Source organism: Streptomyces sp. NPDC041129 (assembly GCF_055592265.1).
Genome location: NZ_JBVIYV010000008.1, coordinates 229834 through 344744, shown reverse-complemented (window position 1 = coordinate 344744; position 114911 = coordinate 229834). Strand labels below are relative to the sequence as shown.

At 73.2% G+C, this 114911-nt stretch carries 94 protein-coding genes (2 of these 94 only partly in view); 43 read left to right on the top strand and 51 right to left on the bottom strand.

Annotation, left to right across the window (positions count from 1 at the left end; translation table 11 throughout):
• Positions 1-834: the 3' portion of a (2Fe-2S)-binding protein gene (locus tag ACZ6B1_RS25455; RefSeq protein WP_468781994.1), read on the top strand. 6 nt of this gene lie to the left of the window's left edge; the window shows 834 of its 840 coding nt (coding positions 7-840); the start codon falls outside the window, past its left edge; the stop codon is at positions 832-834.
• A gap of 302 nt (positions 835-1136) precedes the next feature.
• Positions 1137-2180: a DUF2637 domain-containing protein gene (locus tag ACZ6B1_RS25450; RefSeq protein WP_468781992.1), complete on the top strand. Its 1044-nt coding sequence runs from the start codon at positions 1137-1139 to the stop codon at positions 2178-2180.
• Between the two features lie 106 nt (positions 2181-2286).
• On the opposite strand, the gene ACZ6B1_RS25445 is transcribed toward ACZ6B1_RS25450, so the two are convergent.
• From ACZ6B1_RS25445 to ACZ6B1_RS25435, 3 genes are all read right to left on the bottom strand, one after another.
• Entirely contained in the window at positions 2287-2739 is a 453-nt protein-coding gene (locus ACZ6B1_RS25445) for an ATP-binding protein (protein ID WP_468781991.1), read from the bottom strand.
• 328 nt (positions 2740-3067) lie between these two features.
• Entirely contained in the window at positions 3068-4810 is a 1743-nt protein-coding gene (locus tag ACZ6B1_RS25440; RefSeq protein WP_468781989.1) for a pyruvate dehydrogenase, read from the bottom strand.
• 68 nt (positions 4811-4878) lie between these two features.
• A complete protein-coding gene (locus ACZ6B1_RS25435) occupies positions 4879-6246 on the bottom strand; it encodes a protein phosphatase 2C domain-containing protein (RefSeq protein WP_468781987.1) in 1368 nt (455 codons plus the stop codon).
• 431 nt (positions 6247-6677) lie between these two features.
• On the opposite strand from ACZ6B1_RS25435, the gene ACZ6B1_RS25430 reads away from it, so the two are divergent.
• Positions 6678-7667: a helix-turn-helix domain-containing protein gene (locus tag ACZ6B1_RS25430; protein WP_468781985.1), complete on the top strand. Its 990-nt coding sequence runs from the start codon at positions 6678-6680 to the stop codon at positions 7665-7667.
• A 36-nt stretch (positions 7668-7703) separates the two neighbouring features.
• Complete coding sequence (locus ACZ6B1_RS25425; protein WP_468781983.1) at positions 7704-8186, top strand: DUF456 domain-containing protein; 483 nt, start codon at positions 7704-7706, stop codon at positions 8184-8186.
• A gap of 4 nt (positions 8187-8190) precedes the next feature.
• Here ACZ6B1_RS25425 and ACZ6B1_RS25420 read toward each other — a convergent pair whose 3' ends face one another.
• From ACZ6B1_RS25420 to rsgA, 4 genes are all read right to left on the bottom strand, one after another.
• Complete coding sequence (locus ACZ6B1_RS25420; RefSeq protein ID WP_468781981.1) at positions 8191-9366, bottom strand: GDSL-type esterase/lipase family protein; 1176 nt, start codon at positions 9364-9366, stop codon at positions 8191-8193.
• A gap of 167 nt (positions 9367-9533) precedes the next feature.
• Positions 9534-10049 carry a methylated-DNA--[protein]-cysteine S-methyltransferase gene (locus tag ACZ6B1_RS25415; RefSeq protein ID WP_468781979.1) on the bottom strand — a complete coding sequence of 172 codons (516 nt, stop codon included), beginning with the start codon at positions 10047-10049 and terminating at the stop codon, positions 9534-9536.
• Positions 10046-11440 carry a DNA-3-methyladenine glycosylase 2 family protein gene (locus ACZ6B1_RS25410; RefSeq protein WP_468782108.1) on the bottom strand — a complete coding sequence of 465 codons (1395 nt, stop codon included), beginning with the start codon at positions 11438-11440 and terminating at the stop codon, positions 10046-10048. The genes ACZ6B1_RS25415 and ACZ6B1_RS25410 overlap by 4 nt, the downstream gene beginning before the upstream one ends.
• A gap of 124 nt (positions 11441-11564) precedes the next feature.
• Entirely contained in the window at positions 11565-12683 is a 1119-nt protein-coding gene (gene rsgA / locus ACZ6B1_RS25405) for a ribosome small subunit-dependent GTPase A (protein WP_468781977.1), read from the bottom strand.
• A 430-nt stretch (positions 12684-13113) separates the two neighbouring features.
• Between rsgA and ACZ6B1_RS25400 the strand changes: the two genes are divergently transcribed.
• Both ACZ6B1_RS25400 and ACZ6B1_RS25395 read left to right on the top strand, forming a co-directional pair.
• Complete coding sequence (locus ACZ6B1_RS25400) at positions 13114-13317, top strand: cold-shock protein (protein ID WP_055710303.1); 204 nt, start codon at positions 13114-13116, stop codon at positions 13315-13317.
• Between the two features lie 87 nt (positions 13318-13404).
• Positions 13405-15129 carry a DEAD/DEAH box helicase gene (locus tag ACZ6B1_RS25395; protein ID WP_468781975.1) on the top strand — a complete coding sequence of 575 codons (1725 nt, stop codon included), beginning with the start codon at positions 13405-13407 and terminating at the stop codon, positions 15127-15129.
• Positions 15130-15160: 31 nt separating this feature from the next.
• Here ACZ6B1_RS25395 and ACZ6B1_RS25390 read toward each other — a convergent pair whose 3' ends face one another.
• From ACZ6B1_RS25390 to ACZ6B1_RS25330, 13 genes are all read right to left on the bottom strand, one after another.
• Positions 15161-17293 (bottom strand): RAD23 family protein, encoded by a 2133-nt coding sequence (locus ACZ6B1_RS25390; RefSeq protein ID WP_468781973.1) that lies wholly within the window; start codon positions 17291-17293, stop codon positions 15161-15163.
• The gene (locus ACZ6B1_RS25385; protein WP_468781971.1) at positions 17290-19389 is read right to left on the bottom strand and encodes a hypothetical protein; all 2100 of its coding nucleotides are present in this window, start codon (positions 19387-19389) and stop codon (positions 17290-17292) included. The genes ACZ6B1_RS25390 and ACZ6B1_RS25385 overlap by 4 nt, the downstream gene beginning before the upstream one ends.
• 76 nt (positions 19390-19465) lie before the next feature.
• Positions 19466-22366 carry a hypothetical protein gene (locus tag ACZ6B1_RS25380; RefSeq protein ID WP_468781969.1) on the bottom strand — a complete coding sequence of 967 codons (2901 nt, stop codon included), beginning with the start codon at positions 22364-22366 and terminating at the stop codon, positions 19466-19468.
• Positions 22363-26085 carry a tubulin-like doman-containing protein gene (locus ACZ6B1_RS25375; protein WP_468781967.1) on the bottom strand — a complete coding sequence of 1241 codons (3723 nt, stop codon included), beginning with the start codon at positions 26083-26085 and terminating at the stop codon, positions 22363-22365. Before ACZ6B1_RS25375 ends, ACZ6B1_RS25380 begins: the two co-directional genes overlap by 4 nt.
• Before the next feature lie 141 nt (positions 26086-26226).
• Complete coding sequence (locus tag ACZ6B1_RS25370) at positions 26227-28497, bottom strand: VWA domain-containing protein (protein WP_468781965.1); 2271 nt, start codon at positions 28495-28497, stop codon at positions 26227-26229.
• A gap of 101 nt (positions 28498-28598) precedes the next feature.
• Complete coding sequence (locus ACZ6B1_RS25365) at positions 28599-29153, bottom strand: Pycsar system effector family protein (RefSeq protein ID WP_468781963.1); 555 nt, start codon at positions 29151-29153, stop codon at positions 28599-28601.
• Positions 29150-30712 carry a hypothetical protein gene (locus ACZ6B1_RS25360; RefSeq protein ID WP_468781961.1) on the bottom strand — a complete coding sequence of 521 codons (1563 nt, stop codon included), beginning with the start codon at positions 30710-30712 and terminating at the stop codon, positions 29150-29152. Before ACZ6B1_RS25360 ends, ACZ6B1_RS25365 begins: the two co-directional genes overlap by 4 nt.
• The gene (locus ACZ6B1_RS25355; protein WP_468781959.1) at positions 30705-33257 is read right to left on the bottom strand and encodes a hypothetical protein; all 2553 of its coding nucleotides are present in this window, start codon (positions 33255-33257) and stop codon (positions 30705-30707) included. The genes ACZ6B1_RS25360 and ACZ6B1_RS25355 overlap by 8 nt, the downstream gene beginning before the upstream one ends.
• 5 nt (positions 33258-33262) lie before the next feature.
• A complete protein-coding gene (locus ACZ6B1_RS25350; protein ID WP_468781957.1) occupies positions 33263-34090 on the bottom strand; it encodes a nucleotidyl cyclase domain-containing protein in 828 nt (275 codons plus the stop codon).
• Between the two features lie 108 nt (positions 34091-34198).
• Positions 34199-34921, bottom strand: coding sequence for a Crp/Fnr family transcriptional regulator (locus ACZ6B1_RS25345; protein WP_468782106.1), 723 nt, complete (start codon positions 34919-34921; stop codon positions 34199-34201).
• 330 nt (positions 34922-35251) lie between these two features.
• Positions 35252-36757 (bottom strand): cellulose binding domain-containing protein, encoded by a 1506-nt coding sequence (locus ACZ6B1_RS25340; RefSeq protein WP_468781955.1) that lies wholly within the window; start codon positions 36755-36757, stop codon positions 35252-35254.
• A gap of 232 nt (positions 36758-36989) precedes the next feature.
• On the bottom strand, positions 36990-38309 hold the full coding sequence (locus ACZ6B1_RS25335) for a radical SAM protein (RefSeq protein ID WP_468781953.1): 1320 nt from the start codon (positions 38307-38309) through the stop codon (positions 36990-36992).
• A 113-nt stretch (positions 38310-38422) separates the two neighbouring features.
• Positions 38423-39430 (bottom strand): hydroxyacid dehydrogenase, encoded by a 1008-nt coding sequence (locus ACZ6B1_RS25330; RefSeq protein WP_468781951.1) that lies wholly within the window; start codon positions 39428-39430, stop codon positions 38423-38425.
• A 123-nt stretch (positions 39431-39553) separates the two neighbouring features.
• On the opposite strand from ACZ6B1_RS25330, the gene ACZ6B1_RS25325 reads away from it, so the two are divergent.
• The 4 genes from ACZ6B1_RS25325 (at position 39554) to ACZ6B1_RS25310 (ending at position 45745) form a co-directional block, all read left to right on the top strand.
• The gene (locus ACZ6B1_RS25325) at positions 39554-40807 is read left to right on the top strand and encodes an FAD-binding protein (protein WP_468781949.1); all 1254 of its coding nucleotides are present in this window, start codon (positions 39554-39556) and stop codon (positions 40805-40807) included.
• 128 nt (positions 40808-40935) lie between these two features.
• A complete protein-coding gene (locus ACZ6B1_RS25320) occupies positions 40936-42213 on the top strand; it encodes an ROK family transcriptional regulator (RefSeq protein ID WP_468781947.1) in 1278 nt (425 codons plus the stop codon).
• Complete coding sequence (locus tag ACZ6B1_RS25315) at positions 42210-45080, top strand: glycoside hydrolase family 2 TIM barrel-domain containing protein (RefSeq protein WP_468781945.1); 2871 nt, start codon at positions 42210-42212, stop codon at positions 45078-45080. Before ACZ6B1_RS25320 ends, ACZ6B1_RS25315 begins: the two co-directional genes overlap by 4 nt.
• Positions 45081-45160: 80 nt before the next feature.
• On the top strand, positions 45161-45745 hold the full coding sequence (locus tag ACZ6B1_RS25310; protein ID WP_468781943.1) for a TetR/AcrR family transcriptional regulator: 585 nt from the start codon (positions 45161-45163) through the stop codon (positions 45743-45745).
• A 33-nt stretch (positions 45746-45778) separates the two neighbouring features.
• Here ACZ6B1_RS25310 and ACZ6B1_RS25305 read toward each other — a convergent pair whose 3' ends face one another.
• From ACZ6B1_RS25305 to ACZ6B1_RS25295, 3 genes are read right to left on the bottom strand one after another with little or no spacing between them, the layout of a single operon-like run.
• Complete coding sequence (locus ACZ6B1_RS25305) at positions 45779-46237, bottom strand: hypothetical protein (RefSeq protein ID WP_468781941.1); 459 nt, start codon at positions 46235-46237, stop codon at positions 45779-45781.
• A 54-nt stretch (positions 46238-46291) separates the two neighbouring features.
• Entirely contained in the window at positions 46292-46660 is a 369-nt protein-coding gene (locus ACZ6B1_RS25300) for a VOC family protein (RefSeq protein ID WP_468781939.1), read from the bottom strand.
• On the bottom strand, positions 46657-48378 hold the full coding sequence (locus ACZ6B1_RS25295) for a DUF2264 domain-containing protein (protein WP_468782104.1): 1722 nt from the start codon (positions 48376-48378) through the stop codon (positions 46657-46659). Before ACZ6B1_RS25295 ends, ACZ6B1_RS25300 begins: the two co-directional genes overlap by 4 nt.
• A gap of 180 nt (positions 48379-48558) precedes the next feature.
• On the opposite strand from ACZ6B1_RS25295, the gene mmuM reads away from it, so the two are divergent.
• Positions 48559-49488, top strand: a complete 930-nt coding sequence (gene mmuM, locus ACZ6B1_RS25290; protein WP_468781937.1) for a homocysteine S-methyltransferase — start codon at positions 48559-48561, stop codon at positions 49486-49488.
• 192 nt (positions 49489-49680) lie between these two features.
• On the opposite strand, the gene ACZ6B1_RS25285 is transcribed toward mmuM, so the two are convergent.
• Positions 49681-51252, bottom strand: a complete 1572-nt coding sequence (locus ACZ6B1_RS25285; protein WP_468781935.1) for a carboxylesterase/lipase family protein — start codon at positions 51250-51252, stop codon at positions 49681-49683.
• 348 nt (positions 51253-51600) lie between these two features.
• Between ACZ6B1_RS25285 and ACZ6B1_RS25280 the strand changes: the two genes are divergently transcribed.
• Positions 51601-53091 carry a purine-cytosine permease family protein gene (locus ACZ6B1_RS25280; RefSeq protein WP_468781933.1) on the top strand — a complete coding sequence of 497 codons (1491 nt, stop codon included), beginning with the start codon at positions 51601-51603 and terminating at the stop codon, positions 53089-53091.
• A 107-nt stretch (positions 53092-53198) separates the two neighbouring features.
• Here the strand turns inward: ACZ6B1_RS25280 and ACZ6B1_RS25275 are convergent, their stop codons facing one another.
• Both ACZ6B1_RS25275 and ACZ6B1_RS25270 read right to left on the bottom strand, forming a co-directional pair.
• Complete coding sequence (locus ACZ6B1_RS25275) at positions 53199-53468, bottom strand: hypothetical protein (protein ID WP_468781931.1); 270 nt, start codon at positions 53466-53468, stop codon at positions 53199-53201.
• The gene (locus tag ACZ6B1_RS25270; protein WP_468781929.1) at positions 53465-54328 is read right to left on the bottom strand and encodes an isocitrate lyase/PEP mutase family protein; all 864 of its coding nucleotides are present in this window, start codon (positions 54326-54328) and stop codon (positions 53465-53467) included. Before ACZ6B1_RS25270 ends, ACZ6B1_RS25275 begins: the two co-directional genes overlap by 4 nt.
• 287 nt (positions 54329-54615) lie before the next feature.
• Between ACZ6B1_RS25270 and ACZ6B1_RS25265 the strand changes: the two genes are divergently transcribed.
• The 3 genes from ACZ6B1_RS25265 (at position 54616) to ACZ6B1_RS25255 (ending at position 56088) form a co-directional block, all read left to right on the top strand.
• Positions 54616-55440, top strand: coding sequence for a helix-turn-helix domain-containing protein (locus tag ACZ6B1_RS25265; protein ID WP_468781927.1), 825 nt, complete (start codon positions 54616-54618; stop codon positions 55438-55440).
• Positions 55437-55622 (top strand): DUF397 domain-containing protein, encoded by a 186-nt coding sequence (locus tag ACZ6B1_RS25260; RefSeq protein ID WP_468781925.1) that lies wholly within the window; start codon positions 55437-55439, stop codon positions 55620-55622. The genes ACZ6B1_RS25265 and ACZ6B1_RS25260 overlap by 4 nt, the downstream gene beginning before the upstream one ends.
• Before the next feature lie 64 nt (positions 55623-55686).
• Positions 55687-56088 (top strand): VOC family protein, encoded by a 402-nt coding sequence (locus ACZ6B1_RS25255; RefSeq protein ID WP_468781923.1) that lies wholly within the window; start codon positions 55687-55689, stop codon positions 56086-56088.
• Here ACZ6B1_RS25255 and ACZ6B1_RS25250 read toward each other — a convergent pair.
• Entirely contained in the window at positions 56074-56757 is a 684-nt protein-coding gene (locus ACZ6B1_RS25250; RefSeq protein ID WP_468781921.1) for a helix-turn-helix domain-containing protein, read from the bottom strand. The two genes, ACZ6B1_RS25255 and ACZ6B1_RS25250, sit on opposite strands and share 15 nt — an antisense overlap.
• Before the next feature lie 72 nt (positions 56758-56829).
• On the bottom strand, positions 56830-58068 hold the full coding sequence (locus ACZ6B1_RS25245; protein ID WP_468781919.1) for a YihY/virulence factor BrkB family protein: 1239 nt from the start codon (positions 58066-58068) through the stop codon (positions 56830-56832).
• Positions 58069-58199: 131 nt separating this feature from the next.
• Here ACZ6B1_RS25245 and ACZ6B1_RS25240 point away from each other — a divergent pair, with 131 nt between their 5' ends.
• From ACZ6B1_RS25240 to ACZ6B1_RS25170, 15 genes are all read left to right on the top strand, one after another.
• Entirely contained in the window at positions 58200-59837 is a 1638-nt protein-coding gene (locus tag ACZ6B1_RS25240) for an acyl-CoA dehydrogenase family protein (protein ID WP_468781917.1), read from the top strand.
• A 333-nt stretch (positions 59838-60170) separates the two neighbouring features.
• Positions 60171-61448: a GAF domain-containing protein gene (locus ACZ6B1_RS25235; protein ID WP_468781915.1), complete on the top strand. Its 1278-nt coding sequence runs from the start codon at positions 60171-60173 to the stop codon at positions 61446-61448.
• 194 nt (positions 61449-61642) lie between these two features.
• Positions 61643-62977 carry a hypothetical protein gene (locus ACZ6B1_RS25230; RefSeq protein WP_468781913.1) on the top strand — a complete coding sequence of 445 codons (1335 nt, stop codon included), beginning with the start codon at positions 61643-61645 and terminating at the stop codon, positions 62975-62977.
• Between the two features lie 87 nt (positions 62978-63064).
• Positions 63065-63628: a GNAT family N-acetyltransferase gene (locus tag ACZ6B1_RS25225; protein ID WP_468781911.1), complete on the top strand. Its 564-nt coding sequence runs from the start codon at positions 63065-63067 to the stop codon at positions 63626-63628.
• A 134-nt stretch (positions 63629-63762) separates the two neighbouring features.
• Positions 63763-63846 carry a putative leader peptide gene (locus ACZ6B1_RS25220; protein ID WP_310739661.1) on the top strand — a complete coding sequence of 28 codons (84 nt, stop codon included), beginning with the start codon at positions 63763-63765 and terminating at the stop codon, positions 63844-63846.
• 129 nt (positions 63847-63975) lie between these two features.
• On the top strand, positions 63976-65676 hold the full coding sequence (locus tag ACZ6B1_RS25215; protein WP_468781909.1) for a nitrite/sulfite reductase: 1701 nt from the start codon (positions 63976-63978) through the stop codon (positions 65674-65676).
• A gap of 70 nt (positions 65677-65746) precedes the next feature.
• Entirely contained in the window at positions 65747-65929 is a 183-nt protein-coding gene (locus ACZ6B1_RS25210; RefSeq protein ID WP_250400994.1) for a hypothetical protein, read from the top strand.
• Positions 65926-66636, top strand: a complete 711-nt coding sequence (locus ACZ6B1_RS25205) for a phosphoadenylyl-sulfate reductase (RefSeq protein WP_468781907.1) — start codon at positions 65926-65928, stop codon at positions 66634-66636. Before ACZ6B1_RS25210 ends, ACZ6B1_RS25205 begins: the two co-directional genes overlap by 4 nt.
• The gene (cysC, locus tag ACZ6B1_RS25200) at positions 66633-67256 is read left to right on the top strand and encodes an adenylyl-sulfate kinase (protein WP_468781905.1); all 624 of its coding nucleotides are present in this window, start codon (positions 66633-66635) and stop codon (positions 67254-67256) included. The genes ACZ6B1_RS25205 and cysC overlap by 4 nt, the downstream gene beginning before the upstream one ends.
• Positions 67253-68197, top strand: a complete 945-nt coding sequence (gene cysD, locus ACZ6B1_RS25195) for a sulfate adenylyltransferase subunit CysD (RefSeq protein ID WP_468781903.1) — start codon at positions 67253-67255, stop codon at positions 68195-68197. The genes cysC and cysD overlap by 4 nt, the downstream gene beginning before the upstream one ends.
• A gap of 2 nt (positions 68198-68199) precedes the next feature.
• Positions 68200-69534 (top strand): sulfate adenylyltransferase subunit 1, encoded by a 1335-nt coding sequence (locus tag ACZ6B1_RS25190; RefSeq protein WP_468781901.1) that lies wholly within the window; start codon positions 68200-68202, stop codon positions 69532-69534.
• 212 nt (positions 69535-69746) lie between these two features.
• Positions 69747-70856, top strand: a complete 1110-nt coding sequence (locus ACZ6B1_RS25185) for an aliphatic sulfonate ABC transporter substrate-binding protein (RefSeq protein WP_468781899.1) — start codon at positions 69747-69749, stop codon at positions 70854-70856.
• Between the two features lie 34 nt (positions 70857-70890).
• On the top strand, positions 70891-71676 hold the full coding sequence (locus ACZ6B1_RS25180; RefSeq protein WP_468781897.1) for an ABC transporter ATP-binding protein: 786 nt from the start codon (positions 70891-70893) through the stop codon (positions 71674-71676).
• Positions 71663-72547, top strand: coding sequence for an ABC transporter permease (locus tag ACZ6B1_RS25175; protein WP_468781896.1), 885 nt, complete (start codon positions 71663-71665; stop codon positions 72545-72547). Before ACZ6B1_RS25180 ends, ACZ6B1_RS25175 begins: the two co-directional genes overlap by 14 nt.
• Positions 72548-72552: 5 nt before the next feature.
• A complete protein-coding gene (locus ACZ6B1_RS25170) occupies positions 72553-73302 on the top strand; it encodes a sirohydrochlorin chelatase (RefSeq protein ID WP_468781894.1) in 750 nt (249 codons plus the stop codon).
• Positions 73303-73324: 22 nt separating this feature from the next.
• Here ACZ6B1_RS25170 and ACZ6B1_RS25165 read toward each other — a convergent pair whose 3' ends face one another.
• Together ACZ6B1_RS25165 and ACZ6B1_RS25160 are read right to left on the bottom strand one after the other, a co-directional pair.
• Positions 73325-73645: a hypothetical protein gene (locus ACZ6B1_RS25165; protein WP_468781892.1), complete on the bottom strand. Its 321-nt coding sequence runs from the start codon at positions 73643-73645 to the stop codon at positions 73325-73327.
• Between the two features lie 406 nt (positions 73646-74051).
• Positions 74052-74600 (bottom strand): DUF1697 domain-containing protein, encoded by a 549-nt coding sequence (locus tag ACZ6B1_RS25160; protein WP_468781890.1) that lies wholly within the window; start codon positions 74598-74600, stop codon positions 74052-74054.
• A gap of 395 nt (positions 74601-74995) precedes the next feature.
• Here ACZ6B1_RS25160 and ACZ6B1_RS25155 point away from each other — a divergent pair, with 395 nt between their 5' ends.
• Complete coding sequence (locus ACZ6B1_RS25155; protein WP_468781888.1) at positions 74996-77245, top strand: MMPL family transporter; 2250 nt, start codon at positions 74996-74998, stop codon at positions 77243-77245.
• Positions 77246-77306: 61 nt separating this feature from the next.
• On the opposite strand, the gene mgt is transcribed toward ACZ6B1_RS25155, so the two are convergent.
• The 4 genes from mgt to ACZ6B1_RS25135 are packed head-to-tail and all read right to left on the bottom strand — an operon-like array spanning position 77307 to position 81604.
• The gene (gene mgt / locus ACZ6B1_RS25150; protein ID WP_468781886.1) at positions 77307-78503 is read right to left on the bottom strand and encodes a macrolide-inactivating glycosyltransferase; all 1197 of its coding nucleotides are present in this window, start codon (positions 78501-78503) and stop codon (positions 77307-77309) included.
• A gap of 55 nt (positions 78504-78558) precedes the next feature.
• Complete coding sequence (locus tag ACZ6B1_RS25145; protein ID WP_468781884.1) at positions 78559-79860, bottom strand: ABC transporter substrate-binding protein; 1302 nt, start codon at positions 79858-79860, stop codon at positions 78559-78561.
• Positions 79860-80693 (bottom strand): carbohydrate ABC transporter permease, encoded by an 834-nt coding sequence (locus ACZ6B1_RS25140; protein ID WP_468781882.1) that lies wholly within the window; start codon positions 80691-80693, stop codon positions 79860-79862. Before ACZ6B1_RS25140 ends, ACZ6B1_RS25145 begins: the two co-directional genes overlap by 1 nt.
• Positions 80690-81604, bottom strand: a complete 915-nt coding sequence (locus ACZ6B1_RS25135) for a carbohydrate ABC transporter permease (protein ID WP_468781880.1) — start codon at positions 81602-81604, stop codon at positions 80690-80692. The genes ACZ6B1_RS25140 and ACZ6B1_RS25135 overlap by 4 nt, the downstream gene beginning before the upstream one ends.
• A gap of 159 nt (positions 81605-81763) precedes the next feature.
• Here ACZ6B1_RS25135 and ACZ6B1_RS25130 point away from each other — a divergent pair, with 159 nt between their 5' ends.
• Positions 81764-82627 (top strand): phosphotransferase enzyme family protein, encoded by an 864-nt coding sequence (locus tag ACZ6B1_RS25130; protein ID WP_468781878.1) that lies wholly within the window; start codon positions 81764-81766, stop codon positions 82625-82627.
• A 140-nt stretch (positions 82628-82767) separates the two neighbouring features.
• Complete coding sequence (locus ACZ6B1_RS25125; protein WP_468781876.1) at positions 82768-83046, top strand: DUF6083 domain-containing protein; 279 nt, start codon at positions 82768-82770, stop codon at positions 83044-83046.
• A 27-nt stretch (positions 83047-83073) separates the two neighbouring features.
• On the opposite strand, the gene ACZ6B1_RS25120 is transcribed toward ACZ6B1_RS25125, so the two are convergent.
• From ACZ6B1_RS25120 to ACZ6B1_RS25105, 4 genes are all read right to left on the bottom strand, one after another.
• Positions 83074-83799 (bottom strand): exonuclease domain-containing protein, encoded by a 726-nt coding sequence (locus ACZ6B1_RS25120; RefSeq protein WP_468781874.1) that lies wholly within the window; start codon positions 83797-83799, stop codon positions 83074-83076.
• A gap of 102 nt (positions 83800-83901) precedes the next feature.
• Entirely contained in the window at positions 83902-85146 is a 1245-nt protein-coding gene (locus ACZ6B1_RS25115) for an SAV2148 family HEPN domain-containing protein (RefSeq protein ID WP_468782101.1), read from the bottom strand.
• 103 nt (positions 85147-85249) lie between these two features.
• A complete protein-coding gene (locus ACZ6B1_RS25110; protein ID WP_468781873.1) occupies positions 85250-86566 on the bottom strand; it encodes a copper amine oxidase in 1317 nt (438 codons plus the stop codon).
• Between the two features lie 56 nt (positions 86567-86622).
• Positions 86623-87441, bottom strand: coding sequence for a Tat pathway signal sequence domain protein (locus ACZ6B1_RS25105; protein ID WP_468781872.1), 819 nt, complete (start codon positions 87439-87441; stop codon positions 86623-86625).
• A gap of 196 nt (positions 87442-87637) precedes the next feature.
• Between ACZ6B1_RS25105 and glgX the strand changes: the two genes are divergently transcribed.
• From glgX to ACZ6B1_RS25090, 3 genes are all read left to right on the top strand, one after another.
• Positions 87638-89794 carry a glycogen debranching protein GlgX gene (glgX, locus tag ACZ6B1_RS25100; RefSeq protein WP_468781870.1) on the top strand — a complete coding sequence of 719 codons (2157 nt, stop codon included), beginning with the start codon at positions 87638-87640 and terminating at the stop codon, positions 89792-89794.
• A 93-nt stretch (positions 89795-89887) separates the two neighbouring features.
• Positions 89888-92257, top strand: a complete 2370-nt coding sequence (gene treY / locus ACZ6B1_RS25095) for a malto-oligosyltrehalose synthase (RefSeq protein ID WP_468781868.1) — start codon at positions 89888-89890, stop codon at positions 92255-92257.
• Positions 92258-92369: 112 nt separating this feature from the next.
• On the top strand, positions 92370-93620 hold the full coding sequence (locus tag ACZ6B1_RS25090) for a M14 family zinc carboxypeptidase (protein WP_468781866.1): 1251 nt from the start codon (positions 92370-92372) through the stop codon (positions 93618-93620).
• A gap of 101 nt (positions 93621-93721) precedes the next feature.
• Here ACZ6B1_RS25090 and ACZ6B1_RS25085 read toward each other — a convergent pair whose 3' ends face one another.
• Together ACZ6B1_RS25085 and ACZ6B1_RS25080 are read right to left on the bottom strand one after the other, a co-directional pair.
• The gene (locus ACZ6B1_RS25085) at positions 93722-94135 is read right to left on the bottom strand and encodes an SSI family serine proteinase inhibitor (protein ID WP_468781864.1); all 414 of its coding nucleotides are present in this window, start codon (positions 94133-94135) and stop codon (positions 93722-93724) included.
• An 87-nt stretch (positions 94136-94222) separates the two neighbouring features.
• Positions 94223-94783 (bottom strand): FHA domain-containing protein, encoded by a 561-nt coding sequence (locus tag ACZ6B1_RS25080; RefSeq protein ID WP_468781862.1) that lies wholly within the window; start codon positions 94781-94783, stop codon positions 94223-94225.
• A 176-nt stretch (positions 94784-94959) separates the two neighbouring features.
• Here ACZ6B1_RS25080 and treZ point away from each other — a divergent pair, with 176 nt between their 5' ends.
• Complete coding sequence (gene treZ, locus ACZ6B1_RS25075; protein ID WP_468781860.1) at positions 94960-96705, top strand: malto-oligosyltrehalose trehalohydrolase; 1746 nt, start codon at positions 94960-94962, stop codon at positions 96703-96705.
• A 59-nt stretch (positions 96706-96764) separates the two neighbouring features.
• Here treZ and ACZ6B1_RS25070 read toward each other — a convergent pair whose 3' ends face one another.
• From ACZ6B1_RS25070 to cyc2, 4 genes are all read right to left on the bottom strand, one after another.
• The gene (locus ACZ6B1_RS25070; protein ID WP_468781852.1) at positions 96765-97712 is read right to left on the bottom strand and encodes a phosphotransferase; all 948 of its coding nucleotides are present in this window, start codon (positions 97710-97712) and stop codon (positions 96765-96767) included.
• 53 nt (positions 97713-97765) lie between these two features.
• Positions 97766-98893 (bottom strand): aminopeptidase P family protein, encoded by a 1128-nt coding sequence (locus ACZ6B1_RS25065; RefSeq protein WP_468781850.1) that lies wholly within the window; start codon positions 98891-98893, stop codon positions 97766-97768.
• 97 nt (positions 98894-98990) lie between these two features.
• On the bottom strand, positions 98991-99575 hold the full coding sequence (locus ACZ6B1_RS25060; RefSeq protein ID WP_468781848.1) for a PDZ domain-containing protein: 585 nt from the start codon (positions 99573-99575) through the stop codon (positions 98991-98993).
• 167 nt (positions 99576-99742) lie between these two features.
• Complete coding sequence (gene cyc2, locus ACZ6B1_RS25055) at positions 99743-101905, bottom strand: germacradienol/geosmin synthase Cyc2 (RefSeq protein WP_468781846.1); 2163 nt, start codon at positions 101903-101905, stop codon at positions 99743-99745.
• A 228-nt stretch (positions 101906-102133) separates the two neighbouring features.
• Between cyc2 and ACZ6B1_RS25050 the strand changes: the two genes are divergently transcribed.
• Positions 102134-103396 (top strand): cytochrome P450, encoded by a 1263-nt coding sequence (locus ACZ6B1_RS25050; protein ID WP_468781844.1) that lies wholly within the window; start codon positions 102134-102136, stop codon positions 103394-103396.
• On the opposite strand, the gene ACZ6B1_RS25045 is transcribed toward ACZ6B1_RS25050, so the two are convergent.
• Complete coding sequence (locus ACZ6B1_RS25045; protein ID WP_468781842.1) at positions 103373-104572, bottom strand: damage-control phosphatase ARMT1 family protein; 1200 nt, start codon at positions 104570-104572, stop codon at positions 103373-103375. The genes ACZ6B1_RS25050 and ACZ6B1_RS25045 overlap by 24 nt on opposite strands.
• A 21-nt stretch (positions 104573-104593) precedes the next feature.
• Positions 104594-105241: a ScbR family autoregulator-binding transcription factor gene (locus ACZ6B1_RS25040; RefSeq protein WP_468781840.1), complete on the bottom strand. Its 648-nt coding sequence runs from the start codon at positions 105239-105241 to the stop codon at positions 104594-104596.
• 399 nt (positions 105242-105640) lie between these two features.
• Here ACZ6B1_RS25040 and ACZ6B1_RS25035 point away from each other — a divergent pair, with 399 nt between their 5' ends.
• Positions 105641-106567 carry a lytic polysaccharide monooxygenase gene (locus ACZ6B1_RS25035; protein ID WP_468781838.1) on the top strand — a complete coding sequence of 309 codons (927 nt, stop codon included), beginning with the start codon at positions 105641-105643 and terminating at the stop codon, positions 106565-106567.
• A gap of 17 nt (positions 106568-106584) precedes the next feature.
• Here the strand turns inward: ACZ6B1_RS25035 and ACZ6B1_RS25030 are convergent, their stop codons facing one another.
• Positions 106585-107238: a Tat pathway signal sequence domain protein gene (locus ACZ6B1_RS25030; RefSeq protein ID WP_468781836.1), complete on the bottom strand. Its 654-nt coding sequence runs from the start codon at positions 107236-107238 to the stop codon at positions 106585-106587.
• 633 nt (positions 107239-107871) lie between these two features.
• Here ACZ6B1_RS25030 and ACZ6B1_RS25025 point away from each other — a divergent pair.
• Positions 107872-108552 (top strand): DUF6230 family protein, encoded by a 681-nt coding sequence (locus tag ACZ6B1_RS25025; protein ID WP_468781834.1) that lies wholly within the window; start codon positions 107872-107874, stop codon positions 108550-108552.
• Positions 108549-108980, top strand: a complete 432-nt coding sequence (locus tag ACZ6B1_RS25020) for a DUF6114 domain-containing protein (protein ID WP_468781832.1) — start codon at positions 108549-108551, stop codon at positions 108978-108980. The genes ACZ6B1_RS25025 and ACZ6B1_RS25020 overlap by 4 nt, the downstream gene beginning before the upstream one ends.
• Before the next feature lie 33 nt (positions 108981-109013).
• Here the strand turns inward: ACZ6B1_RS25020 and ACZ6B1_RS25015 are convergent, their stop codons facing one another.
• The 4 genes from ACZ6B1_RS25015 to ACZ6B1_RS25000 all read right to left on the bottom strand — a co-directional run bounded on the left by ACZ6B1_RS25015 (position 109014) and on the right by ACZ6B1_RS25000 (position 112517).
• Complete coding sequence (locus ACZ6B1_RS25015; protein ID WP_468781830.1) at positions 109014-109973, bottom strand: ABC transporter substrate-binding protein; 960 nt, start codon at positions 109971-109973, stop codon at positions 109014-109016.
• 104 nt (positions 109974-110077) lie between these two features.
• Positions 110078-110746, bottom strand: a complete 669-nt coding sequence (locus tag ACZ6B1_RS25010; RefSeq protein ID WP_468781828.1) for an ABC transporter permease — start codon at positions 110744-110746, stop codon at positions 110078-110080.
• Positions 110743-111396: an ABC transporter permease gene (locus ACZ6B1_RS25005; RefSeq protein WP_468781826.1), complete on the bottom strand. Its 654-nt coding sequence runs from the start codon at positions 111394-111396 to the stop codon at positions 110743-110745. The genes ACZ6B1_RS25010 and ACZ6B1_RS25005 overlap by 4 nt, the downstream gene beginning before the upstream one ends.
• A complete protein-coding gene (locus tag ACZ6B1_RS25000; RefSeq protein ID WP_468781824.1) occupies positions 111393-112517 on the bottom strand; it encodes an ABC transporter ATP-binding protein in 1125 nt (374 codons plus the stop codon). The genes ACZ6B1_RS25005 and ACZ6B1_RS25000 overlap by 4 nt, the downstream gene beginning before the upstream one ends.
• Before the next feature lie 166 nt (positions 112518-112683).
• Between ACZ6B1_RS25000 and ACZ6B1_RS24995 the strand changes: the two genes are divergently transcribed.
• Positions 112684-113754: a phosphorylase family protein gene (locus ACZ6B1_RS24995; protein WP_468781822.1), complete on the top strand. Its 1071-nt coding sequence runs from the start codon at positions 112684-112686 to the stop codon at positions 113752-113754.
• 104 nt (positions 113755-113858) lie between these two features.
• Positions 113859-114911: the 5' portion of a VMAP-C domain-containing protein gene (locus ACZ6B1_RS24990; protein ID WP_468781820.1), read on the top strand. Its footprint extends 438 nt past the window's final position; 1053 of the gene's 1491 nt are visible here — the first part of the coding sequence; the start codon lies at positions 113859-113861; its stop codon lies beyond the right edge, outside the window.

Sequence of the window (114911 nt, the reverse complement as noted above, 5' to 3'; positions counted from 1 at the left end):
GCTACGGCCTCGCCGTTCACCGCCGCGTACGCCCGCCTCTCCGCGGCCTGCCCGGGGCTGACGGTCACCGAGCCGGACCCGGCGCAGGCGCTGCCCGAGGGCGGCGGCTGGGTCGGCGCCGCCGGGCTCGCCGAGGGCGGGGACCGGCTCGACGCCTTCCTCGCGTGGGACGAGGCCCAGGTACTGCGGGACTACGGCCGGCGGGCCCGCCCGGACGTCGTCGCGAGCTTCGGACTGCACCGCTACGCCTGGCCGGCCTGCCTACTCATCACCGTCCCGTGGTTCCTGCGCCGCCGGGTGCCCCGGCTGCCCGTGACGGGGGTCTCGTACGATCGCGCCGCCGGCCGCATGGCCGTCCGCCCCACCTCCTTCGCCTGCCTGCCGGGCGATCCGGCGGCCTCGCTGCCCGGCGCGGTCGTCGTACCGGACGAGGAGGCGCTGCGGGCGGAGGTGCGCGCGGCCGTCGCCGAGCACCTGGAGCCGGTGCTCGCCGCCTTCGGGCCGCGGATGCGGCGGCGCGGGCGGGCCCTGTGGGGCATGGCGACCGACGAGGTCGTGGAGGGCCTGTGGTACGTCGCCCACCTGTTCGGCGCGGAGGAGGAGCAGCGGGCCGTGCGGGAGCTGGAGCTGCTGCTGCCGGGGGCGACGCGGCCGTACGCCGGCTCGGCCGCGTTCCGCGAGCTGACCGGGCCGGACGGCGAGCCGCTGGCCACCCGGGACCGCGCGAGCTGCTGCATGTTCTACACCGTGCGCCCCGAGGACACCTGCGCCACCTGCCCGCGCACCTGCGACAGCGACCGGATCGCCAAACTCACCGCCACCGTGGCCGCCTGAGTCCCCCTCAGGTGCGGACGGCGCCCCCGCGTCCACTAAGATCATCACGATCGGACCACCGGCCGCGGACAGGCAGTTCACAACTCCCTCACCCGCATCGGGAACTTTCCGGGGAACCATCCCTACGGGTAGTCTTATTCGAACTCAACTCCCGCCCCTCAAGCGGCAGTTCGAGCAGAACGTCGCCCTGGGCATCCCCTTGCACCTCGTTGGCGGCCTCTTGCCCCGAAACCCCCTGAGGGCCGTCCGGAGTGGGCCACTATGGCGGGCGTTACGCCCTATCCCAATGCAAGGGACCCCTGATGAGACTGACCGACATATCGCTGAACTGGCTGCTTCCGGGCGCCGTGCTGCTCCTGGGCCTGCTGGCGGCGGTGGCGGTGCTCTCGCGCGGCAAGCGCTCCTCCGGGGAGAACGCGAGTGCGGACGACTCGTGGGAGCGCAGCGAGGAGCGCCGCAGGCGCAAGGAGGCCGTTTACGGCACCGCCTCCTACGTGCTGCTGTTCTGCTGTGCGGCGGTCGCGGCCGCCCTCTCCTTCCACGGCCTGGTCGGCTTCGGTGAGCAGAACCTCGGGCTGACCGGCGGCTGGCAGTACCTGGTGCCGTTCGGTCTGGACGGCGCGGCGATGTTCTGTTCCGTCCTCGCGGTGCGCGAGGCCAGCCACGGTGACGCGGCCCTGGGCTCCCGGATACTGGTGTGGATGTTCGCCGCCGCGGCCGCCTGGTTCAACTGGGTGCACGCGCCCCGGGGCATGGGGCACGACGGCGCTCCGCAGTTCTTCTCCGGCATGTCGCTGTCCGCGGCCGTCCTGTTCGACCGCGCGCTGAAGCAGACCCGCCGGGCCGCGCTGCGCGAGCAGGGCCTGGTGCCCCGCCCGCTGCCGCAGATCCGCATCGTCCGCTGGCTCAGGGCACCGCGCGAGACCTACAGGGCGTGGTCCCTCATGCTCCTGGAGGGCGTGCGCAGCCTGGACGAGGCGGTCGAGGAGGTGCGCGACGACCAGCGGCAGAAGGACGAGGCGCGCCGGCGCCGGCGTGACCAGCAGCGCGTCGAGCGCGCCCAGCTGCGTGCGATCAGCCGGGGTCACCGCGGCTTCGCCGGACGCGGCGGCGGCCGTCAGGTGGAGGTGCAGGCGGTGGAACGTGGCCCCGCGCCGGCGACCGCGGAGCCTGCCATATCGGCGCCGGAGCCGTTGCCCGCCCGCTCTCGGCCCTCCCTTCAGCCGGTCCGCAAGAGCGCTGAGGCGATCACCGTCGACCTCACCGCGGAAGACGACACGATGGGGCTTCCGCGCCTGGACTCCCTGGAGCGCAAACTGAAGGATCTGGAGCAGCAGTTCGGCTAGAACCGGACCGGGGATCGGGGACTGGGGACTGGGCTCATCTCGGGACGGGGGCGTGACCGCGCGGGTCACGCCCCCGTCCCGTGTCCGTCTCCGCGGCCGGTCCGCCTCAGGCCGCCTCGGCGCCGAGTTCGAACCACACCGACTTGCCCACGCCGTGCGGCCGTACGCCCCAGGAGTCCGCGAGGGACTCCACGAGGACCAGCCCCCGGCCACCTGTGTCCTCCCCCGCGTCCGGTGTGCGCGGCAGCGGTCTGCGGGCCACGAAGTCCCGTACCTCCACGTGCAGTCCGCCGGCCGAGACGACGGCGGTCAGCACGGCGTCGCGGTCGGTGTGCACGAGCGCGTTGGTGACGAGTTCGCTGGTGAGCAGTTCGGCTATCTCCGAGCGGCCCGGCCTGCCCCAGTGCCGCAGCAGTTCGCGCAGTTCCCGGCGCGCCTCGGGCACCGCCCTCAGGTCCGCCCGCCCCAGCCTGCGCCGTAGCCGCTGCTGATGCCGCTCGCGTTCGGTGATGGTGTCGGTCTCTTCCCCCGCCTGAGCCGAGGAGGCCCCGATGGTCACGGGACCGCCCCCTCGTGCCTGCCTCTTCATGACCCCCGCCCGCACGTTTCCGGACCTGCCCCTCCTGGTCGAACACGTTCACGGGGATCCATTCCCCATGCGCCTGCGGGCAGTCCTCGGGTCCGGCCGACGGCCGTGTGTTCGGCCACGGCCGCCCGCGCCTCGCGCACGGCCCCGGACACCGCCGCGAACCCGCTCCGCCCGGCAGGACCGCCGTACGGTGCCACGAACGCCCCAGGACGGGCGGACCGGGACGGGTGGCACCGGTGGTCGGTTCGCCGTCACAGGCGGTGAAAGTGGCCAAAAACCACCGTTGCCCGGCGGTGTCTCAGGGCCTGGGGACGTTGCGCAGGTTGGAGCGGGCCAGCTGGACCATGCGGCCGACACCGCCGTCCAGCACCATCTTCGAGGCGGACAGCGCGAACCCGGTGACCATCTCGGCACTGATCTTGGGCGGGATGGACAGGGCGTTGGGATCGGTGACGATGTCCACCAGCGCCGGCCCCTTGTGCCGGAAGGCGTCCTTGAGCGCTCCGGCGAGCTGCTTGGGCTTCTCCACCCGCACCCCGTAGGCACCGCAGGCACGGGCGACGGCGGCGAAGTCCGGGTTGGTGTTGGCCGTGCCGTACGAGGGCAGGCCCGCGACCAGCATCTCCAGTTCGACCATGCTGAGCGCGGAGTTGTTGAACAGCACGACCTTCACCGGCAGGTCGTACTGCACGAGCGTGAGGAAGTCGCCCATCAGCATGGCGAACCCGCCGTCGCCCGACATGGAGACGACCTGCCGGCGCCGGTCGGTGAACTGGGCGCCGATCGCCATCGGCAGGGCGTTCGCCATCGAGCCGTGCGAGAAGGAACCGATGATCCGGCGGCGGCCGTTGGGCGAGATGTAGCGCGCGGCCCACACGTTGCACATGCCCGTGTCGACCGTGAACACCGCGTCGTCGGCGGCGACTTCGTCGAGGACGGCGGCCACGTACTCGGGGTGGATGGGGACGTGCTTCTCCACCTTGCGGGTGTAGGCCTTGACCACGCCCTCCAGCGCGTCGGCGTGTTTCTTCAGCATCCGGTCGAGGAAGCGCCGGTTCGTCTTCTCCTTCACCCGCGGGATGAGACAGCGCAGCGTCTCGCGCACGTCGCCCCACACGGCGAGGTCGAGCCGGGAGCGCCGGCCGAGGACCTCGGGCCGCACATCGACCTGGGCGATCTTCACGTCGGTCGGCAGGAAGGCGTTGTACGGGAAGTCGGTGCCCAGCAGGATCAGCAGGTCGCACTCGTGGGTGGCCTCGTAGGCGGCGCCGTAGCCGAGCAGCCCGCTCATGCCGACGTCGAACGGGTTGTCGTACTGGATGAACTCCTTGCCCCTGAGGGCGTGTCCGACCGGGGACTTGATCTTCTCGGCGAACCGCATCACCTCGGCGTGCGCGCCGGCCGTTCCGCTGCCGCAGAAGAGGGTGACCTTGCCGGCCTCGTCGATCATGTCCACGAGCTTGTCGAGCTCCGCGTCGCCGGGCCGGATCGTGGGCCGGGAGGTGACGAGGGCGCTCTCGGCGGCGCGTTCCGGAGCGGGCTCGTCGGCGATGTCACCGGGCAGCGAGACCACGCTCACGCCGCTCTGCCCGACGGCGTGCTGGATGGCGGTCTGCAGCAGCCGGGGCATCTGCTTCGGGCTGGAGATCAGCTCGCTGTAGTGGCTGCACTCCTGGAAGAGCCGGTCCGGGTGGGTCTCCTGGAAGTAGCCGAGGCCGATCTCGCTGGAAGGGATGTGCGAGGCCAGCGCGAGCACCGGGGCCATGGAACGGTGCGCGTCGTACAGGCCGTTGATGAGGTGCAGGTTGCCCGGGCCGCAGGAGCCGGCGCAGGCCGCCAGCCGGCCGGTGATCTGGGCCTCGGCACCGGCCGCGAAGGCCGCGGTCTCCTCGTGGCGCACATGGATCCAGTCCACGGCGGAGTGGCGGCGCACGGCGTCCACGACCGGGTTGAGGCTGTCCCCGACGACGCCGTAGAGGCGGCGCACTCCGGCCCGGACGAGGATGTCGACGAACTGCTCGGCGACGTTCTGTTTGGCCATGGCTGTCGTCTGCCCCTTCGCTGTCCCGGGATACGCCCTCCCGGTCCATCAAGTCACAGGGGCGGCGGTTACGCCTCCCATACGGCCGCCGCCGTACGGTCGTCGGCGTACCCCTTCACCCGCACCTGGGCGTCCGCGAGGAACGCGGCGAGGCCGGGCGGGGTGGGACCGGACCAGCGGCGGGCCAGGTAGGCGCAGAGCGCGGGCTCGCCGCGCAGGGGTTCGGCGAGCCCGCCGGTCGCCATCACCAGCACATCACCCGGGCGGGCTACCGAGGCGCGGAAGCGGAAGGGCGCGCGGGGCGGCTCGGGGGCGGGCTCGAACGGGCTCGGCGGGACCGGGATGCCGAAGTCCATGGTGAGCCGGTCGCCCTCCGGGGTCTCGGCGGGGACCGAGCCGAAGCCGACGACCGGTTCGCCGGTGGTGCCGGCGGACGGCACGCCGGGCTCGATGTCCTGCCACTCGCCGCCGCGCAGCCGGAACAGTCCCCCTTCCCCGACGCCGAAGAACACGCGGGTACGGCAGCCGGGGTCGGCGGGGAGCAGCAGGCAGCGCAGGCCGGCGGTGTACTCCTCGGGGTCCAGGCCCCGCTCGGCGGCGTCGGTGCGCAGCCTGCCGAGACCGCGTTCGGTCAGCCGTTGCAGACCGGACTTCAGCTCGCCGCGCCGGGCGGCCCGGAGGTCCTCGACGAGCCGCCCGTGGCTGCGGCCCACGGCCCGGCCGATCAGCCGGCACGCCTCCGCCGCCGCCCGGTGCGCGCCGGGCGCCGCCCGTGCGCCGGTCGCCATGGCGACGAGCACCAGCGCCTGTTCGCCCGCACCGAACCGCGCGGTCAGCAGCGCGTCCCGGCGCGGCTCGCCCCGGTACCGCGCCGAGTCCCCGCGCAGCGACACGGCCCGCAGGGTGCAGGTCCCGTACTGGGCCCCGTCCAGAGCGGTGTCGGCCACCTGCTCCGCCAGCTCGTCCGGATCGGCGAGGGGCAGCGCGGTGGGCTCGGGGTCGTAGGTGGGCGGCCCGGAGCCGACGTGGTCGAGGGCGGCGGTAGGTGAGGGGACCGCGGGAGGCAAGGGGGCGGCGTGGGAGGGAGGCGGCGGTGCCGGGGGCTCGGGGGGCACGGCCGGGGGTGCCTTCGGCGGGGCCGGGGTGCGCTGGGCCGGAACCGCGCGGTCCGGGGACGCGCGGTCGGGGACCGGGCGGTCCGGTGACGGCCGGTTGGGCGGCGGCTGATCGGGGGCCGGTGTGCCGCGGGGCTCCCGGGGCGCGCCCGGGGTCTCGTTCCCGCCGGACCGATCCCGCACCGCGTTCCGGGCCGAGGCGAAGCGGTCGTCCAGGGAGTCGGGGGCCGCCGTGGGCCCCGTGTCCTCGGTGGAGTCGTCGTACAGCTGTCCCCACCAGTCGTCGTCATGACGGGCGGGCCTGCCCCCCTGCTGGCTCATGCCCCTAATTGTCCACCGCGGGGGCCGTATGAAAACGGGGCATGGGGAAATTCCGGCGTCCACGTCCGCGGTCGCACGGCGCGGCGGAGGGTGACCCGAACTGCCGTACGAGAAAGGTGTGATGGCCGCCGAGCGGTCCCACCCCCCACGGGAGGACCGCCCGGCGGCGTTCTGGGTGACCCGGCCACGCGGTCGAGTGACCGGATCCGGTCGCACCATGCCTCGGCTTTCCTGGGCCGCGGCTGTGCGCCACCGGCCTGGCCGGGTGTCCGCCGGTGCTGTTCAGCCTGGCAGAGTGACCGCTGGTACGACGATGATGTGCGGCGGCGGGTTTGCGCCGTGGCCGGTTTCCGCCACGGATCCCCGCGTGAATGGCCTGTTCTCAGGTCTTGTTCTCGGGGCTTGTTCTCAGGAAAGGGGAACGCGGTTCGATGCTGGCAGCGATAGGCCTGGACGAGACCCACGAGGCCGCGTACCGGGCGCTGGTGGCCGTGGGCGCCGCCGAGGTGGCCGATCTGGCACGGCGGCTGTCGCTGGCCGAACCGGACACCGAGCGCGCCTTGCGCCGGCTGGAGGGGCACGGCCTGGCGGCCCAGTCCCCGGCACGGCCGGGCCGCTGGGTGGCGGCGCCGCCCGGGGTGGCGCTGGCCGCGCTGCTGGCACAGCGGCGGCACGAGCTGGAGAAGGCGGAGCTGGCGGCGGTGCTGCTGGCCGAGGAGTACCGGGCCACGGCGGCCGAGCCGGAGGTGCACGACCTGGTGGAGGTGGTGACCGGCGCCTCGGCGGTGGCGCAGCGCTTCCTGCAGATGCAGCTCGGCGCCACCGAGGAGGTGTGCGCGCTGGTCACCGGCACCCCGATGGTGGTCTCCGGGATGGAGAACGACGCGGAGGAGCAGGCGGCCGGGCGCGGGGTCCGCTACCGGGTGGTGGTGGAGCGGGCGGTGCTTGACCTGCCGCACGGGCTGACCGAGCTGACGGCGGCGCTCGGCCGGAACGAGCGGGTGCGGGTGATGGACCGGGTGCCGACGAAGCTGGTGATCGCCGACCGGTCGCTCGCCATGGTGCCGCTCACCACCAGGACGGTGGAGCCGGCCGCGCTGGTGGTGCACGCGAGCGGGCTGCTGGAGCTGCTGGCGGGCTTGTTCGACTCGGTGTGGCGCGAGGCGCTGCCGCTCCGGCTGGCCGCCTCCGGGGTCGCCGAGCAGCGGCCGGACGGGCCGGATTCGACCGACCTGGAGGTGCTGTCGCTGCTGCTGGCCGGGCTGACCGACGCGAGCGTGGCCAAGCAGCTCGATCTGGGCCTGCGGACCGTGCAGCGCCGGGTGAAGCGGCTGATGGAGCTGGCCGGGGTGACGACCCGGCTGCAACTGGGCTGGCACGCCTACGAGCGGGGCTGGGTGTCCCGCGACGATCCCCTCTGACCTGCGACGCCTTCACTCCTCGGGCACGCTGGGCAGATGGGAGCGTGGGAACTCCTGTTGGTCGGCGTGGTGATCGCGCTCGGCCTGTGCGGAGTGCTGGTGCCCGGGGTGCCGGGGTCCTGGCTGGTGTGGGCCGCGGTGCTGTGGTGGGCGCTGAAGGACCCGCGGCCGCTGGCCTGGGCGGTGCTGGTGGGCGCGACCGGCCTGCTGCTGGTGTCGCTGGTGGTGCGCTGGGCGCTGCCCCCGCGCCGGCTGCGGGCGAGCGGCGCCACGCCCCGCATGGCCGTGTACGCCGGGACGGGCGCAGTCCTCGGCTTCGTGCTGCTGCCGGTGCTCGGCGCGCTGCCGGGCTTCCTGGCCGGGATCTATCTGCACGAGCGGCTGCGGCTCGGCGGGCACGGCGAGGCGATGTCCGCGCTGCGCACGACGATGCGGTCGGGCGGTTCCAGCGTGCTCGCCGAGCTGTTCGCCTGTCTGCTGACCGCGGGGGCGTGGCTGGCCGCGGTGGTGTGGGGCTGACCGGTCAGCGGGCGAGTGCCGCGGCGACGGTTCCGGCGATCTCACGCATGCCGGCGTCGTTGAAGTGCAGGTGGTCGCCGGGGTCGTAGCCGGGCAGGATGCGCTCGGGGCGGGCCGGGTCGCGTACGGCGGCGTCGGCGTCGGCGACGGCGTCGAAGGCGCCGCCGGTGCGGATGAACGTGTTGACCCGCTGCCGTACGGCCTCACCGGCCGCCGTGTACGCGGTGTGGCCGGCGTAGGGCGTGAGGGTGACGCCGACGACCCGGACGCCGTGGGCGTGGGCGCGGGCGACGAGGGTGCGGTACGCGGCGGCGAAGGCGGCGGGGTCGTCCGCCACCGGGGTGCCCTTGATGTCGTTGATGCCCTCCAGCACGACCACGACCCGTGCCCCGGCCCGGTCCAGCGCGTCGGCGTCCAGCCGGGCCAGGGCGCTCGGGCCGGTGCCGTCGCGCAGCAGGCGGTTGCCCGCCACCCCCGCGTTGAGGACGCCGAGGCGCCCCAGCCGTTCGGCGAGACGGTCCGGCCAGCGGTGGTTGGTGTCGGGGGTGGAGCCGTTTCCGTCGGTGAGCGAGTCGCCGAACGCGACGACGCTGCCCTCGGCGGTGCCGAGGACGTCGACGCCGGTGACGTAGTACCAGGAGCCGGTGGCCAGGGTGTAGGCGGAGCCGGTCTCGTCGGCCGCGTGTCCCGTGCCGCCGGGGGCCAGGTAGCTGGTCTGCAGGGCGGTGCGGTGGAACGTCGCGGGGCCGGAGTCGTCCGGCGTGAGGACGGTGACCAGCAAATCGGCGGCGGCCGGCACGGTCAGCGGGACGGGATCGGTGAGCACGTCCCGGCCGGGCTGGACGGTGGCCGTCGGCGCGCCCTGGAAGGTGGCGGTGCGCAGGGTACCGGGTACGGCGTCCGGGCCGGCGGCCCGCCGCAGCGCCACCGTGACCGCGCCGAGCCGCAGGGGCGCGGTGCCGAGCCGGTTGCTGAGCCGGATCCGCACGGCGCCGCCGCCGACGCTGAGATGGACGACGTTGCGGAAGGCGGCGCCGGGCAGCGCGGCGGCGGTGCCCGACGGCGCGGCCTCCCAACTGCCGGTCCAGCGAGGCGTGGTGGTCCCGGCGACGGCACTGGCCGTCGTACCCGGCACCACCGCGAGCAACAGCGCCGCGAGCACCCGCCCGGCCTTGACCATGTACCGCCCGCCCTTTCCACGACCCGTCGCAGGTGACCGTGCCACAGGGCGGGCGTGCGGCACCGGAGCGGCACCGGGGGATCCACCCGCTCGGCGTAGGGCGGCAGGCGGGCGGGGCGGAGGAGGTCGGTTCCCGGCCGGGGCCGGCCGGCGTCGCCGCTACCCGGTCACGGGCGCGATGCCGGGGCGGGATCCGGCAGGCCGTTCTCCAGGGTGAGCAGCAGGACCTTTCGGTCGAGGCCGCCCGCGTAGCCGGTCAGGGCGCCGCCCGCGCCGATGACGCGGTGGCAGGGACGGACGATGAGGAGGGGGTTGGCGCCGATCGCGCCGCCGACGGCGCGGACGGCGGCGCGGGGTGCGCCGATGCGGGCGGCGATCTCGCCGTAGGTGGCGGTGGCGCCGTACGGCACGGTGTCCAGAGCGGCCCACACCCGCTGCCGGAACTCGGTGCCGTGGGCGCGCAGGGGCAGCCGGAACTCCTTCAGCTCACCGGCGAAGTAGGCGGCCAGTTGCTCCTCGGCGCCCCGGAAGGGCCCCGGGTCCTGTCGCCATCCGGGCTCCACGGCCCGGCCGCCCTTCTGCCCGGGCACGGACAGCGAGGTGAGGGCGCCGTCCGGGCCGGCGGTGAGCAGCAGACGTCCGACCGGGGTGTCCACGGCCGTCCAGAGGGTCGGGTCCGTCACGAGGTCCACTCTCCTGTGATGCGCAGGTGCTGGATGGCGTACGACCGCCAGGGCCGCCAGGCCTCGGGGGTGTCGAAACCGGGCGGGGCCACGTCGGGATCGCCGAGCGCCCGGACGCGGAGGACGGCGGCCACGGCGGGGTCCATGCCGGGCAGGGCGAGCAGCGCCCGCTGGGCGTCGTCCCGGTCGGCGCCCGGGTCCAGCCGTACGGTGCCGTCGGCGAGGGCGGCGGCGAGCGCGCCCAGCGGGCCGCCGGGTTCGGCCTCGGCGAGTACGGCGGGCTCCGGGAAGAGGTGCGTGAGGCTGCCGCAGGGTGCGTCCAGCGCCTTGCCGTACCGCCGTACCAGCCGCTCGGCCCCGGCCACCCCGGCGAGCGCCCGTACTGCGGGCTCCAGGGGGTCGGCGGCGCCGGGTGAGCGCAGGCCGGGCCGGGCGGCGACCAGCGGGGCCAGCCGGGGGTCGGCGGACAGCCGCTCGTCGACCGCGTACGGGTCGGCGTCGAGGTCGAACAGCCGGCGCAGCCGCTGCACGGCGGTGGTCAGGTCCCGGAGGTCAGTGAGGTGCAGCCGCGCCCGGAGCCAGCCGCCCGGATGCGTCCCGCCGCCCGGTTTCGGGCTCCGGGCGCGCTCCTCGACGGCGACGATCCCGGTGCCGTGGGGCAGCCGCAGGGTGCGCCGGTAGGTCCGGCCGCCGGGGGCGCCGGTGACCTCCTCGACGCCGGGTACGGCCTCCCGGGCGAGCTGGTCGAAGACGGCGGCGGACTGATAGGGGCCGCGGTGGGCGAGCCGCAGCGGGATGCCCGCGCCGGGGGTGGCGCGGCGGGCGCCCCGGCCCCGGGGCGCGGCGGCCCGTACCCCGGTCGGCGTGGCGTCGTACACCTGGCGGATGGTGTCGTTGAACTGACGCACACTGGCGAACCCGGACGCGAACGCGATCTCGGTGATCGGCAGGTCGGTGGTGCGCAGCAGTGTCCGGGCGGTGTGCGCCCGCTGGGCCCGGGCGAGTGCCACGGGTCCGGCGCCGAGTTCCGTGGTGAGCTGCCGCTGCACCTGCCGGGCGCTGTAGCCGAGCCGGGCGGCCAGTCCGGCCACGCCCTCGCGGTCCACGACGCCGTCGCCGATCAGGCGCATGGCCCGGCCGACCACGTCCGCGCGGACGTTCCACTCGGCCGATCCCGGCACGGCGTCCGGCCGGCACCGCCGGCAGGCCCGGAATCCGGATCCCTGCGCGGCGGCGGCCGTGCGGAAGAACCGCACGTTGGAGCGCTTCGGGGTGACCGCCGGGCAACTGGGCCGGCAGTAGATGCCGGTGGTCTCGACGGCGAAGAAGAACGCCCCGTCGAACCGCCCGTCCCGGCTGCGCACCGCCTCGTACCCGCTGTCCTCGTCCATCACGTCTTCAGTGTGACCCGCCCCGCCGGGGGCGGGCTGGCGGGAATCGGACACGCAGGTGGGAGGACGGCAGCGGGACGGACGGCGGCGGACGGGGCGGCTTCCGGTCGCCGCCGGCGGGCGGCTATGCCCAGCGGCCGCGCTTGGCCTCCATCGCGGCCCTGCCCTGCGCGCCCTTCCGTTTCCAGTCCTTCCTGATCTCGGCGCGCAGGCGGGCGTCCGTCTTGGCGACGATCCACTGGTTCTCCCGGAGCAGCTTGCGGTAGCTCTCCAGACGCCGGACCGGGAGATCTCCGCCCTCCACCGCGGAGCGCACCGCGCAGCCGGGCTCGCTCTCGTGCGCGCAGTCCTGGAACCGGCAGCGCTCGGCCAGCTCCTCGATCTCGGCGAAGACCTGCCCGACCCCGCTCTCGGCGTCGTACAGCCCGACGCCCCGCAGCCCGGGGGTGTCGATCAGCACGCCGCCGGAGGGCAGCGGCAGCAGGTTGCGGGTGGTCGTGGTGTGCCGGCCCTTGCCGTCGACGTCCCGGGCGGCCTTCACGTCCATGACGTCCTCCCCGACCAGGACGTTGGCGAGGGTGGACTTGCCGGCGCCGGACTGCCCGAGCAGCACGGTGGTGCCGCCGCCGACGAGCGCGGTGAGCACGTCGAGGCCGTCACCGTGCAGGGCGCTCACGGTGAGCACGGGCACGCCGGGCGCGGTCGTCTCGACGTCCTGGACCAGATGGGCCAGCGTCACCGGGTCCGGTACCAGGTCGGCCTTGGTGAGCACGACCACGGGCTGCGCGCCGGACTCCCAGGCCAGCGCCAGGAACCGTTCGACGCGCCCGAGGTCGAGTTCGACGGCGAGGGACACGGCGACCACGACGTGGTCGACGTTGGCCGCGAGGATCTGCCCCTCGGACCGCTTGGAGGAGGTCGACCGGACGAAAGCGGTACGGCGGGGCAGCAGGCTCCGCACGTACCGCGGATCGCCGCCTTCGGGGTCGACGGCGACCCAGTCCCCCGTGCACACGACCTTCATCGGGTCGCGGGGGACGACGAACTCGGTGTCGGCGCGGACGACGCCGGCCGGGGTCACGACGTCGCACTGGCCGCGGTCGACCCGCACGACGCGACCGGGCAGGAGACCCCGCTCGGCATGGGGAGCGAACTCGGCCGCCCAGCCCTCGTCCCAGCCGTAGCCGGCGAGAGGGTGCGACGGAACCGAAGAAGAGGAGACCGAAGAAGAGGAGAGATTCAAGGGGAACCCTTCACAGGGCGGCCCCGGCTCCGCGCACGTGCGCGCTGTGGGAAAGGTCAGCCGGAGGCCACGGAGGTGGAGTGGACGATCTTCTGGTTGCGGGCGGCACCCGTCACAGAGACAGCCATCGGTCACACCTCCCGTTCCTCATCCGGTCGACAGCGGCGACCAACGGCCGCCGCGCGAAGCGGTCTTCACACTAGAGCGGCACGCACGCGGGCGCCACCGATTTATTCGCCCCGCCCGGCCGGCCCGGAGGTCCGGGTGGGTGCGGGGCGGCGCTCCGCCGAGGTGTGCTAAGGTTCCTGCAGTTGCAGTTGTGGTACCCATGAATTCATGTGCGCCTGACGGGAATGTTTCTCCTAAGGGCGCATTATTTGTTTTTCCGGCATCTCCGGATGGGGCCTCTGCCTACCAGAAGGAGAAAGTCATGGCACAGGGAACCGTGAAGTGGTTCAACTCTGAAAAGGGTTTCGGCTTCATCGCGCAGGACGGCGGCGGCCCCGACGTCTTCGCCCACTACTCGAACATCGCGACCCAGGGCTTCCGTGAGCTCCAGGAGGGCCAGCGGGTCAGCTTCGACGTCACGCAGGGCCAGAAGGGCCCGCAGGCGGAGAACATCCTTCCCGCCTGATCGCCGGACACGTACCCGCTCACCGGGGCCCGCACCGTCATGGTGCGGACCCCGGTTTGTGCTGTTTTCAGGAAGGCAGACAACCGCATGCCCCGCAGACCCCAGAAGTCGAACCGGCGCGCCTCGTCACCCCCACCGTCCGCGTCGTCGCCGAGGGAATTCCGGCTGCCGGAGAGCACGACACCCGCACTCCCCGCTGTCGAGGACTTCGCCGGTCTGGACATGCCCGCGGCTCTGCTGAAGACGCTCACCGCGCAGGGCGTCACGACCCCGTTCCCCATCCAGGCCGCCACGCTGCCGAACTCGCTCGCCGGCCGTGACCTGCTGGGACGGGGACGCACCGGCTCCGGCAAGACTCTCGCGTTCGGACTGGCGCTGCTGGCCCGCACGGCCGGACTGCGCGCGCAGCCCAAGGCACCCCTCGCCCTCGTGCTGGTGCCCACCCGTGAGCTCGCCCAGCAGGTGACGGACGCGCTCACCCCCTACGCGACGGCGGTGAACCTCCGGCTGGCCACCGTGGTCGGCGGGCTGTCCATCACCAAGCAGGCCGGCACGCTGCGGCGCGGCGCCGAGGTGGTCGTGGCGACCCCGGGCCGCCTCAACGACCTCGTGGAGCGCGGGGACTGCGTGCTCGATGACGTGCGCATCACGGTGCTGGACGAAGCCGACCAGATGACCGACATGGGCTTCCTGCCGCAGATCACCAAGCTGATCCAGCGCGTTCGGCCCGACGGGCAGCGCATGCTCTTCTCGGCCACCCTTGACCAGAACATCGACCGCCTGGTGCAGCGGTTCCTGACCGACCCCGTGGTGCACTCCGTGGACCCGTCCGCGGGCGCGGTGACCACCATGGAACACCACGTGCTCCATGTCCTGGACGGCACCGACAAGGAGGCCGTCACCACGCGTATCGCGGCCCGTGACGGCCGGGTCATCCTCTTCCTCGACACCAAGAGGTCCGCCGACCGGCTCGCCAAGCGGCTGCTGGCCGTCGGTGTCCGCGCGGCCGCGCTGCACGGGGGCCGCTCCCAGCCGCAGCGCAACCGCACCCTGGAACAGTTCAAGACCGGCCGGGTCACCGCGCTGGTGGCGACGAACGTCGCCGCCCGGGGCATACACATCGACGACCTCGACCTCGTCGTGAACGTCGATCCCCCCACCGACCACAAGGACTACCTGCACCGGGGCGGCCGCACGGCCCGCGCCGGCGGTTCCGGCAGCGTGGTCACGCTGGTCCTGCCCGAGCAGAAGCGGGACATGACCCGGCTCATGTCCACCGCGGGCATCCGGCCCCGGACGGCCCGCGTCAGGTCGAGCGATCCGGAACTGGTCGATATCACCGGCGCCCGCGAGCCGTCCGGCGTGCCGGTGACCATCGAGGTCCCCCAGCCTGCGACACCGACGACGTCCCGCCCGGACCGGAAGACCGGCACCGAGCGTGGCGGACGGTCCGGTCGCCGACGCCGCGGCGGAGCCGGTGCGTCGGCCGGTGCGGCCACGCCGGCGGGCAACCGGGGCTCGGACCGCCGGGCGGCCGCCGATACGGCGGCGGCCGGTGACGGCTCCGCGGCCGGTGGGCGAGGCTCAGCCCGTCGGACCGGTTCCACCCGGACCACGGGTGGTGCCGCCGGCGCGGGCGGCCGGGGTGCCGACCGCCGGTCCGCGGCCGGTGCCGCGACGGGCAGCTCGTCCGGCCAGGACTCCCGCGGATCCCGCCGTCGGACGGCGGCCGGTGGTGCCACCGGCGGCGCCGCCGGTGCCGGCGGCCGCGGCTCCGACCGCCGGGGCGGCCGCCGCACCACGGCCACCTAGGCGGCCGTCGGCCGGCACGTCCGCCTCCGCCTCAGACCAGGATCAGCACGATCGCGATCATTACGGCGATCAGGCCCACGAGGCCCCCGATCACACAGCCGGGGTTGCTCGCCAGCTCGCCGAACCGGGCCCGGGCGGAGGACGGTGGCCCGGTGCCCACCGGCGGATCGGAGGAGTCCGGGGGCGTCCGGTGGACCGGCTGCGCGATGGGCGGCCGGACCGTGGGCGGTGCCGGCGGGACGGCGGAGACCGCGCCGGTGCGGAACGCGTCCCGCAGGAGCTGGCTCCACAGGACCGGTGGCAGATCGGGGACCTGTCCGTTCTCCGGCTCGACGAAGGTCTGCCAGAGCCAGTTGCCCGTGGTCGCGTGACGGTCCCGGCTCATGCCGTAGAACAGCTCCCGCAGATCGCGCAGATAGCGTTCGTCCCGGGCCAGCGGCGCCACGGCCCACTGGAAGACCCGGGCCGCCCGCTCGGCCGTCGCGGTCCTCGACAGCGTGGGCTCGGTGCCGGGCGACTGCGGCGCGAAGTACAGGTTCCGCTGCAGCACTTCGGCGCAGAGCGCGTGCCGGGTCTCCGTGCGGCGCGCCTGGAGGCGGGGCGGCTTACCGAGCTCGTGGAGGACCAGGTCGAGGGCGTCCGGCGAGAGTTGGCCCGAGCGGAGTTCGTCCAGCAGGACCTCGTCGGACTGCCTGCCGAGTTCCGCCACCAGATACCGGTGCTCCATGGCGTCCTCGCGCCGGTGCCCGCGCAGCTCGCGGTGGAGGCCACCGGCGTCCGGGGCACCCGGAGGGGCCACGGCGGAGACCGCGGGCGCGGTGTCGAAACCGTCGGGCAGCGACAGCGCCGGTGGCCCGCCGGTCCCGTACTCGGTCGAGCCCCCGGGAACGGGAGCGGGGGCGGGACCCGCTTCGGGCGAGTACGGGTACTCCGGTACGGGTGCGGGGTCGGGGGCGCGTACGAGCCGGGGCGGGGAGACCGGTTCGGCGGCGCGCACGGGCCGGGCCGGAGACTCGGAAGGGTGTACGGGACGCGGCTCGGGCCCGCGCAGTGGCGCGGGTCCGCGCGACGGTGCCGGTTCGCGTGGCGGTGCGAATTCGCGTGGCGGTGCGAATTCGCGTGGCGGTGCGAATTCGCGTGGCGGCTCGGCGTCGCGTACCGGTACGGGCTCGGGTTCGCTCACCGGTACGGGCTCGGGTTCGCGTACCGGTACGGGCTCCGACTGGTGCCGGGGGCGGGCGGCCGGGCGGCCGGTGCCGAGGATGTCCCGCAGCCGCGCGCGCCGTCGTTCCCAGTCGAGGGCCGCGCCGTCGGCAAGTTCGTCGACCAGCTGCGGCGCACCGGCGGGCGCGTCCGGGTTGGCGAGCAGGTGCTCCACCAGCCGGGCCGCCGCCCAGTGTTCGAGCCCTGGCTCGGCCGGCCGGCGGCCCATGACCCGGGCCAGCGGGCCGGAGGTGCCCGTGTCCGGCTCCCAGCGCGGAACGGACATCAGCCGCAGCGGATGGGTGTCCACGGTGTCGTAGGTGGCGAACGTCCACTCCTGGTGGAGCCAGGAGCCGAAGATCAGGAACAACCCGAGGTAGACCAGCGGCACCCGGTCCGGGTCCGGCCAGTCGCGCGGTGTCTTCTCCTCGAGGAGCAGCGACACCCGCTGGGCCGGATCGCGCAGCAGCTCGGCGGTGGCCAGGATCAGCGCGTGCTCGACGCTCGGCAGCGCGTCCAGCATGCCGGGCAGCCGCCTGAGCGCCACCTCGTCGAGTTCCGCGCAGTCGATCACGGACTGCGGGCCCTTGGCCTGCTCGGCCCTCTCCTGGGGCCCCCAGCCCCGGTACGCCAGGCCCAGGCACTGGCGTGTCATCAGGGCCCGGGGATCGCCGAAGAGGACATGGCTGACCGTGGACGGCCGGCCGCCCCGGTCGGTGGTGGGCCAGCGCTGGACGAGCATGACGTCGCCGTCGCGGGACACGGTGCGCACCACGCTCGGCCGTGCCGCCGCCGCGCCGGACACCCAGAGCAGCCTGCCGAGTTCCTTCCCCAGTCGCTCGGCCCGTTCGGGCGGGCAGGAGTGGGCGACGGCGCTCATGCCGGTGCCCTGACGGCCGTGGTTGCCATCCCAGCGGAAGACGACCTGGTGCACCGTGCCCCGGTCCTGGAAGCCGTTCACTGATGTTCCCCTCCCCCGGAGGATCCCCCGGATCCCCCGGCTCTCTGCGCTTCCTCCCACGGCACCGTCTCGAGCACGGGCGCCTCTCCCAGCGCCAGCGCCTCGGCGCCGCCCGGCACGTCGATCAGCCCGTGCATCGCCAGCAGCGCCAGCAGCGGCTCCAGCACCCGCCGGGGCCCGGCGCCCGCCGGATAACGGCCGTGGGTCTCCTGTCCCCCGGTGGCGGACGCGATGTGCAGGGTGCACCGGCGGATCGCGTCGAAGGGGCGCAGCCAGGCCTGGCCGGCGTGCCGGCGCAGCAGCCCGTACACGTCCCGGCTCTCCTCGCGGACCGGCGCGGGGTCGAGCGCGGTGGCGGGGGGCCGGGCCAGCCAGCGGTCGACGGGCGGCTGGAACCTGAGCAGGTCCGCCTTGCCGAGCACCATCGCGGCCGGTACGTCCAGGTACGCCCCGTTCTTCGGCAGCCGGTCAAGGACGGTGCCGAAGGCAAGGTCGCCGTCCCGGTTCACCTCGACGTCCAGGCGCTCCCTGACGTGGTCGAGCTGGGGCAGCGGCAGGGCCAGCGCCGGGTCGACCACGAAGATCAGGGCGTCGACCCCGAGCAGGAACCGCAGCGCCGCGTCGGTGCGTACGAGGTCCTCGCCGCCGAGGTCGAAGAAGGCCACCGGGCGCACCTGGCCACGCGCGTCGGTGATCAGCAGCGACTCCTCGAAGCGGGCGAAGTCGTCCAGGCCGAGGGCCGCCGTGTGGTCCAGGACCCGGCCGCTGCGCAGCGGCTGCACCCGCTCCCGTACGAACCGCGCGTGCTGTTCGGGGTTGACGGACTGCCACTTGAGGCCGAACGGTTCGAGCCCGCCGTCGGTGACGGCCGCGATCATCTGGGTCAGCAGATGGCTCTTGCCGGTGGAGGACTGGCCGACCATCGCCACGGTCAGCGGGCGGCCGTACGTCAGGTAGGGCACCGGGATGAAGTGCTCGGGGAAGTCCGGGTCGGCCGTGCACTTCTGGACGGCGCCGCGCATGATGTCGTTCCGCCGCACCGGGTTGCCGATACCGGCCAGGTCCAGCGGCTTGTACTGCATCCTGCTGTCGGTGACGAACAGTTTGCCGAGGTCGAGCTGGATGGCCTCCAGGCAGTAGGGGCACAGCACTTCGCCGTTGCCCGGGCCTGTCGCCGCGCCGTTGCCGTCGTCGGTACGGGCGACCGGTGCCTGCCGTTTGAGCCGCAGGGCCTCCTCGAAGGCCTCCCGGTGCGGGCGCTCCTCGTCGGCGGGCAGGGTGAGCCGGACGCGGCGGGCCGCTCCGGGCGCGAGGAGTTCGAGCAACTGGGCGGGGGTGGGCCGGTCGGCGGCGCGCGGGGCGAAGGCCTGCCGCAACACCCGGTCCAGCGCCCGGTGTTCGCCGAGATCGGCGGGGGCCCGGTCGGCGGGTCCGGGCCGTCCGGTCACCAGCCGGTAGAGCACCTGGGCGGCGCTCCACACCGCGTCCCGCGGGTCGGCGAGCCCTTCGCCCCGGCGCTGTTCGGGCGAGCAGAAGGGCGGCCGGCCCCACGGGACCCGGGGCCGTCCGGTCCGGGTCATCGCCTCCAGCCCCCAGAGCTGGACCCGGGCGCCGTCCCAGAGCACGGTGGCGGGCGACACGCCACGCGGCACCAGGCCCTGGTCGGCCAGGAGGCACAGGGCGAGCATCAGGTCCCGGGTGAGGCGCTGCTGGTCGGTCGCGGCCATCACGTGGGTGCGCGCGGCGGGGACGCCCCGGGGTGCCGCGTACAGCAGGAACGGCTCGGCGGCGTCCGGTTCGTAGCCGATGATCCGTGGGAAGAGCGCCGCGTACTCCGTGTCGTCGAGCACGCGGTGCAGGTGCAGTGCGGTGCCCGCCTCGGTGTCCAGCAGCGCGCGGGCCGCCGGGTTGGCCGCCTCGGCGGTGCCCAGGCGCACCTGCAGGCACTGCTGGCCCTCGTCGTCGAGCACGCAGTTGCGGATGAGCTGGGGCAGCAGCCGGTCACGGCGGGACTCGGGTCCGAAGCGGGCCGGGGTGACGCGGCGCCGGCCCGACGGCAGGGTGAACGCGAGCTTGTCCGAGGGCGAGCTGGTCACCGGTGGTCCTCTCCTTCGTGCGCGTGCACCGGGCCGTACCCGTGCACGGGCATGCGGCCGGGGTGCGGGGTGCGGGTCACCAGCGGTCGCCGTCCCCTCGGTCGTCCGGGTCGGGACGGTCGTAGGGGGGTGCTTGCTCGTACGGGGTCGCCTGCTCGTACGCCGAGGACGGCGGGTCGTACGCGTAGGAGTCCGCCCGGTACGAATCCGTCCCGTACGAATCCGTCCCGTCGTGGGCGTCCGTCCTGTCGTAGGAGTCCCGCCGGTCGTAGGAGTCACGCCGGCCGTAGGAGTCCTGCCGGACGGAGGGGCACGGGCGGTCGTACGGGTTCCTCGGCTCGTCCGGGGTTCGGCGGCCGTACGGGTCCGTGCCGTCGTCGGGGCCTGCGCCGTAGCGGGGCCGGACGGTGTCCACCACGCCCATCCGCAGCGGGGTGAGCCGCACCAGGCCGGCGTACCGCCCCGAGGAGGTCCACAGGACGTCCTCCGGCTGGGCCGAACCGCTCGACCGCCACGCCTTCTCCACCTCGTCGCGCACGGCCAGCGGCGCGAACCTGAGCCACACGGCGGCCGCCGGGTCGCGGCTGAGCAGCGTGCCCTGTTCGGGCGAGGACAGTTGCACCACGGACTGCCGGTCGGTCTCCGCGCCGACCAGTTCGGCCGGCCGGTGCGGGTCGGTGCCGAGCAGGTTCGCCGAGGTGGCGCGGACCCGTCGGGCGGCGGCGAACGGCGGTGCGGCCAGCACCCCGTTGTGCTGGAGGTGGCGGCGGGCCGTCGACAGCACTTCGCGGACCCGCTCCTCGGTGCGCCGCACGGCGAGGGCGCCGGCCTGGCCGCGTTCGACGGCCCCCCAGTACGGCTTCATCGCCTCCAGGGCGGCGTCCGTCAGATCGGCGGCCAGGGTGGCGACCAGCTCCGGGCCGCCCTCACCGCTGTCCCGCTCCAGCCAGCGCGGAACCCCCTTGGCACGGTCGCCGCGGGACGCGCCGGGAGTCCTCCCCCGGCTCTCCTCCGGCCCCTCGGCGTGCCGTTCGTCCCCGGCGGTCTCCTCCCAGGCGGGCCCGTCCTGCCAGGCCGGGCCGTCCTGCCAGGCGTACACGCTGGCCCAGTCGCCCTCCGCGTCGTCGGGACCGGCGTCGTCCGTCTCCAGGGCGGACGGGCCGGTGAGCCAGTCGTCCTCGGCGGCCGGGCCGGCGTCCGGCGCGGTGAAGGCGCCGGGCATCTCGGACCGCTCGGCCTCGGGCAGCGCCTCGGCCTCGGCGGCCGCGGCCGTCGCGCGCAGCATGCCGGCGACGGACCGGGCCGCGTCGGCGCAGTACAGGCGCTCCTCGACGGCCCAGTGCTCGCCGACCGCCTCGGCCAGCAGGGCGTCGAGCCGGTCCAGGGTGTGCCGCAGCTCGGCCGTCGTACGGCCCGGCGCCCAGGCGGCGGCCGCCGTGCGCCACAGCCGGCGGACCGTCTCCACCGCGACGCCGGACCCGGCCACCAGAGCGGCGCCGCCCAGCAGGGGCGGGGGTCCGGCCGCGTACGCCACGGCCACCCCGGCCCCGGCGCCCGCGAACGCGGCCACGCGCGGGGCGACGGCCCAGCGGCCGGGGCGTCCGGCACCGCGCAGCCGGGCCTTGCCGAGTTCCGCCATGCCGACGAACAGCAGGGGGATAAGGAGCGCCAGCGGGGTGAACGGTCCCCGCCACAGCGCGCCTAGCAGCCCGGCGGCGGCCGCGAGCGGGGTGGCGACCAGGAGGCCGGGCACCGCCGCGCCGTCCGCCGTGCCGGACCGCCGCGCACCGGCACCGGTGGCGGCGGCGCCCGTGCGCGCGTCGCCGCGAGCGCCGGGAAGGGCGGTCAGCCTGGGCAGCAGCGCCGAACCGGGAACCGGCTCCACCCGCCCGGCCAGTCCGGTGAACCGCTGGGCCACCGACCGCATGGGCAGTGCCTGGCCGAGCAGTTTCCCGGCGAACTCCCTCAGGCCCTCGCCGATCCGCTCCCCGATGCCCTCGGCGGACGGCACCCGCAGGCCGAGGGCCGTGAGCCGGGCCGCCGACTCGGCGGGGGACGCGGTCGCGCCGCCGCTGCGCAGCGCGGTGCCGACGAGGTCCCGGTACTCGTCCAGCGCCCGGCGCGCCTGGTCGACGTCCGCCTCGAACGCGTCCCGGCGGCCGGGCCGCAGCAGCCCGGGCAGGCTCCGCAGCCCGGCCAGCGAGTCCTCGGCGTGGTCGAGGGCCTCCGCGCAGGCGCGGTGGGCGTCGTCGGCCACCCCGCCGGGCTCCCGGTGCCGCTGGTCCCGGCCGCCACGGGCCGCCACCAGGCGGCGCAGCGGCTCGGGCAGATCGGCTCCGGAGGAGGCGGTCAGCAGCACGTCCGGCGCGAGTTCGGTGTCCTCGCCCGCGAACCGGGTGAGCGCGTCGCGCCAGGCCCGGTCGCGCACCTCGGGCGGCAGGTCCTGCTCGAGCAGCCGCACGCCGGGCGCGGCGACGGCCTCGGGCAGCGACCCGATCGCCCCCAGCACCCCCCGGTAGAGGTCGGGCACCGACAGCACGTCGACCAGGACCGCCAGCGCGTCCGGGTCGTCGGCGGCGGGCTGCTCCAGCGCGGTGTGCGCCGAGCGCAGGTCACCGGCCCACAGCAGCCCGGTGCCCGAGGTCCGCAGCACGGCGGGCCGCACCAGCCTGCGGTCGGGCTGGAACGCCTCGTCCTCGCCGGCGTACGAGCCCGGCGCGCTGCCGACCAGCAGCACCAGGAGCCTGACCTCGCCCACCGCCCGGTAGCCGGTGAGCAGTTCGTACTGGAGCTGGTGGTCGGTCAGCCCGGCCGGGGTGTCGACCACCAGGAAGAGCGGGTCGTCGGGTTCCGGCAGCCCGGCCCGGCCCAGTTGCCGGGCCACCCGGGCACGCAGGGCGGGGGCGCTGTCCAGCTCCGCCGCGCCCGCGCGCAGGTCCAGGTGGACGACGGCTGCGAAGTCCTGAGCGGTGCTCACTGCGCGTCACCGTCCCAGGGGTTGCGGCGGGACCGGTCGCGCTCGTCGCCGCCGTCGTACGTTCCCGGGCCCGCGGAGTCGTCCCACGGCACCGTCGGCGCGTCCTCGCGGCGCGGCCGTTCCTCCGCATCGCTCCCGGCGGGGGAACGGTCGTCCCGGCGGGCTTCCCGTTCGCCCCAGGGCTCGCGGCCCTCGTCGTCGGTGCCGCGCCGGCCGCCGCGGTCCTCGCCGTACGCCCGCTCGTAGCCGCGCCGGCGGGCGCCCTGCGGGTCGGCCCAGCCCTCGTCGTCGTCCTTGCGGAGCCGGGCGCCGCGGTCCTCGGCGCGCCGCCGCTCGTCGCCGTACGCCCCCTCGTCACGGTACGGGCTCTCCTCCGCGTACGGGCGCTCCTCCGCGTACGGCCGGTCGTAGCCGCGCGGGCGGGTCCCGTCGCCGCCGTCCCGGTCCTCCCGGTCGGCCGCTCCCCGGTGGGTGTCGTAGGAGGAGACGGGGGCGGTGCCCCAGTCGTCGTCTTCGGTGGCGGCACGCCGGGGCCCGGGGACGTCCCCGCTGCCCCGGGGCCGCCCGGGCGCTCCGCCGCGCACGTGCTCCAGCAGGGTACGCAGGGTCGGCTGGACGGCTCGCTGGTCGCCGAACTCCTTGTCCAGCGCGGCCGGCAGGGTCTCCGCCCAGAACTCCCACAGCGGCCGCACCCAGCCCTCGACCCGCTCGCCGCCGCGCTCCCGGCGGTCGGCCAGCAGCTCGAGCTGGCGCGGGGCGATCTTCTCGACCAGGTCGACGAAGAGCGGATGCGGTTCGCTGCCGGTCCGGGCGAGACCCAGCGGCTGCGCCCCCATCAGCTCACGGCAGTAGTCCTCGACGGTCCGCTCGTCGTCGAGGACCGTCCAGCGCTCGTACGACCGCAGCAGCTCCGCCCAGCTCGACACCCCGCCGGGGAAGTCGCCCAGGCGCAGCCGGACGCCGGGCACGTTGGGGCCCGCCTCGGGGAACAGCCGCAGCCTGACCCGCTCCGGGGAGGCCGGGTCGCCGTCCACCACGTCCACCTGGCCGTTCCACATGCAGCACAGCAGCCGGTGCAGGATGGTGCGCCGGTCCTCCTCGCTGCTGACCATCCAGCTGTCGCGGTGGCCGAGGCGCTGACGCCAGCGCAGTACGTCCTGGGCCTGCTCGGACTCCTTCGCCCGGGCCCACTGGCGCAGCACCTTGCGGGCCTCGGGCACCTGGGTGAGGCTCATCTCGCTGCGGAAGAGGACGACGGTGATCGAGTCGCTCTCCACCGCCCGGTACTCCACGTGGTTCTTCGCGTCCGAGGGCAGCCGCAGTGTCTTGCCGAGGTACTCCTGCACCTCCTCCGCGGCCTGCACCCGGGGGTGGGTGACCAGGACCCGCAGCGGTCCGGTGCCCTCCGGGGTGAACCCGACGGGCAGCAGCCCGGCGAGCTTGCGTCCGAACAGGTCGAGGGCCTCCTTGCTGACCTGGTCGGTGGCATCCTGGTCGCCCGCCGCGGCGGACAGCAGGGTTCCCATGGCCGGCAGCAGCGGCCGCTCCTCCAGATGGGTGCCGCTCTCGGCGAACAGCCGGGTGATGCGGGCCTCGAGCTGTCCCTTGACCTGGGCGACGGCGCCGTCCGGGTCGCGGCGGCTGCGGGTGTGGACGCGGCGCCAGGTGTCGCCGTCGACCAGTTTGAGCAGCAGAGCCGCCTCGTAGTCGGTCTCCCTGAGGCCCTCCCGGCGGATCAGCCGGGCGACCACGTCCTCGTAGAAGTGGTTGATGGTGCGCTGCGGCGGCAGCAGGTAGGAGATGCCGGTGCGGTCCTCGTACAGCTCGTGGCCCTTCTGCGCGGAGGCCTTGCGCTCCTGGTCGCCGTGGCTGCGGAAGGCCCGCACCAGGCGGTCCAGGTCGGCTCCGGCCGCGTCCGCGTGGGGCTGCCAGACCTGCTGCTGATCGCGCCAGGCCTCGTGCCAGATCAGCCTGCAGCGCCACTCGTACCAGGCGTCCTGCTCCCGGATCGCGGCCTGGACGGCCTCGTCGCCCCAGCGGGCCGGCGCCATGCCGGCCAGCTGTCCCTTGATCCGGGGGATCTTGGGCGGCTGCTCAGTGACCCCCGCCGGGCGCTGCGGGGCGCGCGCACGGCTGTCCAGCATGCCGAGGAAGCCGAGCCGGACGATCCCGTGATCACTGTCGGGTATGCCGCGCACGACGCGTTCGGCGAGGAAGGGGTCGGCGCTCTGCAGCAGCTTCTCGATGGCGGGGCGCGGGGCGAACCGGTCGGCCATGACGGCGGCCTGGTGCTCGGCGTCCGCGCGCAGGGCGGCCAGCTGTCGCTGCATGTCGCCGATGCGCTCTCCCAGCGCCTGCTCGACGTTCTTGCCGCCGCGCGGCAGCGGTTCGGGCTCGGGCACCGGCAACTGCCGTCGCTCCCAAAGCTCTTCCAGGTGGGAGTCGGCGAAGAGCTGCCGGATCATCAGCACGCCGTTGTCGCCGCGCAGGGCGGCTCTCGGCCGCTCCACCAGCTCGGTGACCGCCTCGCGCAGCATCCGGCCGGCGACCAGGTCGGCGAGCTGGTCCATGGGCGCGGTCATGGAGGCGACCAGGCTGGTGGAGACGCCCTGCCGGCCGATGCCGGTCGGTGACAGCGAACTGCGGGCGACACCACGGTTGATGAAGCTCGCGGAGAAGGTCTGGTAGTCGTCGTCGGCGGCCGTCTTGCGGCCCCGGGAGCGGCCGTCGCCCAGCTCGGTGCCGATCAGCGACATCATCAGGGAGACGATGGAACGGCGCAGGTCGTCGGCGCGGATGCCGGCGGTGGGGCTGAACAGGAACGCCGTGGGGAGGATTCCGGTGCGCAGCCGCACCGGGGTGGTGCCCGGGTAGCGGATGGCGAAGCCGGCGTCGTGGTCGAGGTCGCCGATCTCGGCGCCCTCGGTGGGCGCGTTCTGCCGGTCCACCAGCCGGAACAGGTCCACCAGGGCCCGGGCCGCGTTGAGTTCCGCCTCGCGTCCGCCGCCGGTGGCGGCGGAGAACGAGGACGGCATCACCACCAGCGGGTAGATCTTGACGCCGTCGAACCGCCGCACCTGGAACGCGTAGTTGATGAGGTGCAGGTAGTCCAGGAAGATCCCGGCGCCGGTGCCGCCGGCCACCGAGAAGGCGACGAACACGTCGCAGCCGCTGACCCTGCCGCCGCCCAGCTCACTGAGTTCGCCCGCCGACTTGGCGATGGCGTCGATCGCCTGCAGCAGGGGCTCGAGGACGGGGTTGAGGCCGTGGCGGAGCGTCGCGAACAGGGCGGCGCGGCCGACGGTGGGGAGCTGGCCCGCACCGTTGTGCAGCGGGGTGACCTCGGGCTCGCCGATGACGGGGGGGAGCCAGCCGGCCACCTCCTCGCGCATGCTGGCCCGGAGCATCTTGGTGACTTCCGGTGAACTGTCGAAGTTCGGCAGCAGGTGGTGGGTGGCACGGGACGTACGGGCGTACGCGGCGCGCAGCGAGGGGTCCACGTTGAACTGCGGCAGCCGCTGCAGGTCGGTCTCGCTGTAGTCGGCGTAGACGAACTGGAGGCAGTCCGGCAGTTGGTAGGGGGCCTGGCCGCTCTGCCGGGTCAGTGCCATGCCGTCCGGCCCGCACAGATCGGTGCGCAGTCTGCGTTCGAGTTCGGCGCCGACCAGTCCCCCGGTGCCGCCCAGGCCGACGAAGAGCATCGGCTGGAAGATCTTCATGGTTTCCTCCCCGCTCGCGGCCGGGGCGGCCGCGGGTTCGTGCTGGGAACTTCTGCGTGGTGCGTACGGCCCGGTGGCCGCGGTGCGGTGCGGTACGCCGGGCGGGCGGGGGGCGATCGGGCTCCCCGCCCGCCCCTGGCGTCATTCGTAGGAGCTGTAGGCGCTGGGGGTGCTGCTCTCGGGGGTGCCGGGCTCCGGGCGGGGGCGGGGTGGCTGACGCCTGCCGCGCTTCGGCTTCGGGGGGCGTTTGTCCTCGCCGAGGGCCAGTTGCAGGTTCTCGGTCAGCGGGACCGGGCCGCGGACGGGCACCAGGGTCCGGCCACCGCCCTTCCTGCGCAGGACCGCTCCGCCGCCCTTGGGGTTGCGCTGGACGGCGTACGGGCCGTGGGGGCGCCGTTCGATGCGGGGGCTGCGGTGGGGTTCGGCGACGGTGAACTCGTACCACTGCTTCTGGCCGTGCCCGGCCTGGTGCTCGGAGAGGACGCTGCCGTCCTCCGCGACCAGTTGGAGTGTCAGGCCGTACGGGTCCTTGGCGCCCCGCCTCTGACGCACCCAGGCCACGGCCACCAGGGCCAGCACCACCAGCAGGGCGAGGGCGCCCAGGATCACCCACTTGTACTTGTCCCAGAAGCCCGGCTCGGGCGTCACCCGCACGGAGAGCGGGGCGCGTACCAGGGTCCGGTCGTGGTCGGTGGTGTCGGCGACGGTGACGGTGCCGGCGAGGTTCAGCCCGTCGTCGCCGAGGCGGTCGCCGAAGACGCCCGCGGGGGCGACCTCGACGGTCACCTTCCGGGTGCCGGACGCGCCGGGCGCGAGGGTGATCCGCTCGGGGCCGACGGAGAGCAGCCCGGGCTGGAGGTCGGCCACGGCGAGCCGCAGGGTGTGTGCGGTGCCGCTGGTGTTGCGCACGGCCAGGGTGCCGCTGATCCTGGCGCCCGGGTGGACGTCGGCGGCGGGCAGGTCGAGCGAGGTGGTGACGGGCAGTTGGCCGGGGGCGACCTCGCCGGTCTCGCTGCGGGTGTCGGCGCTGAGTCCGGCGGCGGTCAGCGTGGCGCTCACCTTCAGGGCGCCGTCGGCGTCCTTCGGGACGCGGACGGAGCCGGTGAAGGAGCCGTCGCTCGCCGTGGGGTCGGCCGTCCTGCCGTCGTCGGTGAGGTCCAGCTTCAGCGGGGTGAATCCGTCGCCGGTGAGCGCGCTGCGCACCCGCAGCCCGTCGTAGTCACGGGGGTCCTTGATCTGGTAGCCCTCGCGGGTCTGCAGCCGCATGGTCACCTTGACCTCGTCCCCGGCCTGCGGGGAGGGCGGGTCCATGGTGATGGCGCCGCGCAGCTCGCCCTGCCACAGCACGCTGACGGAGACGGGCAGCGAGCGGTGTCCTTCGGGTGCCTCGGCCTTCACCTTCCAGGGTCCGGGCAACGGGTCGACGATCTTCAGCGCCTCCACCACACCGCTGCCGCCGGCCAGTTCGAAGGACGACTTGCGGTACTTCCCGTGCGTGGGCACCTTGTTGCCGTTGGGGTCGTAGTACGTGATCTCGACGGCGGGGTCGCCCTTGTCGACGACGATGCTGCCGACGGTCGCCAGCGGGGAGATGGCGACCTCCTGGGTGGACGGCGGCCGTTTCGGGTCGGGTCCGGGCTCGTGCCGCAGGCAGTGGGCGGCGGCGAAGATGTCCTCGAGGGTGGTGCCGAGGGCCGCCGGCTCGACCTTCTTGGGCGCGGGGGTCGCGGACGGCAGGTCGACGCACCCCTTCTGGTATCCGCCGGCGGCCATCCGCTTCAGCTCGTCCATGCGCGGCTGGTCCCCGAAGCCGAGCGGCCACACCTGCACGTGCTCGTCCCGGGCCTCCTTCAGTGCCAGACCGAGCTGCCGGTCGCCCTCGTCGTCGCGGTGCGCGGGGTCGCCGTACTTGGGGCTGTCGCTGACGTCCATGTAGCCGTCGGTGAGCAGGAACAGCACACGGGGCTGGGACGGGTCGGTGCCGTCGGTGAGGTCGTGCACGCCCTGGCGTATCGCGCTCGGGAAGTCGGTGCCGGTGCCCTGGCGCTTGGTCCGGCCGCGCAGCTTGGTGACGCAGCCGCCGATGGTGTCGCGGCCCGCCGCGTCCAGCGCGGTCCGCGGGCACACCGGGTCCACCGCGCGCTGGCCGTCGGACTCGGCGGCGGCGAAACCGAAGACGGTGACATGGGACTGGGAGGAGACGTCGCCGAGCGCGATCCGGGCGGCGGCGGCCTTCTCGGCCTTCATGTCCTCGGCGGCGAGGCTCGCGGACTCGTCGACGGCCACGGCGTAGTTGACCGCCGGGAACGCCGGCCGCGTGTCCGCCGCCGGCGCCGGGTCGTGACCCGGTGGTGCCAGGAGGGCGCCGGACAATGCGGCCCCCGCCAGCGCCGCGACCGCGGCGCGGCGCATCCCGCCCCATCGCGCTTGCCGTCTTCCCGTGACTGTTTCCACGGCGGTCCCCTGATTCCTCGTTCGTTTCTGCATGGAGTGCTCGGTGCTGGCGAACCCGCTCAGCGCGGGGTCAGGCCCCAGGCGAGGGCCAGCGCCGCCGAGAGGGCGAGCGAGCCCATGCCCCAGCGGATGGCCCGGTACTTGGCGGACAGGATCGAGCTGACGTCGACGGCCTGGACGAGCAGCCAGCCGGCCGGGTCGCGCCCGGCCTCGGCCACCCGGGCGGCCAGCCCCGCGAGGTCGCGGGCGGCCACCAGGTCACCGAAGTACGTGACCCCGTCCCGGCCGCGGTGGGTGCCGGTGCGCGGCATCACGGCGGCGACCAGCGCGATCACCGCGCCGGCCCAGAGCACCGCGGCCAGGACCAGCGTCACGTCGGCGGGCCCGCGCCAGTCCGGCGCGCCGTGCCATCCGAGCAGGAAGGCGGGCAGCGCGAGCGTCCCGGACAGCAGCACGGCGGCCTTCGAGTCGGCTCGTCCGAGGTCTTCGCGGATCGTGTCGAGCAGTCGTTCGGCGATGCGCTCCCCCGCCCCGTCGTGGCTGTGCCGACCCCCGTCCGGCACGAGCACGACCGGGGCGGGGGAGGTCCTGGCGGCCTCGTCCTCGGCGGTCATCCGTCCTCTTCCGCCCAGGTCCAGCCGTCGTCCCGCGGGCGCCTGCGGCCGCGCGGCGGCTCCCGGTCGTAGTCGTCGGCCGGGTAGTCGTCGGCGTGGTCCGGCCGGTACGTCCGGCCGCGCGACGGCTCCCGGTCGTAGTCGTCCGGCGGGTAGGGCTCGGGGCGCCGCGCGCGGCCCCGGGCGGGCTCCCGGTCGTAGTCGTCCGCCGGGTAGGGCTCGGGGCGGTAGGTCCGGCCCCTGGACGGCTCGCGGTCGTAGTCGTCCGCCGGTTCCAGCTCGGGCCGGTGCGTCCGGGCGCGCCGGCGCTCCTGCTCGTAGTCGTCCGCCGGGTAGGGCTCCGGCCGGTACGTCCGGCCCCGCGACGGCTCCCGGTCGAAGTCGTCCGCCGGGTAGGGCTCGGGGCGCCGGTCGCGGCCCCGGGCGGGCTCCCGGTCGTAGTCGTCCGCGGGATCGGGCTCGGGCCGGCGGCGGGGGCGGGAGGGCGGTTCGTCCGTGACGGTGCCGTCTTCCCGGTGGGCTTCGGCGCGGTGCACCTCACGGGTGGACTCGGTGCGGTAGGTCTCGGTCCGGTAGGTCTCCGCGCGGTGCGACTCGGCCCGGTGGGACTGCCGCCGGGGCGGTTCGTCCGACACCCAGTCCGGGGTGAACGGCCCCTCGGCGGCGGGTTCGAGCTCGCGCGGCTCCCGGCGGGCCGGCACCGCGCCGATGGGCCCCTGGAGCGGGCGGCGCTGGTCCTGGTTGAGCAGGTTGAGGACCTGTGTCTCCACGTCCGCGGCGTGCAGCTCGCCCCTGAGCGCCATGGTGTAGAGCCGGTCGACCCGCTCCCGCTCGTCCTGCCGGCCCTCCTGGCGGATCTTCTCCAGGAAGTCCTTGGCGCCCTCGGGGTCGGCGGCCAGCATGAAGCTGAGCTGCTCCAGCTCACCGCCCTGCAGCATGCGCCGGAACGAGTCCTGGCGGACCCGGGTGACCTCGGCGTCGGCCTGCGCCCCGCGCCGCTGTTTCGCGTACTCGATGGCCTCGTCGTTCACCCCGAGGCGGACGTACAGCCTCACCCGCAGGCCGAGTTCAGCGCCCAGGTCGCTCCAGCGGCCGCCGACGCACTCCCGGGTGATGACGCGGTTGGCCTGTTCGGCGTCGGTCACCCGGTAGGTCAGGGTGATCTCGCGCAGCCGTTCCAGCACCGGGGAGGTGAGCCGGGCCGCGACATCGGTCACGACCTGGACGGCGGCCAGATAGGGGTCGGTCACCTCCCACTCGATGTCCACCTCGGCCTTGAAGAAGCTGGTGCCGCCGGCGGCCGGCAGCTCGAGCTGGAGCGGCGAGACGTGCGTGCCCTGGGCGATCTCGCAGACGTTGTACGGCCGCGCCAGAGTCCGCTTGTCCACGTGCCGCACCCCGGCGACGGTGATCACGCTGTAGCCACCGTTGCGGTAGAACAGCACCGAGGCCTTCTGCGCGCTCGCCGCCGGGAAGGCGCCGAGCGGTGCGTACTCCCGCAGGAACGGTCCCGCGGGTACCTGGCCCCCGGCCGCCGTCTCGTCCTCGTCCTCAGCCATGCCTGTCCTCCTCGCGGGTCCTCTCCCGGCGCGTCCGGTCCCGGCGGTCCGGCCGCCGCGGCGTGACGGCGAGCCACCACAGGTCGCGCGCCCGCGCGTCGGGGAGGGGGTTCTCGGGGTCGTTCATCATGTGGCGCAGCAGCCAGTCCAGCCGCCGCTGGTCGTGATCCTCGGTGGCCAGTGCGGGCAGCAGTGCCGCGAGCCCCGGCCGGGTCCACTCGGTGCCGTCCTTGCGGACGGCGGACCGCAGCAGACGTTCCAGCGCGTCCATCGCCACGTCCCGGGCCCGGGCCGTGTTGAGCGCCGTCCACATCAGGTCGGCCATGGGGCCGACGAGTTCGGGGCGGGTGGCTGCCAGGGCGAGCGGCAGCGGCCAGTCGCCCCGGTCGGCCAGGGGTGCGTCGGGGTCCTCCGTCAGCACCTCGTCCACCGTGGTCAGCGACAGCCGCACGGTGGTCACGAGGCCCAGGTCCTGGTACGGCTCGCGCTTGTGGTGGGTCCACTCGGCCATCCGCGCCAGCACCTGGTCCGCGTCCGGCAGCGCCAGCAGCCGTACGACGTTGAAGGAGGCGACCGCGAGCTGGTCCCCGTCGTCGCGGACCCCGATCCTGGCCAGCGTGTCCAGCGTGTCGTCCATGGTGGCCGCCGCGTTGCCGTAGCCCAGCGCCATCGCGGCCGTCCAGCGCAGCGCCTTGGTGCCGTTGCGGCTCCAGTCGCCGACCAGCCGGTGCACGGTCCCGCGGTGGGTGTCGTGGCCGGCGGCCTGGTCCAGGGTGGTGGCCGCGAAGATCCTGCGGCGGGGCGTGGCCGCTTCGGCGAGCGGCCGCACCAGCTCGGTGTAGCCGAAGTCGAAGTCCCGTACGCACAGTTCGCCGGCGGCCACCGCGGCGCGCATCCACACCTGGGAGCGCGGATCGTCCGCGAGCAGCCTGAGCCAGCGCACCACCGGCGCCCGGACCGGGAAGTGCCGGTCCCACAGCTCGGTCAGGACCGCCGAGGGCAGGGCGGTGCCCCGGTACCAGATCAGCCGGGCCGGGACCTCGCCGCCGGCCACCTCGACCCGGCCGTCTCGCACCTCGGCGCGCGAGAGCGCCAGGTCGGCCTCCGGGTCGTCGCAGAACAGCGGGCGGGCCGGGGTGTTGTCGGGGTCGCACTGGACGGACAGTTCCCAGGTCAGCAGGTGGGCGGCGGCGGCCACCGCGCTGTGCGAGGCGCCGCCGAGCACGGCCAGGGCGATCCGGAACGCCACCGGGTGGAACAGGGTCGCCGTGTCCGGGCGCCCCGCACCGGTCCCGGTGGCGGCGGGCCGTGCCGTCAGTGCCCGGTCCACGCCGGCGAACCACTCCTGGACCTGGCTCGCGGCCAGGCTCCGGCAGCCGGCCAGCAACTCCTCGTAGGAGATGTCGCCGAGCACATGGCCGGCCAGCAGGGACGCGAGCAGTTCGGCCTCCGCCGGGCGCAGGTCCTTCAGCCCGACTTCGCTCTCCACCTCCTCGCGGGCCCACAGTTCCTCGGCTCGGTCCAGCAGTTCGGCCGGGCCGGGGCCGTCGTCCGGTGCCGTGGCCGTGTGGCGCTCCAGCCGCTCCAGCAGCCGGGTGCGCAGCAGTTCGTGGGTGGGCGCGGGCGGGCAGAGCATGCCGTACCGGCCGGCGAGCAGCGCGTTGGCGGCAGATCCGACGGTGACGACGATCACCGCGTAGGCCTCGCGGCGGTCCAGGGCCGCGGCGAGCTCGTCGAGGTCCATCTCGGCGGGCGGCAGCGCGCCGGGCCGGGTCAGGGACAGCTCCAGCAGGTAGCCGGTGCCGCTCGGGGTCTCCTCGCCGTCGCCGCGGGAGTGGTCCAGCGACTCGGCGAGCTGCCGCACGCCGCCGTCCGGGTCGACCCGCCGCACCCGCGATCCGGTGCCGGGTTCCGGGTCGGCGCCGTTGGCCGACGCGGTGGTGACCTCGTCGAGGAGGGAGAGCGCCGTACTGGTCCGCCCGGTGCCCGGAGCGGCACCGAGGACCAGCAGCCGGCGGGCGCGCAGCGCGTTGCGCAGCCGTGTGTAGCCCTCCGGCTCCACGTGCACCCGGCGCAGCCGGCGCAGTTCCTCGTCGGGCACGGGCCCGCTGCGCACGCTCCCGCCGGACCGGCGGGCGTCCAGACGGAGGTTGATGTCGCCGATGTGGGCGCTGCCGAAGTACGAGCGGTCGAAGCTGGTCAGGTCGCGGCCGACGTCGAACAGCAGCCGGGTGGCGCGGCGGGCCCGCGCGGCGGCGGCGAGGTCGGTGGGGCCGTCCTCGTTCTGCTCCGCGGCGAGGGGGTCGCGGGTGTACTCCTTGAACCGCCCGGCGGCGCGCTCCCGTTCGCGTTCGCGTTCCTTCTCCCGCTCGGCGGCCTCGTCCTCGGCGTCGTCGTCCTTGCCGGGCCTGCCGTCGGCCTTGCCGTCGTCGTCGCGGGCCTGCTCGTCGTGGCCCTTCCTGTCCTCGGGTTCGGGCGAGCGGTCCTGGCCGGGGTTGTCGGGGGCGTCGTCGGCCGGGGCGTCCGGCTGCTTGTCGTCGCTCATGCGCCTCAGCCCTTACGCCGCTCGTCGTCGCGGTCGGTGATCCGGCCGATGTGCACGGGCTGCTGGTAGACGTTGTCGTGGTGCTCGGACATGTCGCCGTGCACGGTGTACTGGTGGCCGGACGGGCGCTCGCGGGCCGGGCCGGACGGCGGCGGGGCGGCGTCGGTGTCCGGTGCCGGACCGGGGCGCCCCGGCCGCGGCGCCTCGGCGGCGGCCCCGGACGGGGTGTCGCCGGGGATCTCCGGGGCGGGCAGGCCCGGCAGATGGCACCAGGCGGTGACTTCGCCCTCCTTGAGCCGCAGCCGGGCCCGCGAGTACTGCCCGGGCTCGATGAACTTGCCGCCGCCGCTGACCACGTCCTCGTACAGGGACTGCGAGGTGACCAGGACCAGGTCGGCACCGTTGGCGTCGAGGATGCGGCGGGCGACGGCGGAGTCGGCCAGCCGGCAGGCCAGGTCGACCGCGCGTCCGCTGATGCCCCGGGCGTCGTGCCGGACCGGGCCGACGTGCATGCCGATGCGCAGTCCGAGCGGCACGCGCAGACCGCGGTTCTCGTCCCGCAGTTTCTCGCGCACCTCGACCAGCCACAGGCCGAGCAGCCGGCTCACCGCGATGCGTCCCGTGACCGCCACGAGCACACCGTCCCCGCGGTCCTCCAGGTGGAGGGCGTCGCGGGGCACCGAGGCGTGGGTGAAGGCCGTCTCCAGCACCCGGTAGATCCGGGCGCGCATCCGCGGCTTGTCGACGTCGTCGTACTCCCCGGACCGTCTGGCGTCGACGCTGATCACCAACTCGTAGTGTTCCTCGGTGATTTCCGGTGCGTCGTGGTTCACCCGTGCCCCCTGCGGTGCTGTGCGCTCGTAGATGCGGTGCTCGTCCCAACAGCGTCGGGCCCGGGACGCGGGGCCGTCTGTAGCCGTTTACACACGGCGGGCGGTGCGTTACTCGTGATGGCCGTCCGCGAGGAGGGCGAGCAGGGCCGGGTCGAGGATCTCGACCATCCGGTTGCCGGTGCGCACGATGCGCTGGGTGCGCAGCAGCCTGAGGGCCTTGGCGACGGCCTCCCGGGTGGCGCCGACGGTGGCGGCAAGCTCGTCCTGGGCCAGGTGCACGACGCAGCCGGCGGGCGGGAGGGCGGAGGGCCGGCCCGCCGCGGCGGGGGTGTAGGGGCCGGCGGGTTCGGCCGCGGAGAGTTCGCTGAGCCGGCCGGCCAGGCGCTGCAGGACGGTGAGGGAGGCGAGCGCGGACCGCTCCTGGTCGGCGCTGCGCAGCCGGAAGGTGAGCTGGCGTATCACCAGTCCGCTGACGCGGGGGTGCAGGGCGAGGAAGCGCCGGAAGGCGTCCCCGGATATGACCTGGGCCTCTGTCGGGCCGAGGGCGCGCACGGTGGCGCTGCGCGGATGCGGGTCCAGCGCGGCCATCTCGCCGAGCAGTTCACCGGGTCCGCGCAGGCCGAGTATCAGGCGGGTGGCGCCCCGGTCGGTGGAGACGGAGACGGTGACCCAGCCCTCGAGGAGGATCAGTACATGGCTGGACCGGTCGCCCTCGGTCAGGAGGTGGGCGTCGGGCGGGAAGTGCTTCCGGTTGCCGAGGGCCATGACGCCCTCGCGCTCCTGTGCGGACAGAGACTGCGCGAACGCCAGGTCATTGCCGAGCAGCCCCATGGCCACGCCCCCCGCCGCAGTGCCGATGGCCGGTTTTTCGATGGCGTTGATGGTGGCAGAACGCCGTTTTCGGGCGAGCGAATTGCGCCACATCGGGGGTACCGTCCGGTAATGACGGAACTGCCAGGTAGGTCGTCCGGACAGCGCGCGTCCAGGGCACGGACCGGCCGCCGGGCGCGGCGGCGTGCGGCTCCTCCGGCCGCCGGCGTCGATCGACCAGGACGAGGTCAGACCCCCCTGAGGGTGACACCTCGCATAAATGCGCCAAGTCGGCGAGCGGGGGGATTTGGCCAGAACTCAGGTTTTCTGACGAACGTGGCGCCGCGGATTTCAGCCTGCGGCGCAGGTCTCCCCGTTGAGCGTGAAGTCGTACGGTGTCCGGTTCCGGTCCCGCCAGGACGCGATGAAGCCGAAGGACAGCGAGGAGCGCGCGGCGACGGACCTGTTGTAGTCGGCGGCGGTGGCGGTGACCCGGGAGCCGTCCTGGTGGGCGGTCGCGTCCCACATCCGGCCGACCTGCTGGCCGTCGCGGAAGCTCCAGGCGACCTGCCAGCCGGTGAGGGCCTCGGCGGTGGTGACGGTGACGGTGGCCTGGAAGCCGTCGGGCCACTGGTCGACCAGGTCGTAGGCGACCCGGCAGGTGGGGGCGGGGGGGTCCGGGCGGGTGGGGCCGGCGCTGGTGGTGCCGGAGGCGGTGCCCTGGGGTTCGGGGTCGGGGTTCCCGGTCTCGTGCCGGGTCCGGGGAGCGGTCGCGGAGGGCGCGGTGGAGGCCGGTTTCCCGGGGCCGGAGTCCCCGGACGCCGATTCCCCGGGTGCCGGGGAGCCGCTCGTGACCGGGAAGGTGCCGGGGTCGACGACCGGCGGGCGGTTCTCCCGGGCCGCCGCCTCGTCGTCGCCGGAGCCGCCGAACGGCATCATCGACACTCCGAGCGCCAGGGCCGACAGCACGACGGCCGTGGCCAGCAGGCCGCCCCGCAGCGCCCGGCCGCGGCCCGCGCGCTCCTCCGAGTCGCCGCCGGTGCCGGCCGCGACCGGGCGGCCGGGACCCAGCCGGACCTCGGCGGCGCGCCGCCTGCGCTCCAGATAGGCGAGGCCGCCCCAGCCGACGACACCGCCGGCGATGGCCGCGGGCAGACCGCCGCCGTGCAGGCGCAGACAGGCCGCGGCCTCCGCGCACCGCGCACAGGTGGCGAGGTGCCGGGAGAGGTCGGCCGGCGTCTCGACGCCGGCCGACCGGGTCACCGCGTCCAGCAACCGGGCGTACGCGCGGCACTCCGCGTCCATCGGCGAGTCGAGGTGGGCACGGTGACAGCGGCCCCTGAACAGGCCCCGCACCTGGTCGAGTTCGCCGGCGACCGTGGCCGGGTCCAGGCCGAGCCGGCGGGCCACGGTGGGCAGCGGCAGCGCCTCCACCTCGGCGAGCCACAGGAGCGCGGCGTCCGACTCCTGCATGTCCCTCAGGCCCCGCAGCGCGACCGGCCGGCCCGGTGGCGGCCCGGCGAACCTCGCGGCCTGGCCGGAGTTGAGCCACAGCCGCAGGTCCGGGTCCAGCTTGTGTCCCTGCCCGCCCGCCTCCCAGCCCGCGGCCGTGTTCCGTACCGCGGTGAGCAGTTCCGGGATCGCCGGCAGCCGGCCCGGGCGCCGGCCCGGGCCGCGCCCGGGGACGGCGCCGGCGGCCCGCAGCCCGCGCATGCCCGACGCGAAGGCCTCGGTCGCGAGCTGATGGGCCGTCAGCGAGCCGGAGGTGCACAGGTCGGCGTAACTGAGCACCGCGTCCCAGCACTCCGAGAACAGCTCCGCCTCGATGGCGTCCTGGGGGGCCGGCAGGTCGGGCATGGCACTCCTGCATCCACGAGCGAGGTCAACTCACCGCATCAATAGGGGAGTTGGGGAAACCCCTCGGCGGGCAGGAGCCTTTCACGCCTCCGACAGAACTGACAAGCGCCATGTTCAGATCGAGTGATCACGACGTCGCGCGCCGTGACCGCGACCGGGCCCGCCACTCCCGCCTCTCATACGGACGCGGGCCCCGTTCCGCTCACCGTCCGGCCGGCCGCCCCCCGGCGTGTCAGACCTCCGCCGGCTCCTCGGCGGGCAGGCTGTCCATGAAGGAGCTGACGGAGAACACCGCCCGGCCCGGTCCGGGCTCGCCGTAGCCGGGCGGCGAGGAGAGCCCGAACTCGTCCATCGTGGCCCGGTAGGCCTCCAGCAGCCGGATGTGGTACTCCAGCGGCGCGCCCTGCGGGTTCGCCTTGCCGAGCGGGGTGGTGGGCTCCGGGCACCAGGTGGTGAAGCGGGGCGTGATGCCCTGCGACATGAAGAAGCGCAGGCCCTCGGTGGTGGACGCGATGGCCTCGTCGACGGAGGTGAAGCCGAACGGCTCGGCCATCTCCACACCCGCGACGAAGTTCGGGATCACGTTGCGCGCGCCGAAGACGTCGGCCGAGTCCAGGATGCGGCGGTGCCACTCGTCCCGGCCGACGTAGCGCTCCTTGCCGGGGCAGTACAGCTCGAAGAGCCGGCGGTCCCACACCTCGAAGTTGGGGTGGTAGATCTGCACCCCGTAGTCCTTGAACCGCTGCACGTCCGCCTTGGGCAGCGCCTGCGCGACGACCTTGCCGATCCAGCGGCCCGGGAAGCGCTCCTCGATGGCCTTGGCGTAGTGGCCGTAGAAGTCCGCCTCGTCGCGCCCGGCGACCGTCTTGGTGATGGCGCCGCCGGTGAGGGTGTAGGCGGTGGACGCCTTCTGGGTGTCGTACCGGTCGATGATCTCGAGGGCCTCGAGCACCTCCTCGACGTCCTTCACCCCGGTGTACGGCCGGCCGGCCGCCTTGTGCTGGCGCCAGTTGTGGTTGATGTCGCAGTACTGGCACTCCTCCTTGGCGCCGAAGTACTGGCAGACCCGGAAGACGGTCAGGTAGATCAGGTAGCCCCACTGGATGGTGGGGGCGACCTCCATCACGGACTTCCCGTTGGAGAGGGTGTGCCGGTAGTACTCGGGCATGGGCGGCACGCCGACGTCGGCGATCCGGCTGCCGTCGAGGTACAGGCCGAGCAGCCCCTCCTCGTCGGCGGCGACCCGGTACGGCGAGGCCGGATTCACCCGTACGGAGACGACGGTGCGCCGCAGGTCGTACGGGCCACCCGTGAGGATGATCTCCTCCGGGGGCCGGCGCAGCGCGGCCTCGCCCAGCTCGGGCAGGGTGCCGTGGTCGAAGGAGAAGATGAAGTACGACTTCGGCTTGACCTCGCCGCTCTCGTTGTCGCTGAGCGCGGAGGCGTCGAAGGCGACCCCGCCCCGGAGCAGGTCCTCCTTGAAGACGGCCTCCCGCGGCACATGCGGAAAGCGCTCCATCAGATCCTCGACCAGCGCGGTGCGGCTGCCCATCCGTCATCTCCTCCCGGCTCGGACATTCGGCTCTCACCGTATGCCCCCGTTCGCGCGCCGGCCCGGCCGGGTCCCCGTCCCGGCGCGCGAGCCGTCCCGGTCCGGCGGTGCCGTCAGGCCGTCCGCTCCAGGGCGGTGTGATCGACGGCATGCGCGAGAGGGTCCCCCGCCGTCAGCCGCGCCGCCTCCTCCACCACCGTCCGACCGAGCCGGGCGACCTCGTTGCCCTGCGAGCCCGCGAGATGCGGGGTCACGAAGGCGTTGGGCAGGTCGAACAGGGGCGAGTCGGCCGGCAGCGGCTCCGGGTCGGTGACGTCCAGCACGGCGCCGAGGCGGCCCGTGCGCAGCTCGGCCACCAGGGCGTCGTGGTCGACCAGGGCGCCGCGCGCGGTGTTGATCAGCACGGCCCCCGAGGGCATCTGGGCCAGTTCCCGGGCGCCGATCAGGTGCCGGGTCTCGGGGGTCTCCGGGGCGTGCAGGGTGACGATGTCGGAGCCGCGCAGCAGGTCGTCCAGCGGCAGCAGGGGCACGCCGAGCCGGGCGGCCCCGGCCGCGTCGGCGTAGGGGTCGGCGAGGCTCACCCGGAGGTCGTGGGGGCGCAGGAGCTCGATGACCCGGCGGCCGATGCGGGAGGCGCCGACGACGCCTACCCGGCGGCCGTAGTTGCCGATGCCGGGGAGGATGTCGCCGTAGGGGAAGGAGCGGCGGGTGCGCAGCAGGTCGCGGGAGGCGAAGACGTCCTTCCCGGCGAGCAGGATCATGGCGAGGGTGTACTCGGCGACGGGCAGGGCGTTGGCGGCGGCGGCCGAGGAGACGGCGATGCCGCGCTCGAAGACCTCCGGGGTGGTGAAGCCCTTGACCGAGCCGGCCGCGTGCAGCACCGCGCGCAGCCTCGGTGCCGCGTCCAGGGCGGCCGCGTCGAGGAGCGGGCACCCCCAGCCGGTGATCAGGATCTCGGTGCGGGCCAGCGCCTCCCGCACCCGGGGGCCGGTGAGGTCCTCCGCCACGAGCGCGGGGTCGATGTCGACGTGCTCGCGCAGCCCGGCGAGCACGTCCGGCGGGAAGACGCGCGGCACGTTGTGTGCCGTCATGGCGAACAGTGCCTGCGGACGCTCGGGCAACGAAGGGACCTTCCGTCTCGTCGGCGCGCCGATCGGGGGCGCCCGGACAGCAACCGCTCTCTACGGTAGGTCCCGGCAGATGAGAGGGTCAATGAACAGGCACCCCCAGGGAGGGCGGCAAGGATGAGTGGGACGGCGCGGACGGTCACCAACTGGGCCCGGAACATCACCTACGAGGCCAAGGAGTTCCATCGTCCGGAGACGGCCGGCGCGCTCCGGTCCCTGGTGGCCGGCGGCGCTCGGGTGCGTGTGCTGGGCAGCGGCCACTCCTTCAACCGGATCGCCGAGCCCGGCGCCGACGGGGTGCTCGTGTCGCTCGCCGCCCTGCCTCCGGTCATCGACGTGGACACCGCGGCCCGTACGGTGCGCGTCTCGGGCGGGGTCCGGTACGCGGAACTCGCCCGTACGGTCCACGCGCACGGACTCGCGCTGCCCAACATGGCCTCCCTGCCGCACATCTCGGTGGCCGGCTCGGTGGCCACCGGCACCCATGGCTCGGGCGTGGGGAACGGGCCGCTCGCCGCGGCGGTGCGGGAGGTGGAGCTGGTCACGGCGGACGGCTCCACGGTCACCGTCGCACGGGGGGACGCCCGCTTCGACGGCGCGGTGACCTCACTGGGCGCGCTCGGGGTGGTCACCGCGCTCACCCTGGAGCTGGAACCGGCGTACGGGGTCGAGCAGTACGTGTTCACCGAACTACCCCTGACCGGACTGGACTTCGGGGCGGTGGCGGGGGCGGCGTACAGCGTGAGCCTGTTCACCGACTGGCGGGAGTCGGGGTTCCGGCAGGTGTGGGTGAAGCGGCGCACCGACCAGGCGCCCGTGGACTTCCCGTGGGCCGCCGCCGCGACCGAGGCGATGCACCCGGTGCCGGGCATGCCCGCGGTGAACTGCACCGAGCAGTTCGGGGTGCCGGGGCCGTGGCACGAGCGGCTGCCGCACTTCCGGGCGGAGTTCACCCCGAGCAGCGGGGCCGAACTGCAGTCGGAGTACCTGCTGCCGCGGGCGGCCGCCGTCGACGCGCTGCACGCGCTCGACGCCGTCCGGGCGACGGTGGCCGGCGTGCTGCAGACCTGCGAGGTGCGCACCGTCGCCGCCGACCCGCAGTGGCTCAGCCCGGCCCACGGCCGGGACTCGGTGGCCCTGCACTTCACCTGGATCGAGGACACGTCCGCCGTACTGCCGGTGGTCCGCCGGGTCGAGGAGGCCCTGAGCGCGTTCGACGCCCGCCCGCACTGGGGCAAGGTGTTCACCGTGCCGCCGGCGGAACTGCGCCTTCGGTACGCGCGCCTGGCCGACTTCCGCGCCCTGGCCGAATCCCTCGACCCCACCGGCAAGTTCGCCAACGCCTTCGTCCGGGACGTCCTGGGGACCTGAGCCCGACGGGGGCTTCCTCCACCCCATTTCCCAACCCCTTGTCGAAAGCATGTGCAGCCCATACCCTGACGCCGCGCCGGTGCCGGTCCCGTCCCGGTCCGGCCCGACGGGACGGGAGGGGCAGCTCCGTGAAACGCACGTCACGTGACATCCGCACCGCGAACCGCTACGAGGTGCTGCGCCAGATCATCGCCGGGTCCCCCACCTCGCGGCAGGAGCTGGCGGCCGCCACCGGTCTCAGCCTGGCGACGGTCGCCACGCTGGTCGGCGAGCTGCTGGATCTGGGCCTGATCACCGAGGTCGGTTTCGAGGACTCCGCCGGCGGCCGGCCCCGGGGCCTGGTGGCCGTCAACGCGTCCGGCGGCGCCCTGATCGGGGTGGACATCGCGGAGACGTACGTCCACGCCGAGCTGTTCGACCTCGCGCTGAACGTACTGGCGCGCGCCGACGAGGACATGCGGCCCGGCCAGAGCGACCCGGAGCAGGTGGTGGGCCATGTCGCCGCCGCCGTCGGCTCGGTGGTGGCCCGGGCCGGGATCGAGGCGGGCCGGGTGCTCGGCGTCGGCGTGAGCGTGCCGGGCCAGGTCGACCGGGACAGCGGGGTCGCCGAGTACGCGGCCAACTGGGACTGGCACGACGTGCCGCTGCTGGAGCTGCTCACCGAGCGCATCGCCCATCCGCTGTACCTGGACAACCCGCTGCGCGCCTGCGCCGTGGCCGAGCTGTGGTTCGGGGCCGCGCGGGGGCGCGGGGACGCCGTGGTGGTCAACCTCGGCACGGGGGTGGGCGCCGGTCTCGTGCTCGGCGGCGGGCTGCACCGGGGGGTCAGCAACAGCGCGGGCGAGTGGGGGCACACCACGCTCGTGCTGGACGGCCGGCTGTGCCACTGCGGCGACCGCGGCTGTGTGGAGACCTACGTCGGCGCGCCCGGCATCATGCGGAACCTGCGCGAACTGAGCCCCCCGTCACCGCTGTTGCACCCCGGGGACCAGACGGCGACCATCGACGCCCTGGCCGCGGCGGTCGCGGCGGACGATCCGGTGGCGCTCGAGGTGGTCCGCGACACCGCCCGCTATCTGGGCGCCGGGATATCCGGCCTGATCAACCTCCTCAACCCCGAAGTGGTCGTGCTCAGCAGCTGGGTGGCGTCCCGGCTGGGCACGCCGCTGCTCGACGAGGTGCGCGCGGCCGTCGCCCGGCACGCGCTGCGGCGGCCGCTGGCGGCCACCGAGATAGTCCTCTCCCCCATCCCCACCGACCCGGTGTCCCTGGGCGCGGCCACGTTCGCGCTGGAGGGGACGCTGCGGTCCGCCGGCGGACAGCGGAACGGCGCCGGGCGCGCCGGTGCCGCGAGAAGCCGTACCGCACCACCCGTCCGACGACCGGCTGAGCTAGGAGACCGATGACCTTGCGCACTCCCACGGCCACCGATTACGTCGAGGACGTCTCGCCGGGCTCCGGGGCGCTGCCGCCCCGGGCCTGGTACGCCGCCTCGGACGCCAAGACCTTCTCCTTGAACGGAAGCTGGCGCTTCAGACTGTCGGACACGGCCGACGCCGAGGACGACTCATTCGCGCGCGAGGGGTACGACGCGGCCGGCTGGGCGGAGCTGCGGGTCCCCGGTCACTGGGTCCTCCAGGGACACGGGTCCCCCGCCTACACCAACCACCTCTACCCGTTCCCGGTCGACCCGCCCCGGGTCCCGACGGAGAACCCGACCGGCGATCACCTGCGCGTCTTCGACCTGCCCGCGGACTGGCCCGAGCGGGCGGACGGCGGGGCGGTGCTCCGTTTCGACGGGGTGGAGTCCTGCGCCCGGGTCTGGCTCAACGGCACCGAGCTGGGCGAGTTCAAGGGCTCGCGGCTGCCGCACGAGTTCGCGGTCGGTCATCTGCTGAAGTCCGCGGGCAACGTGCTGGCGGTCCGGGTCCACCAGTGGTCGGCGGGCTCGTACCTGGAGGACCAGGACCAGTGGTGGCTGCCCGGCATATTCCGTGACGTCACGCTGCTGCACCGCCCGGCGGGCAGCGCCCTGGACTTCTTCGTGCACGCCTCGTACGACCACGTCGCCGGCACCGGCACCCTGCGCGTCGACTCCGACGTGGACGGCCGGGTGACCGTGCCGGACCTCGGGATCGACGTCGCCACCGGGGAGCCGGTGACGGTGCCCGCCGAGCCGTGGTCGGCGGAGACCCCGACGCTGTACGACGCAGTGCTGGCCACCGAGGGCGAACGGGTGCCGCTGCGCGTCGGCTTCCGCACGGTCGAGCTGTCGGACGGCCTGATCAAGGTCAACGGCAGGGCCGTGCTGTTCAAGGGCGTCAACCGGCACGAGTGGCATCCGGAGCGGGGCCGCGCGCTGGACCTCGCGACGATGCGGGAGGACGTGCTGCTGATGAAGCGGCACAACGTCAACGCCGTCCGCACCTCCCACTACCCGCCGCACCCGGCCTTCCTCGACCTGTGCGACGAACTGGGCCTGTGGGTCGTCGACGAGTGCGACCTGGAGACGCACGGCTTCACCGAGCAGGCCTGGCGGGACAACCCCGTCGACGACGACCGCTGGACCCCGGCGCTGCTCGACCGCGCGGCCCGCATGGTCGAGCGGGACAAGAACCATCCCTCGGTGGTCGTCTGGTCGCTGGGCAACGAGGCCGGCACCGGCCGGGGCCTGACCGCGATGGCCGAGTGGATCCACGGCCGCGACTCCTCCCGCCTTGTGCACTACGAGGGCGACCCCGACTGCCGTGACACGGACGTGTACTCACGGATGTACGCCGGGCACGCCGAGGTCGAGCGGATCGGCCGGGGCCTGGACGGCGGCTCCCACCGGCGCCGCGAACTGCCCTTCATCCTCTGCGAGTACGGGCACGCCATGGGCAACGGCCCGGGCGGGCTCGCCGACTACCAGCGGATCTTCGAGGCGCACGACCGGCTGCAGGGCGGCTTCGTCTGGGAGTGGATCGACCACGGCATCAGGGACGAGCGGTTCGGCTACGCCTACGGCGGCGACTTCGGCGAGGAGCTGCACGACGGCAACTTCGTCTGCGACGGCCTGCTCTTCCCGGACCGGCGGCCCTCCCCGGGTCTCGTCGAGTACAAGAAGGTGATCGAGCCGGTCGCGATCGAGGGCGACGGCACCGGCGGCGGCGTCCGCGTCACCAACAAGTACGACTTCGCCGACCTCTCGGCGCTGGCCTTCACCTGGGCCCACCAGGTGGACGGCGAGACGGTGGCGTCCGGTGCCCTGCCGGTGCCGCCGCTGGCGCCGGGCGAGTCGGCCGAGGTGAAGCTGCCCGAGCCGCCGGCCACGGCACCGGCGGGCGAGGCCCACTGGACCGTACGGGCGCTGCTCGCCGCCGACACCGCCTGGGCGCCGAAGGAACACGTGGTCGCCTGGGGGCAGTTCGCGGTCTCGGGCCGCCGGGTGCCGTCGGTCCCGGCCTCCGAGGGCCCGGTGCGCGGCGAGGGGGTCATCACCCTCGGCCCGGCCTCCTTCGACGCCCGCAGCGGCGCCCTGAGGGCGATCGGCGCGGTGGCGGTCACCGGGCCGCGCCTGGACGTGTGGCGGGCCACCACCGACAACGACGACGGCGCCGCCTGGCAGTCCGACATCCGCCACGGCCCGCTGTGGCGCAGGCTCGGTCTGCACCGCATGCGGCACCGGCTGGACGCCGTGGAGCTGGACGACGACGCGCTGACGGTGCGCACCCGGGTGGCGCCGGCGGCCCGGGAGTTCGGGCTGTCGGCCGTGTACCGCTGGACGGCGGACGGAACGCGGCTGGGGCTGACCGTGTCAGTGACCCCGGACGGCGACTGGACGGTACCGCTGCCCCGGCTCGGCGTCCGACTCGGGCTGGCCGCGGCCGACCGGGTGCGGTGGTACGGCGGCGGTCCGGGCGAGGCGTATCCGGACAGCGCGACGGCTTCGGCCGTCGGCCGCTGGCAGTCGACCGTGGACGAGTTGCAGACGCCGTACGTCCGTCCGCAGGAGAACGGCGCCCGCGCCGGCGTCCGCTGGGCGGAGCTCGGCGGCCTGCGCATCGAGGGCGACCCGGAGTTCTCCCTGACCGCCCGCCGCTGGACCACCGAGCACCTGGACGCCGCGGCCCACCTGACCGACCTCACCCCCGGTGACACGGTGTGGGTCAACCTGGACCACGGCCTGCACGGCCTAGGCTCCCAGTCCTGCGGTCCGGGCCCGCTGCCGCGGTACTTCCTGCGGGCCGAGCCCACGCGGTTCTCGTTCGTCCTCTCGGAGGTCCTCACCTGACGAACGCCTGGTCCCGCGCGGTCCGTGGGCCACGGCCTGGATACCCTTGGACGCCGGCCAGGCATCCAAGGAGGTGGCCCATGGCACGTGCGGGACTCACCGTCGACCGGATCGTCACGGCCGCCGCCGAACTCGCCGACGAGGCGGGCTTCGGGAACGTCTCCCTCTCCGCGCTGGCCCGGCGCTTCGGGGTGAAGGACGCGAGCCTGTACTCGCACGTCCGCAACCTGAACGACCTGCGCACCCGGCTGGCGCTGCACGCGGGCGGCGAGCTGATCGACCGGATCGCGGAGGCCGTGGCGGGGCGGGCGGGCCGGGACGCGCTGGCCGCCTTCGCGGGCGCCTACCGGTCGTACGCCCTGGAGCACCCCGGTCGCTACGCGGCCACCCAGATCCGCATCGACCAGAGCCTGATCGCCGACTCCCCCGCCCTGCGCCGCACCGCCGAGATCACCTACGGCATGCTCCGCGCCTACGGCCTGGCCGAACCCGACCTCACCGACGCCGTGCGCCTGCTGCGGAGCACCTTCCACGGCTACTGCGCCCTGGAGTCCACCGGCGGCTTCGGCGCCCCCCGTGACGTACAGGCCTCCTGGGACAAGGCGGTGGAGGCCCTCCACATCGCCCTCACCCACTGGCCCCGGGAGCCGCGGGCCGACGACTGAGCGGCGCCGCCCCGGGAGCACCGGCGAAGGCGGTCACGAGAGGTCCCCCACCGCGTCCGCGTAGTAGGTGGACTCCGCCACGTGGTACGCCAGTTCGCGGAAGGTCCAGCCTTCGCCGGGCGAGGCGTCGAGCTGCTCGCCGGTCAGCGCGTCCAGACGCACGGCCCAGATCCGGGCGAGCCGGGTCAGGCGGCTGCGGGCCTCGTCGAGGTCCTCGGCGGTGAAGGGGGCCAGGTCCGCCGCCGTGGTACTCGCGGAGGCGTGCCAGTGGTCCGCCTGGGGGGTCTCGCCCGCCAGCCGGGCCTCCAGTTCGGCCAGATGGTCGACGAGGTGGTCGGCGACCCTGCGGATCGCCTTGTGCGGGGTGTAGACGCGGTCGTCGATGTGGACCGGGGTGCCGTCCCAGGCGGTCCATCCGGCGGCCAGGGCCAGCACGTGCCCGACCATGGCGGTGACGGCCCGTGCGGGCGTTTCCTGTTCGGTGTCGCTCATACGGAGCACGCTAGGTCCAGGTCGGTTCGGCGGCGGCCGAAGTGTCCGCGCCCCCTATCCGGCGCGCTCGGCCGCGCTGCGCTCCACGCAGAACTCGTTGCCTTCGGGGTCGGTGAGGACCGCCCAGCCGGTGCCGTCGGGCCTGCGCCGGTCGTCCACCAGGGTGGCGCCGAGGGCGATCACCCGCTCGACCTCCTCGTCCCGGGTGCGGTCCTGTGGCTGGAGGTCGAGATGCAGCCGGTTCCTGACGGTCTTGCGCTCCGGCACGGTGACGAACAGCAGCCCCGCGCCTTCGATCAGGGCCTCCGGGTCGCCGGGGTGGTCGTCCTCGTGCAGCGGCTGGTCCAGCACCTTCGACCAGAAGCTGCCGAGGGCGTAGGCGTCGGCGCAGGCGATCGTCACGTGGCGGATCTTGGAAGTCATGCGGTGGAGTCTTCTGCACGGTCGTCGAGCGGGGCAACCGAGTTGTCCCGAGGCGTGAACCGGAACCGCCTGTCCCGGCCCGTGGCCCAGCGGACGGTCAGGTCGTGCTCGTCCCGCACCTCGACGGCCACCAGATCGCCCAGCGGGACGGGATCGGGTTCCGCGGTGAGCCGGGGGGCGACGAACAGAGTGGGACCGTCACCGGTGGCTCCGGAGAGGGCGTGTCCGTCCGACAGGCCGTGCGCCGACACCAGTTCGGCCCGCTCGTCCTCCCCCGGCACCCACCCGGTCAGGTGCGTCCGCGTGCCTGGTTCGGCTCCCGTCACCAGATGGGCCCGCACCTCCACCGCCCCGTCGGCCACGACGAGGCTGGTCACCTTCGCGCCGGACGCCACGGTGTACCGGGAGGCCGCCCAGTCCTCCCCAACCCCCAGGGGCACGATGTCCGAGCGAAGGGGGTCGCCGCCGACCATGACGATGTTGTCGGGCGGGGAGCCCAGGGGCCGCGTCACCGTCGAGTACGCGAACCGCGTGTAGTACGGGTCGTAGCGGACGTCCTCGCTGCCGTGGTTGTGCAGGCGGACGACGCCGTCCGAACACGTGGACTGAATAAGCCAGTTGGGCTTCTCGACCGGGGTCACCGCGTCGGCGCGCTCCGCCGGGCCCGGGCGCTCCCGCGCCGTCCACACCTCGTGGTCCGGGGGCAGCAGCAGGCCGAGGAAGCCCTTGCTCGCCCAGTAGGGCGAGGCCGGCCCCGAGTAGCTCTGCAGGACGGACTCGTCGGGGCCGTGCCAGCCGAGGGTCAGCAGCCCGCGGGAGTCCACGGCGCCCCGGTCCAGGAAGTACCTCAGCGCTCCGGAGGCCAGCCGCCGGGTCTCACCGGCCGCCAGCGGCGTGCGTCCGGTCAGCGCGCCCAGCCACAGCGGGGCCGCGGTCGCGAACCGGTAGGTCAGGGAGCGGCCCTGGTGCAGGGGGGCGCCGTCGGCGCCGAACAGGCGTGCGTAGTCGGCGAGATGGGCTTCGAGCCGGCCGCCGTAGCGGTCCAGCAGTTCGGCGTCGCCGGCCAGCCAGGCGTGCAGCACCGGGTAGAGGTGCATGGCCCAGCCGTTGTAGTAGTCGAACTTGCGCCCTTCGCCGTCGGTGTACCAGCCGTCGCCGAGGTACCAGTCCTCGACGCGCTCCAGGCCGCGGTCGACCGCCTTGCGGGCCGCTTCCGGGCGGTGGCCGATCTCCGCGAGGAAGCCGCCCACGGTGACCGGGAACAACTCCCAGTTGCAGGGCCAGGGTTCGGCGGTGAGGGCGTCCTCCAGCCAGACCGCCGTCCGCTCGCGCACCTGCTGGTCCAGGCGGTCCCAGAGCAGGGGCCGGGTCAGCCGCAGGGCCAGGGCGACCGAGGCGGCCTCGACCAGGGGCTGGCTCCGGTCGGCGATCCGCGGCCACACCCCGCCGGGGCCGGTCGCGAGGCCCTCGGCGTAACGGCCGAGCGCGGCCTCGTCACGACGGAACGCGGCCAGCAGCAGGGTGCGGGCGTACCCTTCGAGCCCGTCGGAGAGGTGGCCGGAGTGGCTGACGTGGTCGCCGGGCAGGTGGTAGAGCGCGCGGTCAGGGGTGGCGTACGGCTCGACGGCGGTGAGCAGGGCGTCGGCCGCGGCCTCCCAGTGGGCGCGGGTGTACCCGGTGTACGGGCTCGACGAGCGGTCGTCGGGCGGCAGTTGCAGCACGGCGGTGACTTTCCTTCCTTCTGGGCCCGGGGCGCCCCGGTTCCGGCCGGGCCGGTGCGGCGCGTGGTGCCGGCCTCGGCCGACCCGAGACCGTACCGCTTGCGGCAAGCGCTTTCCACCCCCCTGCGCGGACGCGCGCGCACGGTACGCGCGGGTCGCTTGGACTAGCGTCGAGACATGACCAGCAGCACGTCCGGCAGCACGCACCCCGGCCTCGCCGAAGCCCTCGCCGCCGGAGCGGTCGTGCTCGACGGCGGGATGTCCAACCAGCTCGAGTCGGCCGGGTACGACCTGGGCGACGAGCTGTGGTCGGCGCGGCTGCTCGCGGAGCGGCCGGAGGCGATCACCGAGGCGCACCTCGCCTACTTCGACGCCGGTGCGAGCGTGGCGATCACCGCCAGCTACCAGGCCAGCTTCGAGGGCTTCGGCAGGCGCGGGATCAGCCGGGCGCGGGCGGCGCGGCTGCTGGCGCTCAGCGTGGAACTGGCCCGGGAGGCGACCCGGCGGGCACGGGCGGGCGGGGCCGGCCGCCCGCTGTGGGTGGCGGCCTCGGCCGGACCGTACGGGGCGATGCTCGCGGACGGTTCCGAGTACCGGGGACGCTACGGGCTGAGCGTCGGGGAGCTGGAGCGGTTCCACCGGCCGCGGCTGGAGATCCTGGCCGCTGCCGCGCCGGACGCGCTGGCACTGGAGACGGTCCCGGACGCCGAGGAGGGGGCGGCGCTGGTGCGGGCGGTGCGGGGGCTGGGGGTGCCCGCCTGGCTCTCGTACACCGTCGAGGGCCGGCGTACGCGTGCCGGGCAGCCGCTGGAGGAGGCGTTCGCGCCCGCCGCCGACGCCGACGAGATCATCGCGGTCGGCGTGAACTGCTGCGCGCCGGAGGACGTGACGTCCGCGGTCGGGGTCGCGGCCCGGGTCACCGGGAAGCCGGTCGTCGTCTACCCCAACAGCGGGGAGGCCTGGGACCCGCGGGCCCGCGCCTGGACCGGCCGCTCCCGGCTCGGCGCCGGGCAGGCCGAGGAGTGGCGGGACGCCGGGGCCCGGCTGATCGGCGGCTGCTGCCGGGTGGGGCCTGCGGAGATCGCCGCGATCGCGCGGGTGGTGTGAGCGGGGCGCGGTGAGCGTGCCCCGCTGCCGTGCGGGTGCCGGTGCCGCGCTGACACCGTCGCGCCGGCTCCGGCTGCCCGCTGTCCCCGTGCCGTCGTCGGCGTCACCGGCATCCGCGCCGTCGGCCGTCCCGCCGTTGCCGCAGCGACCGGCGAGGGAACCGGCACGGGCGCCGGCACACCGGGCGCGGTGTCACCGGCGCCGGACGGCGACCGAGCGGCGCAGGCGCCGGACCGCGGCGGCCCGTGCGGCTCCCGGCGCCCGGACGCCGGGGGCGGACGCCGGCTCCGGGAAGGTGGTGGGGGTCGGCCACAGGCCGAGTTCGGCGTCGCGCGGACCGTACGCGACACGCGGTTCGCCGACGTCGAAGATCCGCACCGGATGCGAGGCGTCCCAGGCCTGCCAGCCGGGGTCCCCGGTCGCGGCGAACCGCACCCAGGCCGAGTGCATCGCGTCGCACAGCTCCTGCGGCGCGCCCGCCCCGGCCAGCTTGACCGACTCCGGCACCTCCCCGGTGTCGAAGACGAACCCGAGTTCGAGCGCATGGCAGGCGCCGAGTCCGGGAACCAGGGAGGGCCAGGCGAACTCGTACAGGTACGAGCTGCCCGGGCGGACGTCGGCGAGCCGGTGCAGCGGCAGCCGGAGCAGGTGGTCGGTGACCATCTGGCCGACGAGCTCGGCGGTGCCGGCGTCGGGGCGTGCGGCACGGTAGCCGCGGGGCACGTCGTGGCCGGCGTGGCAGCGGGCCATGGCCCCGGCCAGGGCGACCGTGCCGAGCCGGTCGACCCGCTCGACCAGCCCGCCGGGCACCAGCCACAGCCGGTACTCGTCCCGGGTCCAGCCCATCAGCAGGTCGGCGCCCCGGGCCGCCTCGCCGTCGATCAGGGCCTTGAGCGGGTCGCGGGGTACGAGGTCCCCGTCGACGACGATGCCGAAGGCGGGGCCGCCCAGCACGGGGCTGCTCAGCCGTCCCACCTCGGCCTGGGTGCGCAGCAGCAGTGCGCGGTCGACGGCGGCGAAGGCCTCGGCGGTGGCCGGGATCTTCAGCCGGCCGGCCATGCGGCGCACCATGCGCCGTACCCGGTCGCGCTCCGAGAACTCCGGTGCGCCGCTCTGCAGCACCGCCCGCCGGAACAGGCCCTGGGCCCGGGGCGCGGCGATCAGGGCTCCGACGCTGATCGCTCCGGCCGACTGTCCGCACAGCGTGACGTTGTCCGGGTCGCCGCCGAACGCGGCGATGCCGTCGCGCACCCAGCGCAGCGCGGCGAGCTGGTCGCGCAGGCCGGGGTTGGGCGGCGCGTCCGGGAACAGTCCGTAGCCCTCGACCCCGAGCCGGTAGTTGACCGAGACGAGCACCACCCCGTCCCGTGCGAACGCGTGTCCGCCGTACACGGGTACGGCGGAGGATCCCCTGGTCAGGGCGCCACCGTGCAGGAACACCAATACCGGGAGTCGGGCACCGGGGCCCGGCTCGGGGGTCCACACGTTGAGGTTGAGGCAGTCGTCACCCGCGACGACGGGGTCGGACAGATACCGGGCGAAGGCCTCGGAGTACGGCGGTTTCGGCGCCGTCGGCCCGAAAGCACCGGCGTCCCGCACCCCCTCCCACGGCTCGGGCGGCTCGGGCGGCCGGAACCGACGGGGCCCGAAGGGCGGAGCGGCGTACGGAATCCCCCTGAACACCGCGACACCGCGCTCGTACCGGCCGCGTACGGCCCCGTGGGGTGTGACGACCACGGGGCCCGTCGGCTGCTCTGCCGTCATCGCCCACCAGCCCTTCACCACGCCCGGCGCCGCCGCACGGCCACCCGGGCACCGATCAAGCACCGCTCACTTCAGAGCACCACACGGCGCGGATGTATTCCGGTGCACAGAGTCCGCGTTGGGCTGTACGGGGGACCCGGGGCGGCGTCGGGGCCGGCGGCGCCCGGCCTCCGGGCAGCCGGTCTCATCGACCTGGGATCAGGGGTCCCCCGACGATCAGTCACGCCCTACAATCCGTCCTCTCGTGACGCGCTCAACTACACGTGCAGCAACCGTCGGAGACCCCGTCGGTCGAAGGTGTGAGTCAACGGCCCGTCGCAAGCGCCGGGTCAGGCGAAAGGAACCCGGATGACCACCACCGAGGAAAGGGCGGGAGGCCTCCAGGACCTGGAGGAAGACCTCCGCCCCCTCCCCGCCTCGGGACGCAACGCAAGGATCAGCGGCCAGTTCTGGATATGGGCCGGCGCCAACATCGCGCCCATCAACTGGGTCCTCGGCGCCCTCGGCGTCACCATGGGGCTCGGCCTGTGGGACACCATGACCGTGCTCGTCCTGGGCAATCTGGTCGGGATGGCCGTGTTCGGCTTCTTCGTCCTGCTCGGTCAGCGCACCGGCGCGACCGGAATGGTGATAGGCCGCGCCGTGTTCGGACGGCGCGGCAACTACCTGCCGACGGCCGTGCAGGCGATCGTCGTGGTCGGCTGGTGCGCGGTGAACACCTGGATCGTGCTCGACCTGGTGGTGGCCCTGCTCGGCAAGCTCGGCGTCCTCGACCCGCACTCCGGCAACACGGCGGTCAAGATCGTCGTCGCCGCCCTCGTCATGGCGGTCCAGGTCGCCGTCTCGCTGGCCGGCTACCGGGCCATCGCCGCCTTCGAACGCTGGACGGTACCGCCCACCCTGGCCGTGCTGGCGCTCATGTCGGTCTTCGCCTGGTTCTTCCTGCACATCGACTGGGGCTACGCAGGCTCGGCGAGCGGCGCCCTGACCGGCACCGCACGGATCAGCGCCATGTCGATCGTCATGACCGCCATCGGCATCGGCTGGGGCATCACCTGGTTCACGTACGCCGGCGACTACGCCCGCTTCGTCAGCCCCGCCGCGTCCCGGCGGAAGCTGTACGGCGCCAGCGTCGCCGGGCAGATCATCCCCGTCGTGTGGCTCGGTCTCCTCGGCGCCACGCTCGCCACCAAGAACGGCTCGGTCGACCCGGGCCGGCTCATCGTGGACAACTACGGCGGACTCGCGATCCCGGTCCTGCTGCTGGTGTTGCACGGCCCCGTCGCCACCAACGTGCTCAACATCTACTCGTTCAGCATGGCCGCCCAGACCCTCGACATCCGGGCCGGCCGCCGCCCGCTGACCATCGCCGTCGGTGCCGTGGCCTTCCTGGCCTGCGTCTTCTTCATCCTCCAGGACGACATCGCCGGGGTCCTCGACGCCTGGCTCGCCGGCCTGGTCGGCTGGGTCGCGCCGTGGGCTGCGATCGTCCTGGTGCACTACGGCGTGGTCGAGCGGAAGGTGACCTCGTTCGATCACCTCTTCGACGCCGTCGGCAGCCGCCGTCTGCCCGACGTGCGCTGGCGGGCGATCCTCGCCTTCGCCGTCGGCGTGGTCTTCACCTGGCTGTTCATGGACGGTTCGGTGGCCGCGCTGCGGGGCCCGCTCTCGCTGCGCCTGCACGGTATCGACCTGTCCTGGCTCGCCGGCGCCCTGTCCGCGGGTGCGCTGTACGCCGTGCTCGCCGTCGCCGACGGCAGGCGGTGGGTGCACCGCCGCGAGACGGCCGACGCCCTCCCCCACCCCGGCGCGGCGGACACCGAGCGGCTCCAGGCCTGACCGCGCCGGCACCGGCCGGCTCGGAGTCGTAGCAGGGGGACGGCCGGGCACCTCCCGCACGGGGTGCCCGGCCGCCGTCCTGTGTCACCGTGTTCCCGCGTCGCCCCTCAGCCTTCCTCCTCCCGGCCGGCGGCTCCCACCAGGGCCTCGACCACGTCCACGGCGCTGCCGTCGTGGTCGCTGCCGGCGGTGCCGCTACCGGTCTGGACGTTGGCCGAGCGGTCGAACTCCAGGATCGAGTCCGCCCGCGAGTTGTCGATGACGGTGATCAGACTGTCGGACGCGGATGCCGAAGCGACCGCGGGCACGGCACCGGCCCCGAGCACCGCCGCCGTGAGCACCGCGGCCGCCGTCAGCCGGGGCGCCGCACCCGTCACACGCCCACGCCCTCGGGCCGCGGCCGCTCGCGGGCGATGTTGCGCTCCAGCAGGGTGGTCGACGTCTGCACGCCGACCCCGCTCGCCGGGTCCACCCGCGGCAACCGGCCGTCCGCCGCCTTGAGTTCGTTGAGCGCGGAGTCCATGGCCTGGTGCGCGGCGAACAGGCACGGGGTGCTGTAGATGGCCACGTCGACATCGAGGTCGGACAGCTCGCCGAGCGACAGGCGGGGCGACTTGCCGCCGGCGATCTGGTTGAACAGCAGCGGCTTGTCCCCCACGACCTCACGGATCCGCTTGATCCACTCGACGCTGCGCACCCCGTCGACCAGCACCACGTCGGCGTCGGTCGCGGCGAGCCGCTCGGCGCGGTGCAGGATGTCGTGCTCGTCGGTGGCGTCCGTGCGGGCGACGACGACGAGGTCCTGCCGGGTGGCCAGGACCTTCTCCAGCTTCTCCAGGTACTCGTCCAGGGGCAGCACCTGCTTGCCGTCCGCGTGCCCGCAGCGGCGGGGCCGCTTCTGGTCCTCGAGGATCACCCCGGAGGCGCCGATCCGTTCCAGTCCCTCGACGACGTGACAGGCGACCTCCGGGTCGACGTACCCGTCGTCGATGTCGACGAGCAGGTGATGGTGCGGGAACGCGCCCCGCAGCCGCTGGACGAAGGCGACCATGTCCGGCCAGGCGATGAAGCCGATGTCCGGCAGGCCGTAGTAGGAGGCGGCGAAGCCGAAGCCCGACACGAACATCCCGTCGTAGTGCTTGGCCGCGATCGAGGCCGAGTACATGTCGTACACACCGATCAGCGGTGTGGTCCCGGGCCCGGCGATCCGCTCGCGCAGTTTCTTCCCGTAGGTCAAGGTCCGGCTCCTTCTGTGGGTGGGTGACGCGGACCCGTGGAGGGCTCCGCGTCTCGACGCCCTTTACCGAGCCGAAAGATTCCCTAGACGGATGCCTGACCTCTGCCATACGCGGGCTTTACTCACTCCGTTGGCCGATCGGGTTCACCGCAGAAACGTCACTCGGTGAGCCGTCCCGCCCAGTGCGGTGGCAGCGCGCCCACGCCCGCCGCCACCTGCGCACGTACAGCTCGTTTGTACGGGTGCGGGGTGGTGAACACAGGCACAGGTGTGGGGAGTTCGACCGCATGGGAACGAGCCGACGGGCACGGAGGAACGCCTCGGCGATGCGGATGGTGGGCGCGCTGCTCGCCCTCCACCGCGAGGCCGCCGGGTACACGCAGAGGTCGCTGGGCGAGCGGTTCGTCGTCGGCGAGCAGCAGATCGCCTCGATCGAGCAGGGCAGACGCCCGCTGAAGCCGGATCTGGCGGAGCAGTTGGACGAGCTCCTGAACACCAAGGGGGTGTTGTCGGTCGCGCTGAGCAGGATGCCGGAGGTCGATCTCGTTCCGATGTGGGCGGAGGAGTTCCTCGACCAGGAACGGGCCGCGATCGCGATCTCGTCGTACGAGAATCAGGTGGTGCCGGGTCTGCTGCAGACGGGTTCGTACGCGCGGGCGGTGTTCCGCAGCCGTGTTCCGGTCTACGGCGACGACGAGATCGCGCAGTTGGTGGAGGCTCGCCTCGAGCGTCAGGCGATCCTGCACCACAAGGAAGCAGCGATCACATGCTTCGTGATCTGGGAGCCGGTGGTGCGAGCTCCCATCGGCGGCGGAGGCGTCTGGACCGAGCAACTGCGCCACCTGCTCACGTGCTCGGAGCTTCCCGGCCTCATGATCCAGGTGCTGCCTCTGGACCGCTCGACGCACGCCTCTCTGGATGGCCCGTTCGTGCTGTTGGAGACACCCGAACACCAGCGACTCGCCTACGTGGAGACCCAGCGAGGCAGCCAACTGATCGCCGACCCGGACGAGGTGGCCATCCTCACGCAGAAGTGTGCGATGCTGCGATCGCAGGCCCTGACCCCCGAGGACACACGGGACCTGCTGGATCGACTACTAGGAGAGCAATGAGCGGCACCGCACTTCGGTGGTTCAAGTCGAGCTACAGCGGCAGCGAGGGCGGCAACTGCCTCGAAGTCGCCCTCCGTCCCGCGGCCATCCACATCCGCGACTCCAAGACCCCAACCGCTCCCCACCTCACCGTCTCCCCCGCCTCCTGGGCCGCCTTCCTGAAGGTGACCAGGGACGTCTGACGGGGTCCGGCCCCTGTCCGTTTTCTTCAAGACCGGGGGCCCGGTCCGTGCCTACCGTGAGCCCATGACGACTCCACGATTCGCCGTGATCGGCGTGGTGGCCTCCGATCTGGCCGCCTCGCTCGCCTTCTACCGCCGCCTCGGGCTGGTCTTCCCGGCGGGGGCCGAGACACAGCCGCATGTCGAGGCCGAGCTGCCCGGCGGACTGGTGCTCGCGCTGGACACCGAGGAGACCGTCCGGTCCTTCCACCCGGCGTGGCGGCCGCCCGCCCCCGGTGGGCGGGTCGGGCTGGCCTTCCACTGCGGCTCACCGGACGAGGTCGACGCCGTGTACGAGGATCTGTTGGGCGCCGGGTACCACGGCGAGCTCAAGCCGTGGGACGCGTTCTGGGGCCAGCGGTACGCCACCGTGCACGACCCGGACGGCAACGGCGTCGACCTGTTCGCTCCGCTAGGCGCCGAGTAGCTCGCCCAGCGTCCGGCCCGCCAGTTGCCGTACCTCGCGGGCGAGGTGCGGCTGGTCCGCGTAGCCGGTGCGGGCCGCCGTCTCGGCGTACGGGACCCCGGAGCGGGCCAGGGCCAGGGCGCGCTGGAGGCGCAGGATGCGGGCCAGGGTCTTGGGGCCGTAGCCGAACGCGGTCAGGCAGCGGCGGTGCAGCGCGCGTTCGCCGATGCCGAGCCCGGAGGCCGTGGCCGCCACCGGGTGCCCCGCGTCCAGGCACTCCACCAGCCGGCGCAGCAGCGGGTCGGGGCCGCCGGACTCGGCGGCCCAGTGCAGGGCGATGTCCTCCAGGGCCGTCGCCGCCTCCGGCGCGGCCGCGACGCGGTCGCGCAGCCGCCGGGCCCGGGCGGCGGGCCACAGGTCGCTCAGTTCGACACGGGTGTCGCGCAGTTCCCGGGCCGGTACGCCGAGCAGGGCGGGCGCGGTGCCCGGGAAGAAACGCAGGCCCGCCCAGGGGCGGGGCGGGCCCTCGGGGACGTGGGCACGGGTGTCGGGACCGGCGACCATCAGCCTGCCCCCGCTGAACAGCAGGTCCATGCAGCCGTCGGGCAGTACCGGCCGGGCTGCGGGGTCCTCGGGGGTGCGGCGCCACACCACGGCGCCGCTGAGCCGGGACGGCCGTTCCTCGTACACGAGCGCCAGGCTACGCCGCCGGTGGGCGGGTCGGGCCGTCGAACGGGCACCGGGAGAGGTGCCCGCCCGCGGTCACACCCCGTGCGGAGGCGTGTCGCCGTTGCTGCCGTGCTTGCCGTTGACACCGTTCACGCCGTTCGTGCCGTTGGACCCGGCCGCTCCGGTCCCTCCGGCCGCCCCGTCCCCCTTGTGCGTGTGGTGGTGCGGGTTCCTGGCGTGGGTGCGCAGGCGGGCCGTCACGTCCTCCGGGGGGAGGAACCGGGACCAGCGCTCGGGGAACTCGGAGGGCATGTCCGGGTCGTCCGGGTCGCTCTCGCGGGCCCCGGCGGCCCAGGCGACGTACTCGGCGACCTGTGCCTCGCGCACCCGCTCGTTCGCCTCACGGGCGGCGGCCGTGGCGGCGGCGGGCCAGACCCGGTCGATGGCGGCGTTCACCGCCGCGCCCACGAGCACGGCGAAGGCCGACACACCGATCCACAGGAGTACGGCGACGGAGGCGGCCAGGGAGCCGTAGATCGTGGCGCCCTCGATGGTGTGGGTGAGGTAGATCCGCAGCAGCAGGCTGCCCAGGACCCACATGGCGAGGGCGATCAGGGCGCCGGGCACGTCCTCGATCCACGGGGAGCGCACGGGCACTGAGACGTGGTAGAGCGTCGTCAGGAAGACGACCGACAGGACGAGCACGACCGGCCAGTACAGGACCTGCACCAGCGTCTCGGACCAGGGCACGATCCGCACGACCGCGTCCGGTCCGGCCACCATCAGCGGCAGCGCGACCGAGCCGATCAGCAGGGCCACGATGAACAGCAGGAACGCCATGAGGCGGGTCTTCACGATGCCGCGCACGCCGTCGAGGCCGTACATCACGGTGATGGTGTCGATGAAGACGTTCACCGCACGGGAGCCGGACCACAGGGCGAACAGGAAGCCGATGGAGATGACGTCGGGCCGGCCGCCCGCCATCACGTCGTGCAGGATCGGCTCGGCGATCTCCTTGACGCCCTTGTCGGACAGGACGGTGCGGGAGGCCTCGAGGATGTTGTTCTCCAGGCTGTGGATGCTGTCGGCGCCGGTCCAGGCGTCGACGTAGCCGAGCAGGCCGATGAGGCTCAGCAGCAGCGGCGGCACCGACAGCAGCGTGAAGAACGCCGCCTCGGCCGCCAGGCCCAGGATGCGGTACTCCATGCACGAGTTGACGGTGTCCTTGAGAAGCAGCCAGGCCGTCCTGCGCTTGGATACGTTCCGGTAGAGGGCTCTGGCCCGGTGGAGACGGCCGGCGGGCCGTTCGGGGGTTTCACTTCCTGGCTGCACGACCTAACGGTATCCGCCGCACCGGGCCGCCCCCACCCTCCGGGGGTGGACGACCGGGCCCGGCTCGCCCCGGAACGGTGCCGAGGTGCTCCGGGGGCAGCATCGGCGCGATCGCGGGTAGGTTCGCAGTCATGGCAGGCAACCCGACGCACACCGTGACGAACCAGCCGCCCGCGCTGGTGGGCTACGACGTCTTCGGCGCCGACCGGGCCCTCGTGGAGGCCGTCGAGCGCCACACCGCCGCCGAGACGCTGGACGAGGTGCGCACGGAACTGTCCGCGCTGGGCCGGGCCGCCGGGTCGGAGCAGGTGCAGGAGTGGGGTGCGCAGGCGAACGAGTTCCCGCCGCGGCTGCGCACGCACGACCGCTACGGCCACCGGATCGACGAGGTGGACTTCCACCCGGCCTGGCACCGGGTGCTCGGCAAGGGCGTCTCGGCGGGCCTCACCAGCGCCTGGACCCGGCCGGCGGGGCATGTGCGACGGGCGGCCGGTTTCCTGGTGTGGACCCAGGTCGAGGCGGGCAACTGCTGTCCGCTGTCGATGACCCACGCCGCCGTGCCCGCGCTGCGGGCCGATCCGGCGCTGGCCGCCGAGTGGGAGCCGCGGCTGACGTCCACCATCTACGACCGCGGGCTGCGGCCCGCCGCCGAGAAGGCCGGCGCACTGTTCGGCATGGGCATGACCGAGAAGCAGGGCGGCAGCGACGTACGTGCCGGCACCACGCGGGCCCGGCCGCTCGCCGAGGCCGGGACGTACGCGCTCACCGGGCACAAGTGGTTCTGCTCGGCACCCATGTCGGACGGCTTCCTCGTGCTCGCGCAGGCCCCCGGAGGGCTCACCTGCTTCCTGGTGCCGCGCGTCCTGGCCGACGGCAGCCGCAACGTGTTCCTGATCCAGCGGCTGAAGGACAAGCTGGGCAACCGGTCCAACGCCTCCGCCGAGGTCGAGTTCGACGGCACCTGGGCGCGCGTGGTCGGCGAGGAGGGACGCGGGGTCCGTACGATCATCGACATGGTCGCCGCGACCCGGCTGGACTGCGCGCTCGGCTCCGCCGGGCTGATGCGGCAGGCGGTGGCGCAGGCGGTGCACCACTGCGAACACCGGGAGGCGTTCGGCGGCAGGCTGATCGACAAGCCGCTGATGCGCAATGTGCTGGCCGACCTCGCGCTGGAGTCCGAGGCCGCGACCACGCTGGCGCTCCGGCTCGCCGCCGCCCACGACGACGGGAGCGAGCAGGAGCGCGCCTTCCTGCGGCTCGCGGTGCCGGCCGCCAAGTACTGGATCACCAAGCGCTGCGCCCCGGTCGCGGTGGAGGCCGCCGAGTGCCTGGGCGGCAACGGGTACGTCGAGGAGTCGGGCCTGCCCCGGCTGGTGCGGGAGTCGCCGCTGAACTCCGTCTGGGAGGGCGCGGGCAACGTACAGGCGCTGGACGTGCTGCGGGCGCTGCGGCGGGAGCCGGCCGCGCTGGACGCCTGCCTCACCGAGATCGGCCGGACGCACGGCGCCGACCACCGGCTGGACCGGGCGGTGAAGGACCTGTTCACCGAACTGTCCGACCTGGAGGGCGTCGAGGGCCGGGCCCGGCGGCTGGTGGAGCGGCTCGCGCTGGTGCTCCAGGGGTCGCTGCTGGTGCGGTTCGCGCCGCCGGAGGTCGCCGACGCGTTCTGCGCCTCCCGGCTGGGCGGCGACCGGGGCGCCTCGTTCGGCACGCTGCCCGCGGGCCTGGACCTGGCCTCGGTGGTGGAGCGGGCGCGGCCGGTGTCCTGATCCGGGCTGTCCGGCCCCCTCGGGGGCACACGAGACGGGGGCGAGACGGGGGTGGTGCTGCGCCGACACGGCACCACCCCCGCTGAATGGGCCCGTTGTAAGGCCAGAACGCCGCCCGTGGGCGGCGCCGTGGACAAGTCTCGGGTGTTCTCGTGCGGTTCACCAGGGTTGCAGGGGGTTGCAACTTATCGGTGACTGTGCGCGGAGTCTGTGCCTCCGGCATGCGCCCGGCGGCAGTATGTGCACTGAAGCCGACCGGAAACCGCCGCCCGGTATGGCTTGACAAGTGTGTTCGAGGCCATTCCGGGAGGACCACCAGTGGTGAACCCGCCGATGAACCTGGCGCGTCTGGCCGCCGTGGACGCGGCGCAGGCGGCGCGGGTGCTGAGCGAGGTACGTGAGGCGACACTCGCCGGGCAGCGCGCGCGGATCGCGCCCCGGCCGGTGATCGAGCAGTCCTGGGGACGGATGCTGCGCAGCGGGGTCGACCCCGACCACGACTTCAGATCCGGTCTGCTGTCCGCCGACGAAGTGCGGCGCAGACGCGAGGAGTCACCGCTGCGGCACGTGCTGCCGGTGCTGCGCGAGGGACTGCTTTCGGTCGCGGACGTCGCCCAGCACATCATGGTCGTCGCCGACGCCGAGGGGCGCGTGCTGTGGCGGGAGGGGTCGCCGCAGGTGCTGCGCAAGGCCGACGGCCTCGGCTTCGAACTCGGCGCGGACTGGCGGGAGGACGTCGTCGGCACCAACGGCGTGGGCACCCCCGCGGTGGTGCGGCGGCCGGTGCAGGTGTTCGCCGCCGAGCACTTCGTCCGCTCGCACGCCTCCTGGACCTGCACGGGTGCCCCGATCGCCGACCCCAGGGACGGGCGGCTCATCGGGGTGGTGGACATCAGCGGCCCGCTGCGCACCATGCATCCGGCGACCCTCTCCTGGGTGGACTCCGTCGCCAAACTCGCCGAGGCCCGGCTGCGCGAACTGCACCTGGAATCGCTGGAGCGGCTGCGCGCGGTGGGCGCGCCGGTGCTGGCCCGGCTGGACGGCCGGGCGCTGGTGGTGGACCTGAACGGCTGGGCCGCGGCCGTGACCGGGATGCCGTACGTGCGGCGGCTCGGCCTGCCCAAGTCGCTCTCCCCGGGGCGCCGGTGGCTGCCGCCGCTGGGCCACTGCGCGGTGGAGCCGCTGGCCGGGGGCTGGCTGCTGCGGGTGGCGGACGACGCGGCGCCGGGCATCGCGAGCCGGGTCCGGCTGGACCTGAGCCGGGCGGGCCGTACCTCGGTGACCGTGTCCGGGGCGGCCGGCTCCTGGTCCCGGGAACTCAGCCCCCGGCACGCCGAGTTGCTGTACCTGCTCACCGAACACCGCGAAGGGCGGGGGGCGGCGGCGCTGGCGGAGGACCTGTTCGGCGATCCGTCCAGAACGGTGACGGTGCGGGCCGAGATGTCCAGGGTCCGCCGCTACCTGGGGGATCTGCTGCAGCACCGGCCGTATCGATTCCGCGAGGACGCGGAGGTCGAGGTGCTGCTGCCGAGCAACCCCCGTGACCTGCTGCCCCAGTCGGTGGCACCGACCGTGGCTGCGCGGCGGCGGGCGGCGGCGGGCGCGGACTGACGCGCGGGCGGGACTGCGGTGTCCGAGAACCGGCCGCGCGGGCGGACCGCCCGGTTTGTGCGGGTGCCTTTCGCGTATTTGGGGGTCTTGGCCCTACGCCGCCCCTTACTGCCGTAGCATCCCTGTGGGCCTCCCCACCTGCTCCCCGGTCAACGTACGGACCACCAGGCGCAGTTGGCCCACCGGGAGGAGACATGAAGCATCGCGGCAGACACCGCCGGCGCAGACGGGGCACCGCCCTGCGCGCGGTCCTCACCGGGACCGCGCTTGCGCTCACCGCGGCCGCCACGCTGATCAGCACCTCGCAGGCCGAGGTCGCCGAGAGCCCCGGCGCGCTCAAGCCGCTGACCTCCCCCTCGGACACCGCCCGGCTCGGACTCCAGGAGCGCCTGGTGCCCGCCCGCGACCTGCACAGGCTCGCCGCGTCCATGGGCCGCCCGGTCGGTGTCGGCGCCGTCCTGGGGAGCGCCGACCGCACCCTGCGCGAGGGCGCCGAGTGCGCCCCGGACGACCGGGCGACCCTGCCCGTCGCCCCGTCCGCCGACCGCGCCTACTGCTGGGACCGGGCCGACGCCGCCGACACCACCTGGCGGCCGCACTCCGTCACCACCTCCGGGGACGCCGACGACGACGGCGTCTGGGGCACCCACCGGGTGATCCTCACCGGCTGGACCCGTACCGCCGCCGGCGGGCCCGCGGCCGGCCGGGGCCTGGCCCGGGTCGCCTTCGTCGACGCCGGAGACCCCGCACGGCCCGTCTACCGCTGGGTACTGCTGGTGGTGCCCGTGGACGGCGGGCGGGACTACCGCGGGCTGTCCTCCACCCTGACCGGCATGGTCTGGTACCAGGACAAGCTGCTGGTCACCACCCGGGCCGGCAGCTCCGCCGCGCTCTACGTCTACGACCTCGACCGCATCCAGCGCACCACCGCCGATACACCCGTGATCGGCCGGGTGCCCGGCGGCTGGTCCGCCGGCGGCTACCGGTACGTGATGCCCGCCGTCGGCTCCTACCGCTTCACCGCCGGCCGCTGCGCCGCCTCCGGGCCGCCCTGTCCGGCCACCCTCTCCCTGGACCGCGGCACCGCGCCGGACAGCCTCGTCGTCGCCGAACGGACCGCACCCGGCGACGACCGGCGCACCCGGCTGTGGCGGTACGCGTTCGACGGTTCCCCCGCGCGCAGCGGACTGCTCGCCACCGACGCCGCCGGGCGGGCGGACGCGATCGAGGCCTACCGGACCCGGGTGACCGGCATCAGCGGCGCGCTGTCCCACCGGCGGGCCGGGGCGGGCTCCCCGTCCTGGTACGTGGGACGCGCGTCCGGCACGGGAGACGGGCACGGCGGCCTGTGGCGCCAGAGCAGCGAGGACGCCAGGGCGGCACGCTGCGGATTCGACGGCTCCCACCACTGCTGGGCCGAGTCGGCGGGCTCCCTTTCGTACTGGGAGGAGACGGGCGAGGTGTGGTCCCTCTCGGATCGCATGCTCTTCGCGGTCCCCCTGAAGGCGCTCGACCGCTCACTGAGGTGACGGCCGGCCCCCGCCCCGGTGGGCGGGGCCGGGCGGAGTGACCTGGCCGATCGACAGGCGGGCCGGTGGGATGGTTCCCTGGCCCGCATGAGCAGCGTCACCGTCACCACCTGGTCCCTGGAACAGAACTCGCCGGCCGACCTCCTGCCGGCCGCCGCCCCCGAGGGCGACGTCCGGATCGTCCGCGCCGAGGTTCCCTCCCCCGAGTTCAGCCGCTTCCTCTATGCCTCGGTCGGCGGCGACATCCGCTGGACGGACCGGCTCGGGTGGACCCACGCGCGGTGGCGGGAGCACCTCGACCGTCCCGGCGTCGAGACCTGGGTGGCCTACGACCGCGGCACTCCCGCCGGATACGTCGAGCTGGAGGCGCAGGACGAGGGCGTGGTCGAGATCGTCTACTTCGGTCTGATCCCCGCCTTCCGCGGCCGGCGCATCGGCGGCCACCTGCTCGCGTACGGCACGGCCCGCGCCTGGGACCTGGCCGAGCGGTGGCCCGGGCGGACGCCGACGAAGCGGGTGTGGGTGCACACGTGCAGCAAGGACGGCGAGTTCGCCATGGCCAACTACCAGCGGCGCGGGTTCCTGCTGTTCGACACCAAGGTGGAACTGGAGCCGGAGGTGGCGACGCCCGGCCCGTGGCCCGGAGCGTGAACCCCGGAGCCCCCAGCCCCCGGCCCCCGGCCCGGAGCGTGACCCACAACACTCCGTCTCGCCATTCGAAATAGTTCCGTCCATATTACGGACGAAGGTGGACTGGCCAGAGATCCGCGTGACACGCTTCCGTCATGCCTGGAACTGGAATTGCCTTGGTGAGTCGGCGGCACGTCGACCTCGGCCGCATGTCCAGCGCCATCTGTCCGGCGAGCTGACAGCTCCAGCACCGCCGATCTCCCCGCACTTCACTCCCTGCTGCGCAATGACGCGCAGGCACGCATCCATGCGCCCGCATGCGCAGGTCAGAGCCGCGTTTCCCGCCTGTCCCGAAGGACGTATCAACCATGGCCGCCACCCCGCAGAACCCTGCCGCCTCCGCGCCCCGCCGCAAGGTGAGCCGTCACCGCGGTGAGGGTCAGTGGGCCGCAGGCCACTTCACCCCGCTCAACGCCAACGAGCAGGCCAAGAAGGACGACGACGGTCTCAATGTGCGGACACGCATTGAGACGATCTACTCGAAGCGCGGCTTCGATTCGATCGACCCCGGTGACCTGCGCGGCCGCATGCGCTGGTGGGGCCTGTACACCCAGCGCAAGCCCGGGATCGACGGCGGCAAGACCGCGATCCTGGAGCCGGAGGAGCTGGACGACGAGTTCTTCATGCTCCGGGTGCGCATCGACGGCGGAGCGCTCACCACCCGGCAGCTCCGGGTCATCGGTGAGATCTCGCAGGAGTTCGCGCGAGGCACCGCGGACATCACCGACCGGCAGAACGTCCAGTACCACTGGATCCGCATCGAGGACGTGCCCGAGATCTGGAACCGGCTCGAGGGCGTGGGCCTGTCGACCGTCACCGCGTGCGGCGACACCCCGCGTGTGATGATCGGCTCGCCGGTCGCGGGCATCGCCGAGGACGAGATCATCGACGGCACGCCGGCGCTGGAGGAGATGAAGCGCCGGGTCCTCAACAACAAGGCGTACTCGAACCTCCCCCGGAAGTTCAAGACGGCCATCTCGGGGTCGCCGCTGCTGGACGTGGTGCACGAGATCAACGACGTGGCGTTCGTCGGCGTCCGGCACCCCGAGCACGGGCCGGGCTTCGACCTGTGGGTCGGCGGCGGTCTGTCCACCAACCCCAAGCTGGGCGTCCGGCTCGGCGCCTGGGTGCCGATCGACGAGGTTCCGGACGTCTACGAGGGCGTCGTCTCGATCTTCCGTGACTACGGCTACCGCCGGCTGCGCACCCGGGCCCGGCTGAAGTTCCTGGTCGCCGACTGGGGCCCGGAGAAGTTCCGCCAGGTGCTGGAGGACGAGTACCTGGGCGGCCGCAAGCTGATCGACGGCCCCGCGCCCGAGCAGCCGGTGCGGCAGTGGCGCGACCACATCGGTGTGCACCGGCAGAAGGACGGCCGGTTCTACGTGGGGTTCGCCCCGCGCGTCGGCCGGGTCGACGGCGCCACCCTCACCAAGATCGCCGACCTCGCGGAGGCACACGGCTCGGGCCGGGTCCGCACCACCGTCGAGCAGAAGATGATCATTCTCGACGTCGAGCAGGACCGGGTCGACTCGCTGGTCGAGGGCCTGGAGGCGCTGGACCTCACCGCCCGGCCGTCCTCCTTCCGGCGCGGCACCATGGCCTGCACCGGCATCGAGTTCTGCAAGCTGGCCATCGTGGAGACCAAGCAGCGCGGCGCGCAGCTCATCGACGAACTCGAGCGCCGCCTGCCGGACTTCGACCAGCCGCTCACCATCAACCTCAACGGCTGCCCGAACGCCTGCGCCCGTATCCAGGTCGCGGACATCGGCCTCAAGGGCCAGCTGGTCCTGGACGGCGACGGCAACCAGGTCGAGGGCTACCAGGTGCACCTCGGCGGCGCGCTCGGCCTGGAGGCGGGCTTCGGCCGCAAGGTCCGTGGCCTGAAGGTCACTTCGGCCGAGCTGCCCGACTACATCGAGCGGGTCCTCAAGCGCTACCAGGCCGAACGCGAGGACGGCGAGCGCTTCGCCACCTGGGCGGCCCGAGCTTCCGAGGAGGCCTTGTCGTGAAGCGGGCGAGTGCACCGGCAACAGGCGCCCCGGAGGCGAACCGGGCTTCCGAGAAGAGGGAGGCCCTGTCGTGAGTGAGCGGGCGGCGCCCTTCTACTGCCCCTACTGCGGCGACGAGGACCTGCGGCCCGGTGAGCAGGGGCACGGCGCCTGGGAGTGCGGGGCGTGCAACCGAGCATTCCAGCTGAAGTTCCTCGGGCTGCTGGCCCGGGGGTTGAGGCGAGCCGACGACCAAGGGGGCGACGGAGCATGACGACCGCTCAGCAGGAGCGCACGGCCGAGGAGTTGAGGCGGCTCGCCGAGCAGGCGGGCCGGGACCTGGAGGACGCCTCCGCGCTGGAGATCCTCCAGTGGGCGGTCGACACCTTCGGGACGAGGTTCTGCGTCACCTCCTCGATGGAGGACGCCGTGGTCGCCCATCTCGCCTCCCGCGCCCGCAAGGGCGTGGACGTGGTCTTCCTCGACACCGGCTACCACTTCCCGGAGACGATCGGCACCCGGGACGCCGTGGAGGCCGTGATGGACGTCAACGTCATCACCCTCACCCCACGGCAGACGGTCGCCGAGCAGGACGCGGAGTACGGCCCGAGGCTGCACGACCGCGACCCCGACCTGTGCTGCGCGCTGCGCAAGGTGAAGCCGCTGGAGGAGGGTCTGAAGGGCTACCAGGCCTGGGCGACCGGCCTGCGCCGCGACGAGTCCCCGACCCGGGCGAACACCCCGGTCGTCGGCTGGGACGAGAAGCGGCAGAAGGTCAAGATCTCCCCCATCGCCCGCTGGACCCAGGACGACGTGGACGCCTACGTCGCCGAGCACGGCGTGCTCACCAACCCGCTGCTGATGGACGGTTACCCCTCCATCGGCTGCGCCCCCTGCACCCGCCGCGTCCTGGAGGGCGAGGACGCCCGCGCCGGCCGCTGGGCGGGGCGCTCCAAGACCGAGTGCGGGCTGCACGGATGACGGCGCACACGGCTACGCAGACCGCGTCCGCAGGTCCGGCTGCCACGGCCTTCACCGAAGCCACCGACACCCAGGAGAACCACGTGACCACCGGAGCCACCGTCTGGCTCACGGGCCTGCCCAGCGCCGGCAAGACCACCATCGCGTACGAGCTGGCCGGCCGGCTGCGCGCCGAGGGCCACCGCGTCGAGGTGCTCGACGGCGACGAGATCCGCGAGTTCATCTCGGCGGGCCTCGGCTTCGGCCGCGAGGACCGGCACACCAATGTGCAGCGCATCGGATTCGTCGCCGAACTCCTCGCCCGCAACGGTGTGAAGGCGCTGGTCCCGGTGATCGCGCCCTACGCGGACAGCCGTGCGGCCGTGCGCGAGCGGCACGCGGAGAACGGGACGCCGTACCTGGAGATCCATGTGGCGACCCCGGTCGAGGTGTGCTCGGTACGGGACGTGAAGGGGCTGTACGCCAAGCAGGCGGCGGGTGAGCTGTCGGGGCTGACGGGCGTGGACGACCCGTACGAGGAGCCCGAGACACCCGACCTGCGGATCGAATCGCAGCACCAGACCGTGCGGGAGTCCGCGGTCTCGGTGCATGCCCTGCTCAGTGAGAGGGGACTGGCATGACGACCGTCGCCGAGACCGCGACCGGTGGCGAGGGTACGGACACTCCGTACGCCCTGTCGCACCTGGACGCGCTGGAGTCCGAGGCGGTGCACATCTTCCGCGAGGTCGCGGGCGAGTTCGAGAACCCGGTGATCCTGTTCTCCGGTGGCAAGGACTCGATCCTGATGCTGCACCTCGCGCTGAAGGCGTTCGCCCCGGCCTCGATCCCCTTCTCGCTGCTCCATGTGGACACGGGACACAACTTCCCCGAGGTCCTGCAGTACCGGGACCGTGTGGTCGCCGAGCATGGGCTGCGACTCCATGTGGCATCCGTACAGGACTACATCGACCGCGGTGTACTCAAGGAGCGTCCCGACGGCACCCGTAACCCGCTGCAGACCCTTCCGCTGACGGAGAAGATCCAGAGCGAGAAGTTCGACGCGGTGTTCGGCGGCGGGCGGCGCGACGAGGAGAAGGCCCGCGCCAAGGAGCGGGTGTTCTCCCTGCGGGACGAGTTCTCCCAGTGGGACCCGCGCCGGCAGCGCCCCGAGCTGTGGAACCTGTACAACGGGCGGCACGCCCCGGGCGAGCACGTCCGCGTCTTCCCGCTGTCCAACTGGACCGAGCTGGACGTCTGGCAGTACATCGCCCGCGAGGGCATCGAACTGCCGGAGATCTACTTCGCCCACGAGCGAGAGGTCTTCCAGCGGGCGGGGATGTGGCTGACGGCCGGCGAGTGGGGCGGCGCCAAGGACGGCGAGACCGTCGAGAAGCGCCTGGTGCGCTACCGCACGGTCGGCGACATGTCCTGCACCGGCGCCGTCGACTCCGAGGCGACCACGCTGGACGCCGTCATCGCCGAGATCGCCGCGTCCCGGCTCACGGAGCGGGGCGCGACCCGCGCCGACGACAAGCTCTCCGAGGCCGCGATGGAAGACCGCAAGCGCGAGGGGTACTTCTAAGCATGAGCACCATCACGACCGAGACGCTCTCGGAGACCACCCTGCTGCGGTTCGCCACCGCCGGCTCCGTCGACGACGGCAAGTCCACGCTCGTCGGGCGGCTGCTGCACGACTCCAAGTCGATCCTCACCGACCAGCTCGAGGCCGTGGAGCGGGCGTCCGCGAGCCGCGGTCAGGAGGGCCCGGACCTGGCGCTGCTCACCGACGGCCTGCGCGCCGAGCGGGAGCAGGGCATCACCATCGACGTGGCCTACCGCTACTTCGCCACGCCCCGGCGCCGGTTCATCCTCGCCGACACCCCCGGCCATGTGCAGTACACCCGCAACATGGTGACGGGCGCCTCCACGGCCGAGCTGACGGTGATCCTCGTCGACGCCCGCAACGGAGTGGTCGAGCAGACCCGCCGGCACGCGGCGATCGCCGCGCTCCTGCGCGTGCCGCACGTGGTCCTCGCGGTCAACAAGATGGACCTCGTCGCGTACGAGGAGTCCGTCTTCGCCGCGATCGCCGAGGAGTTCACCGCGTACGCCACCGAGCTGGGCGTCCCGGAGGTCACCGCCGTCCCGATCTCGGCGCTGGCCGGTGACAACGTGGTGGAGCCGTCCGCGAACATGGACTGGTACGGCGGCCCGACCGTGCTGGAGCACCTGGAGACGGTCCCCGTCAGCCACGACCTGGCGCACTGCCACGCCCGGCTCCCCGTGCAGTTCGTGATCCGGCCGCAGACCGCCGAGCACCCGGACTACCGGGGCTACGCGGGCCAGATCGCCGCCGGCACCTTCCGGGTCGGCGATTCGGTCGCCCTCCTGCCGTCGGGGCGTACCACCCGGATCTCCGGCATCGACCTGCTGGGCGAGCCGGTCGACGTGGCGTGGACGACGCAGTCGGTGACGGTGCTGCTGGAGGACGACATCGACGTCTCGCGCGGCGATCTGATCGTGCCGGCGAAGGACGCCCCGGCCGTCACGCAGGACGTGGAGGCGACCGTCTGCCATGTCGCCGACCAGCCGCTGTCCGTCGGGCACCGGGTGCTGCTCAAGCACGGCACCCGCACGGTGAAGGCGATCGTCAAGGACATCCCGTCCCGGCTCACCCTCGACGACCTGTCCCTGCACCCGCACCCCGGGCTGCTCGCCGCCAACGACATCGGCCGGGTGAAGATCCGTACCGCCGAGCCGCTGCCGGTCGACTCCTACGCTGACTCGCGCCGCACCGGTTCCTTCATCCTGATCGATCCGAACGACGGGACCACGCTCACCGCCGGCATGGTCGGCGAGTCGTTCGCCTCCCCCGAGCCGGTCAAGGACGCGCCCGAAGACGACGGCTGGGACTTCTGACCATGAACTCCCCCGATTTCTACTCGATGTTCGCCAAGGAGGGCGGCCGCATCGGCAGCGGTGCCCTCGGCAGCGGGCAGGGCGGAGTGGCGCGATGTGTGCGGTGACGTACGCGCACCGCACGCGCGCCCAGCGACGAAGACCCTTTGCCGAACTCCCGGCCACGACCTGAAAGAGGCGTGACCGCCGGGCCAACGAGAGGAAAGCCTCCCGTGCCTGCCAGTTCCACCCTGCTTCGCCGCGGCCTGGCCGCGATAGCGGCCCTCCCCCTGCTGACGCTCGCGGCCTGCGGCTACGGGTCCGAGGCCAAGGACGACGACGCGGGCGCCCGGATCGCCGCCGGGTCGAAGAAGATCGACGGCCTGGACTCCGTGAAGATCGGCTACTTCGGCAACCTGACCCACGCGACCGCGCTGGTGGGCAACCAAAAGGGCTTCTTCCAGAAGTCGCTCGGCGCGACCAGGGCCGACTACCAGGTGTTCAACGCCGGTCCGTCCGAGATCGAGGCGCTGAACTCGGGTTCCATCGACATCGGCTGGCTCGGGCCGTCCCCGGCGATCAACGGCTACACCAAGTCGGACGGCAAGAGCCTGCGGATCATCGGCGGTTCGGCGTCCGGCGGGGTGAAGCTGGTCGTGAACCCGAAGAAGATCAAGTCCCTGAAGGACGTCAAGGGCAAGAAGATCGCGACACCGCAGCTCGGCAACACCCAGGACGTGGCCTTCCTCAACTGGGCCGCCGAGCAAGGCTGGAAGGTCGACGCGCAGAGCGGCAAGGGTGACGTCTCCGTCGTCCGCACCGACAACAAGGTGACCCCGGACGCCTACAAGTCCGGCTCCGTCGACGGCGCCTGGGTGCCCGAGCCGACCGCGTCCAAGCTGGTCGCCGAGGGCGGCAAGGTGCTGCTCGACGAGGCGTCCCTGTGGCCCGGCAAGAAGTTCGTGATCACGAACATCGTCGTGTCGCAGAAGTTCCTGAAGGAGCACCCGAAGGCCGTCGAGGCGGTGCTGAAGGCATCGGTCGACACCAACGCGTGGATCAACGCCAACCCGGACGAGGCCAAGGCCGCGGCGAACAAGCAGCTCGGCATCGACTCCGGCAAGGAGCTGCCGGCCGACGTCCTGGACCCGGCCTGGAAGTCGATCCAGATCACCGACGACCCGCTGGCCGCGACCCTCGACACCGAGGCCGGGCACGCCGTCAAGGCGGGTCTGCTGGAGGACCCGAAGCTGGACGGCGTCTACGACCTCACCCTCTTGAACAAGGTCCTCAAGGCCAAGGGTGAGAGCACCGTCGACGACGCCGGTCTCGCCGTCAAGTAAGTCCGGATCCGAGCGTTCCCAGGAGGTGACGACCATGGCAACCGCCCTCGCCAAGGCCGAAGACGCCGAGGCAGTCGAGTACGCGGCGCGCATCGAGCAGGTATCGAAGTCCTTCGCCGGGCCGGCGGGGCGGCAACTCGTCCTCGACGACATCACGCTGGATGTCGCGCCCGGCGAGTTCGTCACCCTCCTGGGTGCCTCGGGCTGCGGCAAGTCGACGCTGCTGAACCTGGTGGCGGGGCTGGACCGGCCCACCGCCGGCAGCATCGCGACCCACGGGCGCCCCGCCCTGATGTTCCAGGAGCACGCGCTGTTCCCGTGGCTGACCGCGGGCAAGAACATCGAACTCGCCCTGAGGCTCAGGGGCGTTCCGAAGGGCGAGCGGCGCGGCAGGGCCGAGCAGCTCCTCGAACTGGTCCGGCTCCAGGGCTCGTACGGCAAGCGGGTGCACGAGCTGTCCGGCGGTATGCGGCAGCGCGTGGCCATGGCCCGGGCGCTCGCGCAGGACAGCCAGTTGCTGCTGATGGACGAGCCGTTCGCCGCGCTGGACGCGATCACCCGCGACCTGCTGCACGACGAACTGACCCGGATCTGGGCGGAGACGGGAGTGTCCGTCCTGTTCGTCACGCACAACGTCCGTGAGGCGGTCCGGCTCGCGCAGCGGGTGGTGCTGCTGTCGTCCCGTCCGGGCCGGGTGGCCCGGGAGTGGCGGGTGGACATCCCGCAGCCGCGGCGCATCGAGGACGCCCCGGTCGCCGAACTGTCCCTCGAGATCACCGAAGTACTGCGTGGGGAGATCCGCCGCCATGGCCAGCACTGAGACGAAGACCGCCACGGACGCGGGAAGCGTCGAGGCGGGCCTGGACGCCCTGGAGACCGCCGTCACGGGCCGGGCTCCGTTCCGGCAGACCTTCGTCCGCAAGATCCTGCCGCCGATCGTCGCCACGGTCGTGGTGCTGGTCGTCTGGCAGGCACTGATCTCCCTCAGGATCGTCGACGACCCGACGAAGCTGCCCTCCCCCTCCGACGTGGGCGGCGAGTTCAAGCGGGCCTGGCTGGAAGGCAAGCTGCTCGGCTACATCTGGACCAGCGTCTCGCGCGGTCTGCTGGGCTTCCTGCTCGCGCTGGCCATCGGCACGCCGCTGGGCCTGCTGGTGGCCCGGGTGAGGTTCGTGCGCGCGGCCATCGGGCCGGTGCTCTCCGGTCTGCAGTCGCTGCCGTCGGTGGCCTGGGTGCCGCCCGCGGTGATCTGGCTGGGCCTGGACAACCAGATGATGTACGCGGTGATCCTGCTCGGCGCGGTGCCCTCGATCGCCAACGGCCTGGTGTCCGGTATCGACCAGGTGCCGCCGCTGTTCCTGCGGGCGGGCCGCACGATGGGTGCGACGGGACTGAGGGGTGCCTGGCACATCGTGCTGCCGGCCTCGCTGCCGGGCTATCTGGCCGGCCTGAAGCAGGGGTGGGCCTTCTCCTGGCGCTCGCTCATGGCGGCGGAGATCATCGCCTCCTCCCCCGACCTCGGCATCGGCCTGGGCGCGTTGCTGGAGAACGGCCGCAACGCCAGCTCCATGTCCATGGTGTTCGAGGCGATCTTCCTGATCCTGTTCGTCGGTATCGCCATCGACCTGCTCATCTTCTCCCCGCTCGAGCGGTGGGTGCTGCGCAGCCGTGGCCTTCTGGTGAAGAGCTGATTCCCATGTACGGCAAGCCGGTTCGACCCGTCCTCCTGGTGATCGCCCACGGCAGCCGCGACCCGCGGCATGCCGCGACCGTGCACGCCCTGGTGGAGCGGGTGCGGTCGCTGCGGCCCGGGCTGCGCGTGGAGACCGGCTTCCTGGACTTCAACATCCCGTCCGTGCACGGGGTACTGGAGTCGCTGGCCGCGGAGGGGGTGCGGGACGTGGTGGCGCTGCCGTTGCTGCTGACCCGTGCCTTCCACGCGAAGGCCGACATCCCGGCGGTCCTGCGGGACGCGCCGCGCGGGCTGCGCATCCGCCAGGCCGAGGTGCTGGGCCCGTCGCCGCTGCTGCTGTCGGCGCTGGAACGGCGCCTGTACGAGGCGGGGCTGACGCCCGCCGACAAGTCCTCGACCGGGGTCGTGCTGGCCTCGGCGGGGTCCTCCGACCCGGAGGCGATCGCAGTGATCGCCGACATCGCGCGGGAGTGGTGGCGCACCGGTTGGTGCGCCGTGCGGCCTGCGTTCGCCTCCGCTTCTCTTCCCCGCACCGAGGACGCGGTGGCAGAACTGCGCGCCCTCGGCTGCGAACGGGTCGCCGTGGCGCCCTACGTCCTCGCCCCCGGTTTCCTGCCGGACCGGATCGCGCGCGGCGCCGCGGAGGCCGACGTCCTGGCGGACGTCCTGGGGCCGGCCCCCGAGGTGGCGCGGCTCCTGCTGGACCGCTACGACACGGCGGGGTTGCCGGCCCGCACGGCTCTGGGCGCCTGAACCGGGGCGGGGCCCGGCCCGTTCACAGGTCCAGCAGGCGCACCAGTTGCTGGGTGAAGGCGAGGCTGCTGGTCCCGGCCGGCGCGCCGATGCTGATGGCATCCAGGCTCGAGCGGATGCGGCCCCGGTTGGGCGGGCCGCCGTCCGCCGCGGCCTCCTCCAGCGCGGCCATGATGACCTCCCCGTGGACGACGAGGCCGGGGAGCTCGGCGTGCAGCGCCTCGAGGAGTCCCTCGGTGAGCCGGAAGACGGTCTCCGGGTCCGGTCCGTGGTTGCTGCCGGTGCGGCCGTAGGAGCCCAGGTGACCGGGGCCGTTGACGTTCCCGTGGTAGTAGGTGCTCATCTTCCTGTCCTGACTCCTGGTCTGGGAGGGGCCGTACCGGGCCGGGTCCGGGACCGCCGACGTTACCCATGCGGCGGCTCCGGCCGTGTCCAGGAGTCTGGTGGTGCTCCGCCCACGCGCGTGGAAGGGCCGAAAAGAGTCACCCGTACGAGTGATCCGCGCCCCTTGACCAGGCCGGACACTCCCGACGGAACGGACAGCGGGCCGGCCCGTGGATCGGGGCGCGCCGGTCGCGGGCCCCCGTGGGACGGGCGCTCCGCGGCGCGGTGGGACCGCCGGCCGCGGTCCGGCGTTCCCCTGTGACGTCGGACCGCGGCCGGTACCTCGTTCTGCGTTCGGCCGGACGGATGCGTCACCCGCCCGGAACGCCCTCAGCGCCCCATGGGCGTTAATCGGCCACCGGTCCTCACTCCTCGGGAGCGGTCAGTTCGACGAGCTTCAGCACCGTGTTCCAGTTGCGGCTGGTGGCGATCAGGCCCTTGGCGGGACGGCGGGACAGCGCCTCGGCGAGCTTGGAGCGGCCCAGGCCGTCCGGGGCGTACAGGTAGAGGCAGCGGTCGCCGAGGCGGAACTCCTCGGGGAGGTGCGGGGCGGAGTCGATCGTCTCGAAGCGGTCCGGGGTGACCGGTGCGGAGAAGTAGGTGACGTGGAGCTGCTTCGCGGTCAGTTCGGCGGCCGGGAACGGGCACGCATCGGCCACCGCCCGCAGGTAGGCGTGGTCGCGCACGATCACGTCGACCCGGAAGCCGAACCGCGCCTCGATCGCCCGGGTCAACTCGGCCGCCAGGGACTCCTCGTCGCCGTGTGCGGCGCTGAACACGGCCTGGCCGCTCTGCAGATGGGTCCGTACGCCACCGTGGCCGAGGCCCGTCAGGAGCGAGCGGAGATCGGCCATCGGGAGTTTCCTGCTGCCACCGACGTTGATTCCGCGCAGCAGCGCCGCATAGGTCGTCACCCGGACAGGTTAGATCGGCCGCCGTGCCCCGTGGGGGCGGGCACGGCGGCCGGGCCCGGAACGAGCCGGGTTGCGCGAAACTCTGGCCGATCAGCGGCCCGCGATTCAACCTCTACACGCACCTGTGACTTGTTCAACAAGGTTTCGTAATCACAAAGTGGATCTTCGACGGCGGATCGGACACGGCTGTCCGCCGGCCCGCTCACCCCGAGACGCGTCCCCGGGAAGCCCCGAAAGATGTAAGGGGCCGCCGTCCTCCCCAGCGGTGACCCGGGCCCGCGCCACTTCACCGGGCAGTACGACGAGACCTCCGCGCGGGGCCCATACCGTCGAAGCGAACGAGCGAGGACGTGGCGGCAGGGGGTCGTCACCGCATACGAGGGGGAAAGCCCGTCATGGGGAACACGGACGTGCGCGTGCGGGGGCTGGCCGCCCGCGCCGGCGGCTGGAGCGCCCGGCACCGCTGGGCCGCCGTCGGCATATGGGTGCTGTTCGTCGTCCTGGCCATGGGGCTCGGCTCGGCGGCCGGCCGGGTCGACGTGGACGAGAGCGACCAGCTCAAGGGCGAGACACACACCGCGGCGAAGATCATCGAGGACGCGGGCATCGAGCAGCCGGCCGGAGAGACCGTGCTGATCCAGTCCCGGGACGGCGCCCTCAAGGCGACGAGCGGCGAGTTCCGGGCCGCCGTCGACGACGTGGTCGAGGCCGTCGGCGGCACCGGGAAGGTCACCCATGTGACCTCCCCGTACGACACGCGCACCATCTCCCGGGACGGCCGTACCGCGCTGGTGCAGTTCGACATGCGCGGCGACGCGGAGAGCGCCGCCGACCGGGTCGAGCCGGTGCTGCACGCCGTCGCCGGGGTGCAGAAGGCGCACGACGGCCTGCGGATCGAGGAGATCGGCGGCGCCAGCATGAACAAGCAGTACCAGGACGCCTTCGGGGACGACTTCCAGAAGGCCGAGTACTCGGCCGTGCCGGTGGCCCTCGGCATCCTGCTGATCGCGTTCGGCGCCCTGGTGGCCGCGCTCCTGCCGGTGGCCCTGGCGGTCACCGCGATCATGGCGACGATGGGCCTGATGGGCATCGTCAGCCACGTCCAGCCGATGAGCGACACCGCCAACTCCGTGATGCTGCTGGTCGGCATGGCCGTCGGCGTCGACTACTGCCTGTTCTACCTGCGCCGGGAACGCGAGGAGCGGGACGCCGGCCGGGACGCGGGCGCCGCCCTGCGCATCGCCGCCGCCACCAGCGGCCGCGCGATCATCGTCTCCGGGGTCACGGTGTGCGTGGCGATGGCGGGCATGCTCTTCACCGGGCTCGCCGAGTTCGAGGCGATGGGCCTGGCCTCGCTGATGGTGGTCGCCGTCGCCATGGTCGGCTCGGTGACCGTGCTGCCCGCGCTGCTCTCCCTGCTGGGCGAGCGGGTCGAGAAGGGCCGCCTCCCCTTCCTGGGCCGGCGGCGCCGGCGCGGCGGCAACACCGACAGCCGCTTCTGGACCGCCGTGCTGCGCGGGGTGCTGGCCAAGCCGCTGATCTCCGTGGTCGTGGCGGCGGGCGCGCTGCTCGCCGTCGCCGCGCCCGCGCTCGGCATGAAGACCCAGCAGCTCACGCTGGACCAGGAGTTCGGGAACTCGCTGCCGATCGTGCAGACCTACGACCGGCTCAACGCGGCCTTCCCGGGCGGCTCCGAGCCCGCCCAGGTGGTCGTCGGCGCCAAGGACATCAGCGCGCCGGAGGTACGGCGGGCACTGGCCGACTTCAAGCAGCGGGCCATCTCCTCGGGCGCCTCGCGCGGCCCCGTCGACATCAAGGTGCACCGGGCGCAGAACGTCGCCCTGGTCTCCGTACCGCTGGTCGGCGGCTCCGACATGGACCGCGCGGTCAAGAGCCTCGACAAGCTGCGTGACGAGGTGCGGCCCGCCACCCTCGGCAAGGTGGAGGGCGTCCAGGCCCCGATCACCGGGCAGGTCGCGGGCAACCGCGACTTCAACGACCAGCTCCTCGGCTCCGTCGTCCCGGTGTTCGCGTTCGTGGTCGCCTTCGCCTTCCTGCTGATGCTGCTGTCGTTCCGCTCGCTGACGGTGGCGATCACCTCGATCGTGCTCAACCTGCTGTCGGTGGGCGCCGCCTACGGCATCCTGGTCGCCGTGTTCCAGCACGGCTGGGGTGCCTCGCTGGTGGGCGCGGAGGGCGTCGGCGCGATCGTCACCTGGCTGCCGCTGTTCCTCTTCGTGATCCTGTTCGGCCTGTCCATGGACTACCACGTGTTCGTGGTCTCCCGGATCCGCGAGGCCCGGCTGCGCGGCCGCAGCACCGAGGACGCCATCCAGCACGGTGTGGTCACCACGGCCGGTGTCGTCACCAGCGCCGCCGTGATCATGGTCGCCGTGTTCGCGATCTTCGGCACGCTGTCCATGCAGTCCATGAAGCAGATGGGCGTGGGCCTGGCCGCCGCCGTCCTGATCGACGCGACGGTCATCCGCGGCGTACTGCTGCCGGCCGTGATGGCACTGCTCGGCGAGCGCAACTGGTACCTGCCGAAGTGGCTGCACCGTCTGCCGGACCTCACCCACGACGAGTCGCCCGAGGCGACCGCGCCGGCCCCCGTCCGCGACGAGGGCGAGCGGCTCACCGTCTGATCCCGCCCGGAGACGCAGGGGCCCGCCGGTCCTGGGGAACCGGCGGGCCCCTGTCACGTGCTCAGCCCGCGGGCAGTTCCGCCTCGATCAGGTCGGCCGCGCGCCGGGTGCCGCCCTCCTCGGCCATCTCCGCCTGGATCTCCTTCAGCCGCCGGGCGACCTCCGGGTCGCCGGTGAGGTCCAGGGCGGTCTCGCGGAGGCGGTCGGCGGTGGCCTCCTCGGTGGGCAGATGCCGGGCCACACCGAGGGCCTGGAGCACATCGGCGTTGCCGAACTGGTCCACGGCCTGCGGTACGGCGATCATCGGCGTGGCGGTGGCGAGACCCTCCTGACTGCCGCCGGCACCGGCATGCGTGACGAACAGGTCGGCCTGCCGCAGGATCGCCAACTGCGGTACCCAGGGGTGCACTTCCACGTTCGCGGGTACGTCGCCCAGCTCGGCCGGGGCCACCTGGCCGCCGATCTGCAGGACCAGGTGCCAGCCGGGCAGGTCACCGAAGGCGCGGACGCACTCGCGGTAGAAGGCGGGCTGCCTGGTGAACGTCGAGCCCAGGGAGACGAGGACCACCCTCTCGGCGTCGGCGGGCCGCTGCCAGTCGCCCTGGTCGGCCCGGTCGCCCTGGCAGGCGCCGACGAAGCTGTACACGCGCTGGTCGACGCGGTCGGCGTGCGGCTGGAGGGCCTTCGGGATGAGGACGAGGGAGCGGTCGGGCCGTCCGACGAACGGGTCCGGCTGCTCGGTGATCCCGTTCTCCGTGAGCCAGGCGCGGAACCGGGCGTAGTAGGCCCGGCCGCGCTCGGTCTTCCGGGGCTCCGCCCACATCGGCTCGGCGACCTCCTCCTCGTAGCCGTCCCAGGCGACGAGGTTCGGGGACAGGGAGATCGCCGGGACGCCCCAGCGGTGGGCGAGCACGCGGGCCGGATAGGAGGTGATGTCGTGCAGGACCAGGTCCGGTTCGTCGCCCTCGTAGGCCGCGACGAGCTGCGGGAGCGCCTGGATGGCGTCGTTCAGGAACGGCTCCACGTGGTCCAGCAGGGTGCTCCCCCAGGCCTCGGGGTCGGCGTCGGGGCCGGGCAGCGTGGACGTGTACGGCACGGGCCGGGCACCGGTCGCTGCCACCTTCTCGGCGAAGACCGGCGGGATGGCGTACGTGACCCGGTGGCCGCGGGCGACGAGTTCGCGGATCACCTCGAGGCTGGGGTTCACATGGCCGTGGGCGGCGACGGAGAACATGGCGATATGGGCGGGAGCGGTCATGGCGACGAGACTAGACGAGACGAGACGTCTCGTTCAAACGGATTACGCCGGGAGCTCAGCGCTGGTAGCGGGCCAGCACCAGGTTGCCGTCCCGTTCCAGGCGTTCCCGCAGGCCGGACAGGCCGATCGAGCCGCTGTAGTACTCCTGGAAGGCGGGGGTGGCGACCTTGTCCTTCCACTCCGGGTAGCCGCGCACGGACTGGGCGGGGGCCGGGCGGAGGTGGGACGCGAGTGCGGTACCGGTGGCCCAGCCGTTCTCCGCGGTGTGCAGGGCGGGGTCCTTCAGTGCCTCGGTGCCGGTGGGCAGCATCCAGTCGCCGAGGGCGAGGCGGACCATGTTCGCGGGCCGCAGCAGGAAGTCGATGAACTCGGCGGCCTCCTTCTTGTGCGGGCAGTCGGCGGCGACGGACAGGGTCTGCGGGCTGACGCCCTGGGTGAGGCCGCCCGCGCCGGCGGGGGCGGGCAGCACCTGCCAGTCGAAGCCCTCCGGCGCCTGCTGCGCGATCTGCTGGCGGTAGGAGAAGCCCAGCGGGACCATCGCGTACCGGCCACCGAAGAAGCCGGGCAGGGTGTCCGAGCCGCCGCTGCCCAGCGTCGAGGCCGGGGCGCTGCGGTCGACGGCGACCTGGTCGTGGACCGTGCGCGGTACGACCGCGTCACCGGCGCCGAACCGGACGGTCACCTTGCCGTCGGTGCCCCGGTGGAAGAGCCGGCCGCCCGCCGAGAGCGAGAGGTTGAGCGTGGCGGAGACGGGTTCCTTCAGCGGCCAGGCCACGCCGTACCTGCCGGCGCCGCTGAGCCGCTTGGAGACCTGCCGGAACTCGGCCCAGCTCCAGGGGTGTTCCGCGGTCGGTATGCGCACTCCCGCCGAGCGCAGCCGAGCGGCGTTGGCGATCAGCACCCGCGGTTCCTGGAGGAACGGCACCCCGTAGACGCCGCCATCGAAGGTGGCCGTCCGCCAACTGCGCTGCGGAATGTCCGACTTGAGCCTGGCGGGCAGCAGGCCGGTGAGGTCGGCGAGGTAGCCGCCGTAGGCGAAGTCGGCGAGGTCGTCGGAGGCGTCATGGATGACGTCCGGGGCCTCACCGCCCTCGAAGGAGGTGAGGAGCTGGTCGTGCACGCTGTCCCAACTTCCCTGGACGTACTCGACCTTGACGTCCGGATGGGTGGCGTTCCACTCCTTCACCAGCTCCTTGTTGGCGGCCACGGACTCCTGCTGCCAGGCCAGGGACTGGAAGCGCAGGGTGACCGGGCCGCCCCGGTCGCGGCCCGCCGCGGAACAGCCCGCGAGGAGAAGAAGCAGGACCAGGAGTGCCGTGGCCGTCCTTCCCCGGCCGGCTCCGCGAGGGTGCCGCATCAGTTCTTCACCGCCCCTTCGAGCAGGCCGCCCGTGATACGCCGCTGGATGAGGGCGAAGACGAGCAGGGAGGGCAGGGTGGCCAGGAACGCGGCGGCGGCCAGCGGGCCGAGGTCGGCGACGCCCTCCGCGCCGATGAAGTGCGTGAGGACGACCGGAAGGGTCTGGTTGCCGGGGCTCTTCAGCAGGACCAGCGCGAAGAAGAACTCGTTCCACGCCGTGACGAACGCGAACAGCGCCGTCGCCGCGATCCCCGGCGCCAGCAGCGGCGCGGTCACCGACACCAGCGTCCGCAGCCGGCCGGCGCCGTCGACGGCCGCCGCCTCCTCCAGCTCGGCGGGCACGGCCCGGACGTGTCCGACGAGCATCCACAGCGCGAACGGCAGCGCCCACACCACGTACACCAGCACCAGCCCGGCCAGGGAGTCGATCAGCCGCAGGTGCTTCAGCAGCAGGAACAGCGGGATGATCACCAGCACGAACGGGAACGCCTGACTGACCACCACCCATCCGGTGGCCGCCCGGGACAGCGCCGAGCGGTGCCGCGCCATGACGTACGCCATCGGGGTCGCGATCAGTACGGCGACGACGGCCGCCCCGAGCGCCACCAGCAGGGAGTTCAGGGCGGCGTGCAGCAACGGCTGCTCGTCGAAGGCCTGCCGGAAGTTGGCCAGGGTGGGGTGGCGGGGGATCCACGTGGGATGGAGGCTGCCCAGCTCGCGGGGCGACTTGAAGGCGGTGGACAGCAGCCACAGCAGCGGGAAGGCGAGGAAGACCAGATAGGCGAGCAGGGCGGCGTACTGGCCGGCGCGGGCCGCGGGGCGGGTCCTCATGCGTCCTCGCCTCCCCGCAGCCTGCCCGCGAGGAACACCGCGAGCAGGACGGAGACGACCGCCACCAGAACGCATCCCATCGCCGCCGCGTAGCCGAACTGGCCGTAGCGGAAGGCCTCCTCGTAGGCGAACAGCATGGGCAACCGGGTCTTTCCGCCGGGTCCGCCGCTGGTGAGCACGTACACCAGGGCGAAGGAGTTGAGGTTCCAGATGAGGTTGAGCGCGGTGATGGCGAGGGCCACCGGTCTCAGGGCGGGCCAGGTGACCGCGCGGAACCGGCGCCAGGCGCCCGCGCCGTCCACCGCGGCGGCCTCGTGCAGTTCGCGCGGGGTGTTCTGGAGGCCGGCGAGCAGGGCCACCGTGGTCTGCGGCATGCCCGCCCAGACGCCGACGACGATGACGGCGGGCAGCGCGGTGGCCAGGCCGCTCAGCCAGTCCCGGCCGTCGCCGAGGCCGAGGTCGCGCAGGCTCTCGTTGAGGACGCCGGCGTCGGGGTTGTAGACCAGCCGCCACATCATGCCGACGACGACCTCGGGCATGGCCCACGGGACGATCGCCAGGGCACGGGCGAAGCGGCGCAGCCGTAGGTCCTGGTCGAGCAGGAGGGCGAGGCCGAGCGCCAGCAGGAACTGCGGCACGGTCACCCCGACCGCCCACACCAGCCCGATCCGGAACGACTCCCAGAACAGCGTGTCGTGCAGCAGGTCCCGGAAGTTGAGGACGCCGATCCAGGTGGTTGCGGTCGTCCGGCCGGACTGGGCGTCGGTGAACGCCAGCACGATGCCGTAGAGCAGCGGGCCCACGCTGAGCAGGAGGATCGGGATCAGTGCGGGGAGGACCAGGAACCAGGCGCCGTGGTCGCGAGTGGCGGCACGAGCGGCCGGCCGCCGCGCCTCGGCCACTGCTGTCATGCGATCAGCCCCTTCGCCTGACCCGGTTGGCGTGTTCATGTTCGTAAACGCGCGGAACCCCGTCAAGGGACCGCGCACACGGTCCCGACCTGTGCGAATGGGAGACTGACGGGAGGCCACGAGGGCCGGGACGGTACGGAGAGGGCACGGAGGCGGACGATGGACGAGGCACGGGCGCGGGACGTACTGGCCGCGGCGAAGGTTCTGCCGGGCCCGGCCGGAGACGCACGGCTCATCTCCCTCGGCGAGAACGCGGTGTTCGCCGCCGGTGACCTGGTGGTCAAGGTGGGCCGCGCCGCCGAACTGCTGGACCGGGCCCGGCGCGAGCTGGACATCGCCGGCTGGCTGGCCGGTGCGGGCGTGCCCGCGGTGCGGGCGGCCGAGCCCGAGCCGCTGCTGGTGGAGGGGCACCCGGTGACCGTGTGGCACCGGCTGCCGGATGCCGTGCGGCCGGCCGAGCCCCGCGATCTGGCCGGGCTGCTGCGGATCGTGCACGCGCTTCCCGCGCCTCCCTTCGCGCTTCCGCCCCGGGAACTGCTCGGCGGTGTGGAGCGCTGGCTGCGGCTCGCGGGCGAGGCGATCGACCCGGAGGACGCGGCGTATCTGCGCGAGCGCAGGGACGGGTTCGCCGCCGCGGCGGCGGCGCTGACGCCCCATCTGGCTCCTGGGCCGATCCACGGGGACGCGCTGCCCCGCAATGTGCACGTGGGGACGGACGGGCCGGTACTGGTCGACCTGGAGACCTTCTCCGCGGACCTGCGCGAGCACGATCTGGTGGTGATGGCCCTGTCCCGGGACCGCTACGGGCTAGCCGCGGAGGCGTACGACTCCTTCGTCTCGGCGTACGGCTGGGATGTGCGGGAGTGGGAGGGGTGCTCGGTGCTCCGGGGCGCCCGTGAAACGGCGAGCTGCGCGTGGGTGGCCCAGCACGCGGCCGGCAACCCGAAGGCGCTGGCCGAATTCCGGCGCCGGGTGGGCTCGCTGCGCGACGGGGACGAGGCGGTGCGGTGGTATCCGTTCTGAGCCGGCCGGTCGAGTTTCCCCAGCGGGGCGCCTGAGGTCCCTGCCGCCACTCCCCCGCCGGCCCCGAACCGCCCGATCCTCCGCTCTGCCCCCAGTGCGGGCTCAGCGGTGACCGGCGGGCCACCTAGACCGGGCAGCACGTGCTGCTCGAACCCCGGCTCACCGTTCCCGCGCATCTCGTGCCCGGTGGGCACCGCTGGCACATCGACGGCAACGGCACCGCGTGGAACTGCGGCCTGGACGAGCCGACGCCCGGCACCACCTGCCGGATACCGCACCAACTCGCGTGCCCGGGACTCACGCTGGACGAGATCCAGCCTTGGCGGTGGCTGACCGCGGTACGCGCCTACAACACGCTGCCGGCCCGGCGGAAGGCCGACGAGGACGGTTTCCCCGAGGAACTGCCGGACACCGGCTGACCCGAGGGAACAGGCCGGCGTCCCGGGCTACGCCGGCAAGCTGTCGGGGAGGTGGCGGATCGGCCACGTGCCGTCGATGACCGCTGTCTCGTCACCCTTGCGCCGGAGGAAGGACTGGAAGTCGGCTGCCCATTCGGCGTACCAGTCGATCTGGCGGGTGTGGAGTTCCGCCGGGCCGAGCGCGGCGATCTTGGGATGGCGGGTGGCTATCGCGGAGGCGAGGCGGGCCGCGGCCAGGGCGTCGGCGCAGGCGTTGTGGGCCGCGTCGAGGACCGTGCCGTACTCCGCGCAGACCGCTTCCAGGTTCCGTTTGCCACGGCGGTACCGGTCCACCCAGCGGTCGATGGTGTACGGGTCGATCACCGGGGCGGGGGGCGCGCCGCCCAGGCGGTCGGTGAGGGACGGCAGGCCGTGGCGGCGCAGTTCGGCGGAGAGCAGGGTGAGGTCGAACGCCGCGTTGTAGGCGACCACCGGGACACCCGCCCGCCAGTACGACACGAGCACGTCCGCGATGGCGTCGGCCACCCGGTCGGCAGGGCTGCCCTCGGCCGCAGCCCGTTCGTTGCTGATGCCGTGCACCGCGACCGCGTCGGCCGGTATCTCCACGCCCGGATCCGCCAGCCATTCCCGGCGCCCCAGGGGCTCACCGGCCCTGACCTCGATGACCGCGCCGGTGACGATGCGCGCCTCGTGCGGGTCCGTGCCCGTGGTTTCCAGATCGAAGCCGATCAGCAGCTCCCGGTGCCAGCCCATGGCGGCCCCCCTTCTCGGTGGTGCTTTCCCCCAGTGGCTCCCACCATCGCACGCGGCACTGACAATCCGAGGACCACGTTCCGCTCCGCCCGCTCGGACAGTTCAGGACACGGGGCGCGAATCAGCCCAGGACAGCTCGAATTCCTCGCGGTATGTCGGGAAGATACCGGCATCGCCCATGTCGTCCGACTTGAGCACCTTGCCGCCGCCCCGCAGTACCAGGACCGGCGACTCCATCCCCCGGGCCCCGCGCAGATAGGACTGCACCACGGCGATGCCGTCCGCGCCGTCGCCGTCCACGAGGTAGGCGGTGAAGCGGGGCGTCTCGTCGTAGACCTGGATCTCGAAGGCGCCCGGGTCGCGCAGCCGGGACCGCACCCGGCGCATGTGCAGGATGTTCATCTCGACGGACCGGCTCAGTTCGCCCCGTTTCATCCCCAGTTCGCGCTCCCGGCGCTTGACCGCGCTGGAGGCCGGATTGAGGAAGAGCAGCCGTACCCGGCAGCCGGACTCGGCGAGCCGGACCAGCCTGCGGCCGGAGAAGTTCTGCACCAGCAGGTTGAGCCCTATGCCGATGGCGTCGAGGCGGCGGGCGCCCCCGAACAGGTCCTCGGCCGGGAACTGGCGCATCAGCCGCACCCGGTCGGGGTGGACGGCGACGACGTCCGCGTACCGGTCGCCGACCAGGTCCTCCACCGCGTCGACCGGCAGCCGGCGCGCGGAGGGCACGTCACCGCCCGCGCCGAGCATCTCCAGCAGCCGGGCCGAGGCCCGCTCGGCCTGGTTCAGCACCGCCTCGGACAGCGCCCGGTTGCGGGAGACGACGTTGCGGGTCACCTCCAGCTCGTCCAGGGCGAGTTCGACGTCCCGGCGCTCGTCGAAGTACGGCTCGAAGCACGGCCAGTGCTGCACCATCAGCTCGCGCAGCTGCGGCAGGGTGAGGAAGCTGAGCACGTTGTCGTCGGCCGGGTCGAGCAGATAGCCCTTGCGGCGGCTCACCTCGCGGACGGCGACCGCCCGCTGCACCCACTCCTGCCCGGCGGGCCCGGCCGCGGCCACCACCCACTCGTCGCCGTGGACGGGTTCGTAGATGGGCCGCAGCACGGCGGCGACGACCGCGCGCAGCCGCTGCTCGACCAGGTTCAGCCAGATATAGGCCCGGCCCGCCCGCTGGGCGCGGACGCGCACCTCGAGCCAGGCGTCGGTGTCCCAGTCCAGTTCCGGCCCGATGGAGCCCGTGGCGTCCATCGGGCGGGCCAGGGACACCGCGCCGGGCGGGACGTCTGTGGAGTTCCCCTCGTGGTGACCCTCGTCACCAGGGGGCAGCTCCAGCCCTCCCGAGCCCACCCGCGCACCGCCTTCCGCCACCCCGGGCCTTCCCCACGTCAACGATCAAGGAAGGGTACTCCGGGAGCGGTCGGCGATGCAGCCGGATGGACAGGTCGGTTTCTCAACTACGCGGACGCCAGTGGCCGTTCTGCCATGAGAGCTCGTCCGGAGTGAGCGGATTCATAGCCGTGACGTCGCGCGGTGCGATGGCGAAGCCCTGCCAGTGGATCGGCATGGGCTGCTGGTCCTCGTCCCGGGCGATGTGGTGGAAGCCCACGTTCATCCAGACCACCGGGTGAGTCAGCGTCTGCCCGTTGACCCACTTGTCCACGGACTTCGGGTAACCGCCGGCGCAGCTCGGGTTGTTGCTCGCGAACTTCTCGCACTTGTTGTACTGGGTGAAGTACACGTCGTGCTTGGTGAAGCTGCGGCCCGGGTACTTCGTGGTCGGGCCGGGGACGATCTCGTACGAACGCGTGTGCCCGTCCTTGTTCTTGCCGGTCGCGCTGACCATCCGCCACCAGCGGTAGGTCTTGGCGTCGCCCGCGAGTTCCTTGGTGACCTTGGTGCGGGTGGTCTTGGCGGTGGGCGCCTGCCGGCCGCGGGCGGGCGCGGTGACGGCCGAGTCGTACTGCTCGACCTTGGTCTTCGAGGAGCCGTCGAGGCCGAAGTCCAGCCGCCAGAAGACGTTGTGGCTGTGGCTGGTGGCGTAGGCCTTGGCGCCCTTGCCGATGGGCCAGCCGCGGCCGTCGCCGGCGTCGTAGTCCTCGTAGGAGAGGCTGCCGGTGGCGCCGACGTTCATGTTGACGGTGCCGTCGTCCTGGAAGCGCCACTCGGTCATGTACTCGTACCAGCCGACCTGGTTGACCGTGTAGACGAGCAGGTCCTTGCCCTGCGCCTGGAAGACCTTGTTGGCCGCGTCGCCCTGCATGCGGTAGGCGTGGCCGCGCGAACGCGTGGTGGTGCACAGGCCCTTGACGTCCGGGTGGTCCGGGTCCCAGGAGTCGGGGACCCGTACGGTCCTGATGGTGCCGCCGGGGCACTCGCCGGGCGCCAGGTTCACCAGGCCCTGGGCGAAGCCGAAGCCGGTGAGGTCGTCGTACTCGACGCTGCCGTCGTCGTAGGGGACGTCGATCTGGGCGAGGCGGGCGCTGTTGAGGACCTTGATCGGCTTCGGCTCGCCCTTGGGCTGATAGGAGACGTTCTCCAGCACCAGGCCGGCCTTGCTGTCGTAGCGCCAACACATCCGCCAGGTGGTACCGCCGGAGAGCTTCTGCTCGATCTTGTAGGCGGCGCTGCAGTCAGCGGCGGCGGCCGGGGCGGCCTGCGGCCGGGCGGCGGCCGGTCCGGCGCCGGCCGTCACGCCGGCGGCCAGGGCGGCCACGGTGAGGCCGACGGCCGCCCGGCTGCGGGCATGGCTGATTCTGTTCTTACGCATGAAGAAGTGGCTCCCTTGCAGGAGATGCGGGTCGGAAGGGTGGACGGGCGCCTGGCTCAGTGGCGTTCGAGCCGGCCGACCTTGCGGGCGCTGAGGTCGACGACCAGCCACCTGGCGTCGATCCAGGGGCCGTTCTTGACCTTCGGGAACAGCCGCACGCAGCGGTGCTCACCGCACTTGTCGAGCACGGCCGGCTGCCCGCCCGGGGTGGCGCGGTAGACCGCGCCGTTCAGCCGCAGCTGGTCCGGGGTGGTCAGCTCCTGACCGGTGGCGTCCCGGTAGTCCGCCTTGATGCCCGCGCCCAGCGGGTCGGCGAGCAGCAGCCTGGCCGCCTCGGCGTTCTCGTCCCGGCTCAGCGGCGGCTGGACGCCCTGGCTGGTGACGCTGCTGACGACCTTGCCGGTCCCCAGGTCGACCGTCCTGGTGATGAGCGCGTCGCTCTTGTAGTCGTAGAAACTGACGTCGGCCCGGCGCGGCGCTCCCGGGTCGTCGAGTTCGTCCGCCTCCGGATCGGCCAGGTCGACGCTCAGGCGCTGCGGGCCCCGGTGCCCGTCGACGTTCTCACCGGCGCTGAGCATCCGCCCGCTCAGGGCGATGCTCTCGACCCGCCGGATCTCGTCGTCGGTCAGCGGGTCACGGCCCGTGCCCTTCTCCCCCTCGGCCGGCGCCTGCTTCACGACGCCCGGCGGGACCTCGCCCGGCCCCTGCCCCGCCTGCTGGGCGGCCGGTGTGCCACCGCCGCCCTTGTTCCCTCCCGTTTCGTCGGCCCCCGCCGTGCCGGGCAGGGTGACTGCGACCATCACCGCGGTCCCGGCCACCGCCAGGGCCGCGCCGGCCACCACCTTGCCGAGATGTCGGTGCACTGTCTCGCGCACATCTTCCCCCTACTCCCCCAAGATCCCCGGGAGTACGTGTATCCCCACTGATTCGGCACACGGCGGGTACACGAGTCGCCGTATGCACTGGTCGGCCCGTAAGAGGGCAGTAAGTCCCGGGAGGTTCCCTCACTTTCGGGGAGACTCGCAGCCAACGCGCCCCCAGCGGGGCCGCACACCTGGAAGAGTCGTGGTCATGCAGGTCTGGCCTGGAGAGGCGTATCCGCTCGGCGCCACGTACGACGGCGCCGGGACCAACTTCGCGGTCTTCACGGAGGCCGCACACCGAGTAGAGCTGTGTCTGCTGCACGACGACGGCTCGGAGACGGCGGTGGAACTGCGCGAGAGCGACGCGTTCGTGCGGCACGCGTACCTGCCGGGGGTGATGCCGGGACAGCGGTACGGGTTCCGGATGCACGGCCCGTACGACCCCGCGCGCGGGCTGCGCTGCAACTCGGCGAAGCTGCTGCTCGACCCGTACGCGAAGGCGATCAGCGGGGCCGTGTCGTGGGGCGAGGAGGTGTACGGATACCACTTCGGCGCCCCGGACCGGCGCAACGACCTGGACTCGGCGCCGCACACCATGACCTCGGTGGTGATCAACCCGTACTTCGACTGGGGCGACGACCGGCCGCCACGCACCGACTACCACCACACGGTGATCTACGAGGCCCATGTGAAGGGCCTCACGATGACCCATCCGGGGCTGCCGGAGGAGCTGCGCGGCACGTACGCGGCGCTCGCCCATCCGGCGATCATCGAACACCTGACCAAGCTCGGCGTGACCGCGCTCGAACTGATGCCCGTGCACCAGTTCGTGAACGACCACCGGCTGGTCGACATGGGCCTGAACAACTACTGGGGCTACAACACCATCGGCTTCTTCGCCCCGCACAACGCGTACGCGTCCTGGGGCGACCGGGGCCAGCAGGTGCTGGAGTTCAAGTCGGCGGTCAGGGCGCTGCACGAGGCCGGGATCGAGGTGATCCTGGACGTCGTCTACAACCACACGGCCGAGGGCAACCATCTGGGCCCGACGCTGTCCTTCAAGGGCATCGACAACCCGTCGTACTACCGCCTCACGGACGATCCGCGCTACTACATGGACACCACGGGCACCGGGAACTCGCTGCTCATGCGGTCCCCGCACGTGCTCCAGCTCATCATGGACTCGCTGCGCTACTGGGTCACCGAGATGCACGTGGACGGCTTCCGCTTCGACCTGGCCGCCACCCTGGCCCGGCAGTTCCACGAAGTGGACCGGCTGTCGTCGTTCTTCGACCTGGTGCAGCAGGATCCGGTCGTCTCCCAGGTGAAGCTGATCGCCGAGCCGTGGGACGTGGGCGAGGGCGGCTACCAGGTGGGCAACTTCCCGCCGCTGTGGACCGAGTGGAACGGCAAGTACCGCGACACGGTCCGGGACCTGTGGCGGGGCGAGCCGCGGGCGCTCGCGGAGTTCGCCTCCCGGCTGACCGGCTCCTCCGACCTCTACCAGGACGACGGCCGCCGCCCGCTCGCCTCGATCAACTTCGTGACCTGCCACGACGGGTTCACCCTGCACGACCTCGTCGCCTTCAACGACAAGCACAACGAGGCCAACGGGGAGGAGAACCGGGACGGCGAGAGCCACAACCGGTCCTGGAACTGCGGGGCGGAGGGCGAGACCGGGGATCCGGAGGTGCTGGGGCTGCGCGCCCGCCAGATGCGGAACTTCTTCGCCACGCTGATGCTGTCCCAGGGCGTGCCGATGATCAGCCACGGGGACGAGTTCGCCCGCACCCAGCGCGGCAACAACAACGCCTACTGCCAGGACAACGAGGTGTCCTGGCTCCAGTGGCCGGAGTCCTCGGAGGAGGCGCCCTCGGAGGGCGCTTCCTCGGAGGGTGCTTCCTCCGCGGAGAACCTGCTGGAGTTCGTCCGCGCGATGGTGTGGCTGCGCCGGGACCACCCGGTGTTCCGGCGACGGCGCTTCTTCCACGGGCGGCCGGTGGAGGGCACCCATGACGAGCTCTCCGACATCGCCTGGTTCACCCCCGAGGGCAGCGAGATGACCCAGCGGGACTGGGACTCGGCGCCCGCGTCCGCGCTGACGGTGTTCCTGAACGGCAACGCCATCTCCGAGCCTGGGCCGCGCGGGGAGCGGATCGCCGACGACTCCTTCCTGCTGATGTTCAACGCCTCCCCGGGGGCGCTGGACTTCCAGGTGCCGGTCGACCACGGCCGGCAGTGGCAGGTGGTCGTCGACACGGCCCGCCCGGACGGGGTACCGCCGGGCACGGGCCCGAAGGTGGCGGCCGGGGACCGCATCACCCTGCCGGACCGCAGCCTGACGGTGCTGCAGCGGCCCGCCTAGGCCCAGCCGTGGGGGGCGTGCGCACTCCGGCGTGCGCCCCCCGCGTGCGGCGGGGATGACACGAAATCCGGTGCGCGGGGTACGTAGGGTTCCATGACTGCTGCGCGACCCGGACCCGAGGTACCCACCGCCACCTACCGGCTGCAACTGCAGCCCTCGTTCCCGTTCGCCGCCGCCGCGGCGGCGGTCCCGTACCTGGCGTCGCTGGGCGTCTCGCACCTGCATCTGTCGCCCGTCCTTCAGTCCGTCCCGGGGTCCACGCACGGCTACGACGTCGTGGACCACGCGCGCGTGCGCGACGAACTGGGCGGCGAGGAAGGGCTGCGCGCGCTGGCGTGGACCGCGCGCGAGCACGGCCTGGGCCTGGTGGTGGACATCGTGCCGAACCACATGGCCATGTCGCCCCGGCACAACCGCGCCCTGTGGGAGGTGCTGCGCGAGGGGCCCGAGTCGCCGTACGCGCGCTGGTTCGACATCGACTGGGCGGCGCAGGGCGGCCGGGTGCTGCTGCCGGTGCTCGGCGGGCCGGCCGGCTCCGTGCTGGACGAGCTGGTGGTCGACGGGGACGTGCTGCGCTACCACGACCACGCCTTCCCGATCCGCGAGGGCACCGCCGGCCTCCCGCTGCCCCGGCTGCTGGACGCGCAGTGGTACCGCCCGGTGTGGTGGCGGCTGGCCCGTACCGAGCTGAACTACCGGCGCTTCTTCAGCATCTCCGAGCTGATCGGGGTGCGCGTGGAGGACCCGGAGGTGTTCGACGCCACGCACGCCAAGATCCTCCAGTTGCTCCAGGAGGGCGTGGTCGACGGGCTGCGGATCGACCACCCCGACGGGCTCGCGGACCCCGACGCCTATCTGCGGCGGCTGCACGCGGCCACCGGCGGGCGCTGGACCGTGGTGGAGAAGATCCTCGCCGACGGCGAGCCCCTGCCCGCCTCCTGGCCGGTGGCGGGCACCACGGGCTACGACGCCCTGCGCCACGTCGACGGCCTGTTCACCGACCGCACCGGGGCCTACGAGCTGCTCGGCCGCTACCGGGCGTTCGCGGCGCCGCAGACGGACCGGGGCGGCAACTGGGACGCCACCGTCCGGCGGGCCGCCTACAAGGTGCTCACGCACGAACTGGCCACCGAGACCGACCGGCTCACCCGGGTGGCCGCCCGGCTGTGCGCCGCCTCACCGGACCTGTCGCTGCGCGACCGGGCGCCGTGGGCGCTGCGCACGGCCGTGGAGGAGCTCCTGGTGCGGATGCGGGTCTACCGGCCCTACACCTCCGAGGACGCCTCCGCCGTCATCACCGAGCAGGCCGCCGAGGAGGCCCGGCTGGCCTTCGTGGTGCCCGAGGAGGCCGAGGCGGTCGGCATCGTACGGCGGCTGCTCGTCGGGGACCCGGGCGACGCCTCGGCCCCGGACCACGCCGACCGGGTGGAGTTCCGCACCCGGTTCGCGCAGACCGCCTCGGCGCTGCGCGCCAAGGCCGTGGAGGACACCGCGTTCTACCGCTACGTGCCGCTGCTGTCGGCGGCCGAGGTGGGCGGCGATCCGGGCTCCCCCGGAGTGTCCCCGGAGGACTTCCACGCGTACTGCGCGCGTGTGCAGCGCGACTGGCCCGCCACCGGCACGGTCATCACCACCCATGACACCAAGCGCAGCGCGGACGTGCGTGCCGCGCTGGCCGTGCTCACCGAGTGCCCGGACCGCTGGGCGAAGGTGCTCGCCGAGGTCTCCCGGGCCGAGGAGGGCGCCCCCGACGGGCAGCTCGCCTGGGCGGCCTGGCAGACGGTGTTCGGGCTCGGCCCGGCGGCGGAGGAGCGGGTCCGGGAGGCGCTGCTGAAGCACATCCGCGAGGCGGGGATGTACACGAGCTGGACCGAGCAGGAGCCGCCGTACGAGGAGGCGGTGGACGCCTTCCTCACGGCGGGGCCCTGCGGGCCGCCCGGCGAGCGGGTGGCCGCCCTGCGCAAGGCACTGGAGCCTCACATTTGGGCGAACGTCCTGGGCACCGCGCTGGTTCAGCTCACGATGCCGGGGGTGCCGGACGTGTACCAGGGCACGGAGAGCGAGTACCGGGCGCTGGTCGACCCCGACAACCGGCGGCCGGCGCCGTTCCCGCCTCCGGTGCCCGGCGAGAAGGACGCGCTGACGGCGGCGGCCCTGCGGCTGCGCGCCCGCCGGCCCGGCGCGTTCGGCACGGCGGCGACGTACGCCCCGCTGGCAGCGGAAGGTCCGGCCGCGGAGCACTGCCTGGCGTTCACTCGTTCGGGTGAGGTGGTCACAGCGGTGACCCGGCTGTCGCTGCGGCTGGCGGAGTCGGGGGGCTGGCGGGAGACACGCCTGGAACTGCCGCCCGGGCGGTGGGCGGACACGCTCGGCAGGGGACGGGAGTTCAGCGGGTACGCGCGTGTGGCGGACCTTTTCGACCCGCTGCCGGTGGCCCTGCTGGAGCGGACCGGCGAGGGCTGAGGCACGCCGGTCAACGCGTCCGGGCCTCCCCGCGAGGCTCCCGGCGATGTTCTTGACAGTTCACCCACGCCGTGCGGCACTGGGAGGGCGAAGCCGGTTGGACAAGTCGGGGGTGAGTCTCCTGCCGGAGCTGCGCTATCCCAGCGTTCCCCAATTGGTCGCCTCCGCCCGGGCGCTGGCCGCCGCGGAGCCCCGGCTGTGCGCCCTCAGGCAGGTGGGCGCCTCGCGGGCCGGCCGGCCCCTGCACCTGCTGTCGGTGGGCCACGCCCGCCGGGCGGTGCTGGTGGTGGCGGGCGCCCACGCCAACGAACCGACGGGCGGCAGCACCCTGCGGAAGCTGGCCGAACGGGTGCTTGCCACACCGGAGTTGCGGGCGGACACCTCCTGGCACTTCCTGCTGTGCGCCGACCCGGACGGCGCGAGCCTGCATGTGACCCCGGCGCCGCGCAGCCTGCTCGACTATCACCGGGGCTTCTACCGGCCCACGGGCGCGGAGCAGCCCGAGTGGTCGCCCGCCGTGCTGCCGCCGGACCGGCTGCCGCCCGAGACGCGGGCCCTGACCGGGGTGATCGACGAGGTGCGCCCGTACCTCCAGGCGACGCTGCACGGCACCGATCTGGGCGGTAGCTGGGTGCAGTTGACGAAGGACGTGCCGGGCCTCGCCGAGCCGTTCGCCAAGTCGGCGGCCGAGCTGCACATACCGGTGGAGACAGGCGCCTCGGACGCGGCGGGCTGGCCTGCCTCGGGGCCCGGGGTGCATGTGATGCCCGGCCCCGAGAGCGGCGTCGCCTACCCGAGCCTGCCGGACGACGCCCGGCACAGCACCTGGTACCACGCGCACCGCTACGGCGGTCTGACGGCGGTGGTGGAGGTCCCGATGTGGGCCAGCGACCTGGTGGGCGACCCGGCGCCGCACCCGGCACCGGCGGCGGCGATGCGGCGGCTGGCGGCACGGCTGCTGCGGGACGCGCTGGAGGTCGAGCGGGTGTTCGAAGACGCGCTGCCCCGGCTGGGGGACACGGACGGGCCACTGCTGCGGGCCGCGCGCTGGGGGCTCGAGCTGATGCCGGGGCTCGCCCGGGACTGGATCCAGACCCCGCCGGCCGCCACCACGATGGCCTACGTCGGCAGTGTGGACGCCTTCGGGCGGCGGCTGCCGCTGCGGGCGGCGGCGATGCTGCTGCGGGTGCTGCGGGAGACGGACGACCGGGCGGTCCCCGGCCTGGAGCGGCTCGTCGCCTTCTGGTGCGAGGCCTACGCCGCGCGCTTCCGCGCTCGCTGGGTGCCGTTGGAGGATCAGGTGGAGCACCAGTCCCGGACGGTGCTGGTGGCGGCTCAGCAGGCCCGGGAGCGGGCGGGGTGAGGCATCGCCGGGGCGCGGGCGGCGGGCGGCGTCCGTGCCGCCCCGCGCCCCGGCGGCCCGCGGGCGGGTTCCGTCCCCCCGAGGCGGTCGTCCCGCCCGGGTCAGTCGTCGAGGGCGAAGACCGAACCCGTGCGCGCGTTCATGACGCACTTGCCGGCGTACGTCTCCTGGAACTCCACCGGCCGCCCCTTCCACATCCCGTGCGCGCGGGCCGTCACAGGGGCGTAGATCATCGGGCAGAACACGTCCTTCGGCGGGATGCGCGCGATGTCCCCGCCCGCGCGGGCGAGCTCGGCGCAGGCGGCGGCCGCGTGCGGGTGCCCCTGGGGCGGGTCGCACCGCAGCAGGGTGCCGTGGGAGGCGATGGACGGGCTCTCGCCGCGGGTGACGGTGAGGAAGAGCCAGTCGCCGGACGGTGTGGCGCGGGGCGCGGCCTGGGCCGGTCCCGCGACGAGGAGACCGGCGGCGGCCAGCACGGCGCCGGCGGCAGCGGTCGCTCGGATGATGTGCTTCATGCCCGGTGCATCGGCACGGCGGCCCGCGTTCCCCACCCCACTCACCCGAACGGAACCGCGCGGGCGGACGGCCCCGCGCGGGGCCGGTCAGGTGTCCCGGTGTGCCGCCAGCCGGAAGACGGTCCGGCCGAAGGCGACCTGGTCGCCCTCGCGGACCACGACGGCGCCGGTCACCCGGCGGCCGTTGACGGTGGTGCCGTTGGTGGAACCGAGGTCCCTGAGGATCCACATGCCGCCCTGGCTCCGCAGTTCGGCGTGCACCCGGGAGACGGTGTCGTGGTTCAGGCGCAGCCCGTTGGCGGGGTCGCGGCCGATGCGCAGCGGGTGGCCGCCCGCCGGGTGCGGCAGCAGCAGCTTGGGCAGCCGCTCGGCCTGCCAGGCCCGGCGCAGCCGTACGGTGAAGCCGGAGACGGCCTCGACGGTGCCGAGCACCGCGCGCGAGAAGCGGTTCTCGCGGGGCAGGTCGGCGGTGAGGGCGGCGAGCTCGTCCGCGCCGTGGGCGGCGAGGGCCAGTTCCATGCGGTGCACGAAGGTGTCGTGCGACAGCCGTCCCATGGCGACGCCTTCCCGCAGCACCCGCAGCGCCTTGTCGCGCTCCGCGTCGGACAGCCGCGCGGGTTGCAGGGGGAATTCGAAGGACGACGTCACGCTGGTGATTGTCAGGGGTGTGAACCCCCGGTGTCCAGAATCGGGGAAAACGGTGCCGACGTACGCGTACCGGCACGACACCCGCCGGGAAAGCCCGGATTCGAAAGCGGATTGATCGCTTTCGCGGCACGATGGACGTGACTACATCACGGTGAGCAGACGAAGGGGAACCGTCCGTGCAGTTCGAGGTGTGGGCACCGCAGGCAGACCGTGTGACGCTCCATTGCGACGGCGTGACAGGTGCGTTGGAGCGCGATCCGCGGCGGGCCGGGTGGTGGCAGGGGGAGGCCCGGGCGCGGGACGGCTCGCGGTACGGTTTCGCGCTGGACGACGGTCCGGTGCTGCCCGACCCGCGCTCGCGCCGGCAACCGGACGGCCCCGAAGGCCTGAGCGCGGTCGTCGACCACGGGCGGTACGCGTGGCGGGCCGCGTGGGCGGGGCGCGGGCTGCCGGGGGCGGTGCTCTACGAGCTGCACGTGGGCACGTTCACCCGCGAGGGCACCCTGGACGCGGCCGCGGACCGGCTGGAGCACCTGGCGGAACTGGGCGTCACCCACGTGGAGTTGATGCCGCTGTGCCCGTTCCCCGGGCGGCACGGCTGGGGGTACGAGGGGGTGTCGCTGTGGGCCGTGCACGAGCCGTACGGCGGCCCCGAGGCGCTGAAGCGGTTCGTGGACCGGGCGCACGAACTCGGTCTGGCCGTGGTCCTCGACGTCGTGCACAACCACCTGGGCCCGTCGGGCAACCATCTGCCCGCGTTCGGGCCGTACTTCACCGACACGCACCACACGCCGTGGGGCTCGGCGGTGAACCTGGACGCGTCCGGCTCGGACGAGGTGCGCGCGTTCCTGGTGGGCAGTGCGCTGGCGTGGCTGCGGGACTACCGGCTCGACGGGCTGCGGCTGGACGCCGTGCACGCGCTGCACGACACGCGCGCGTGCCACTTCCTGGAGGAGCTGTCCGCCGCCGTCGACGCCCTCGCGGGCGAACTGGGCCGCCCCCTGTCGCTGATCGCCGAGTCGGACCTGAACGACCCGCGGTTCATCACCCCGCGGGCGGAGAACGGCCTCGGGCTGCACGCGCAGTGGAACGACGACTTCCACCACGCCGTGCACACCGCGCTGACCGGCGAGTCCCAGGCGTACTACGCCGACTTCGCGCGGGACCCCTTCGACGCGCTCACCAAGACGCTCACCGGGGGCTACTTCCACGACGGGACGTACTCGAGCTTCCGCGGGCGCGCCCACGGCCGGCCGCTGGACCGGGCCCGGGTGGCCGGGCACCGGCTGCTGGGCTACAGCCAGACCCATGACCAGATCGGCAACCGGGCCCAGGGGGACCGGCTCTCCGCGCACCTCTCCCCCGGCCTGCTGGCCTGCGCGGCGGCCCTCACGCTGACCGCGCCGTTCACGCCGATGCTGTTCATGGGCGAGGAGTGGGCGGCGGGCACCCCCTGGCAGTTCTTCACCGACCACACGGACCCGGAGCTGGCCGAGGCGGTACGGCGGGGCAGGCGCCGGGAGTTCGCGCAGCACGGCTGGGCCGAGGAGGACGTACCGGACCCGCAGGACCCGGCGACCCGGGACCGGTCCTGCCTCGACTGGTCGGAGCCGGAACGCGAGCCGCACGCGCGCGTGCTGGCCTGGTACCGCCGGCTGATCGCGCTGCGCGGGGAGCAGCCGGACCTGACCGATCCCGACCTCGCCGACACCAAGGTGGCCCACGACGCCGAGGCCCGCTGGCTGGCTTTCCGACGCGGGGACGTCCGGGTGGCGGTGAACCTCGGCAAGGAGCCGGCCGCGATCCCGCTGGGCACCGGCCGGGTGGAGGTCCTCGCCGCGTGGGACCCGGTACGGGCCCCGGGCCCCGACGGGCTGCTGCAGGTGCCCGGTGAGTCGTGCGTGGTGCTGATCCAGCCCTGAGCCGCGGCCACGTCGGCGTGTCGTGAGCCGCGGCTACGGCGGCGTGTCGTGAGCCGCGGCTACGGCGGCGTGTCTTCGTCGTCCTTGAACTCGGTCACCCGCTCCAGCAGGATCGGCTCCCAGGCGCGCCGCAGCCGGCTGCGCAGCAGCGGCAGGGGGCCGGGGGCGCGGCCCTCGAGGTGGCCGGCGAGCCGCAGCACCGTGTCGCAGCGGGCGAGCCACAGGCCGCGCAGACAGGGGCGGGGGCCGTACCCGGCGAGGGTCGCGGCGCGCACGGCGGCCGGGGAGCCGACGGCCACGGCGAGCCCCGCGATGTCCTCGGCGGGGTCGCCGAGGGCCGCCTCGGTCCAGTCCAGGACGCCGCGCACCCGGCCGTCGGCGCTGACCACCACGTGCTCACCGGTGAGGCCGTGGTGGGTCAGGACGGCGGTGCCGTGCTGGGCGGCGAGCTGGGCGGCACCGGGCGGGGTGAGGTGCAGCCGGGTGGCATCGAACTCGTCGGCCGCGGCGAGCCGTTCGGCCGCCTGTACGGCCATGCGGCGCAGCGCGTCCAGGGAGCGCGGGGCGGTGCGCGGCACGCCGAGTGCCTCCACCTGCCGTACCGGTACCGCGCGCAGCCCGCCGAGCAGCCCGGCGAGGTCGGCCTCACCGACGGCGGAGACGTCGTGCTCGTCGGCGGTGCCGCCGGGCACCACGGTGTCGAGGGTGTAGGCGAGTCCGGGCGCCCAGTCGCCGTGGGCGACGCTGACCGGGACGGTGACGGGCACGTGCGGGCGGACCAGGTCGCGCAGGCGCAGTTCCCGGCGGCGGCGCGCGGAGGCGTCCCGGTCGGGGGCGAGCCGCAGCACCTGCTGGGTGCCGACCCACCAGGTGTGCTCGTGGCCCTCGCCGACGGGATGCACGTCCGGTCCCCCGGCCTGGCCGGTGTTCCGTCCGGTGCTCGCCCCGAGCAGCGAACGGACCAGTCGGCGGACGGTGTCCGCGGTGGGGGTCGGTGCCTGGGTCATGGGTCGCGCGCAGCCGTTCCGCTCTGTGGTCGAGGGTGCTTCTCCCGGTCCGTTCAGTCCACTATGACCATCTCACGGGTCGTGTTGTTGAGGCGGCGGCCGCCGTCCCCGGTCACCGTGACGATGTCCTCGATGCGCACCCCGAAGCGGCCGGGCAGATAGATGCCGGGCTCCACCGAGAAGCACATGCCGGGCACCAGGGGCTGCTCCTCCCCCTCGATCATGTAAGGCGGCTCGTGCGTGGTGACGCCGATGCCGTGCCCGGTGCGGTGGATGAAGTACTCGCCGTATCCGGCGTCGGTGATGACCGCGCGGGCGGCGCGGTCGACCTCCTGGCAGGCGACGCCCGGCCGCACGGCCCGGAACCCCGCCTCCTGCGCGGCGCGGACGATGTCGTGGACCCGGCGCTCCTCCTCGGTCGGCTCGCCGACGTGCACCGTGCGCGTGGTGTCCGAGCCGTAGCCGTCCTTGAGGCCCCCGAAGTCGAGGACGACCATGTCGCCGGGCTGGATGACGCGGTCGCCGACCTCGTGGTGCGGGTTGGCGCCGTTGGGGCCCGAGCCGACGATGGTGAAGTCGACCTGGGAGTGCCCGAAGCGGCGCAGCAGGTCGGCGAGGTCATGGCCGACGTCGGACTCGCGGCGGCCGGCGAACGGCACCTTCCGGATCTCCTCGAACGCCTGGTCGGCGGCTGCCCCGGCGGCCGCCAGCAGTTCCAGTTCGGCGGCGTCCTTGACACCGCGCAGCATGGGCAGGGCGTCGGTGAGGGCCGCGTAGGAGGTGCCGGGCAGGGTGCGCTGGAGGCCCAGCAGGTGCATCGCCCAGGTGTTGTCGCTGATACCGAGGCGTCCTCGCTCCCCCAGGAGGGCGGCGGTGACGGCGTAGGGGTCCTTGGCGTCGGTCCAGTCACGCAGGGTGAGCACGGACGCGGCGGGCGCCCGCTCGGCGTCCGGTGCCTCCAGGGTGGGGACGACGAGCACGGGTTCGCGTCCGGGGGCCAGGACCAGCACGGTGAGCCGCTCGGTGACCGCGGTGGGCGTGTAGCCGGTCAGCCAGACCATGTCAGGGCCCGGTGCCACGAGCAGCCCGGCGAGCCCGGCGTCGGCGGCGGAGCGCGCGGCGCGCTCCATGCGGGCCCTGTAGTCGTCGGCGGTGAAGGGCGCGGGCGTGCTGCCGGTCATCCGGGCCTCCGAGCGCGGTCGAGTGACGGGGTGAAGCGGTTCCGGGCAGCATCCTGCCCGGCCGGGCCGGGCGGCGCGAGCCGATAGCGAAGTCCGGTCAGGTCACGACACCCGGTACGACGGTCAGCTGCTGGTAGCCGCCGCCGCTGTGGCGCACGGTGAGGATCACCGCGGCGCCCGGCCGGGCGCGGGACACGGCGCGGGCCAGGTCGGCGGCGGTGTCCACACGGGCGGCGCCGAACTGCAGCAGGACGTCGCCGCGGACCAGGCCCGCCGTGTAACCGGGGCCGGGCACATGGACGCCGGTCACGAGCGCGCCCGCCTTCTGGGCGTCCACGGCCTCCACACCCAGCGTCGCGCCGGTGGTCCGGAGGTCGGCCGGGTTCTGGAGGGCGGTGGGGGCGGTGCCGGCGGTGGAAACGGCGGCCGGGTGGCCCCTTGGCGGGGCCTGCTGTCGCAGCTCGGCCGGCCGGCTCATGCCGATCACGGTGGCGCCCACCGTGCCGATGCCCACCCCGCAGAGCAGCACGACGGTTCCGGTCAGCAGCCCGAGCAGCAGGGTCCTGAGCCGCCGGCCGCGCCGGCCCGCGGCGTGCGGCCGGCTGACGGCGGGTCCCTCGACGGTGTCCTCCCGCCGCTCCCGGCCGGGCATCGGCTTGGGCCGCAACACTGTCTGTTCCATGGTTCGCTCGCCTCCGGATGGTGCCTACCCGGGGCACAGGGCCGCGACGAGACACGAACGAGTGAGACTGGCCGGAGGGCGGCGCGGGGTAACCATGGGACCGGTGCCCGGACGCCGGCCGGCGCGTGAGCCGCCGGCCGGGTGGCCCACGGCTCACGCCCGGTCCGTCAGCCCGGGGACAGCACCGGCACGCCGGGGGCGCGGCCCGGCAGGAAGCCATGGGCGCGGCGACCGAGCCACTCGGCCTTGTAGCGGTCGACCTCCCGGTGCCAGTTCAGGATGCCCGCCATCCAGTTCTGCAGGTCCAGGACATAGCCGTCCATCGCCGCGCGCGCCTCGCCGGACAGCTGGAAGTCCTCGTACAGCACCGGCAGTTCGTGCGCGACGACGTGCTCGAACTGCCGCATCCGCTGGGTCGTGAGGTCGTGGACCACGCCGAGCGCGGCCGGGTAGTCCACGCCGAAGAAGTTCTGCACGACGAGCACGGCGTTGTGGATCTCGCCCTCGTACTCGATCTCCTTCTGGTACGAGAAGATGTCGTTGAGGAGGCAGGCGTAGTCGATCGCGGAATTCTCCAGGGAGCGCACCGGGCCGCTGCGGTAGACCTCCGGCGGGATCGCCGGGCCGTGGCCCACGCGGCACATGCTCAGGGTGAGGTCGGAGCCGAAGGTCGAGCGCCGCATCTCCAGGTAGTCGACCGGGTCGGGGACGCGGTGCTGCACCTGGTTGGACAGTTCCCACACCCAGCTCTCGGTCATGGTGTCCACGGCCGCCTTGAGGGTGCGCCGCTGGTCGGGTGTCATCTCCGCCGTCGTGCGCGCCCACAGGTCGGTGAGGCCGCGCTCCATGGCGCTCGCCGGGACGACGGCCGGTTCGCCCTCCACCGGCATGCAGGCGGAGAGCCGGGCCGTGGTCAGCCGGGCGGCGGCCAGATCCCGGCGGTGGCCGTACACCAGGGGGTAGTAGTCGTCGCCGTACGTGCCCCAGGCGAGCCACTGGGCGCTGAGGTCGAGGGCGTCCGCGGTGGCGTCCGGGTCGAGACCGGCGGAGCAGAGCGCGAGGTCGTACGCGGCGAGCTTGTCCTCGTCCCAGACGCCCTCGCCGAGGATGCCCGTGCGGTGCGACCAGGTGACGAGGTTGCGGCGGGCGGTGTCCAGATGGGGGCTCAGCGCCAGTTCGTACGGCATGTGGAAGTCGGGCAGCAGGGACGGGCCGACCTTCTGGTACGGCATGTGCGAGTGGGCGCGCAGACGTTCGGCGGCGGCCGCGGCGAGCAGTGCGCCGACGTCGGCGGCGGAGGTTCCGGGACCGCTCGGCGGCTGCCAGGGGGAGGCGGACCGGGCTCCCGCGTTCATGTAGCGGCTGGAGCGCAGGTGCCATTCGTGGCCGCCGGACTGCCAGTCCTGGAGTCCCTTGGCGTAGGCGGCCACCGCGGCGACCTCGCCGGGCGCGAGTCCCTTCTCCAGGGCGACGGCGGGCACTTCGGTGAGCGCCGTGTGCTCGAACTGGTGCAGACGTGAGGTGAGGATGTCGTTGACGGTCTCGGCGGCCTCCTGGGTGGTGCAGCCGAAGAAGGTCTCCAGCACGAGGACGCCGTTGCTGTTCTCGCCCTCGTCCTCGACCTCACGCTGGTAGGAGAACAGGTCGTTGCGCAGGTGGACCGCGTCGGAGAAGGTCTCCATGAGCACCCTGAGCGGCCGGGTGCCGGCGACGGCCGCGGGCACCTCGGCGGTGGCGTACTCCACCAGCCCCGCCGACCAGGGGGCGCCGCCCACCTTGCGGCGCATCTCGATGTACTCGACCGGGTTGGCGATCCGTCCCTCGTTGATGTTGGACAGCTCCCACAGGGACTCGTTGAGCAGGTGCTCGGTGGCGACCGAGAAGCGCCGGCGCCAGTCGACGGACATCGCCGGCACCGTGCGCCGCCACAGGTCGGCGAGGCCCGCCTCCACCGGGTTCTCCGGCTCCGGCACGGGCGTGGCGGCGTCGAGCGGCATGAACAGGGGCAGACGGTCCAGGTGGGCCTTTCCGGCGGCGCGGTCCTGGGTGCGTTTGTACATGTCCAGGAAGTGGTCGTCGAAGAAGAACACCCATACGTACCAGTCGGTGATCAGGGAGAGGGCCGGCCCGCCGCAGTCGGGGTGGGTGTAGGCGCACAGGAGCCCGTAGTCGTGCGCCTCCAGGTCGGCCTGCTCCCAGATCCCGGAGCCCTCCAGCATGCCCATCTCGCGTGCCCACGCCGTCGAGTGGGCACGAGCCTCGTCGAGGTGCGGATTGAGCCGCGCGGGATACGGCATGTAGAAGTGCGGGAGTTCGAACGGCTGCGTCATGGCGGGGCCCTACCCGGCGGCCGGGAGGGCCATCCGGGGTGCGGCGCATGATCACACCATCGCGTGAAATGCCATGGAAAGGGACAACTGGCCCGGACACTGCTGTCGTTGGCCGCCCGTGAGCCCGGTACGCGCCGCCGTGACCGTCCGCGCTCTTGCCGGGCGCCCCGACGCGGGCCACGGTTGGAGCGTGACGACCTTGCCGCGAGCGGACGGGGGCGGACCGGCGTGAGCGTGCGCGAGGCACCGCCGGTGCCCGACGTCTTCGACCCCCGCCGGTACGCCGCCGGGGTGCCCCACGCCGACTACCGCGTGCTGCGCGACCACCATCCGGTGGCCTGGCAGGAGGAGGCGGAGGTGCTGGGCTGGCCGGCCGGCCCCGGGTTCTGGGCGGTGACCCGGCACGCCGACGTGGTGCGCGTGCTCAAGGACTCCGCGACGTACTCCTCGCATCTCGGCGCCACCCAGATCCGGGACCCCGACCAGGACGACCTGCCGTTCATCCGGCGCATGATGCTCAATCAGGATCCGCCGGATCACGGCCGGCTGCGGCGGCCGGTGAGCCGGGCGTTCACGCCGGGGCGCGTCGGCCGGTTCGCGACGGTCGCGCGGGAGCGGGCGCGCACGCTGCTCGCGCGGGCGCTGCGGGAGGCGCGCTCGGGCGAAGGCGCGGTCGATCTGGTGGCCGCCGTCACCGACGAGTACGCCCTGCTCAACCTGGCAGACCTGCTGGGCGTTCCGGAGAGCGACCGGCGGCTGCTGCTGCACTGGACGCAGCGGGTGATCGGCTACCAGGACCCGGACGAGGCCGCTCCCCCGGTGCTCGACCGAGCGGGCAGGCCGGTGAATCCGCGGTCGCCGGCCTCGCTGCGGGACATGTTCGAGTACGCCCGCCAACTGGCCGCGTTCAAGCGGCGGTCACCGGCGGACGACATCCTGACGACCCTCGCCCACGACGAGGATCTCGTCGGCGCCGAGCTGGAGATGTTCTTCTTCCTGCTCACCGTCGCGGGCAACGACACCGTGCGCAGCGCGGCCCCCGGCGGGCTGCTGGCGTTGATGGAGCACCCGGACGCCTACCGGCGGCTGCGCGCCGGGGAGGCCGAACTCGGTCCGGCGGTCGATGAGTTGCTTCGCTGGCATCCGCCTGTGCTGACCTTCCGGCGGACGGCCGCGCGGGACACCGAGCTGGCGGGCCACCGGATCCGGGCCGGCGAGAAGGTCGTGGTGTTCCACGCCTCAGCCAACCGTGACGAGCGGGTCTTCCCCGATCCCGGGCGGCTGGACCTCACCCGCGCGCCCAACCCGCACGTGTCCTTCGGGGACGGCCCGCACGTCTGCCTGGGGGCCCATTTCGCGCGGCTGCAACTGCGGTTGCTGCACGAGGAGGTGCTGCGCGTCCTGCCGGACCTGCGGCCGGCCGGTCCGGCGCGGCGACTGGTGTCCAACTTCATCAACGGCGTCAAGTCATTGCCGGCGTGCCTCGCTTGACGCGTTCACCTGGATGAGCGCATGGGTGCCTGCGGTACGCCAGCGCTGTCCCTCCGCGGCGACCAGTGCGGCCTCGGTGGCCGCGGTGAGGCCGGTGATCACGTCTGACTTCAGGGTGCGCAAGGCGGCGACCGGGCCGGGGAATCCGGCTGTCGCGTCCTGGAACGACGTGGTCGGCGGCCACCGCCGGTCGCCCACCAGGCGCCGGTAGTTGAGGTCACCCTTGGCGACGGTCAGGGTGGCCTCGGCGAACTCGGCCCGCAGGTCGTCCGGCAGGTCGGCGTACGGCAGCGGGGCGCTGGAGAAGGGGTGGGCGCGTACCGTGACCCGCCCGTCGGCCATGGCCGCCCAGAGCAGCCGCCCGTACTCCCCCGCCGCTCCGGGCGCCGCGACGAGCCGCCGCAGGGCGTCGACCACGTCGGCGGTGGTGGCGTCGGAGACGTAGTACGGGTACGGCTTGACGTGGAGCACCGCCCGGCCGATCCGGCCCGCGCCGAGCAGATGGGCGATCAGCAGGAGATCGGGGACGAGTTCACGGCCCGCGTTGTCGGCGACCAGGCAGAGCGTGCCGACACCGGAGGGCGGCAGCAGCGACCACAGGGTTTCGCTGTCGTCGGCGACCAGGGCGGGCACCGGCCCGGCGGCCTCGGTGTCCCCGGCGGAGAGACGGAAGCCGAGGTCGGCGCGGTTGCCCCAGAGCGAGCCGTGCAGCAGGGCTCGGGCCCGGTCCGGCTCCGGCAGGTCGCGGAGGGCGTCGAGCGCGGTCAGCTCCTCGCCGGTCTCCGGGGCGTCGAGTTCGGCGCGCTTGAACGGGCGGAAGGGGTCGACGCCCTGCCAGGCGCCGGGGCAGAAGTAGCCGACGGCCTCGAGCAACAGACGGTAGAAGTAGCTCTCGGACCACAGCCACGGCACCTCGAACCAGGACCGGCCCACGTGGTCCTCCAGGCCCCAGGCGCGCCAGTGCTCCAGGTCGTCCGCGTCCTCGGGCAGCGGTTCGAGCACGCCGTCGACGCAGCTCTTCAGCAGCTCGTCCAGCGCCCGGTGCTGTCCGGGACCGTAGGGGAAGGCGTCCCGTACCCGCCGGATGATCGCGGGGTGCCGCTCGGCCAGCACACTGTGCGGGAACGAGCCGGGTTCGTGTCCGAGGAGCACGGGCGCGGCGGGGGTGTCTGGCATGCCGTCACCGTACCGCGCTGGTCAGCCGGTTCTGATCTCCCGCTCGAGCTGCGTGGCGAGGGTGAGGTAGCGGGGGCGGCGGTGCACCGGCACCACGCCCCGGATCATGAGGTACCACATCTCGGCCACTCGCCGGGGCAGCCGTCCGACCGGTTCGAGGGAACGGCCGGCGACCCGGGTGCCGATGAAGAAGCAGACGAGCGAGTGCGCGACGACGCCGACGTCCGTCTCGGGGTGCACATCGGCCTCGCGGACGGCGCCGGTGAACTTCCGGCCGGCGAACTCCAGCCACTCGGTGAACGGATGCCGCATGGGCGGCCGCACGGGGACGTCCGTGGTGGCGAGGCGCAGTCCGGCGCGCGGCACCGGGTCCTCGACGGCGAGCCGGGCGACGGCGAACGTGGTGCGCATCAGGGACTCCAGCGAGGAGTAGCCGCGGCCCTCGACGTCGTCGACGACCTTCTGCGCGGCCCTGGACTGGAGATCGAGGATGGCGTGGGCGAGGTCCTCCTTGGCGGCGAAGTGGAAGTACAACGCCCCCTTGGTGACCTTCGCATGCCCGACGATGTCGCTCAGACTGGTGCACTCGTAGCCCTGCCGGTCGAACAGGTCGGCGGCGGCCGTGATGATCGTCGCCCGCGTCTGCTCCGCACGTAACTGCCTCGCCATCGAATGCCCCCTCCTCGCGCCTCGACCGAACGGGACACGCGGTTTGTTTTGACCTCACGCACACGATAACTCACGGAACGGCGACGGGAGTCGGCCGGGCAGAACTTTCCCGAGACAGTTTTCGCTCAGCCCTGCGCCCCACCGGACCGTCCTTGCGTTCCGCAAACGGTTTCCGTCAGGAAGCCCCTGTTCCGCTGCTTCGAAGGTTTCCGGAAGCCAAGTACCGTCATACGAACAGGCGTCGCCCGGTACGCCACCGGCCCGACGGCTCGCCGACCGGCCGTCGGGTGGGTACGCACTCGAAAACAGCCGACACGGTCTGTGCTGAACGCGGCGGGCGCGTCTGCCGTACTGGATGCGGCAGACCTCGTTCCCGCGCCCGCCGAGGAGACGTCCCGGATGACTCGGATGACCGCCCGCCTGAGTGTCACGGCGGCCGCCGCGGTGGCCCCGCTCCTGCTCATGCCGTGGGTGGCGGGGTCCGCCCAGGCCCACGGCGCCCCCACGGACCCGGTCAGCCGGGTGTACGCCTGCTCGCCCGAGGGCGGCGCCGCCAACCGGTCCGCGGCCTGCAGGGCGGCGATCTCCGCGAACGGCGCTCCGTTCACCGCGTGGGACAACCTGCGCGTGGCGGGTGTGGCCGGCCGGGACCGGCAGGTGATCCCCGACGGCAGGCTGTGCAGCGGGAACCTGCCCGCCTACCGGGGGCTCGACCTGCCCCGGGCGGACTGGCCGGCGACCCGGCTGGCCCCGGGCGGGCGGCTGACGATGACGTACGCCTCGACGATCGCGCACACCGGCACGTTCCGGCTGTACCTCACCCGGCCCGGCTACGACCCGGCGAAGCCGCTGACCTGGTCCGACCTGCCCACCCGCCCCTTCGCGGAGGTCAAGGACCCGCCGCTGACGAACGGGGCCTACCACCTGGGGGTCACCTTGCCGAAGGACCGGACGGGACGTCAGATGCTCTACACGATCTGGCAGAACAGCAGCACTCCGGACACCTACTACTCGTGCTCCGACGTGGTGTTCCCGGAGAAGGCCGGCGCGGCGGCGAAGGCCACGAGGACAGCCGGGGCCCCGGAGGCTCCGGTGAGCACGCGGCCCACGCGGACGCCGGCCGCCCGCCCCTCGGCACCGGCTTCCGCTTCGGCCCCCGCCGCAACACCGGGCACCCCGTCGGTCGACGCCGGTGACGGCACACCGGTGGCCGAGGCGACCCGCGCGGACGCGGGCCCCTCGGCTCCGTTGGTGGCGGGCGGCGCCGCCGCGGTGCTGGCGCTCGTCGCGGGCGCGGTCCTCGTCCCGCGGCTACGACGGCGCTGAACGCCGCTCGTCGAGGCTCAGTTGACGTAGACCACGGCGCCGGCGTCCGTCACGGGGGCGTACTTCGCGGTGAAGTACCCGCTGGCGAAGCACAGGGACGAACCGGAGAACTTGGTGAACTGCTGGTTGGTGAAGGTGATGCTGCTGTCGCCGTTGCTCGCCGTGCCGGTCAGGCTCGCCGCCCGGTAGACACAGGTGACGGTGCCGAGCAGGGTGCGCAGCTTGACCGTGGTCTGGATGGTGGAGCCACTCGGCGGTGAGACGGTGAGGGTGCCGGCCGAGGTGACCGTCGCGGTGTAGGGCAGGTTGTCGACCACGATGCTGCTGACGCCCAACACACCGGTCACGTTGCTGGTGCAGCTGCTCGCGTCGAAGCTGTGGCCGGTGACCGATTCGGTGGCCGTGCCGGGGGCGTCCGGGTTGTCGGCGACCGTGGCGGTGAACTGCGAGGTCGTGCAGCTCACGCCGCTGGTGCCGGTCGCGCTGGAGTACAGGGTGGCGGAGGTTCCGGAGGCCAGCGGCGCGGTCAGGGTGTCGCCGACCGCGGCGGCGGTCCCGCCGGCGCTGCCCGTGGTCAGGACGGCGCCGCCGGCCGCGGAGGACGGGACGGCGGCGGCGACGGTGAGCGCGGTGGCGGCTCCGGCCAGGGCGAGGAGGGTGCGCGTACGCATGCGGGTGCCTCTCTTCGAAGTGGGGGTGATGTGGGGTGAGGTGGGGGGTTGAGGGTGCCGTCGAAAGGGATGGGGCCTGGCGGCGTACCGGGGCATGACGCCCCTCCGGTCGGCCGCCGTTGCCGGTCCGTGACGCCTTCTCCGTACGTGACGGACCGGCAGCGGCGGCCGATCGGTGAACCGGCGCGAGGCCGGGAAAGGGCCTGCCGACCGGGCCGGACGGCCGGGACGCGGCAGGGCGGGGCGCGAAGGGCGGTGGAGCGTGCCGGGCCGGCGTGATGCCGGGCGGAGCGGTGATCAGAAGAGGCCGGGAACGCGGCCGATGCCGCTCGGTGGATCCGGCGCCACGGATCCAGGGGAAACCAGGCAGAGTTTTAGACCTGATGGACCATCAACGTCAAGGCCTGCAACAGCAGTTGCCGTACGACCGCACCGTCGACACCCTATTTTCACAACTCCCTTGACCCTTCAAAGTAACCGGCGGTAACTTCCGAGAAGGCTACTGACGCGTAACGAGAAAGCCCTTGCATCCGCCGGGAGTGCGAGGAGGCGTACGCGCGACAGCCCCGTCCGCGCCAGGACACCGCGCCACTGGAGCCCGATCCGCATCGATCCACGCCCATGGGAGCAGACATGGCCTCGTCACCGGACCTCTCGTCCGCCGGCAACACCCCCGAGCACACCGCAAGCGGTTCCCCCGAAGCACCGGACACCCCCGGACGGGGGCGGATCCGGGCGCGCAGAGCCGCGATGATGGCGGTGCCGGCAACCCTGGTCGCCGCCGGTCTCGCGGTGCTGACCGCGCAGGGGGCGCTGGGCGTCCAGTTCGCCATCTCCGGCATGCCGTTCGTGGTGACCGCGGACAAGCTCGAGGGCACCGGGTTCGAGCAGTTCGGCGCGCTGGACAACATGATCGAGAACAGCCCGAACCAGGGGGACACGGGCGGCCAGGAGCTGGTCGTCACCTCGGTGGTGAAGGACGGCACCCTGACCAACCTCTGCCAGAGCGTCGACCTCGGCGGCATCCAGCTCGTGCTCACCGCCGGCGGCGGCTCCAGGCCGGTCGGCGTGTCGAACCTGGCCATCGACTCCGACGACATCAAGGGCAACGCCACGTTCGACGGGATCGAGATCGGCCGGGACGCCAGCACCTTCGACAAGGCGGACGTCCGGGGCCCCGAGGGCGTCTACGGACAGCAGGCCGACAAGGTCGTCATCACCGACCTGTACCAGCACAACTACGCGGCCACCGCCGCCGTGTTCAAGCTGCCGAACCTTCACATGCGGTTCGACGGCGACGGCTGCCCCCGGTGAACCGCTTCCGGCGGTGGAGGGGGAGCCGGCCGTTCGCGGGCGGCCTGCTGCTGGTGCTGGGGGGTGCCGAGATCCTGGTGACCATGAAGGCGCCACTCCCGGTGATCCTGCACATCGGTATGCAGGGCCTGGCGGGCTATCTGCTGCCGGTGCTGATGATGATCTGCGGTCTGCTGATCCTCTTCAGCCCGGGCCAGCGCCTCTTCTACTCCCTCACCGGGACCCTGCTGTCCCTGGGGAGCTGGCTCACCTCGAACCTGGGCGGCTTCCTCGTCGGCCTGCTGCTCGGCGCCGTCGGGAGCTGCCTCACCTTCGGCTGGCTGCCCGACCAGCCGCCCCGGGTGGGCCGCCGCCGACGCCGTGAGCGGGCACGGGCGGCGGCCCAGGACGCCGGGGAACCGGTGCGGGCCTCCGGGGAACCGGTGTAGGCGTCCGGGCAACCGGTGCGGGCGTCCGAGGGGTCAGCTCAGGCCGGCGGAGTCGAGCCAGGCCTTGGCCACGTCCAGCGGGTCCTTGTTCTGCGACTGCACCTGGGTGTCCAGATCCAGCAGGGTCGCCGTGTCCAGCTTGGCGGAGACGGCGTTGAGCGCGTCGACGCCCTTCCGGGAGAGCTCACCCTTGCGGACGAGCGGCTGCACGTTCTCGTAGCCGAAGAGGTTCTTCGGGTCCTGCAGGACGACGAACTTCTCCTTGGAGATGGTCGGGTCCGTGGTGAAGATGTCCGCGGCCTGCACGGCGTTCTTCTTCAGCGCGGCCTGGGTGAGCGGACCGCCCGCGTCCAGCGCCTTGAAGGACTTGAACTGGAGCCCGTAGACGGACTTGAGGCCCACCAGGCCCTGCCGGCGGGTCTGGAACTCCGGCGAGGCGCCGATGGCCAGGTCCTTCGCCACGTCCTTCAGGTCGGCGATCGAGGACTTCTCGTTGAGGTGGTACTTCTCGGCCGTGGCCGCGTTGACCGTGATCGAGTCCTTGTCCTCGGCGGGCGAGGGCTCCAGCAGGGTGAGCTTCGAGTGCAGTTTGGCCTCGATGGCCGAAGTGGTCGCCTCCAGCGTCTTCGGAGCGGCCTTCGGGTCCAGATAGGCCAGCAGGGCGCCGTTGTACTCGGGCAGGACCGTGACAGAGCCGTTCTTGAGGAGACCGTAGGTGGTCTCCCGGCTGCCGATGTTCGGCTTGTAAGTGACCTTGATTCCCTTGGCCTTGAGGGCTTCGCCGTAGATGTCCGCGAGCAGGATGCTCTCGGCGAAGTTGTTGGATCCGACGACGACGCTGTCGCCACTCGCGTTGCTGTCCGTCAGGGGGTTGTCGGCCTTGCCGTCGGAGGAGTTGCATCCCGCCAGCAGCGCCGTCGCCGCCGCGAGGGCGACAACGGCCGCGCCTCGGTTCCTCCGGATGGACCTGCTGATGCGGTTGGATGAAGTCACCCACCGATCCAATCCAGCCGGTTCTGACTCAGTCAAGTGATCTCGGGTCACCGATTGGCTTCGATCCGCGACCGGTTGAGGGCGCATGGTGACGGACCGCCGGCTCAGCCGCTCCTGCGCACCCCCGGCGAGACCGCGATCCGGGACCCGGCCCAGAACAGCCCGAGGGTCGCCAGCGCCATCCCGACGACCAGGGTGGCGCCGCCGACGACCTTCTCGTAGTCCCTCTGCGCCAGGCCGTCGATGATGTACCGGCCGAGGCCGCCGAAGCTGACGTAGGCGGCGATGGTGGCCGTGGAGACGACCTGGATGGCCGCCGTCCGCAGACCGCTGAGGATCAGCGGCAGCGCCACCGGGAGTTCCACCTGGAACAGGATCCGCGCCTCCGGCATCCCCATGCCCCGCGCGGCGTCCACCGGGGGCGGGTCGACGGAGCGGACCGCCTCGTAGGAGGTGACGAGGATCGGCGGTACGGCGAGCGCCACCAGCGGGATCATGACCGGCAGCAGACCGAACCCGAACCAGGTGAACATCAGCACCAGCAGACCGAAGGTCGGCAGCGCCCGGGCCGCGGTGGCGATGGACGCCAGCGCGTTGCCGCCGCGCCCGTGGTGTCCGGTCACGAGTCCGACGGGCAGCCCGATCACGGCGGCGATCCCGACGGCCTCCAGGGAGTACAGGACGTGCTCGCCGACCCGGGTGGGGATGCCGTCCTGGCCGTGCCAGTGGGCGGCGTCGCCGAAGAAGGCGTGGGCGAAGTCGAATACGTTCACCGGGTGGCACCCTTCCGCGGCATCCAGGGGGTCAGCAGGGCACGGACCAGGACCAGCGCGGCGTCCACGAGGATGCCCAGCACCGCCGTGGTCAGCACGGAGTTCACCGCGAGCGGCGGCCGGTGGTAGATCTGGGCGTCGTTGAGCAGGTTGCCGAGCGCGCCCTGGTTGCCGATCAGCATGCCGATGCTGACGAGGGAGATGCTCGACACGGCCGCGACCCGCAGGCCCGCGACGATGGCCGGCACCGCGATGGGCAACTGCACCTGGAGATAACGCCGTACGGGTCCCAGCCCCATGGCGGTGGCGGCGGCCAGGGTCTCCGGCGGGACCGAGCGGACGCCGTCCACGATCGCGGGGACCAGCACCACCAGGCTGTACACCGCGAGCGGGATCATCACCGTGGTCTCGGTCATGCCGGTGTAGTCGATGAGCAGCACGAAGAACGCCAGCGACGGGACGGCGTAGAGCACGGTGGTCACGCCGAACACGGGCGCGTAGAGCCAGCGGAACCGCACGCAGAGCTGGGCGACGGGCAGCGCCACCAGCAGCCCCGCCAGCACCGGCAGCAGCGCCTCGCGCAGGTGCAGGCCGATCAGGCCGAAGTAGCCGTACTGGAGGTCGCTCGGGATGTCGAAGAAGCCGGTCATCGCCCGGCCTTCGCGTCCTGGCGGTCCTCGATGTGGGCGGCGCGGATCGCCTCGCCGATGACCTGCTGGGAGACCACGCCGACGGCACGGCCCTCGCCGTCCACCGCCACGGCCCAGCCGGACGGGGAGAGCACGGCCCCGTCGAGCGCGGTGCGCAGCGAGTCGGTGCCGGGCAGGAACGGCCGCCCGTACGGCAGCAGCCGGTCCCGGTCGATCCGCCCGGCGGTGAGCTCGTCCGGCGCGCCCCAGCCCAGCGGCCTGCCGTCGGCGTCCGTCACGAGGCGGTAGGGCGCCGGGCCACCGGCGGCCAGCCGCTCGGCGTCGGCGTCGAGCGGGACGACGGGCCCGGTCTGCAGCTCGAGTGCGGCGGAGGAGAAGAAGGACAGCCGGCGGATGCCCCGGTCGGCGCCGAGGAAGTCCTCCACGAACGGGTCGGCGGGGGCGCTGAGCAGTTCGGCGGGCGGGGCGAACTGGGCGAGCCTGCCGCCGGTGCGCAGTACGGCGACCGTCGTGCCCAGCTTGATCGCCTCGTCGATGTCGTGGGTGACGAAGACGATGGTCTTGCCCAGTTCGTTCTGGATGCGCAGCAGTTCGTCCTGCAGCCCCTTGCGCACGACCGGGTCGACGGCGGAGAAAGGCTCGTCCATCAGCAGCACCGGCGGGTCGGCGGCGAGGGCCCGGGCCACGCCGACCCGCTGCTGCTGGCCGCCGGAGAGCTGGTACGGGTACCGCTTGGCGAGCGAGGTGTCGAGCCCCACCCGCTCCATCAGCTCCGCCGCCCGGGCCCGCGCCTTCTGCTTGCCCCAGCCGAGCAGGCGGGGCACGGTGGCGATGTTGTCCACGATGGTGCGGTGCTGGAAGAGACCCGCGTTCTGGATGACGTACCCCATCGAGCGGCGCAGGGTGTGGACCGGCTGCTGCCGGATGTCCTGGCCGTCGAGGAGGATGCTGCCCTCGGTGGGTTCGACCATCCGGTTGATCATCCGCAACGTCGTGGTCTTGCCGCAGCCCGAGGGGCCGACCAGGACGGTGATCGCGCGGTCCGGGATGTCGAGGGAGAGCCGGTCGACGGCCACCGTGCCGTCCGGGTATCGCTTGGTGACTGCGTCGATCCGTATCAAGACGTTGCGTACCCTTCGGTTTCTGGCGGAGCCTTGGCCGTTGCCAAAAGAGTCTAGACGTCGGACGTCGCGGCACGTCGGCGGGCGAGTGGCCGCCTCCCGGACGGTTCCCCTGCTCACGCGGATCCCTCACCATGGGGGTCCGGGGATGGGGAGGGGGCGGTCCGTGCGGGCGGAGACGATCGACGCGTTCGTGCTGACGGCGATCGAATGCGAGTACCTGGCCGTGGTCGGCCATCTGGAACCGGGCCGCGACAGGCGCACGGCCGACGGCGCGGTCCACGAGATCGGCCACTTCGCCGGGCACCACGGCCGGCTCACCGTCGGTGTGCAACTAGCGGGACCGGGGAACGAGTTGGCGGCGGTACTGGCCGAGCGCGCGATCGCCCGGTTGCGTCCCGCGGTCCTGCTCCTGGTGGGGGTCGCGGGCGGCCGCAAGGACGCGCGGCTCGGGGACGTGGTCGTGGCGGACACCGTGTACGGCTACGAGAGCGGCCGCGACGAGCGGGAGGCCTTCCGGCCCCGCGTCAAGTCCTGGCCGTCGGCCTTCGCCCTGGTGCAGCGGGCCCGGCTGGTCGCGGCCGACCGGCACTGGCAGCGACGTATCGCACCGCCGCCCGAGGAGACGCCGGCCGCGTACGTCGGTGCGCTGGCCGCCGGTTCGAAGGTGGTCGCGCACGCCGAGTCGGCGTCCGGACGGCTGCTCGCCGAGGTGGCCGGCGACACTCTGGCCGTGGAGACGGAGGGGCTCGGCCTGCTCACGGCGGCCCGGACCAACCCCCAGGTGCGGGCCCTCGTCGTCCGAGGGGTGTCCGACCTGCTGGGCGACAAGGACGCGGCCCACGACACCCACTGGCAGCCGGTCGCCGCGCGCCACGCGGCCGCGTTCGCCTTCGAGCTGCTGGCCTCCCTGGACACCCCGGCACGACCGGCGCCAACGCCCCGCACGGGGGCGGCCCTCTCCACCCGCCAACTGGGCGAACTGACGACGCTGCTGCTCGACGTGCCGGGCATCGGCGCGCCCGCCGCCTGGCAGCAGCTCCTGGACGCCCTGCCCGGCATCGGCGTCCTCACCAGCCGCCAGCACAGCGTCCGCCTGGAGGCGCTTTCGCTGCTGCGGACCTGCGAGTCGATGCGGGGATGGGAGCCGCTGATGGACGCACTGGACGCGCTGTGGCCCGGGACCCCGGCGGTCGAGGAGGTTCGAAGTTACTTGATGGATCGTCAACTTATCTGAATGACAAGTGTGTTGGGAAAATGAACAGTTGCCGGGCGTTCACCCGAACCGCTTGGCCCGGGCCGAGGGCTGTGGAAGAGTGCACGGCCACGAAGGGATGAGAGATGACTGCCTACGGGGGCGGCGGTCTCGGACTCGTACGGGAGTTTGCGGAAGCCTTGGGCAGGTGTGCGAGCTTACAGGAGCGCGGTTCCAGGGCGCTGTGCCTGCGGCTCATGGCCAAGGAGCTCGGCACGCCACCTCCGGTCCGGGAGTACGACGTGGCGCACTACTTCCTTCTGGAACTCGCCTCGGTCTGCCTGGAGAACCCGAGGACGATGCGGGCGCTGCTGGAGGCGCTCAGGGCGTTCAACGAGGACGTCGACGAGATCCGGGCGCTCACCGACGACCTGCTCGCCGACCCCGCGCTCCCGGTGGACGAGGTCCTCTCGCTGCGGCCGCTGCTCGACGGGCTCGCGCCGCCCAACCTGCCCGCGCTGTGCCGCAGGGCCGTCGCCGACCTGCGGCCGGTTCCCCCCTACCCCGACGCCTGGAGCGCCTTCGAGGGGCTGAGCCGGCTCAACGCCCGGCCGGACGGGCTGCCTCCCACCCTCGCCTTCGTCGAGTACGTGGCCGCCGAGGCCCCGCACGACCGCAGCTTCACGCTGCGGGCCTGGAACGACACCCAGGCGCAGGCCCTGTCCCTGCTCACCGAGCTGCGCAGCCTGCGCCAGCAGGCCGCGTACGCGTCCAGCCCCGAGCCGGGCAACGCCTATCTGGTGGTGCGGCTGCTGCGCAGGGAGGAGCCGGGCCGTTATCTGCTCACCTCGTGGCGCCACTACGACCCGGACGCCCCGGACTCCTGGCGTCCACGTCAGGAGGGGAGCGTGGAGGTGACGGCGGCCGAGGCGGAACGCGAGGTCGAGCGGCTGGTGTTCGCGGCCGACGAGGACTGGGCCCGGGACGCCGACCGCATCCACGTGGAGTTCCTTCTGGGGACGGACGATCTGACCCTGCCGGTGCACCGCTTCCGCACCGAGCTGGACAGCGATCCGGTGTCGTACCTGAGCGTCGGGTACTGCGTCGTCGTGCGCAGCCTGCAGCGCAGCCGGACACCCCGCTGGTACCGGCCCTGGCGGCAGCGCTGGGCGGCCGTCCGGGACACCCCCGAGCTGGCC

What these genes read in the sequence shown, in the direction of transcription:
- ACZ6B1_RS25450 (WP_468781992.1), top strand. Translation starts at nt 1,137, where the DNA reads ATGAGACTGACCGACATATCGCTGAACTGGCTGCTTCCGGGCGCCGTG.
- ACZ6B1_RS25440 (WP_468781989.1), bottom strand. Translation starts at nt 4,810, where the DNA reads ATGGCCAAACAGAACGTCGCCGAGCAGTTCGTCGACATCCTCGTCCGG.
- ACZ6B1_RS25435 (WP_468781987.1), bottom strand. Translation starts at nt 6,246, where the DNA reads ATGAGCCAGCAGGGGGGCAGGCCCGCCCGTCATGACGACGACTGGTGG.
- ACZ6B1_RS25430 (WP_468781985.1), top strand. Translation starts at nt 6,678, where the DNA reads ATGCTGGCAGCGATAGGCCTGGACGAGACCCACGAGGCCGCGTACCGG.
- ACZ6B1_RS25425 (WP_468781983.1), top strand. Translation starts at nt 7,704, where the DNA reads ATGGGAGCGTGGGAACTCCTGTTGGTCGGCGTGGTGATCGCGCTCGGC.
- ACZ6B1_RS25420 (WP_468781981.1), bottom strand. Translation starts at nt 9,366, where the DNA reads ATGGTCAAGGCCGGGCGGGTGCTCGCGGCGCTGTTGCTCGCGGTGGTG.
- ACZ6B1_RS25410 (WP_468782108.1), bottom strand. Translation starts at nt 11,440, where the DNA reads ATGGACGAGGACAGCGGGTACGAGGCGGTGCGCAGCCGGGACGGGCGG.
- ACZ6B1_RS25400 (WP_055710303.1), top strand. Translation starts at nt 13,114, where the DNA reads ATGGCACAGGGAACCGTGAAGTGGTTCAACTCTGAAAAGGGTTTCGGC.
- ACZ6B1_RS25395 (WP_468781975.1), top strand. Translation starts at nt 13,405, where the DNA reads ATGCCCCGCAGACCCCAGAAGTCGAACCGGCGCGCCTCGTCACCCCCA.
- ACZ6B1_RS25375 (WP_468781967.1), bottom strand. Translation starts at nt 26,085, where the DNA reads ATGAAGATCTTCCAGCCGATGCTCTTCGTCGGCCTGGGCGGCACCGGG.
- ACZ6B1_RS25370 (WP_468781965.1), bottom strand. Translation starts at nt 28,497, where the DNA reads ATGCGCCGCGCCGCGGTCGCGGCGCTGGCGGGGGCCGCATTGTCCGGC.
- ACZ6B1_RS25365 (WP_468781963.1), bottom strand. Translation starts at nt 29,153, where the DNA reads ATGACCGCCGAGGACGAGGCCGCCAGGACCTCCCCCGCCCCGGTCGTG.
- ACZ6B1_RS25360 (WP_468781961.1), bottom strand. Translation starts at nt 30,712, where the DNA reads ATGGCTGAGGACGAGGACGAGACGGCGGCCGGGGGCCAGGTACCCGCG.
- ACZ6B1_RS25355 (WP_468781959.1), bottom strand. Translation starts at nt 33,257, where the DNA reads ATGAGCGACGACAAGCAGCCGGACGCCCCGGCCGACGACGCCCCCGAC.
- ACZ6B1_RS25345 (WP_468782106.1), bottom strand. Translation starts at nt 34,921, where the DNA reads ATGGGGCTGCTCGGCAATGACCTGGCGTTCGCGCAGTCTCTGTCCGCA.
- ACZ6B1_RS25340 (WP_468781955.1), bottom strand. Translation starts at nt 36,757, where the DNA reads ATGCCCGACCTGCCGGCCCCCCAGGACGCCATCGAGGCGGAGCTGTTC.
- ACZ6B1_RS25335 (WP_468781953.1), bottom strand. Translation starts at nt 38,309, where the DNA reads ATGGGCAGCCGCACCGCGCTGGTCGAGGATCTGATGGAGCGCTTTCCG.
- ACZ6B1_RS25325 (WP_468781949.1), top strand. Translation starts at nt 39,554, where the DNA reads ATGAGTGGGACGGCGCGGACGGTCACCAACTGGGCCCGGAACATCACC.
- ACZ6B1_RS25315 (WP_468781945.1), top strand. Translation starts at nt 42,210, where the DNA reads ATGACCTTGCGCACTCCCACGGCCACCGATTACGTCGAGGACGTCTCG.
- ACZ6B1_RS25310 (WP_468781943.1), top strand. Translation starts at nt 45,161, where the DNA reads ATGGCACGTGCGGGACTCACCGTCGACCGGATCGTCACGGCCGCCGCC.
- ACZ6B1_RS25305 (WP_468781941.1), bottom strand. Translation starts at nt 46,237, where the DNA reads ATGAGCGACACCGAACAGGAAACGCCCGCACGGGCCGTCACCGCCATG.
- ACZ6B1_RS25300 (WP_468781939.1), bottom strand. Translation starts at nt 46,660, where the DNA reads ATGACTTCCAAGATCCGCCACGTGACGATCGCCTGCGCCGACGCCTAC.
- mmuM (WP_468781937.1), top strand. Translation starts at nt 48,559, where the DNA reads ATGACCAGCAGCACGTCCGGCAGCACGCACCCCGGCCTCGCCGAAGCC.
- ACZ6B1_RS25285 (WP_468781935.1), bottom strand. Translation starts at nt 51,252, where the DNA reads ATGACGGCAGAGCAGCCGACGGGCCCCGTGGTCGTCACACCCCACGGG.
- ACZ6B1_RS25280 (WP_468781933.1), top strand. Translation starts at nt 51,601, where the DNA reads ATGACCACCACCGAGGAAAGGGCGGGAGGCCTCCAGGACCTGGAGGAA.
- ACZ6B1_RS25265 (WP_468781927.1), top strand. Translation starts at nt 54,616, where the DNA reads ATGGGAACGAGCCGACGGGCACGGAGGAACGCCTCGGCGATGCGGATG.
- ACZ6B1_RS25260 (WP_468781925.1), top strand. Translation starts at nt 55,437, where the DNA reads ATGAGCGGCACCGCACTTCGGTGGTTCAAGTCGAGCTACAGCGGCAGC.
- ACZ6B1_RS25255 (WP_468781923.1), top strand. Translation starts at nt 55,687, where the DNA reads ATGACGACTCCACGATTCGCCGTGATCGGCGTGGTGGCCTCCGATCTG.
- ACZ6B1_RS25240 (WP_468781917.1), top strand. Translation starts at nt 58,200, where the DNA reads ATGGCAGGCAACCCGACGCACACCGTGACGAACCAGCCGCCCGCGCTG.
- ACZ6B1_RS25235 (WP_468781915.1), top strand. Translation starts at nt 60,171, where the DNA reads ATGAACCTGGCGCGTCTGGCCGCCGTGGACGCGGCGCAGGCGGCGCGG.
- ACZ6B1_RS25230 (WP_468781913.1), top strand. Translation starts at nt 61,643, where the DNA reads ATGAAGCATCGCGGCAGACACCGCCGGCGCAGACGGGGCACCGCCCTG.
- ACZ6B1_RS25225 (WP_468781911.1), top strand. Translation starts at nt 63,065, where the DNA reads ATGAGCAGCGTCACCGTCACCACCTGGTCCCTGGAACAGAACTCGCCG.
- ACZ6B1_RS25220 (WP_310739661.1), top strand. Translation starts at nt 63,763, where the DNA reads ATGCCTGGAACTGGAATTGCCTTGGTGAGTCGGCGGCACGTCGACCTC.
- ACZ6B1_RS25215 (WP_468781909.1), top strand. Translation starts at nt 63,976, where the DNA reads ATGGCCGCCACCCCGCAGAACCCTGCCGCCTCCGCGCCCCGCCGCAAG.
- ACZ6B1_RS25205 (WP_468781907.1), top strand. Translation starts at nt 65,926, where the DNA reads ATGACGACCGCTCAGCAGGAGCGCACGGCCGAGGAGTTGAGGCGGCTC.
- cysC (WP_468781905.1), top strand. Translation starts at nt 66,633, where the DNA reads ATGACGGCGCACACGGCTACGCAGACCGCGTCCGCAGGTCCGGCTGCC.
- cysD (WP_468781903.1), top strand. Translation starts at nt 67,253, where the DNA reads ATGACGACCGTCGCCGAGACCGCGACCGGTGGCGAGGGTACGGACACT.
- ACZ6B1_RS25190 (WP_468781901.1), top strand. Translation starts at nt 68,200, where the DNA reads ATGAGCACCATCACGACCGAGACGCTCTCGGAGACCACCCTGCTGCGG.
- ACZ6B1_RS25180 (WP_468781897.1), top strand. Translation starts at nt 70,891, where the DNA reads ATGGCAACCGCCCTCGCCAAGGCCGAAGACGCCGAGGCAGTCGAGTAC.
- ACZ6B1_RS25175 (WP_468781896.1), top strand. Translation starts at nt 71,663, where the DNA reads ATGGCCAGCACTGAGACGAAGACCGCCACGGACGCGGGAAGCGTCGAG.
- ACZ6B1_RS25170 (WP_468781894.1), top strand. Translation starts at nt 72,553, where the DNA reads ATGTACGGCAAGCCGGTTCGACCCGTCCTCCTGGTGATCGCCCACGGC.
- ACZ6B1_RS25165 (WP_468781892.1), bottom strand. Translation starts at nt 73,645, where the DNA reads ATGAGCACCTACTACCACGGGAACGTCAACGGCCCCGGTCACCTGGGC.
- ACZ6B1_RS25155 (WP_468781888.1), top strand. Translation starts at nt 74,996, where the DNA reads ATGGGGAACACGGACGTGCGCGTGCGGGGGCTGGCCGCCCGCGCCGGC.
- mgt (WP_468781886.1), bottom strand. Translation starts at nt 78,503, where the DNA reads ATGACCGCTCCCGCCCATATCGCCATGTTCTCCGTCGCCGCCCACGGC.
- ACZ6B1_RS25145 (WP_468781884.1), bottom strand. Translation starts at nt 79,860, where the DNA reads ATGCGGCACCCTCGCGGAGCCGGCCGGGGAAGGACGGCCACGGCACTC.
- ACZ6B1_RS25140 (WP_468781882.1), bottom strand. Translation starts at nt 80,693, where the DNA reads ATGAGGACCCGCCCCGCGGCCCGCGCCGGCCAGTACGCCGCCCTGCTC.
- ACZ6B1_RS25135 (WP_468781880.1), bottom strand. Translation starts at nt 81,604, where the DNA reads ATGACAGCAGTGGCCGAGGCGCGGCGGCCGGCCGCTCGTGCCGCCACT.
- ACZ6B1_RS25130 (WP_468781878.1), top strand. Translation starts at nt 81,764, where the DNA reads ATGGACGAGGCACGGGCGCGGGACGTACTGGCCGCGGCGAAGGTTCTG.
- ACZ6B1_RS25120 (WP_468781874.1), bottom strand. Translation starts at nt 83,799, where the DNA reads ATGGGCTGGCACCGGGAGCTGCTGATCGGCTTCGATCTGGAAACCACG.
- ACZ6B1_RS25110 (WP_468781873.1), bottom strand. Translation starts at nt 86,566, where the DNA reads ATGCGTAAGAACAGAATCAGCCATGCCCGCAGCCGGGCGGCCGTCGGC.
- glgX (WP_468781870.1), top strand. Translation starts at nt 87,638, where the DNA reads ATGCAGGTCTGGCCTGGAGAGGCGTATCCGCTCGGCGCCACGTACGAC.
- treY (WP_468781868.1), top strand. Translation starts at nt 89,888, where the DNA reads ATGACTGCTGCGCGACCCGGACCCGAGGTACCCACCGCCACCTACCGG.
- ACZ6B1_RS25085 (WP_468781864.1), bottom strand. Translation starts at nt 94,135, where the DNA reads ATGAAGCACATCATCCGAGCGACCGCTGCCGCCGGCGCCGTGCTGGCC.
- ACZ6B1_RS25070 (WP_468781852.1), bottom strand. Translation starts at nt 97,712, where the DNA reads ATGACCCAGGCACCGACCCCCACCGCGGACACCGTCCGCCGACTGGTC.
- ACZ6B1_RS25065 (WP_468781850.1), bottom strand. Translation starts at nt 98,893, where the DNA reads ATGACCGGCAGCACGCCCGCGCCCTTCACCGCCGACGACTACAGGGCC.
- ACZ6B1_RS25060 (WP_468781848.1), bottom strand. Translation starts at nt 99,575, where the DNA reads ATGGAACAGACAGTGTTGCGGCCCAAGCCGATGCCCGGCCGGGAGCGG.
- cyc2 (WP_468781846.1), bottom strand. Translation starts at nt 101,905, where the DNA reads ATGACGCAGCCGTTCGAACTCCCGCACTTCTACATGCCGTATCCCGCG.
- ACZ6B1_RS25045 (WP_468781842.1), bottom strand. Translation starts at nt 104,572, where the DNA reads ATGCCAGACACCCCCGCCGCGCCCGTGCTCCTCGGACACGAACCCGGC.
- ACZ6B1_RS25040 (WP_468781840.1), bottom strand. Translation starts at nt 105,241, where the DNA reads ATGGCGAGGCAGTTACGTGCGGAGCAGACGCGGGCGACGATCATCACG.
- ACZ6B1_RS25035 (WP_468781838.1), top strand. Translation starts at nt 105,641, where the DNA reads ATGACTCGGATGACCGCCCGCCTGAGTGTCACGGCGGCCGCCGCGGTG.
- ACZ6B1_RS25030 (WP_468781836.1), bottom strand. Translation starts at nt 107,238, where the DNA reads ATGCGTACGCGCACCCTCCTCGCCCTGGCCGGAGCCGCCACCGCGCTC.
- ACZ6B1_RS25025 (WP_468781834.1), top strand. Translation starts at nt 107,872, where the DNA reads ATGGCCTCGTCACCGGACCTCTCGTCCGCCGGCAACACCCCCGAGCAC.
- ACZ6B1_RS25005 (WP_468781826.1), bottom strand. Translation starts at nt 111,396, where the DNA reads ATGACCGGCTTCTTCGACATCCCGAGCGACCTCCAGTACGGCTACTTC.